Genomic DNA, 115,343 nt, shown 5'->3' with positions numbered 1-115,343 from the left:
TTCCGGTTTCATCGCCGATTTGCGCGTCTTTGTTGCCAACCAAGCGCAACACGGTGCGTGTATCAGCTCGTTTGACAATCTCAGACCCAACTCGATCGGTGACCGGGCTACGCCCTGCTATTGCAAATCGGTGGTCATTGGAAAGCTCCCGCACAATCTCAATCAAGTCATCGTCCGATAAAACAGAAGAAAACTCCAACAATGGAGCCGCCACTTCAATCTCATCATGTGCAAGTTTAATCACAACACTGCCCGGCGCTCGACTAAGCGGAGCGAGAAGTTGAGCAACATCTGCTCGCGCTTCCGCTTCAACTAACTCGGCAAGTTGGCACAGGACTTCATCATATTTTTCAATTTGTTCATCGTCGCAACGGTCCACCACATGACGAAACAGTTTCGCCATGTTGCGCATAAGTTCTGCGCACTCCGCACTATCTGGATCATTGTTCAGCGCGTTAAAACTTGAAAACGCCGACCCTTTTCCCGAAACACTTTCCACAACTACACCTCCAATAACCTGCTAATTGGCGCTGAGTATGCCGAACAAGTATGCGAGCCAGCTGAAAGTTTAAGATCGGATTCAATTCAAAACTGCGTTAATTGGTAGTTGGATTGTTAGATCTTTCTTAATCACAAATTTGGGGGCAATCGCTCGCCCCCAAATCAAATCACAAGATCACAATTATCTAGAGTGCTTTGCGGACCCCGGCGGCGTAATCTGGATGCACTTGCTCAAACAACGCCAACTGTCTCTCAACAATAGCTTCAGGCACACCCTGCATCGCTGCAGCAACATTTTGAAAGAGTCGCTGCTTTTCTCCATCATCGAACAGGTTAAACAGCGCACGCGGTTGTGAAAAATCATCATTACCAAGGCGGTGATTGTGCCGATCTGCGGTTCCCTCAATTGGCAAAGGCGGTTCGGCAACATTTGGGTCTTCATGCGCACCGCCAAAACTATTTGGCTCATAATAGGCATCCACATTGCCCGTTTTCTGACCGACAAAGTTCATTGAACCGTCTTTATGATAGTGATGCACAGGGCATTTTGGCTGATTGACCGGTAACGCTTCATAGTGTGTGCCCAACCGATAACGATGCGCATCCGCATATGAAAACACTCGTGCTTGCAGCATTTTATCTGGCGAATAGCCAATCCCTGGCACCACGTTAGATGGCGAAAATGCGGCTTGCTCAATCTCAGCAAAATAGTTTTCCGCGTTGCGGTTGAGTTCCATTTCCCCAACATCGATCAACGGATAATCGCCATGCGGCCAGACCTTTGTAAGATCGAATGGGTTAAATGGTGTACCTTTGGCTTGTGCCTCGCTCATCACCTGAATGCATACGCGCCATTTCGGGAACTCGCCCCGATCAATAGTGCCAAATAGCTCTTCTTGATAGGTCTCCCGGCTTTCACCGATCACTTTTGAGGCTTCTGCATTGGTGAAATGCTTGTGACCTTGTTTGGTTTTAAAGTGAAATTTCACCCAGACACGCTCGCCATCATTGTTCCACATTGAATAAGTGTGCGAACCATAGCCATTCATGAACATGGGCGCCGTTGGCAGCCCACGATCTGACATCAAAATAGTCACCTGGTGCAGACTTTCAGGCGACAAAGACCAAAAGTCCCACATTGCCGTGGGCGAGCGCATATTGGTTTTTGGGTGACGTTTTTGCGTATGGATGAAATCTGGGAACTTGAGCGGATCACGCACAAAGAACACTGGCGTGTTGTTGCCAACCAAATCCCAATTGCCTTCTTCGGTATAAAACTTTAGCGCAAAACCACGCACGTCACGCTCGGCATCTGCGGCACCTAATTCACCAGCGACGGTTGAAAAACGCGCAAGCATGTCCGTTTTCTTGCCCTTTTGAAGGGCTGCGGCACGTGTATACTTCGAAATATCTTCCGTCACCGTCAGCGTACCAAATGCACCCCAACCCTTTGCATGCACAACACGCTCTGGAATGCGCTCACGGTTTTGGTGTGCGAGCTTTTCAATCAACTGATAGTCCTGCATTAAAACAGGGCCGCGTTCTCCAGCTGTTTGGGAATTCTGATTATCAGAAATCGGCGCGCCTGCTGTTGTTGTCAGTCTTGGAGGATTACTCATGGTCTTGTCCCTTCCTTTAAATATGGAAGCAGCCTACGACTGAAAAAAGCAGTAGTCCAATTGATTAAACTTAAATCATCGATTAGAAAAACTAATCATGAGCATCTCACTAAAGCAAATGCGCTATGCGCTCGCCGTTGAACAGCACAAACACTTTGGCCGCGCAGCGCTTTCTAGTTTTGTCACGCAACCAGCCCTTTCCCAGCAAATAACGCTGCTGGAAGATCAGTTGGGGTTTGCAATCTTCGAACGTATGGGCAAAAGCGTTATTCCAACCCCACAAGGAAAGCCTTTCCTTGATGAAGTTAAAACCATCGTTGGCCAATCCAAAGCACTTGAAGAGCGCTTTACGAAAAAACAACACCAAATGCCTATGCGTCTATCGATGGCCTTGATCCCAACAATTGCCCCCTATTTGTTGCCCAGTTTGCTGCCCGGTCTCTCATCGAAATTCGAGCCCGTCCAGTTCTCGGTCAGCGAGCAGACGACAGAACAACTGGTTGATGCGGTCAAAAAAGGTGATTGCGATTTTGGCATTTTGGCCACAGATCCGGGTGACGACCGACTGTTCTCGTTGCCCTTATTTGCCGACCCATTTGTGCTGGCAGTCGCACCAAAAACATCTCTGACCAGCCCTATCGACCTAGCCGTGTTGGACAGAGAGCATATGCTGTTGCTTTCTGATGGTCACTGTCTGCGTGACCAAACTATGGATGCCTGCCAATTGGGCAATGACCTAAAACACAAAACCTTTGCCGCCACATCGCTTTCAACAATTGTCGAGTTGGTGGCGAATGAACAGGGTATGACATTATTGCCCGCAATCAGCCTAAAGCGTGAAGCCATAGGCGGCAGAGTAAAGACCCTAAGTCTGAAACAACCCGGCGCGGGACGCACAGTTTCAATGATCTGGCGAAAGTCCTCGCCATTACAAGACTTATTCAATCAAATTGCAGCCGTTACAACAAATGTTGGCAAACAGCTTTTGGCGGAAGACGCCGGGCTTCTCATCAAATGACGTAAAGTTCTTGCGGCCAAATTCGCACTTTTATCTCGTCATCGATCTTGATAATCCCCGGACGTTCGACCCAGCCCACAACCCCGCGAGTAGACTTGGCAGCTTTCACAAAGCCAAACTCTATGTCCTCGCGATCACCATGTGCATTTTGCAAGCTCTTCCCCGATATTTTGCAGGGCGCATTGTATCCATCAATTCTAATGACCGCACCTGATGGGAAAAAGAACTGTGTGCGGGACGGAATACGCGAAAGGTCGGGAATGCCGCTGGTAACAAAGTTTGCACCTATTCGGCCAGCATCCAACACATCTAGTTTCAGGTCAGCAGCAATTTGAGCCAATTCCTCTTGAGAAAGAATTGAAACATGTCGCTCATTTCGCATCACTGTCCCGCGATCGTACCAGGGCTCGCGCCCGCCCGATTTTCGCGTGGAACCATGGTGGTAATCGCCAACAATACCGTCAAAATCTAGTTCGATCACATCAACGGGACGTGAAACAAATCCGTCGCCATCCGCTATGAATAATTGGTTGAGCTTACCTGTGAGTTTTTGTGCACCGATGCTGTTCGTCATGCGAGCTTCTCTCTTTTTGCCTGCGCATTCTTAGAAATCGAGTCGTAGGTAAATACAACCAACGAAACCCAAATTAATATGAAACTGATTAGCCTTGTCTGGCTCAATTCTTCACCTAGCAACCAAACGGCCAATACAAATTGTATAGAAGGCGCGATATATTGAAATATGCCAATGGTGGTCAGCCGCAACCGTCGCGCCCCAATGGCGAACAAAATCAATGGGACCGCTGTTACCGGACCACAAAGCATCAAAAGCGCCCAAAGCGGCAGCGTTCCCCCATTTGAGGGCAAGGGGTTCAACGGGCCGAACCAGAACAAAAAGCCAATGGCAAATGGCACCAACAGCATAGTTTCGATCAGCAATCCAGGCGCAGCCCCTACCGCAACAGTTTTTCTGAAGTAACCATAAAAAGCAAAGCTGAAGGCAAGCGCCAGTGAAATCCAAGGTAACCCGCCAAGTCCAAATGCCTGAATGGCCACAGCAACCAACGCGATGCCGATTGCCAATGCTTGCAACTTGTTCTGGCGTTCGCCAAGTAACACCATGCCGAGCAGTACATTCACCAGTGGGTTGATGAAATAGCCAAAACTAACTGCCAACACCTGATTATTGTCGATCGCCCAAACGAAAATCGTCCAATTGATCGTAATGGTCAGTGTTGAAAGCGCCAGCCATCCCATTGATTTTTTGGATGAGAAAACCGGCAGAATTTCTTTTATCCGATTAACCGCCAACAAAAACAGCGCCACAAAAAGCGCAGACCAGACCACGCGGTGAGCAATAATTGTGTAGACATTTATGTCGCCCACCAATTTGAAATAGAGCGGAAATACGCCCCAAAGCACATAGGCAGAGATGGCGCTAATTCCGCCGAGTTTTGCCTCGCGCGCTGCATTGTCGTTGGTCATGGTGAACTCTTATAAATTGGTTGGACCGAAACAATATCAGCAAACATCAATCCGCACCAACAAATCATGGAGATGCAAGAGATCACCAGAATTGATAAACGGATCAATAGGAACTCAAAAACTCAGACAAAAACGGATTGAACAAATCGGGCCGTTCCATATTTGGCAAATGCGCGGTGCCTTCAATAATGATTGAAACCGAATTCACCAATTCTTCTTCAAGAATTCGATGGTTTTCAACAATATCGGGAAAATCATAATCACCACATATCAACAAAGCTGGCTGGCTGACCTTTGATAGCTTTTCGATGGCTGATGGCGGGACAATTTCGTGGTCGAGCGCAGGCTTATGCAACGCGATATTGTTCATATCCAAAAACAGCGCACGTGTTGCGCCGCCCACACGACCGCTTTGCTGCGCAGGGCCATCCAACCATTCATGCGCCTGCACTTTATTGAGCATGTCCAAATCGCCGCTCTCTCTGGCAAGTTCTTCAGCTTGAAGCACGGGATTTAATTCTTCTGGCAACTCAAAATCGGGTGCGCCAGTAAGCGCACTACCAACCAGCACCATACCTGCAACCCTGTCTGGGTTTGCAATGGCATAATCAATCGCCAGTCCGCCGCCCATCGAACACCCCACAAGAACGGCCGCACGAATATCGAAATGATCAAGAACGGCCGACAGGTCTTCAAGTTCATCGAACTCGACATTTTCCGAAACGGTCTGACCAAACCCACGCCGATCATAAGCGATAGCATGAATGTTTTCGTCTAAATCTTCTATTTGAGACAACCACATGCGGTGATCGCAAACTCCCGCGTGCAAAAACACCACTGGCAAACCATTGCCTTGCTCAATACCAAAAAGCGTGCCGCCTTCAACGTCAATTTCAAATGTTGCCATGTGACTTTCCTTCAACCAACTATCGCCATGTTAGCAGAGTCGCATCAACTCGACATCAGTACATTGTGGTGGCGCCAACATTTGAGACAAGTCAAGTAAGTCCGCGGCTTTTCAATCTACACTTAGCCCATAGAAAGGAAGTTCCCATGAAATCAGTTTCAAGACGCATCCTCGTGGCCAGCAGCACAATGGCAAGGTTCTTTGATCATCTAGGTGTGGGCAAGGGCCTAGCCGAAATCGAAGATAAAATGATTGAACGTGACTATTTGCGGGCTCAAGACATCCAAAGCGACGCGGCGGGGCGCTCGTTCGCCTCCCACGGCGACGGCAGCAGCGCAATGGAACCAAAAACCGACCCAACAGCCAAAGCACAAAAGGATTTTGCAACCGAATTGGCCGAACGTTTGGACGTGGACGCAACAAACAAAGAATTTGAGAACCTGATCATTATTGCTGCCCCATCGATGTTGGGGGATATCCGCAATGCGCTAAGTGATGGCGTAAAGAAAAAGGTGGAACACGAGCTGGCCAAAGACCTCACTCACATCCCACCTTCAAAAATCGGCAAACATTTGGACGATTTACTTGTCGTCTAATCTGATTGCCCAGATCATATCTTTCGAGCGCAAACTATCGCGTGAGCGGCTTATAGGTCACGCGTTTTGGATTGACTGAATCCGCACCTAGGCGACGGATTTTGTCGGCTTCATACTCAGCAAAGTTGCCTTCAAACCACTCTACGTGGCTGTCGCCTTCAAATGCCAAAATGTGCGTTGCCAAACGGTCAAGGAACATCCGATCGTGAGAGATCACGACAGCGCAACCCGCAAACTCTTCCAATGCTTCTTCCAAAGCTGAAAGTGTTTCTGTGTCCAAATCGTTAGTTGGCTCATCGAGCAAAAGAACGTTTGAACCAGACTTAAGCATCTTTGCGAGGTGAACACGATTGCGTTGACCACCAGAAAGTGAACCAACCTTTTGCTGTTGGTCGCCACCTTTAAAGTTAAACGCTGATGTATAAGCGCGGCTGTTCATTTCACGCTTGCCCAACGTGATGATGTCGTTGCCTTCAGAGATTTCTTCCCAAACGCTTTTATTGGCATCAAGTGCGTCCCGGCTTTGATCCACGTAGCCAAGCTTTACGGTGTCGCCAATTTTGATGGTGCCGCTATCTGGTTGTTCTTGACCTGTGAGCATTTTGAACAACGTCGATTTACCCGCACCGTTGGGTCCAATAATCCCCACGATCCCACCAGCAGGGAGTTTGAAGTTCAAATCTTCAATCAACAAACGGTCACCAAAGCCTTTGTTCAAGCCTTCGACGTCGATCACCAAATCACCGAGACGCTCGCCCGGCGGAATAATAATCTGCGCTGAATTCGACTGCGTACGCGCTTCGTTCGCTTTGACCAACTCGTCATAGGCTTTAACACGTGCTTTGGACTTAGCTTGGCGTGCTTTTGGTGAAGCCGCGATCCACTCTTGCTCGCGGGCCAATACGCGTTCACGCGCAGCATCTTCGCGCCCTTCTTGTGCAAAGCGCTTCGCCTTCTGGCCAAGGTAAGCGGAGTAGTTTCCTTCGTAAGGAATACCCCGACCACGGTCGAGTTCCAAAATCCAGCCAGTCACATTGTCCAAGAAATACCGATCGTGAGTAATAATCAAAACAGAGCCGGTATATTCTCGTAGGTGCTTTTCCAACCAAGAAGTTGTTTCCGCATCCAAATGGTTGGTTGGTTCATCGAGCAACAACAAATCAGGCGCAGCCAACAACAATTGACAAAGTGCAACGCGGCGCGCTTCACCGCCAGACAAATTCTCCACCGATGCATCCCCCGGCGGGCAACGCAGCGCTTCCATTGCCATTTCAACTTTGCTGTCGAGATCCCAAAGGTTTTCCGCATCGATTTGATCTTGAAGAGCAGCCCCCTCATCCGCTGTCTCATCGGAGTAGTTCATCATCAATTCATTGTAGCGATCAAGAATGGCCTGCTTTTCTTTAACGCCAAGCATCACGTTGCCTTTGACGTCCAGACTAGGATCCAACTTTGGCTCCTGCGGCAAATAGCCAACTTTCGCGCCTTCAGCCACCCAAGCTTCACCTTGAAACTCTGTGTCGATGCCTGCCATGATTTTCAACAGCGTCGATTTACCCGCGCCGTTCGGCCCCAAAACACCAATCTTGGCGTCTGGATAAAAGCTCAGATGGATATTATCCAAAACTTTCTTGCCACCAGAATAGGTCTTGGACATGCCATGCATGTGATAAATAAATTGACGAGCCATTTGGGATCCTTCAAATGTCAAAAGGCGGGATAGAGATTTAGCCCTTCATGTACCTAGGTGTTTGGCGCAAGGCAAGCACCAGATTTCTTTACACGGGCAACCCACTCAATGGCTTTACGATCCGAATGGCCAGATTTGACTGGATTCTAGTCACATGCGGCAAACGCGAAAGCCGCGTTCGGTGAACGCGCTCAAAATCCTCTGCATCTTCACACACAAGCCTAAGCAAATAATCGGCTGCGCCGGCAACCAGAGCACATTCAAGTATTTCAGGCGCAGAGCGCACCGCGCCTTCAAACTCTTTTAGCGTCGCCTCGCTTTGGTCTGTCAGACTGATTTCCACATAAAAAGCCATCCCAAAGCCAAGGCGATCCGGGTTGAGATGCGCGTGGTAGCCCGAGATTAGACCACGTTCTTCCAACAACTTCACACGTCGATGACATGCAGAAGACGACAGCCCAACTTCATCGCCCAGCTCCTGCATGGGGGTGCGACAGTCCTTTTGCAACGCGCGCAAGATTCGCCTATCCAACTGATCAAGCATTAATATCCCAACATTTTACGGTTTAATCGAACAACATCCCAATATCGAACCAATTTAACTGACATTTGCAATTTTCTCCAGTGCACATGATGCAATAATTTGATCAAATAACGCATGAGGAGGTCCTAAAATGCGCGTTGGTGTTCCAAAAGAGATTAAAAACCACGAATATCGTGTAGGTCTAACGCCTGAAAGCGTGGCCGAATTGGTTGCAAATGGCCATGAGTTGTTTGTTGAAACTCAAGCCGGTGCTGGCATTGGCGCTGCAGACGAAGTTTACGAAGCTGCAGGCGCAAAGATTTTGCCAACCGCTGCTGACGTTTTCGACAAAGCCGAAATGATCGTCAAAGTTAAAGAGCCCCAAGCTGTAGAGCGCGCAATGCTCAAACCTGGCCAAATTCTATACACATATTTGCACTTGGCACCCGATCCAGAACAAACCAAAGATTTGGTAGCAAGTGGCGCTGTTTGCATCGCCTACGAAACCGTGACAGACAATCAAGGTGGATTGCCGCTTCTGAAGCCAATGAGCCAGGTTGCAGGTCGTATGTCAGTACAAGCTGGCGCAACTGCACTTGAAAAAGCTCATGGTGGACGTGGCGTTCTAATGGGCGGTGTTCCAGGTGTTGCCCCTGCAAAAGTCATTGTTGTTGGTGGCGGTGTTGTTGGCTTTAACGCCGCACAAATGGCCGTTGGCATGCATGCAGATGTCACTATTCTTGATCGCAACCCTGCGACTCTAGAAAAGCTTTCAAACCACTTTGAAGCCAGTGCAAAAGTTGTTTACTCAACAAAAGCGGCATTGGCCGACTTGGTTGCGCAAGCTGATTTGGTGATTGGTGCGGTTTTGGTTCCAGGCGCTGCGGCTCCAAAACTTGTCGACCGCGAAATGCTGAAAACCATGCAGCCAGGCGCTGTTTTGGTTGACGTCGCTATTGACCAAGGTGGTTGCTTTGAAACATCAAAAGCCACAACCCACGCAGACCCGACTTATGTTGTTGAAGAGGTTGTGCATTACTGTGTTGCAAACATGCCTGGCGCCGTTGCAAGAACGTCGACATACGCACTAAACAATGCCACACTGCACCACGCTGTAAAGATTGCCAACAAGGGCTGGAAGCAAGCGCTAAAAGATGACGCCCACCTTAAAAACGGGCTCAACGTATGCGAAGGCAAAATCACTTGTGAGCCCGTGGCCAACGATTTGGGTTACGACTACGTCAACGCAGACACGTTTTTGAACTAGTTCGTTTCCAATTGACAAATGATTAGAGCAGCGCGCCGGTGATCCGGTGCGCTGCTTTTTGCGTATAACTATTATGAGTATGTTTTTGTAATTTGACACAAATGTTAATTAGGCTAGTGGATTCCACTTATATAAAATGTTACAGACCCACTCCAGTTTAACAACAAACGAATGCAATTCGCACAACCGATTACAATCATTTAAGAAATTCTTCAGTTCGAAGTGAATCGGTGAAATTACTGAATTGACTATTGTTCGATATATCGTTGATAATGTTGAAAACTGCGGATGATTGTTTGAAGGGGTAAGAAGATGGACATGCTCAATGCTATGCAGACTTTCGTCGCAGTTGCAGAGAACAGTGGCATTACAGCAGCTGCTGACAAACTTGGTTGCTCAAAAGCAATTGTTTCGCGCACACTTAGCTTGCTCGAAGAGCGTTTGGACGTCCGCCTTCTGAACAGGACAACCCGTAAGGTCTCTCTTACAGAAGCAGGAACAGAGTACCTTGAGCATTGTCGCGCAATGCTTGAGCAAAATGCCGAGATCGAGAACCGGTTCGCCGAAAAAGGCCTCGAACCGCAGGGTCTCTTGCGCATCAGCTCACCGATGACTTTCGGCACACAACACATCGCGCCTGTGCTGCCCGAATTCATGGATAAGTACCCCAAAGTCCAAGTCGACCTGCAAATGACAGACCGATATGTAGATATTGTGGAACAAGGTATGGATCTTGCCATTCGCATCGGCGCAACGGGTTCAGACTCGCTAATTGTCCGCAAATTTGCCGAAACAACGCATCAATTGGCAGCATCACCCGCACTTATTGAAAAAATGGGCGGGCTACCAAAATCTGTCGATGACATAAAAACCTGGCCCTCGGTTGCCTATAGCTTGCGCTCTGCCGCACCAAGCTGGCAATCAACCCGCGCAGTGGCAGAACTAGAGCGCGCAAGATCAAACAATGGCGAAGCAATTCTTAAATTGGTGGAGGCCGGCGTTGGCTATGGCTACATCCCCTCCTTCATCATGGACAAATCTGTTGAAGCGGGACGGCTTAAAGTGCTTTTGCCTGGAATTGCTGAAGAATCCACACCCTTGTACATTCTTTACCCGCACAGGCGTCGTTTAGCCCTCAAAACGCGGGTGTTCATAGACTTTATGGTTCACAAATTCTCTAACATGTAGCTTGTAAGGGTTATTCCTCCCCCAAAACCCCGAGCTTCATAAAAAAAGGTCAGCCGTCCAGAGCTGACCTTTTTCTCGTGTATTTCGCACAATTCGAGACCTTGCGGCTTACTCAAAAAATGTCGAAATCTCCGAAAGTTTCTTTTTCTCCAAAGCGTGTTTGGGGATTGTTGCATCTTTGTCAGGATAGCCAACTACCAGCAAAATATATGGCTTATCAGTCGAGGGGCGCTCGCAAATCTGTGTGAGGAAACTCATTGGATTTGGCGTATGGGTGAGAGTTGCAAGCCCCGCTTCTTGCAACGCAAGCAACAAGAAGCCAGTGGCGATTGAAACGGATTCTGGCACATAGTAGTTTTTGTATTTTCTGCCATCCGCACCAATTGATCGTCTTTGGCCAAAAATTGCGATCAACCAAGGAGCTTTTTCCAAGAACGGCTTTTCAGAATCCGTGCCAATTGGTTTGAGCGCGCGCAACCACTCTTCGCCTGCACGCCCTTCATAAAACGTTCGTTCTTCTTCTTCCGCGGCAGATCGGATTTTTGTTTTCATTTCTTGATTTGAAATGGCGCTAAAGTGCCAAGGCTGATGATTTGCCCCATTTGGCGCCGTCCCGGCAGCCAAAAGACATTTTTCAATGATGTCCCGCGGCACGGGCCGATCTGAGAAATCCCTAACGGTATGCCGCTTGCGCACCCGTTGGTAAAAGGCATCAGCTGCTGCGCGCATGTCTTCTAATGACTTTTCTTGAAAGTCTGGCAACGCCACAGCTTCAAAGTCTTTGTCAAATTGATTTTCCACCTGCTTCCCCCATTATTGTCTGATTATATTGTCAGACAATAATGAAATTGACATGTCCGTCAAGTAGAAGATTTTCACAAGACAGCGAAATCCTAGAAAAGGCGGCGATAAAATGTAAAAACCAAGCTTAGAGAATTCGCCTAGTGCGACACTTGAAAATAGTCATCGTCCAGCGCTTGTACGAGATCCCCAGCTTTAAGAATATGCTGCACCATCGCCGCTTCTGCACCAATTTGATCGCCGCTGATCATTGCTTTAACAATAAGCTGATGATCGTCATTTGTTGTAAACACGGCATTCTGCCCCACCAAAACACGAAACTGCAGCCAATAGATTGAGGTTTCGAAGCGTTTGATCGCTTGCAGCAGGTAATCGTTGTCTGCCGCCAACGCAATTTGGCTGTGAAATTCTGTATTGAGTTTGGAAAAAAGGCTCAAATCAGCGGCTGCCACGGCCTCGTCCAATCGCGCTTGCAATTGCACAAACCGTTCTGGGTTTTCCTGAGCGTATGGAGTTGCAAGCCGCGTCGCAAGCCCCTCCAAAGTGGCCCGCACGCAATAAACATCCGTTGCTTGCTTGCGGGTTAGCTTGCAAACCGAAACTCCGCGATGACGCTCAAAGGCCAACAAACCAGACGAAATAAGACGCTGAAACGCTTCTCGAACCGTACTCCGGCTATAGCCAAGACCCTGTGTATAATCAGCTTCAACCAGTCGCGTGCCGGGCGCGAGGCGGCCTGTACGAACAGCCTCCGTGACTATGTTTACAACTGCCTCTACATTTGATCCTGCCATTTGTGCTGCTCCTCCCTCTCCCAAGTTCCTTGGCCGGTTGTAGTCACTCAAACTAACATTTCAAAGCCCAACCTAGTCAAATCAGACCCGACTGACAACTTTGTCGGACAAAACTGCAGATTTCTTTGACAATTTGTCCAAACTTCGAAAGATTTGTCAAAAAGCGAGGATTTATGGCTTGGATAAAGACAATCAGTTTTGCTAAAGCAACGGGCCGACTGCGCCAACTATATGAACGCATCACCGGACCAGACAACAACGTTGATAACATCATGATGATGCATTCGCTACGTCCAAACACGATGGAAGGCCACATGGCCATCTATAAGTATGTCCTGCATCATTCAAGCAACTCTTTGCCCAAATGGTTCCTAGAGACAATTGGCACCTATGTCAGCTACCTTAATAAATGTGATTATTGCTTTGAACATCACTTCGTTGGTTTGAAACGAGACCTCATGAATCAAGAGAGAGCTCGCGCTATTCGCGATGCAATTACAACAGACAACATAGAAGCCGCCCCGCTCGACACCAAAGAGGTCTTGGCCCTCAACTATGCCAAAAAACTTACACTCACCCCGGCAAAAATGATTGAAGACGATGTGAAGAAACTCAGGACAGTTGGGTTTGATGATGGTGAAATTTTAGAGATCAACCAAGTAATAGCCTATTTTGCCTATGCCAATAGAACTGTTCTGGGACTTGGTTGCTCACTTGACGGCGACATTATTGGCCTGTCGCCAAATAACTCAAATGACCCAACAGACTGGACGCACAAATAATCAGAAAAGCCGGACCGGCCCCTCTTTTGACCAACAATAAAGTCCGATATTTGATTGCGCTGCTTTGTCTAGCGCAAAGCCGGTTGGTGCAGAAATGGAGACTACAGCCCGCACGCCATGGCGTGCTGCCTTTTCGATAATCTCGTACGAACAGCGACTGCTTACAAGCATGAAGCCATCTGCTTGGCCCGATTGCCGCGCGCGCGCGCCCAACAATTTGTCTACAGCATTATGGCGACCTATGTCTTCTCTCACCAGTTCAATCGATCCGTCCAAGGCAACCCAAGCCGCTCCGTGCACTGAATAGGTCTCAGCGTTTAGCTTTTGACGCGCGGGCAACCCTTGCACAGCTTTAGAAATCACGCCGTCTGGCAAGTTCAAACACCCATCGGCAACCTCGGGCAATGGCGCTAAAAAGCTATCCGCATTCTCAAGTCCGCAAAGCCCGCAACTCGCCGACCCCACAAGGTTCCTTCGCTTTTGTCGTATATCCAAACGTTCCAACCGTGCAGGATCAATTTCAACTTTTATGTCAAAACCAGCATCCACAGATTGCACAGATATCGACTTAATCTCATCTTGAGCATTCACTACTCGCTCTGAAATCGAGAAGCCAACAGCAAAATCCTCAAGGTCATCCGGTGTGGCCAACATGACTGCATAATTGCGTTGGTTGTAAACCAGCGCAACCGGGCATTCCTCAGCAATTTGCCAAGCGGCCATCTGCCCGCCAATGGACACTTCCAATTGGCGGGCATTGTCCGATTTATCCTGTGGATCACCCATTACTCAGCGGGCTCTGCAGGCACCTTCTTGGCAATTTTGCGCAACGAAGGTGTTTCCAAAGCATAATGCTCCTGCCACTCAGATTTGTGATTTGCAGGGGTCACTTCAACCGCTGTCACCTTGTATTCAGGACAGTTGGTCGCCCAATCCGAATTCTCGGTGGTGATCACATTGGCACCACTCTCAGGGTGATGGAAGGTTGTATAAACAACACCGGGCGCCATCCGTTCAGAAATTTGGGCACGCAAAGTGGTCTCACCCTTTCGGGATCTTATAGAAACCCAATGCCCATCTCGAATGCCTTTGGCTTCAGCGTCCGACGGATGAATTTCAAGCACATCTTCTTCCCACCAATCCACATTGTCAGTGCGCCGTGTCTGCGCACCTACATTGTATTGGCTCAAGATCCGTCCTGTCGTCAGGATCAGCGGGAACTTACGGTTGGTTTTTTCAGTTGTTGGCACATATTCGGTGATGATGAATGCACCTTTTCCACGAACAAAACCATCAACATGCATGATGGGTGTACCCTCGGGCGCATCCTCGTTGCATGGCCATTGCACAGACCCCGTTTCGTCCAGTCGCTTAAAACTGACGCCGGCAAATGTGGGCGTAAGCGCTGCAATTTCATCCATGATTTGCGAGGCATCAGAATAGTTCATTTCTGTGTAACCCATTGCGTTCGCCAAACGCTGAGTCACTTCCCATTCTTCCAATCCTGTAGCAGATTTCATCACTGGACGAACGCGGTTGATACGGCGCTCTGCATTAATGAAAGTGCCGTCTTTTTCAAGAAACGACGTGCCCGGCAAGAACACATGCGCAAAGCGCGCCGTCTCGTTGAGGAAAAGGTCCTGAACAACCAAAATGTCCAACGCTTTCAGTGCGGCTTCAACGTGATGGGTATTGGGGTCGGACTGTGCGATATCCTCGCCCTGCACGTACATGCCTTTGTATTTTCCAGCAATTGCCTCGTCGAACATATTGGGAATACGATAGCCCGGCACCGCGTCTAGGTCGCGTTGCCACGCCATTTCAAACGTACCTCGCACTGCATCATCCGCAACCGAGCGATAACCAGGTAACTCGTGTGGGAATGAGCCCATGTCGCACGAGCCTTGCACGTTGTTCTGGCCACGAAGGGGGTTTACGCCGACACCACGCCGACCAATATTGCCAGTCGCCATTGCCAAATTCGCCATCCCCATGACCATGGTGGACCCTTGGCTGTGCTCGGTAACGCCTAATCCGTAGTAAATCGCTGCATTGCCGCCGGTTGCATAAAGCCTCGCGGCTTTTCGGATTTCTTCTGCATCAACGCCACTCTCCGCAGCGATGGTCTCAGGGGCGTTTATGTCATCAAGAATGAAATTTCGCCATTCGTTGAAGCTTTGCAAGTCACAACGCTCTTGCACAAATTCCTCGTCAATCAATCCTTCTTTCGCAATAACGTGTGCAAGTGCATTCACCACGGCAACATTGGTCCCCGGTTTTAACGGCAAGTGGTGATCTGCTTCAATGTGGGCAGACTTCACCAAGTCAATCTTGCGTGGATCAACCACAATAAGTTTTGCACCTTCACGCAAACGGCGTTTCATTTGCGAGGCAAAAACCGGGTGTGCATCTGTCGGGTTTGCGCCAATCACAATGATCACGTCACATTCTTCAACGCTATCAAAGTCTTGCGTACCGGCCGAGGTGCCAAAAGTCTGGTTCAACCCATAACCAGTTGGTGAATGGCAAACGCGCGCGCAGGTATCCACATTGTTGTTGCCAAAAGCGGCGCGAATGGTTTTTTGCACCACCCAAACTTCCTCAGCAGTACAACGTGAAGAAGTAATGCCACCAATCGCTTTTACGCCGTGATCCGCTTGCGCCTTTTTCAGTTTTTCAGCTGAATACGCAATCGCCTCATCCCACGATACTTCGCGCCATGGGTCGGTGATTTCCTCCCGGATCATAGGTTTGGTTATGCGGTCGTTATGTGTGGCATAACCCCATGCAAAACGCCCTTTAACACATGAGTGTCCATGGTTTGCCTTGCCGTCTTTATACGGCACCATGCGGATAACTTGATCACCCTTCATCTCTGCTTTGAACGAACAGCCAACACCACAGTAGGCGCAGGTCGTTAAAACAGAACGATCAGGAGTACCATGTTCAATCACCGTGTTTTCCTGCAAAGTCGCAGTTGGACAAGCTTGCACGCAAGCCCCGCAAGAAACGCACTCAGAGGAGAAAAAGTCTTCTGCGCCCACAGCGACTTTGCTGCCAAATCCACGCCCATCAATTGTGAGTGCCAAAGTACCTTGCACTTCGTCGCAAGCTCTTACGCAACGCGAACACACAATGCATTTGGCTGGGTCGAAGGTAAAATACGGGTTGCTTTGATCTTTTTGAGCATCAAAATGGTTCGCACCGTCATAGCCATAGCGCACATCGCGCAAACCAACCGAACCTGCCATGTCCTGCAACTCGCAGTCGCCATTTGCCGCACAAGTAAGGCAATCGAGCGGGTGGTCTGAAATGTAAAGTTCCATCACCCCGCGCCGCAGCTTTTCCAGCCGAGGCGTTTGGGTTGAAATTTTCATGCCGGGAGAAACAGGGGTGGTGCAACTAGCAGGCGTTCCCTTGCGGCCTTCAACCTCTACTAAGCATAACCGACATGAGCCGAAAGGCTCTAAACTATCAGTTGCACAAAGCTTTGGTATGTCGATTCCAATTTCAGATGCAGCCCGCATGACGCTGGTGCCTTCCGGCACGTCAACCGCAAAGCCGTCAATTTCAACTTGAACGGTTTTATCATTTTTCGACTTTGGCGTTCCAAAATCTTGTTCCTTTAAGATAGGCATATTCTATCTCCTATTCTGCCGCTTCGCGGACATGCCGCGGCGCAAAATCATCAGGGAAATGTTTAACTGCACTCATCACCGGAATTGGCGTCATCCCGCCCATCGCGCACAGTGAACCGTCAACCATCAATTCACACAGATCTTCAAGTAGAACCATGTTTTGATCATAGTCAGTGCCTGCTGCGATTTTATCGATCACCTCTTCGCCGCGCACCGCACCCACACGACATGGGGTGCACTTACCACAACTTTCTTCAGCACAAAACTCAAACGCATAGCGGGCTTGCGCCATCAAATCAGCTGTGTCGTCAAAAACAACAATTCCACCGTGGCCAACACCTGCGCCATTTTGTGCCATGACTTCATAGTCCATCGGCAATTCGAGCATTTGTTCAGGTAAATAGGCACCCAATGGGCCACCAATTTGCACGGTCTTAAAGGGTCGGCCTGTTCTTGTGCCGCCGCCATATTTATTGACCAGATCACCCAGTTTAACGCCAAACGCGGTTTCAAACAAACCGCCTTGTTTTATGTTACCCGCTAGCTGGAACGCCAAAGTGCCTTTTGAACGTCCCTGCCCGTATTCCGCATATGCGTCACCGCCATTGGCCAATATCCATGGCACTGCGCACAAGGACAAAACATTGTGCACAAGCGTTGGTTTGCCGAACAATCCCTCAAGCGCTGGTAACGGCGGCTTAGCACGCACCAAACCACGTTTTCCTTCAAGGCTTTCCAGCAAAGATGTTTCTTCGCCACAGATGTAAGCACCTGCACCAATGAACACGGTGAGATGGAATGCAATTCCCGATCCCAGCACGTCATCTCCGAGCAACTTGTTTGATTTAGCGACCTCAATCGCCTCATTGAGAATGCGCGCCGCAATCGGGTACTCAGACCTTAAGTAAATATAGCCTTTGGTTGCGCCAACGCCCAATCCAGCAATCACCATGCCCTCGATCAAGAGCAACGGATCGCCCTCCATAATCATGCGATCAGCAAATGTGCCGCTGTCGCCTTCATCGGCGTTGCAAACGATGTACTTTTGGTCTGCCTGCGCACCTTGCACAGTGTCCCATTTGATACCCGCCGGAAAACCCGCGCCACCGCGACCGCGTAATCCAGAAGTCTTGATGACTTCAACAATGTCGCTTTGTTCGAGTTTGATTGCGCGTTTAACGCCATCCAGCCCGCCATGCGCTTGATAATCAGAGAGTGAAAGTGGGTCCGTGATGCCGCATCGCGAAAAGGTCAGGCGCTGTTGGTCTTTCATGAATGGAAGGTTTGCAACAATCCCAACGGATTTCTCGTGATCTGCGCCCTCTAAAAAACCTGCATCAAAAAGCGACAAAACTTCTGATTGCTGTGTTGGCCCATAGCCAACACGTTGTCCCTCAACCTCAACCTCAATGAGCGGTTCAAGCCAATGCATGCCCCGAGAACCTGTGCGGACAATCTCAATATCCAAATCACGCGCAGCGGCTTCTCTAACAATCGCAGCCGCAACATCATCTGCGCCCAACGCAACAGCAGCGCTGTCGAGCGGCACAAAAATACGCTGTTTGCTCATGATACTACCTCGTCCGCAATTCGCTGCCCATCAACGCGTGCGATCAGCTTGCCATTCACCTCTGCTGCTGGCGCGCAAGAGCACAACCCTAGACAGTATACAGGTTCAATAGTGACAAAATCAGCAGCGTCCGTTTCACCCATCCTCACGGCAAAACGATTGAGCAGATCCTCCTCGATGGCGCGCGCACCAACAGACTGGCACGCCTCCGCAACGCAAAGACGAATATGATGTTGACCAGGCTTTTTGTCGCGAAAATCAGCATAAAAACTGATCACGCCACGCACTTCCGCCTGGCTAATGTTAAATAGTTCTGCCGCGATCCGAACGGTCTCGCTGGGCACGAACCCGCATCTTTCCTGTACATGGCGTAAGCCGGTGATTAGACCACCTGTTTCTCCAACATGACCGGAAAGAGCCTCCTGAATAATCTTTTCCATGCCCAATCGTTCCCTCAATGTGAGATCAAGGTCAAGCATGTTAATATAAATCTTTAGTCACAAAAATTGCCAACATGCCGACAGCACCCAACATTAGGCCCATTCAACATGCGCAATCAAGATATATTTTAAATATAAAATATCGTAACTTTTGTTCGAATTATTCTGGCAATGCCCGTTTTATTGCATCTCAGCTTGCGGTTTGAGCAAGCCAAAACGCTCGCGTAACGCAAACCGCCAATTCAGGATCACAGCCACAATCGCCAAACCGCCAGCAAGCCCCAGCCAAACGCCTACGCCACGCAATTCAGTGTGGAAGCCCAAATAATAGCCAATGGGTAACCCCATCAACCAATAGCCAAATATGGCGGCATACATGGGCACCTTGGTATCACTCAATCCACGTAATGATGCAGCGGCCATGGCCTGTGCACCATCAACAAGTTGAAAAAGACCGGCAACCGCCAAGTAAGATACAGCCAGACCAAAAACCGCTAAGTTTTCGGGTTGAGTTGGATCGATAAACAACGAAACAAACACGTTCGGAAACACCACAAAAAGTGCACATGTGATTGCCATAAAGCCCGTGCCAATAGCTATTGAAGTCCAGCCGGCAACACCTACGCCAAAGTTTGAGCCACGTCCGTATTGAAGCCCAACCCGAATGGTTGTTGCCTGTGAAAGACCAAGCGGCACCATGAAGGAAATGGATGCCAATTGAATGGCGATAAGATGTGCAGCCAACGCTTGCGTGCCCAACCAACCCATCATGATGGCAGCAACGCTGAACAAGCCCACCTCTGCCGTCAACATAAATCCAATGGGGGTTCCCACCCTGATGATTTCGAAAAACCGTGGCCAATCCGGCCGCCAAAAACGCAGCAACAATGCATAGTGCCGGTATTTTTGTCGTGTGAGTACGTAACCAAGTCCGAACAAGAATGTCACTGTATGCACAACAATTGTAGATATGCCCGCACCAGCCAGTTCTAACCGAGGCAAGCCAAAGTTACCAAACATCAGGCCATAGTTGCCAAAAGCGTTCACTACAATGCCGATCAGCGTCGCATAGAGAACAATACGAGTGTCGCCATGGGCCGACAAGAAACCGCGCAAGACGGTAAACAGCAAAAACGGATAAAATTGAAACGCGGCAAACTGCATATAGCCCTTGGCCAATGCGCCCAGCTTCGGGTCTTGCCCAAGAACTTCAAATATCCATTCAATTTGCAAAATAAAGGGCACGAGAATAGTGGCGAACATCAACGAGACCCAAAACCCCTGTCGCACGGTGCGGCGCACAGAGCGGTAGTCCTCCCGGCCAACTGCCTGTGCCATCAAAGGGGACACAGCTGTTGCAACGCCAATTCCAAAAATCAGGAACAAGAACATGATGGATGTAGCAAGCCCGCCCGCAGCCAAATGATCCGCGCTGAGCCAACTCATCATAATGACGTCAGTCGTGCCCAACCCGATTTGTGCCAATTGGGCCGCAATCAACGGCCATGCCAAAATCAAAGTCGTTTTTGCTTCGCGCAGCCAATCAGCACGCCCCGCCTGCACGTTTGTCGCGTCAGACATCATCTCACCTCATTACAAAACATCCCGGCAAGAGATTATTCGCCGACATTCGGTTCAAAACAAAAAACCCAATGCCAACCGCTGTAGAGCGATTACCGGCGCGATGAATTCGCGATTCTTGAAGCTAAGGTTTCACCGGTGTGACAATTTGGCAAGCGCTTCTTACCAGTCGATCAAAAATCGCGCTGGTGTGTAGCCAATTTGTCACCACAAACCTCAGTGCTCGTTTTGCGGCAAATCATCGGTAATCTCGTAGTAATCACCCTTTTCCGCCGTAAATATATGCATCGCCAATTTGGTGTCAGTCGGCTTATCAAATGCCCCCATGGACACACCAATCCAGTCTTTAAAAATCGCATCAAAAAACAAGGTCGAACCGCACATCAAGCAAAAGCCACGCCGCACCTTCTCAGAAGACTGAAACCAGCTGATGTTTTCTTCACCACTGATTTTTAGCGCATCTTCTTTGACGTCAGTCGACACGAGGTAATGCCCTGTTGATTTGCGACAAGCATCGCAGTGGCAAGCGTCTGGTGCCTTCAGTTCTTCAGTAACTTCAAATTCGACCGCGCCGCACAAGCAACTTCCAGTGTGCATATTCTTTCACCTTCTCAATAAGCAAACCCGCAAGAGCATAATCTTGCGGGTTTTTGAAATTCCATCTAGTGCAAACGCGCTACATGTTGGGGTAATTTGGCCCCTCACCGCCCTGCGGTGTTGCCCACGTAATGTTTTGTGCGGGATCCTTGATATCGCATGTTTTGCAATGCACACAGTTTTGGGCGTTGATCACAAACTTTGGACCAGTCCCATCTGTTTGCTCAACAACCTCATAAACTCCAGCCGGGCAATAGCGCTGCGCCGGCTCTGCAAATTCAATCAAATTTTTTGAAATCGGTAGGTTTGGATCAGCCAATTTTAGGTGGCACGGTTGTTCTTCAGCGTGATTGGTGAAACTAAAAGACACGTTGGTCAAACGATCAAAAGACAAGGTGCCATCCGGTTTTGGGTAGTCGATCTTTTGATGGTCTGCTGCGGGTTCTGTAGCCATCGCATCAGATTTTCCATGCGCCCACTTGCCAAACAAGGGTGCACCAAAAAGCGACGCGAACCACATGTCAGCACCAGCCAACATAGTACCCCAAACAGCGCCCAGCTTTGAACTCATGGGTTTGACGTTGCGCACTTTGTTGAGGTCTTTTGCGATCTCTCCAGTGCGTACTTCTGTTTCGTAGTCTGAAAGCTCATCACCTTGCCGCCCAGCCTTCAACGCCGCCGCCGCCGCATCTGCAGCCGCAATGCCGGACAACATGGCATTGTGATTGCCCTTCAGCCTAGCAAAGTTGAGCAAACCAGCAGAACAACCAAGCAGCGCTCCACCCGGAAATACCATTTTGGGCAGAGATTGCATGCCGCCGCTCGCGATTACGCGAGCGCCATAGGCTGTACGACGACCGCCTTCCAAAAGCGCTGCAACCTGCGGATGGTGTTTGAATTGCTGGAATGCCATATAGGGGAAGACATAAGGATTTTTATAATCCAAATGCACAGTAAAGCCGACGTAAACTTGATTGTCTTCAAGGTGATAGATGAACGAACCACCACCGGCTTCGCCTCCTAGTGGCCAGCCCATTGCGTGCTCAACATGGCCCAATTTATGCTTGGAGGGGTCAATTTCCCAAATCTCTTTCATGCCCAAGCCGAACTTAGGATAGTCTGCTTCCTGATCAAGGCTGTATTTAGCGATTACTTGTTTGGACAATGAGCCCCGAGCACCTTCACTCAGCATCACATATTTGCCGCGCAACTCCATGCCCGGCTCATAGCTTGACCCGGGTGCACCATCTGGATTCAAGCCAAATTCACCCGCAACCACGCCCACCAACTCGCCATTGTCGCCGTAAACCAACTCAGAAGCCGCAAAGCCGGGGAATACCTCAACGCCAATCGCTTCGGCCTGCTCGGCCAACCAACGACACACATTGCCCATGGACACGATGTAACAACCTTTGTTGGACAAAAGCGGTGGCATCAAAATGTGGGGAATGGAAAAGCCACCTTTTTCAGAAAAGATGTTGAAATGATCTGTGGTCACTTCAGTTTTGAGCGGCGCGCCCTTCTCTTTCCAATCAGGAATAAGCTTGTTCAAGCCCACCGGGTCAAGTATGGCACCAGAAAGAATATGAGCACCAACTTCGGAGCCTTTTTCCAGCACAACAACCGAGATGTCGTCGCCACCAATTTGTTTGAGCCGGATCGCCGCGGACAAGCCAGCAGGGCCTGCTCCAACAATCACAACATCATATTCCATGGATTCACGCGCGACTTCGGACATCCCATTTCCTCTCAAATGCTCAAAAACGGCTCGCACAAAACGAGCCGTTCCATTTTCTGATTTGCCGATGTTTTAAACACAAAATTGATTTGTGCAAAATCAGCATTTCGCATCATACGACAAGTCCGTCGCATGATTAGCGCAACGAGCCTAGATTTTGGCTGCAGTAATCATAATTTCAACAAAGAACTCTGGCGCGGCCAATTTGCTTTCGCCAGTTGCACGAGCTGGTGGGTTCGCTGGGTCAATCCAAGCATCCCAAACCCTATTCATCGCACCAAAATGAGCCATATCAGACAACCAAATTTCAGCTTTAAGAACGTTTGACTTGTTGGTGCCGGCCTCGGCCAACAATGCGTCAACATTGTCCAAGATTGTTTTGGTTTGGGCAGCAACGTCATCGCCCAAATTGCCAACCTGACCAGACAAATAGACCATATCCCCAAACACAACAGCTTGGCTCATCCGTGGACCGGGATTAATACGTTTAATGCTCATTTGATTTCCTATTGTTGTAGCGCCGCCCGATTGGGTGACAAATCTTTGATTAGTTGTTCATCCGCAAAATCTGGCAGGTCATCGCCCTGCACCATTCGGGCCGCCAATAGCGACAAAGCAGGTGCTGTTTGGATGCCATATCCACCCTGTCCTGCCAACCAGAAAAATCCCTCAACCGATTTTGCAAATCCGCACACCGGAGTCTTATCCGACGCAAAAACCCGCAATCCGGCCCAACTGCTATCGACACGCGTGACGTCGTAAGTTGTTGCTTCTGAAAATCGAAACAAGCCTTCCGCCAAAACCATATCATCCACAAACACATCATGAGGTGGCACAATGTCTTCATCAGCAGGTGACACCAGAAAACTACCCGCATCTGGTTTCATGTACCAATCTTCTGACGCACTCAAAAGCATTGGCCAACCGTGCGAAACATCCGGATGTGACGACGGCAAAGTCGCGATTGTACGCCGCTTTGATTTTAAGCCAACTGGGGGTGCACGAAAGATTATGGCAATCTCGTCGGCCCAAGCTCCGGCCGCATTCACAACTGTCTTAGCCTGAAATTGGCCCTTCACCGTTTCCACGTGCCACATGCCATCAACGTAATTTGCGTCACTAACTTGCGCATCACAAATCACCTGGGCACCCAGCTTTTTTGCCTGCTTCAACCAGCCATAATGTAGCGCAGCCACGTCTAGGTCTTTTGCTTCTCTCTCGAGTCCTGCAGCCACACATTTTGACACATCAAGTATTGGGACAATCTGCGCGGCTTCCTCGGGAGTCAGCGGGTCAATATCATCCGCTCCTGCCATGAGTTCATCAAATTCCGCCTTTGAAGATTGACTTGCTACATGCAGCACGCCCCGATTAGACAAAACCGAGTTTGGAAAGAACTCTACCGGCAAATCCTGAAACATGTCCCAAGAAGCTTTATTGAGTTTCTTGATCGCATCATTGCCATAGTTCATGGCAAACATCGCAGCGGAGCGACCTGTGGAATGGTAGCCCGGACGCGCCTCCATATCCAACACGACCACTGAATTTGACTGCGCCAATTGCGCAGAAATGCCCGCGCCGGCTATGCCTGCACCAATCACCAAAACATCAACTTGCCGAACCATCAAATCAACTCTTTTTCAGACTCATTGTTCAAATGGTGCACAGCATTGGGCGGCAATTGCAAGCCTGAATCAACAGTTTAAGCTCTTGATTCCAGTTTTGCAGAAACAACAGCAAACCATTGCAATCAAACTATCTTCCCAATGCATAGCCCTGCATGAACCGAGCATTTGCACCCGCGCGCAAATATCCCCCAGTTTTGGACGCAGCTGTCATGCGACCAAGCGTCCAGTCGCCATCAACCTGCAGTTTATGCCCTTTGCGCTTCAACTCCTCAACAGTGGATTGGCCAAAACGCCCCTCAACAACAAGGTGCCCTGCATCGGCTTCGCGCGGATAAAACGAACTGGTGACATGGTTGGTGTGGAAACCTGGTGCATCAATTGCTTCCTGCAGATTTTGCCCAAAATGCACATAACGCAAGAAATGGTGCAAAGACCACTGATCTTGCTGGTCGCCACCCGGCGTTCCAAAGATCATTTCTGACGACCCATCTTTCATTGCCATGGAAACAGACAATGTTGTACGCGGCCTTTTGCCCGGCGCAATGCAGGACGCAGAGCGCTCATCCAGCCAAAACATTTGCGCGCGGTTGGTCAAACAAAACCCAAGTTCAGGCACAACGGGGGAACTTTGCAGCCAACCACCACTTGGCGTTGCGGTGACCATATTGCCCCACCGATCAATGATATCCAGATGACACGTATCACCCTTGGTGCGCCCGTCGCTTCCGGTTGGCAATTCGTCAAAACGCGCAACAGTAGGCTCACCCATATCCTTGTTTTGGCGGCCCTCCGGCGTCTCGCCTTTGGGACGATCAACCAACGGCCCGCCAAATCCTTCAACGCGGCCGGGACGCTGATCAAACGAAGCGGTTTCACCAATCAGCTTGCGCCGCTGATCATTATAGTCGTCACTCAATAGCGTCGCCATCGGCACGTCGACGAAATTGGGGTCTCCATAGAAGCGTTCGCGATCCGCAAATGCTAGTTTGGTTGCCTCTGCCACAAGATGCACAAAATTCGGATCGGTGGGAGACAACCCATCCAAATCAAATCCCTTAAGCAATGCCAATTGCTGCAAAAACGTTGGCCCCTGCCCCCATGGACCAGTTTTGAGCACCTCATAGCCCTTATACGAGTAGCTTAGAGGCTCCTCATAACTGGCGTGCCAATTCGCCATATCTTGCCCAGTCAACAGGCCGCCATTTCGTTGGCCCGAAGTATCCATAAATTCGTTTTCACGGAAAAAACTGTCGATCGCCTCGGCAACAAAACCTTCGCGCCAGATCTTACGTGCATTTTCAATCTGGCGGTCACGACTTCCGCCAATGCTCTCGGCTTCTTCAATAATCCGCAGATATGTTGCGGCAATTGCTGGATTGGCAAATCGACCACCAACTTTTGGCACTGCACCGTTGGGCAAATACACTTGTGCAGAGGTGTTCCAATGCTCATCAAAGAGCTGCTTAACGTTGCCAATGGTGCCAGCGATGTTTGGCAGAACAGGGACACCATTTTGCGCGTAAGATATGGCATAAGACAGCACGTCACGAACATGCAATGTGCCGTAGTCGAGCAACATCATCATCCATGCATCAAAAGCGCCAGGCACTACAGCGGATAACAACCCACTGCCCGGCACAATATTGAGGTCAAGCGATCTATAAGCGTCTAGAGTGGCATTTGCTGGGGCAACGCCCTGCCCACACACAACCCTTGGCGCCTCGCCATGCTTTGCAATCAGCATAGGAACTTCACCACCTGGACCGTTTAAATGCGGCTCAACAATTTGCAAAGTAAACCCGGTCGCAACAGCCGCGTCAAAAGCGTTTCCGCCCCGTTCCAGCACGGACATCCCCACACCCGAAGCAATCCAGTGCGTAGACGCCACAACGCCAAAGTCACCCAATATTTCTGGTCTGGTTGTAAAATTCCGCATGTGCCTCTCCCTTGCTGCAACTGGCGACATTAAGGGTAAAACTGAATTATTCAAGGAATGGTTGTACCAATTTCACATTGAATCCAAAATCGCAATGCAATAGCACATGCCGCCAACCAATTGTGCGTAAAACTTTTGTGGCATTAGCTATTGATTTCTGTGGGTTTTCCGCGCTTAAACTCACGTCAGCAAAAAATTGGTTGGGACAAGAATTGGCAAAACTAGCAAAAAAAGCACCTCGCAATCCACAGAAAACAGGCAAGCCAGCGCCAACCGTGCGCGCTTATGAGGGCGTTGTTGCCAAAATTCGGTTGCTAATCGAACAAGACAATCTTGGCCCCGGCGATATCCTACCCCCAGAACGCCAATTATCACAAAGATTCAAAGTATCCCGCCACTCCTTGCGCGAGGCCATTCGCGTGCTGCAAGAACAAGGTGTATTGGCTGCCCGACAAGGCAGCGGAAACTATATTCAGGCCGCTAGCCAAGCGGACTTGGTCCGAGCACTCGGGTTTTCAACAAAAGGGAGCACACGAAAGCTCTTTGATCTGTTTCAAATGCGCGAAATGCTGGAGCCACAAATTGCAGGACTAGCAGCGAGATTTGCGACAAAAGAACAACTGGATATCATTAAGGGGTACGCCACTTTGGTGGAACAAACCGAAGATTTCCTCGAGGGACAAAAGCACGATCAAGCTTTTCATGAAGCCATTGCTGCTGCCACGGGCAACGAATTGCTATTTAACGTGCTACGCGAGATCAACAAAAGCATGCTGCCAACCGCAACGTCACCAGTTGAACGGCATCGCCGTGACCAGATTTCAAATCATGGACACAAACGCATTGTTGCGGCCATAGAGGCCAAAGACAGCATTGCTGCAACAGAAGCGATGCGGCTGCATATTTCCGAAATCAAGTCAGAAGTGATTTAGCCAATCCGATCACAATCGAATTGGCTAAATTTTGTTAGACGACTGCGCGCAAATTGCGCAGTGGTCGGCCCGTAACAAGGTTTTGCGCTACGGAAACAATGGTGTCTGCATCAATGCCATAGTGACTGTATAGATCACTAACTGTTCCCGTTTGCCCAAAGTGCTCTACGCCCAAAGGAATAGTTTCGTGACCAGCAACCGCGCCCAACCAACTCAAAGTTGCCGGGTGGCCGTCTGTCACAGTAATTATCTTACAGTGCGGTGGCAGTTCAGCCAGCATCCGTTCAATGTGTGACATCGCGCCAACATTCCCACGACGACGGGCCCGTTGCGCAGCGGTCCAACCCGCATTTAGCCGATCCGCGGAGGTGCAAGCGAGCACGCCAATGTCTCGGCGGTCTTCGCCAATGCGGCCTGCAGCCTCAAGTGCCTCTGGGGCAACAACACCTTGATAGGCAATCACAACATCGCAGTTAGCGCCAGGCTTGCGCCACCAATATGCCCCATCAATAACACCTTGTTTGAACTCTTCATCTTCGCGCCAAATGGGCTGTTCCAATGGACGTGTCGACAGGCGCATATAGATGGATCCACCCGTTTCATCACGAAGCCACGTGCGTTCGTCTGGGTCGCCTTCGCCATCGCGCTGCATATAGTCAAACGCCCAATTCATCACAACGGACAATTCGTCCAAATAGGCGGGTTCGAACGCGGCCAAACCATCCTGGCTCATCCCAATCAGTTGCGACCCAATCGATTGGTGCGCACCGCCTTCCGGCGCAAGCGTAATCCCGGATGGTGTACCCACTATCATAAAGCGACTGTCTTGGTAACAAGCGTAGTTCAATGCATCCAAGCCACGGGCAACAAATGGATCGTATACCGTGCCAATTGGCAACAAGCGCTCGCCAAAGATGGAATGAGACAGACCAGCAGCACCAAGCATCAAGAACAGGTTCATTTCCGCAATGCCCAACTCAATATGCTGACCATCTGGTGAAAACTGCCATTTCTGTGCCGAAGGAATGGCCTCATCTTTAAACGTGTCCTGCAACACTTTGCGGTCAAACAAGCCTTTGCGGTTTACCCAACCACCAATATTGGTAGACACCGTCACATCAGGCGATGTGGTAATAATGCGCTCAGAAAGCTTGTCGTCTCGTTTGCCAATAGCATCCAGGATTTTGCCAAAACCCGCTTGCGTTGATTGCATGCGGTCTGTCAATTTCACCGGTTCACCAACAGGAACGGCGTCGGCATTGAAACGGCGTGTGCCTTTAGAAAAGAAAGTAACCTGATCCAAAAACGCCTGTGTTTTCTTTTCGTCGGCAATCGCACCAAACTTTTCCCACTCATCGCCGGTGTCAACACCAACATTTTTGCGTAAAATTTCCATTTGCGTGGGTGTCATCAAACCAGCATGATTGTCTTTATGCCCGGCCAGTGGCGTGCCCCAGCCTTTAATGGTGTAGGAAAGGAACATCGTAGGTTTATCATGATCAATGCTTTCAAACGCATCAACCAAAGTTTCCATGCACTGACCACCAAGGTTGTTCATTAGGGCTGAAAGTTCGTCGTCTGAACGCCTTTCAATAAGGGCCGTTACATCGCCCTGATCGCCAATTTGATCCAGCAAACGCTTGCGCCACGCAGCACCGCCTTGAAAGGTTAGTGCCGAGTAGAGTTGGTTCGGGCAATTATCGATCCAATCCCGCAATTTGTCGCCACCTGGCTCCGCAAATGCAGCGCGCTGCAACGAACCGTGCTTAATGCGCACAACTTCCCAGCCAAAAGCTTTAAAGATCGTCTCAAGACGCTCCCAAAGCCCTTCCTTGATCACCCCATCAAGGCTTTGGCGATTGTAATCGATGATCCACCAGACGTTGCGAACATCATGTTTCCAACCCTCTTGAAGGCACTCAAAAATATTGCCCTCATCCATTTCGGCGTCGCCGATCAGCGAAATCATCCGGCCCATGGGCTTGTCTTTCGCCCATTTTTTGGCCTGCAGATAATCCTGAATCATTGAAGCGAACGCAGTAATACCTACCCCTAGGCCAACTGAACCTGTTGAAAAATCAACATCATCAATGTCTTTTGTGCGACTTGGATAGCTTTGCACGCCGCCAAAACCACGAAAGTTTTCCATTTTCTCACGGGTTTGATTGCCCATGAGATATTGAATAGCATGGAAGATCGGCGATGCATGCGGCTTAACAGCAACACGATCTTCCGGTTTCAAGACATGAAAATAGAGCGCCGTCATGATCGAAACAATTGAGGCCGACGATGCTTGGTGGCCGCCCACTTTTACGTCACCGTCGTCTTTTTTTCGCAAATGGTTCGCATTATGGATCATCCAACACGCGAGCCAGAGCACTTGGTTTTCCAACTGTTTAAGCTGCTCAATATCTTTTTTCATGGCGGTTCTCTCTTGGAGCATTTGTGACGAATTTTGTGCACGCCAATGCAATCGCGCACCAGCTCACTCTAAAGTTGTCAGACATCTTACATAAAAACAAAACAAGGGCAAGTCGTTGACCCTCAAAAGTGCACCCTGAACAGGCGGTGCAACCCGCGCAATTTGCGCAAATTGCACCCCGTCCAGAGGAGCCGTTAAGCGACTTTTTCTTCTGCCACAGGCAGTGCTTGCATCAGATCTGCAATAATGTCATCTGGCTCTTCAAGGCCAACAGACATGCGGACCAAACCCTCACTGATCAAGTGCTTTGCCCGCTCTTCAGGCGTATAGGTTGAGTGCGTCATACTTGCAGGATGTTGGATCAGCGTTTCAGCGTCGCCAAGGCTCACCGCGCGCTTGATCATTTTGAGCTGGTTCATTGTTGACTTACCTGCCTCAATTCCACCAACTACTTCAAAAGCAATCATGCCGCCAAAGTCTTTCATGGTCCGCTTTGCAAGTTCGTGCTGCGGAAAGCTCTCTAGGCCCGGGAAGTAAACCTCTGACACCATTGGGTGCGCTTCAAGCGCACGCGCCACTTTCATGGCATTGGCGCAATGGCGTTCCATGCGCAATTGCAATGTCTTAATGCCGCGCAAAATCAACATCGCATTGAATGGCGCCATAACTGCACCTGTCATATCTTTCATGCCCACGACACGAATTTGGGTGATATCTTCAAGTGAACCTGCAACCATGCCTGCAATCACGTCACCATGACCACCCAAATATTTGGTCGCAGAATGCACAACGATATCGGCACCCATCTCAATTGGGCGCATCAAATAGGGTGTGGTGTAGGTGCTATCAACAACAACCTTTGCGCCATGTTCATGTGCAATATCAGAAACAGCGGCCACATCGACCAAACGCATATTCGGGTTTGCAACTGTTTCAAAGTAAACGATTTTCGTTTTGTCGCTGATTGCAGCCCGCACGTTTTCGGGATTGGTCATATCCACATGAGTGATTTTAATTCCGAACTTGGCCAAACCATGCGTGAAGAAAGCAAAGGTGCACCCGTAAAGGGTTTCGTCGCAAATCAACTCATCACCTGGCGCAAGAAACGTCCACATCACAGATGTGATGGAACCCATGCCCGACGCGTTGGCCAAAGCCGCCTCAGCGCCCTCTAAGATGGCAATACGGCGCTCTAGCAAGTCACAGGTTGGATTGGAGATACGCGAATAAACATGACCCGGCTGCTCACCAGCAAAGATGTTGCCACCGTGCTCCGCACTTTCAAACGCGAACGTAGAAGTGAGGTGAAGCGGTGGCGTGAGTGCACCCTCTTCATCTAGTGGATCATAACCGTGATGAATCGCTCTTGTCGAAAACCCTAGCGGGCGACCCAATGCATCATCTTTCATTTCGCGTACCTCCAAAACAGTGACATGGCGGCAACTGCGCCATCCTTAACTTTTATAATACTGCTTTTCGAAGGGAATTTTCTGGCTTTGTTTGCCTAAGAACTATGCTAGATTGGCAGAATATTGCTCAATGGAGATAAAATTGGACAAAACCGACCAAAAGATCATTCGTCAATTGCAAGCCAATGGTCGCCTAACCAATCAAGAGCTGGCAGAACGGGTAAATCTGTCGCCTTCCCCTTGTCTACGGCGACTGAAGAACCTTGAAAAAAGTGGCATAATCAAAGGCTATTGCGCCATTGTCGACCAAAACGACTATGGACTGCCAGTTACTGTTTTTGTGAGAATCAAACTGCAGCATCATACTGAAGATGCCGTCAAAGGCTTCGAGCACGCCATTCAAACAATTGACGAAATCCTTGAATGCCATCTCATGACCGGTGATTGGGACTATTTGATGCGCGTTGTGGTGGCCAGTCTTGAAGACTATGAACGGTTCACCCGCAAAAAGGTCCATAAAATCCCAGGCGTCGCAGCAATTGAAACGAGCTTTGCCTACGGCGAGGTCAAACGGATCAATGTGTTCCCAGCGGTTTAGAGTTAGTATCTAGGCGCCAAAATCAGCGATTTAAGGTTGGCATCTGATCGCGCGGTATGATTGCACCGGGAAACTGGATCACCCGCGCGGCAAGTTGTTGACCCGCCTTCGCACTCTCTTGAAGACTGGCACCCGCTAGCCGCGCCGCCAGCAATCCAGCACTGAAACTGTCACCAGCAGCAGTCGCATCAATTACTCTTGCAACAGTATCAAACTCAATGCTGTCTGTATTTCCATCAGCGTAAACAGTGATGCGGGCCGCCCCGTCCGTTACCACTAAGGCTGCCTCACCAAGTTCCGAAAGCCGTTCAATAGTTTGCGTAACAGTTTTCGTATCAAACACCGCCGCTCCCTCATCTTGCCCGATTTTTACAATTGTTGAAGCAGCAATCACCCGCCCCATCAAAGATGGCACATTGACGTGGGGTGAATGGCTTTGCCAAAGATGGGGGCGATAGTTCACGTCGAACATCACCTCCAGCCCCCTAGATGCAAAAGTTTCAATGACATCAAGCAATCGCGCACGCCCATCGTCACTAAGAACCGCCAAGGTAATGCCCGATAAATAAAGCACGTCAAAGTCGAATAGAAATTCAACTTCTCGATCAGCGAATTCCCCCGTCAGCAGGTGCCGGACAGCAGCTTCGCTACGCCAATAGGTAAATGATCGTTCTCCCACACTGTCGGTGCTAATGGCATAAAGTCCTGGCGTACCAGCTTCTGTTTGCGCATATGGCGAAAGAAACACCCGCTCATCATCCAATGCGGTTGCCAAGTTGCGCGCAAATGGCCCCTGCCCCAGGCGGGTCAAATACCCAACTTTGGCAGCTTCGCCCAACAATCGCGACAGATAAATCGCCGTATTCGCGGTGTCGCCACCAAAGCCAAATCTGGCAGAACCATTCGGTTGCAGGCCGGACAACTCCAACATAACTTCGCCGACACATACAACTGATTTTGCCACAGGTATTCTCCGCACTTGCTTGCTCGTTTCCTAGCGCAATCTAGTGATGGGAGCCAGTCAAAGATACCAATATCAGTCCAATGAGATAGAACTTACCGATTTAGGAACGCGCGCACAGCCAAACTACTTCGTCGACGCCGCCGAATTTTGCGAACTGCGCCAGTTCTTTTTCCAACGCATCAAAGCGCGCTTTGCCCCATTTGACCTTTTCTTCTTTCCAAAAGGCAATCACCTGCAACTGTTTTTTCTTGCGGTCCGCTTTCAGTTCGATCCGCCCAACAAATCGATCGTTTTGCAGCAGTGGGTAAACGTAATATCCCCATTTTCGTTTTGCCGCCGGCACAAATATCTCGATCGTGTAGTCAAACCCAAATAGACGTTTTAGTCTTGTCCGATCCCGGATCGTTGGGTCAAATGGGTTGATGATGCGCAATCGAGATGTTGGCTTCACCAACGCGGCCAATTCTTGCTCGACATCGCCAAATGCAAACGCCTCGGTCCAATCCCCGTCAGCCCCTTGCACCTCGACAGTTTCAAGACCAGCGCTTTCTGCCCAAGCTTTCACTTCCTTTGGACTAACTGCCTCCCAAAATTTCCGGATTTCGCTCAGATTGGCCACACCAAGCCGCCGCAGGGCAGCCTCACATAACCAGTCAATCTGTTCATGTTCATCCAGTTTGGTGTCAAGCAACTGCTTTGAGATCACCCGATCCGTTAAATCATAATACTTCCGAAACTTTTCGCGGTGCGAGGTGGTCAACACTCCAGAATACCAAAGATAATCGAGCATACTCTTGTGCGGAGGCCGCACCCACATCGCCTTTTCACCTTCAATTTTTGAATCAAACGCTTCAGTGGACAAAGGTCCCTCTTGCGCGATGCGATCTAAGAGCAACTGATGCTCTTTTGGGTCCAGCACCTTGCCGTCAGAATAATATTTCTTAACCCGTGCTTCCATCTGATCAAAACGCCGCCGCCACATGGGAAAAAAGTCACTAGGAATCATAGAGGCATCATGCGTGAAATGCTCGAACAGATCACCCGAGCGCCCCAAATGCTGGTCGATCATTCTCGAGCGATAGCACTGGTTACGGCTCCACAAAATGTGATGGTGCGCCCGCGCAACATTCTGGATCGTATCAATCTGTACAAATCCAAGATCTTTGACCGTTTGCAACAGGTCGAAACGGCCCAGTGGCGGCTTTGCCAACAAATTCTTGTTCAGCCAGAACCAACGTGCCTGTTTGTTGCTGATTTTTCGCATCGATCACCCTATCAGTTTCCCAGGACAAGACTGGAACATATAAGGAACACGTGCAAGTGCAAAGTTGCTAGTTTTGCTTGATCGAACTGGTCCAACTGCGCAGAAATGTTTCGCGGCGCAACTGATCTAGAAAGACCAACAGCCCCGGGCCCAAACGAATTGGCCGAAGCACCGTACCTGAAAGCTGTGTCTGCTCCACAATAGGCGGCAAGCCGGTGGCGGCGGTCAGTTCAGGATGCGTGCGAAGCCGCGCCAAAAAGTCAATCATCCGACCAGCTCCCTCGGCCTGTTTGGCACCTTTAGGAATAAGTGCGGTGCGCAACATCACCCCCACAAAGTCGTCGAGCGGCACAATCTTCAGGCCATCGGTGCCCTGCAGCTGGCTCTCCGCATAGCTGCCTAAAACATTGTAGGCCAACGCAAGTTTGCCTGAAGCAACATCAGCAATCATGCCGCCAGAACAACAATAGAGCTGCGCGTCTAACCGCCCCATCACTTCAGTAAGCCGCCAAAAGCTCTCAGTATTTCGAGAATCTTGAGTGGCAAACAAATACCCCAACCCTGATGTGCGCACATCATATGTGCCAACACGTCCCGCAAATGTCTCAGGATTGTCGCGCAGTGTTTCAATCAATTCCTGTCGTGTCCGCGGCACGTCCAAATTGGCAAAAGCCGCCTCTGAAATTACCATGACCGCCGGCTCTTGAGTGAAGCCAAAAAGCTGGTTCCTCCACTTTGCCCAACTGGGCAGTGAAGCTGTTGCTTCTGATGAATAGTCAAGGGCAAACCCGTCATTGGCGAGCTTTGTTTGCAAATCCATTGCAGAAGAAATGACCAGGTCGAACTGCGCGCCTTCCTCATAAATCGCCTTCATCACCTCGGTACTACCTGAGGTGACGTAATTGATACTAATGTCCGGATTTGCAAGCTGAAATGCGAGAATGATCGGCTCAAAAACCGCTATATCCGCCGTCGACAATATCGATATCGTGCGCTGAGCTCCCGCAACCGGATATCGCTTTTGAGCTTCAATTTCAAATGCTTGTGCGCAAAAAACAAGCGAAACGAAAGTGAATAAACTAGCTAAGACCGTTTGAACACAAGAACGACGCATGCACCAACACCTTCCTTATTAGATTCAACGCGCAATTGGCCATTATGCGCGCGCACGACCTCATCGGCGATGGTTAGCCCCAAACCGGACCCAACAATATCATCCACATTTACACCGCGAGAAAACCGAGCGGTGAGTTTGCCCAAGTCCGCATTGGCAAACCCCCGCCCTTGGTCCGTTACCGACAGTTTTATCGTGTCATCATCTTGGGTTACCCGCACAACAATTGAACTCTCAGCAGGCGAATATTTGATAGCGTTGTCCAAAATATTGCGCACCGCATTTTGCAGCAGAATATTGTCGCCAAAAATCATCGCCCGCTCAGCCACCAGTTCGCGGATGATTTCAATATCCTTGAGTTCGGCCGTGGGTTGAAGGCGTTCGCAAGTTTCCGCAGCCAACTTGCACAAATCAATCTCGTCGCGTTCAAGCTGATCCGTGCGAAACGTCACCATTGCATGGTCAAGTAGTTGGCCGGCCGAGCGAGAGCTTTCATCGACCGCGCGGATCATCTCACGCAAGGCTTTGCGATTTGCCGGTTTTTCCATTTGGCGATAAACGACTTCTGCTTGTGTACGCACGGTAGCTAAGGGTGTGCGCACCCGGTGCGCCGCTTCAGCAATAAACTCTTCAGACCGCGTTAGAGATGCCCGCAAGCGCATCATGAAGTTGTTAAGTGCATCAACCAATGGCACCAATTCACCCGGCGTTTTTGTGACAACTGGACGAAGATCTTTTGGCCCGCGACGCGTTACCGATTGCGCCAGTTTTTTCAAAGGCGCAACCGCGCTCTGCGCAGCCAACAAACTCAACGCCGTGGCCATGAGGAAGAATCCAATTGCCACAGCCATTGCGGTTGACGTGATTTGTGACGAAATAACGGCCAAACCACGCCGTGTTTGCGCAATTATAATGCGCACGTCCGCCGCTCGCTCACCATTGCTAACGGCCCGCGCCAAAGAAACAACGCGCACCTCTTCTCCCCGATATTCGCTTGTGACAAATTGAGCAACACGCTGACGAGCAGGAACATCGGGAACGGCCAAATCACCATATCCTGTTACCGTTTCGTCATCAGCAACAACACGATAAAACACACGATCTTCGGAGATTGTGCCGAGCATAGACAAAGCAGAATAAGGCAATTCCACCCGCACCTGCCCCCGCTCAGAATAGAGTGCGTCGGCTATCGATGTTGCTGATGCGGCAAGAATGTTGTCTTGCGTATCCGCCGCGGCTTGTTCCGCTATGGAGCGAACCGCAACAAAAAACACAATTGAAAGCAAGGCGGCCATGACCGAGAGCTGAACAACGAGCCGTCGGCGAATTGAGGTCGTCGCCAAAAATCTGATCATGATTGCTGCATCATTCGATAGCCAAGACCGCGCACTGTCTCAATTCTTGCCTGTGAACCATCAAGCTTTTTGCGCAGCCGGCCAACATAAACTTCAATCGCATTTTCCGACACTTCGTCATCAAACGAAAACAGGCGGTCCATCAAATAGGTTTTTGAAAAGATCTGCCCTGGCGAGCCGAAAAAAACCTCAAGCAAGCGCAGCTCTCGGTTCCGCAGAGACCGTTCCTCACCAGCTACCTTTAAGCTTCCTGTTGTTGGATCAAACACCAAATCGGCAAACTCACGGGCATTATTTACACTGCCCCCTTGCCGCCGCAACACCGCACGACATCGAGCTTCCAATTCAGCGAAATCAAAGGGTTTGGTGATATAGTCGTCCGCTCCCAAATCAAGCAGACCAACACGATCCGAAACCTCAGAGCGGGCCGTCAGCACAATTACGGGTGTACGTTCGGCTTTACTACGATGGGTTTTAAGGAAAGATCGCCCATCACCATCGGGCAACATTATGTCCAACAGAATTAAATCATATGCAACGGTCGACGTGCTTGTTGCAGCATCGCCTAAGTCTTTTGCGTGGTCGACAACGTGCCCTTCTAAAGCGAAGCGCTCTTTAAGCGCTTTGGCCAATTGCATATTGTCCTCTACCAACAAAAACCGCAACGTAACGCCTCATCTTCTGACAAAAACACTATTTAAATAGTGTCATACTTCGGACCAATTTGAAAGGGCGACCAATAGCCAAAAGCTGTTAACAACCAAGGACCTATGAAATATATTCACCAGCGGCCGCCGCTTCAAAAACTAGATCCCGACGGTAGCGCCACCGTCACATCTGATCACTGAACCATTTACGTAACTAGCGCGCTCCGAAACCAGAAACGCGGCTAATTCTCCAAATTCTTCAGTTCGTCCGTACCGTCCGACAGGAATCTGCGCTTCATTTTGTGCGCGAACTTCTTCGATCGTGCGCCCTGAACGCTCAGCATTCCCGCCATCAAGTTGGTCCAAACGCGCGGTATGAATACGTCCGGGCAATTGCATGTTCGCGGTGATCCCAAATTGACCAACTTCATTTGCCAAAGACTTACTCCACCCAACGAGGGAGGAACGCAGCGTATTTGACATAGCCAAATTTGGTATAGGCTGTTCAACGCCAGAAGAAGCAATGGTTAAAACCCGCCCCCAATTGTTCGCCTGCATATCTGGCAAACAAAGGTTTGTAACTTCGATCACGCGCAAAATCATTGTATCGAAATAGGTGCGCCATACATCAGCGTCAGGTGTCGTTGTAGCCCCCGGAGGCGGCCCACCTGTGTTATTGACCAAAATATCAACCCGTCCTAGTTTTGCCTTTGCATTCGCATAAAGATCTTGCGCTGCCGACTTAACGGATAAATCAACCACAGCAAAGTCAGCTTTTCCGGGCCCTTGAGCCGTCAATTGGCCTGCAACTTCAGCCAATTTATCTGCAGATCGACCACAGATCATCACATGAGCACCCTCTTGCACCAAAGCCGTTGCAACTGAAAGCCCCAAGCCTTGGCTAGACGCCAATACTAGAGCCTTTTTGTTTGCCAAACCTAATTCCATATTTCACTCAACCTCTCGCCAACTTCTCAAATCGTTGCCCAAACCAGCAACGCCAAGCAACACTCTTTCATCATGTTTGTGCAAGCGCAAAGAAACTCTTTTGTGAACAACTAGTTTAGATTCCGATGGATCAATCGTATTCGCATTCACCGCGAAATGGAATCACAATGCCTCAAGACACTATTGGGCCAGAATTGAGCCTTCACGAAATAATGCAACGCTGGCCGAACTCCGTTACCGTTTTTTTGCGTCACAAAATGCTTTGCGTTGGTTGCCCAATAGCCAGTTTTCACACAATTGATGATGCGTGCCGCGAATATAATTTGGACAAATCTCAATTCATTGACGAACTCATCAACGCCTAAATAGCACAAATTCGCACTAATGCCCTTCAGCAATTGTTACCAGCTTGTGTGCAGATAACACTTCAATTTTTTGCCGTCCCACTTCAACCAATCCAAGGCTTGCCCAAGCACTAAAGATACGACTGACTGTATGCAGCGTTGTTCCGGTCATCTCGGCTATGTCCTGTCGTGAAACAGGAATATCGATCCTTATCCCATGTTCTGTTTTTTTGCCGGCTTGGTTCACCAATCTAACGACTGCGCGCGCAACACGTCGCTCCACCTGCTCAGTGGCCATTTCTATGATTCTGTCTTGCGAAGCGTTCAACCGCTCCCCGACAGCGCCATGCGCGTTCTTTAAAAAACGTGGCACACGGCTCGCAAAATCTTCCCAGCATTTATTTGGCCAATGCAGCGCCACGCAATCGGCAACGGCAATCGCATTTGCTGGGTAGGTCTCTCGCTGAAGCGCAGGCGCAATACCAAACACCTCACCCGGCGCAAAATGGCGCATGATGACTTGCTCACCGTTTTCCGTGGTGCGCACAACCTGCAAGTATCCATCGAGCAAAACAAAAAAACGTGTTGCTCTTTCACCTTCTCTGAAAAAGGCATCGCCTTTAGCGAAATAACTCGACTGCGCTTCACCAAGCATAAGTTCAAGTTCAGCCATTTCCAGGCCAGAAAACGCCTTAAGATCCTTGATCAGGGTGGGATCGACTTTCAACATAGATGACTTCGCCACTCAACAAATTTCATTCAATTTGATCTTTAGCAAACATTTCGACCAAACGACAGACTACAAACAGGTGAAACGACAATAGGCATCGCGCTTAGGCAACCCAATAGCCTGTCGATGAACAACGACAATTCTCAATTTCAAGCGAGATAAAATGTTACACGACAAAGTCCAAGCGCGGCCAACGCAAATTCCAGCCTTTTGGTCTTACGGCTTTCGACCATTTTTCTTTTTGGGTGCGCTTTACGCAGCTCTCAACATTTTGTTTTGGTTGCCATTTTATCTAGCAGAAGTAGAGCTCCCTGTCTTGGTGGACGCTGCTGACTGGCACATCCACGAGTTATTGTTTGGCGTCTTACCAGCCATAATTGCTGGGTTCTTGTTAACGGCAATCCCCAATTGGACCGGCCGTCTGCCAGTCAAAGGCGTCCCACTCATGCTTTTGGTTTTGATATGGGTGGCTGGACGAGTTGCGTTCAACTTTTCTGCATATTTTGGCCTAACAATCACGGGCATCGTTGATTGCGCATTCCTCTTTATCTTCTTTGGGGCAGCAGCCATCGAAATAGTTTCGGGCAAGAACTGGCGCAATCTTAGGGTATTGATCCTCATCGGTGCATTGGCCCTTGGGCACTTAGCATTCTATATTGAAGTGCACCTGTTCGGAAGCGCTGACATTTCAAGACGCATCGCCATTGCCGCAATCACTCTGCTTGTAATGCTGATCGGCGGTCGCGTCATCCCAAGTTTTACCCGAAACTGGCTCGCAAAACTAACACCCGGTCGCTTGCCAACACCATTTAACAAACATGACGCAGCGATTCTGGTGCTGTCTGTTCTAACGCTTGTCGGATGGGTAATTGCACCTGAAAACACAGGTGTTGGATATCTATTCTTAGCAACGGCAATTGCCAACTTTTGGCGCCTAATAAGATGGACCGGTGATCGCGCCCTTGCGAGCTATCTTCTTGTCATTTTGCACGCCGGCTATCTGTTCTTGCCAATTGGCTTCTTGCTTCTCGGCGTGAACATTCTTTGGCCTGACTTAGTCAGCTCTGCCGCCGGTGTACATGCAATTGGCATGGGAGGGTTTGGTTCTATGGTTTTGGGCATTATGGTGCGCGCGACACGCGGCCATACTGGCCATAAGCTTCAAGCAGATTTTGGCGCGCAATTGTCTTTTACCCTGATTTTACTCGCATCAATCATTAGAATCCTTGCGGCTTTGGAAGTCTTCGGAGATTTCAACCAAATTCTTTTGCGAGTGGCACAGTTTGGCTGGTGCCTTGCATTCTTCAGCTTTGCAGTCTTTTACGCACCCAAACTTCTGCTGGCTCGTCGTACATAAAACAATGCCTAGACAAAGTTTAGGCGCAACCATTTTTGGTCGCGCCCAACGCAATTTCCAATCAGATCAATGGTGAAAACTTACCAAGACAAGCTCTCAATACCGTCAAAGTCGATAGATCCGCCGTCAGAGAAATCAATTGTGCCACTTGAATCTTGGCTAAAGATCATCTCGCCTTCATCCACCGATATGATTTCACCACTTGTCACAGTCACGGTCCAATCTGCACCCATCGCCCCAACGGACTCGCCGCCACCGTCGGAGCCGCCTGTTAGTGCAATGCTGTCAGTCCAATCTGCGCCTGTGCCGCCGTGGACAACATCATTACCGTCGCCCGCGGAAAACAAGAAGACGTCATCACCAGCTCCACCGTGCAACTGATCATCTCCGGCTCCGCCTGTAATAACATCGTTGCCCGCACCGCCTGACACAACATCATTGCCGTCACCAGCATTAATCGTATCGTCACCAGCTCCGCCAGAAACACGGTCGTTACCGTCGCCAGCATCAATCGTATCGTTGCCCGCGCCGCCTGACACAACATCATTGCCGTCGCCAGCGTTAATCGTGTCATCTCCGGCACCGCCGCTTACGCGGTCATTACCGTCACCAGCATCAATTGTATCGTTGCCCGCGCCTCCTGACACAACATCATTGCCATCCCCAGCATTGATGGTGTCATCACCAGCGCCGCCGCTTACACGGTCGTTACCGTCACCAGCGTTAATCGTATCGTCACCAGCTCCGCCAGAAACACGATCATTACCGTCGCCAGCGTTGATCGTATCGTTGCCTGCGCCGCCGGACACAACATCATTGCCATCGCCAGCATTGATGGTGTCATCACCAGCACCGCCGCTTACACGATCGTTACCGTCACCGGCGTTGATCGTATCGTTGCCCGCGCCACCTGACACAACATCGTTACCGTCGCCAGCATTGATCGTATCGTCACCAGCACCACCACTTACACGGTCGTTGCCGTCACCAGCGTTGATCGTGTCGTCACCGGCACCACCGCTTACGCGGTCGTTGCCGTCGCCAGCGTTGATCGTATCGTTGCCTGCACCGCCAGACACAACATCATTGCCGTCACCTGCATTGATGGTGTCATCACCAGCACCACCAGAAACACGGTCGTTACCGTCGCCAGCATCAATCGTATCATTGCCTGCGCCGCCGGATACCACATCGTTACCGTCGCCAGCGTTGATCGTGTCGTCACCAGCACCGCCGCTTACACGGTCATTGCCATCGCCTGCATTGATCGTATCGTCGCCTGCGCCGCCAGAAACACGGTCGTTACCGTCGCCAGCATCAATCGTATCATTGCCTGCGCCACCTGACACAACATCGTTACCGTCGCCTGCGTCGATGGTGTCATCACCAGCTCCGCCAGAAACGCGGTCATTACCGTCGCCAGCATTGATCGTATCGTTGCCCGCGCCGCCTGACACAACATCGTTGCCGTCACCAGCGTTAATCGTGTCATCACCAGCACCGCCAGAAACACGGTCGTTACCATCGCCAGCATTAATCGTATCGTTGCCCGTTCCGCCTGACACAACATCGTTACCGTCGCCTGCGTCGATGGTGTCGTCACCAGCTCCGCCAGAAACGCGGTCATTACCGTCGCCAGCATTGATGGTGTCATCACCAGCACCGCCGCTTACACGATCGTTACCGTCACCGGCGTTGATCGTATCGTTGCCCGCGCCACCTGACACAACATCGTTACCGTCGCCAGCATTGATCGTATCGTCACCAGCACCACCACTTACACGGTCGTTGCCGTCACCAGCGTTGATCGTGTCGTCACCGGCACCACCGCTTACGCGGTCGTTGCCGTCGCCAGCGTTGATCGTATCGTTGCCTGCACCGCCAGACACAACATCATTGCCGTCACCTGCATTGATGGTGTCATCACCAGCACCACCAGAAACACGGTCGTTACCGTCGCCAGCATCAATCGTATCATTGCCTGCGCCGCCGGATACCACATCGTTACCGTCGCCAGCGTTGATCGTGTCGTCACCAGCACCGCCGCTTACACGGTCATTGCCATCGCCTGCATTGATCGTATCGTCGCCTGCGCCGCCAGAAACACGGTCGTTACCGTCGCCAGCATCAATCGTATCATTGCCTGCGCCACCTGACACAACATCGTTACCGTCGCCTGCGTCGATGGTGTCATCACCAGCTCCGCCAGAAACGCGGTCATTACCGTCGCCAGCATTGATCGTATCGTTGCCCGCGCCGCCTGACACAACATCGTTGCCGTCACCAGCGTTAATCGTGTCATCACCAGCACCGCCAGAAACACGGTCGTTACCATCGCCAGCATTAATCGTATCGTTGCCCGTTCCGCCTGACACAACATCGTTACCGTCGCCTGCGTCGATGGTGTCGTCACCAGCTCCGCCAGAAACGCGGTCATTACCGTCGCCAGCATTGATGGTGTCATCACCAGCACCGCCGCTTACTCGATCGTTACCGTCGCCAGCATTGATCGTATCGTTGCCTGCGCCGCCGGATACCACATCGTTACCGTCACCAGCGTTGATCGTGTCATCACCGGCTCCGCCAGAAACACGGTCGTTGCCGTCACCGGCGTTAATCGTATCATTACCGGCACCGCCAGAAACCCGGTCATTACCATCGCCTGCGTTGATGGTATCGTCACCGGCGCCGCCAGAAACACGGTCATTACCGTCGCCAGCGTTGATCGTATCATTGCCAGTACCGCCAGAAACGCGGTCATTACCGTCGCCAGCATTGATCGTATCGTTGCCTGAAGTACCAATAATTCTATCGTCGCCAGAATTGTCGACTTGTTCGCTTGTCGTTTGTGTTGCCACTGGCTCTGCTGATTGTTGACCAGCTGGATTTTGATCAGCTGCCTCTTGCACCGTCGATGTGGTTTGAGCAGTCGTGTCAGCTGCGGCTGTTTGCGTGCTCTCCACAGTCTCTGACACGGTCTCAGCTGTTGTGGATGCGGCTTCCGCAGCACTTTGAGTGCCGCTCGTTGTGGTTTCAGTGACAGTCTCTACCACACTGGAAACAGTCGGATCAGCAGCCTCTTGCACTGTCGATGTTGTTTGACCAGTTGTCTCAGCGGTTGCTGTTTGCGTGCTCTCAACAGTCTCTGACACGGTCTCAGCTGTTGTGGATGCGGTTTCCGCAGCGCTTTGAGTACCGGTCGTTGCGGTTTCAGTGACAGTCTCAACCACACTGGAAACAGTTGGATCAGCAGCCTCCTGCACCGTCGATGTCGTTTGACCAGTTGTCTCTGCGGTTGCTGTTTGCGTGCTCTCAACAGTCTCTGACACGGTCTCAACCGTTGTGGATGCGGTTTCCGCAGCGCTTTGAGTACCGGTCGTTGCGGTTTCAGTGACAGTCTCAACCACACTGGAAACAGTTGGATCAGCAGCCTCCTGCACCGTCGATGTCGTTTGGCTTGTCGTCTCAGCGGCTGCTGTTTGCGTGCTTTCAACAGTTTCTGAAACTGTCTCAGCCGTAGTCGATATTGTCTCAACTGCTGTTTCAGCAACTTCAGACACTATTTCTGCAACTTCAGTTACGTCTTCGGGTGATGCCGCTTCCACTATTGTGGCAGTGTCAGTTTCAGCTTCAATGGCTGACGCACTCTCGACTTCAGCCTCAGCCACGGCCGCAATTTCTGCCGTTTCTGCTTCAACCGACAGCTCTTGATCATCAATATCTGACACCTGTGCGAAGCCTTGGGCATCGTCAAATCCGGTTTCAACTGATAAGTCGTCGGCAACCGCGGCTTGCTGGATATCTGGTCCGTCTACGCCACCAACCAACTCAAGCTCAACTGTTTGTGTGGTTGATGTGCCGTCTGGCGCTGTGATCGAAACTTCAAAGCTCACATTGGCAAGTTCGCCTTCCGGCAATGCCGCCATTTCAGCACTTGGTGTAAAAGAAAACTGCCCGTTTTCATCAACAACAACATTTCCGTTCTCGGGCGCAGATGCAACGCTATATGTCACGCCTTCCAAATCAGTAACAATTTGGCTCTCAAACGCCGGCACTTCGCCAGCGTCTTTAACTTGACCCGTTGTGCCTTCAGTTTGCTCGTTGCCTTCTGCACCGTACTCGGCACCAAAATGCAGATTTGAGTTCAAAATGTCCTGGCGGAAAGCAGCATCTTCGACCGTATCGTAGTCATTGGCGTCCAAGGCGTCACGTTGCGCTGGTTTTTGCTGTGCCAAATCTTCGGCACGTGCGGCTTCATGTTCAGCAGCAACATCAACTTGTTTCACTGTTTCGTCGGCCATTTTGCTTTCTCCCAAGATCGAATTTCACGTGCGAACTTATAGAAGGCCGATTAATTGCCGATGACCCAAACTAGTTACCAAATTGGAAATCCAGTAAAAACGCGCCAAAAAATACCAATAAAAACCGCAATTTGTTGATCGTGGTTAAGTAAAGATTAAGGCAAACAGACGGATAAGACAGTAGCTGGGAAATCCACATCAATACTTTGCAATAATAGCAGCGCAGGCACAATAAACATGGGTTCAAGCGATACCAATGCTCAGAATGGCGACAAACAACGAGTGTCACTGAGGGACTGGTTTGCGCAAATACATGAAAAACTGCACCCACCAAAGAGCATGCAAAAACTTTGGTTTGCACACTTAATCCGCGTCCCCAAGCGCATTGTTGCAGCCACAATGATCATCAACATTTTGGGTCTGGGAATGCCAATTGTCATTCTGCAGATTTATGATCGGATAATTCCAAACCAGTCATTGTCCACCTTAAGCTATCTCATGGCAGGCCTAATGGTGGCAATTGCCATTGACACAGCCCTCAAGATCATTCGCTCCCACATTTCTGGTTGGTCAGCTGCGCACATTGACTATCTAGCGGAAACAGAGGCCGTGCGGCGGGTATTCAAAGGACAACTCAGTACAATTGAACGCGACCCTGCAAGCACGCATATCGATCGTATGAACGCGCTATCTGCCACGGCAAAAATGTTCGCGGGTCCGGCACGGATGGGGCTTGTCGATTTACCCTTTATCGTGATTTTTCTTGGGGCCATGTTCATCATTGCCCCCACACTTGCTTATGCAGTGATCGCCCTCTTTGTCGTATTCGCTTACAACTTGCTGACCAGAGCCCGCAAAATTCAGCACCTGCAAGAAGAACAACAAGACTTGGATCGTCGAAAGTACGACTTTGTAATTGAGGCATTGTCAGGTCTTGAGAACATTAAGACCATGTCCTGCGAACCACAGATGATGCGACGGTATGAACGCTTACAAGAAGCAATTGCGATTGCATTTCACAAGTCCGTACGTATCGACGGTGTAACCCAGTCTCTTGGTGGTGTTTTCGCCTCAGCAACAATGGTCACGATTGTCAGTTTAGGCGCCTATTTGGTTGTAAATGGCGCGCTGTCATTCGGCGCTCTTGCGTGTTGTTTGTTACTCGGCGGGCGCGCGGTGGAAGTTCTCGTCAGATCTGTGCGCACTTGGGGTGAACTAAGCAACTTTGATCTGGTCAAAAAGAACGTCGATGAGCTTTTTGCATTGAATGATCAACCGGACATCGAACGCGAACCAGTAAAATTGCCTTCTGGTGAAATCCAGTTAGAAAACGTTCAGTTTTTGCGGGAAGGCAGCAACAATGCGCTCACCGCCCCTATTTCAATTCAAATTCCCCATGGTCAAATCCTTGCGCTTAAAGGTGGCAACGCGCCAGATGACCGTACACTGCTCTCGCTAATGCGCGCGGTTTCGACGCCAACGGCAGGCTCACTCAGCATTTGCGGTATTGGCATTGAAGAACTTGTGGGCGCTGACCTAAGCAGTTCTATCGCATATGTTCCTCAGCATACCGCCATTTTTAAGGGCACTATCCTTGAAAACCTCACGCTTTTTGACACCCGTGAGGGGCTGCAGTCTGCACGCGCTGCTTCCCGACTAATCGGTCTAGAGGCCGACATCCAGCATCTACCATTGGGTTACGACACCTTGCTCGGCTCTGGTGGAAGTGAAATGCTACCGCCAAGCTTTCAACAGCGCATATGTATTGCACGTGCATTGGCCCGCCGCCCCAAAATACTCGTGTTAGAGGAAGCAAACGCCGTGCTTGATCAACGTGCAGAAAAGCTTTTGCAGCGGGGTCTGACAGCGCTACGCGGTTCCACCACAATGATCATTCTATCAAACCGACCTTCATTCCTATCTATAGCAGACACATGCATGCAGTTGCGCCAGGGCGAGTTGGTCCCATTTGAATTTCCAACTTACCATCCTGCGGCCCAAAAAGTCGACGAAAAGGCTGCTGGCTAATGAGCGACATCAAGACCCCTGACACCCAAATTGAGAATATCCCTGAAGTTGATGACGCAACAAAAGCCGCTCGTTCACGGATTGCCGCCGGCCATGGCAATATTGCCGACTTGGAAGCAATCGCCCGCAGCCTGACGAACCCACAAGTGCAAGTGTCGTCAGAAGTTCAGCTCTTTGAAGACGACAATGACGACCAACAATTCTCAGAATTTGAACAGCGACTTGGCATCAAAGAAAGATGGCCCGGCATTGACTATGAAAGTTCAGCGGGTAATTGCTTGCAGGTCCTACTGGCCGTCATGGGTTGGGCGGGGAATGATACACACTTAGTACAAGCCCTACCCCATTTCGAAAGAGTTGCAGACCTTGCAAGCATGCGCGCGGTCCTCACGCGCTTAAGTTTGGCCGCGGAAAAACATTCTATTCGCCTCTCGGAGCTTTCAGACGAAAAGCTGCCCTGTATACACCATGGCCGCAACGGTACAGTCTCCGTTATTTTGTCCATCGACCATTCTGAAAACACTGCTGTTCTATATAATGGCGCAACTGGCAAAGAAGAGACCTACGCCTGTAGTGGACGTCCACAAACCGTATATCTGATCAGCCCGGTCGATATTGAAACGCATATCCGACACATAAACTCATTTGGTTGGGTAACGCAGGCGACCGCGTCTTTCAAAAACCTTTTCATGAGCCTGTTTCTCGTGAATTTTGGCATCAACATGGCCGCGCTCGCTGTGCCCATATTCATCATGGCCATATTTGGCTATGTCATACCGTCAAAATCTTCCGATAGCCTCATAATGCTGGTCGTCGGAATATCTATTGTGATTTTGGCCGAATTTGCATTGCGGAATCTACGTTCCAAAATCCTCGCGTACATTGGCGCACGGTTTGATAGCGCGCTTTCGGTCGAGGTCTTTGAACGTCTATTGTATATGCCGTTTCAGTTCGTCCAAAGCGCACCAATCGGCGCACAATTGTCGCGCTTGAGACAATTTGAAAAGCTGCGTGAGTTGTTTATCGGCTCACTTGGCACTGCCATTCTCGATCTACCATTCATATTGATTTTCATTACCGCAATTGCACTAATTGGTGGCTGGCTTGCCGCCATCCCCGTTGTATTGGTGATTTTGTACCTCGTGCTCGCTGCCATCACCATCCCAATTGCGAAACGCCAAACCATGCAAAGCGGTGATGCGAAAACAAAAAAACAAAACATCATGATGGAGCTGTTCCTCAATCAACGCGATATTCGCAATGTTGGCGGCGAAAAAATTTGGCAAAGCCGATTTGAAAAAGCGTCGGCGAGTTTCGGCGCGCTTGACTTCAAGGCCCAACATTTTTCCCAAAAAGTACAAATCATATCTCAAGCCTTGTCGATGTATGCAGGCGTTGTAATGCTGGGTTGTGGCACCATTTCAGTGATCAACGGCAATCTAAACATTGGCGGGTTGATTGCAATCATGGCCATCGTTTGGCGCATTCTATCACCGCTGCAAAACGCGTTCATGAGCCTGAGCCGCGTTGGTCGCTTGATTGAGGCGGTGCGCTTGATCAACAACCTCATGCGCCTGCAAACCGAACGCACTCCCGGCGTCATACCGAACATCAGCCGCTCTTTTGACGGGCACATACGTACAAGGGATCTATCATTTAGATATCAGCAGGCCACAGACGCTGCCATACGCGGTCTGAATGTGAACATCGCCCCCGGAGAGATTGTGGCAATAACCGGCCCGAGCGGTAGCGGAAAATCGACATTTCTGAAGCTCCTCGCAGGTCTATACAAAGCCCAATCAGGCTCGATTACGTTTGATCATTTGGACATTCGTCAACTCGATTTGGGCGAACTGCGGTTCGAAATAAGCTTTCAACAAGATAGGCCGCGTTTCTTCTACGGCTCGATTGAGCAAAACGTGAAAATGAATGATCCAGCTATCGAAACCAGTGAAATCGAACGCATGATGGCGCAATTCAATGTGCCTCTTGATCACCCTGACCTTGATGAAGGGCTCGAAACGCGACTGCGCACTGAAACATTGAGCAAAATGTCTGACAGCCTCAAACAACGCCTTCTTCTTGTCGTCACCTTCGCAAAACAGGCCGCCTATTACTTCTTGGACGAACCTGCCAACTTTATCGACTTTGAGACGGATCAAAAGTTTATGGCACATATCGATAATCTACGTGGCAGATCAACGGTTTTGTTCACAACACAACGGCCGAGCCACATGAAAATGGCTGATCGCGTGATCGTTCTGCATGAAGGTCGAGCGATCTTGAATGGGCCCCCTGAGCGCGTCATGCCGCAGCTCGCCGAGTTCAATAAAAAGATCGCCTAAGGTTCAATTTCTGATTTCTCAACGCGGCGCACAACACACCGTTAAGAGTAATCTGATACCATTTGTTAGTTATATTTTTAGTACAGGACGTGCGTAGTGAGTTGGCTCGACCAAAAACATACAGAACTTGATGCCAAGACGCTTACGCTCCCTTTGGCACTGGAAAAAGAACATCCCCCCCAACTCTACTCGTTTGTAGTTGGCGGTTGCTTTGCGTTCCTAGCCGCCTTCATCATTTGGGCTTCTATCACCTCGATTTCAGAAGTTACGCACGCCAAGGGTCAAATCCAACCCGTAGAAAAAGTGAAATATGTTCAGCATTTGAACGGCGGCAGAATTGAAGAGCTGTTTGTCAATGTAGGCGACAGAGTTTCAGCGGGTCAGGTCCTGTTGCGGCTGAGCCCAACTGCAACCCAAAGCAATCGGGATCAACTGGATATCAGAATGGCCGCCCTTTCCATGTCGCTAGCATCCATAGATGCCCAGCAACGCGGACTGCAAAATCCAGAGTTTGGCAAAGCAGGTGAGAAATACCCCGCGATTGCGCGCACACAGATGGATGCATTTATGTTTGAGCGCACCCGTATCATGCAAGAGCAAGCCAAACTCGCCTCCCAAGTTGCAAGACGCGAACTCGAGCACCAAGCCGCCATTGCCGAACAAAAAAGCGTCGAAAAGCGATTAGCGATTACGCAAGAACGCTATGACGGCATCAAGTCCTTGGTGGAACAAGGCTTCGCACCTCGTCGCGACTTACTGTCTGCGGAAGCCGACCTTGAAGATGCAAAAGCCAGATTAATGTCATTGAAGGCGACGATTGCTACCGCAGCGGAGCTTTCGGCAGAGGCCCAGCTTCAGCTCAGCGAACAACAATCCTCAATCCAATCGCAACTTGCAAAGCAAGAAACGACAGGCCTTTCTGAACTGACTGAAATGGAAGCAGACATGCTGAAATTTCAAGAGTTGGTCGATCAACTCGAAGTGACTTCGCCAATTGATGGGGTCATCCATCAACTAGCATACAACACAGTCGGCTCAATCGCCCGTTCAGGTGAAATCATCGCCAGCATCGTACCTGATGATGGAAACTTAATTGCAGACGTCAAGGTCCGACCAAAAGACATTGGTCACATCAACGTTGGCGCGGACGCACGAATTGCGGTTTCCACCTATGACCCATTTGTGTTCGGCCATCTAAATGGCAAAGTGAAGGCCATATCACCAACAACATTTGACGAAGGTGGGACGCATTTCTTCAAAGTGCAGGTGGCGTTGGAGCAAAATTTCTTAACCAACAAGGGTATCAAATACCCGGTAAACGCGGGAATGGAAGTCACAGCAGACGTATTGACCGGTGAAAAGTCACTCGCTCGCTATTTGCTGAAACCCGTATTCCGCTCTGTTGACCAAGCATTCTCTGAGCGTTGATCACCTAGGCATAGTTTCGCTTTTTCGACATTTTTCCAATGCCGGGGTTCATCGAATTCGTTGGATCTTGCGTTCGGTAGAATTCGGCGAGGTCCGGCTTTGCTGCATACATATGTCCCACATTATGCTCAGCTGGATACTCAGCACCCCGCTCGTTTAGCAGCGACAGCATTTCAACTTTCAGCGCTGCCACGTCTACCCCTTTTTTCACAATATAGTCTTGGTGAAAAACGTGGCACATAAAGTGCCCATAATAGAGTTTGTGCTCAATCTGCGCTTCTATGTGCGCAGGCAGCTCTTCAACCCAACTCATACAATTGCGAGGCAAGGCGATATCCAGCGCCAAAATGTCAGCAACCTCTTTGGAATGCACAGCCTGATAGCGCACGGCAGCTCCTGCCGCTGCAAAGCGATGCAATTCTGCCGTTTTGCCTTCACTTTGCGAACATTCAAAAAAGGCAGTGGTGCCGTTGTTTGAGAGCTCGCCAAGCAATTCACGTGCTTCATCAATGCCGCCGTCCCGCATTTTGAGGATCAAGTGATGCTCAAATTTATCTCGAAATTGCAGCATTCGATCTGGTAGCAAACCAGGCAATATGCGCCCTAAACCATACATGAAACGATCGGTCAGATGTCGAGTTAGCGCAAACTTGTTGAACCAACTATCAAAGAAAGCTTTAAGCGCAAACACTTGCGGCAATCGATCAGTACCCAATTGCTTGATCAACAAAACGGTATCCTTGCCGTACTCCTCCGAAATGTCGAAAATTGTACGATGCATATACTCAGCGCTAATGGGCAAAGTTTCAAATTCACTCAGTATTCGCCGCCGGATCGCTGTGAGATCACCAGCATCGTTGGTACCAATGTAGAAGACTTTCTCTGCCCCTGCCTTTGGATATGTGTCCTGTCGGACAGCAAAGACGGCCAGTTTACCCGCACAACCAGACGCTCCATATAGGCGGCGCTTATCCGCATTGAAGCGCGCAGGACTGGCGGCATTCACATCGCGAACACGGTCTGCATACTCTGTATCTGAAGCCAAACGATTGGTTTGACGCACTGCATCGGCGGGCAACAAACCACTGTCCAAATTTGCCAATATCCGCTCAGGCTCATCCCCCAGCTCTACGTCCAGATTATTGATCAGCTTCAATTGACCATCGGCATCTATTTGAGCAAAAAGCGCCAACTCCGTATATGAAGGCCCCCGCTCAACCAAAGCGCCGCCTGAGTTGTTGCAAACTCCACCAACTATTGATGCACCAATGCACGAAGAACCGATCACAGAATGTGGTTGCCGACCAATGGGGTCCAGCAGTTTTTCCAGATCAAAAAGCGTCGCACCAGCAAGACTTATTACCTGCTTACCATCGTCTATGAGGTGAATTTGATCGATCCGCTTTGTGTTGATTAACACAACTTCCCGATCATAAGTTCCTTTAGGCGTTGAGCCTTCCGTCAACCCGGTATTTGCAGCCTGCATGATGATGATCTTGTCGGCCCGCACCACGGCTTCCAGCACACGCCACAATTCGACAAGACTTCCAGGACGCACCACACAAAGTGCCTCCCCCTCACCCGACCGAAAGCCTTTTCTAAAGCGTTCAGTTTGGCGTTGTTCGGTCAGAACATGGCGCGCACCAACGTACGCGCGCAATTGCGCGATTAGTGTTTCATCACTCATTAGTTCAGTCCTTAATAGGCGACAGCCGGTAACCAGGTTGCCAAGGCGGGCCAAAAGAACACCAGCATGAGGCCCAGCAATTGAAGCAGCACGAAAGGCACCACACCGCGGTAAATATCCATCAGCTTAATTTCAGGCGGACATACCCCTTTGAGGTAGAACAGGGCAAAGCCCACCGGCGGCGTTAAAAACGAGGTTTGCAAAGTGACCGCCACCAATATTACGAACCAAACCAACGTCGGCTCATCAACAACATCAAAGCCCGGTATATCGAGGCCAAGACCCGCCACAATCGGCCGCATCAACGGCAAAACAATCAGTGTGATTTCAATCCAATCAAGCACAAAGCCCAGCAAAAACACGATGAACAAGATCATCAATATCGTGCCGTGCGGACCAAAGCCTGTTGAGCCAATCATATCTTCAATTAATGCATCGCCACCCAATTCTCTTAGAACATACGAGAATACCGTCGCGCCCAAGAAGATCGCAAAGATATAGGCCGTAGTGTTAAAGGTCGACTTGAGCACATTCACAAGTTTTTTCAGAGTGAGCTTGCGATAGCCAACCGCCAACAACGTCGCACCCAGCGCACCAACGCCAGAGGCTTCGGTCGGGGTCGCAATACCCGCAAATATTGAGCCAAGCACTGCCAAGATCAATGCAAACGTTGGAAGCACCGCAATCAACACATCTCTAACCGCTGCCCAGTCAGGGGCCACTGCCCCTTCAGGGACTGGCGCAAGTTTTGGGTTTAGATATGACACAATGAACAAATACAAAAGGTACAGCCCGCCCAAAATGACACCTGGAAACACTGCCGCCATGAACAGGTCACCAACAGACAGCGCCATCTGATCGGCCATGATCACCAGCATGATTGAAGGTGGAATTAGGATACCAAGCGTGCCAGACGCCGCAACAACCCCAGAAGCTAAGCTGCGAGAGTACTTTTGCTGCATCATTGATGGTAGTGACAATACACCAAGCAGCACAACCGATGCACCAATTATGCCCGTAGACGCCGCAAGAATGATCCCAATAACCGTTACAGTAATCGCCAATCCGCCACGTGTTTTGCCGAACAAACGCTGCATCGACGTCATCAGACGCTCAGCCACTCCACTTTCGTCAAGCATTAGTCCCATAAAGATAAACATGGGCAGCGCAACCAATACCGCGTTAGACATTGTAGCGTAAATGCGGTTCACCACCGCGCCCAGAGCCAGATAGTCCAGTCCGGTCAATGTTTCTTCAAGCCCGGTCCAATTCATCGATCCGCTGTCGAACTGATAGGCAATACCACAGAAAATCACACCGACGCCGGCAAGGGTCCATGCCACAGGAAACCCAGTGAAAAGCAAAGCGATAAAACTGATGAACATTGTAATCACCAGCTTTTCTTCTGTGGTTTCCACCAAGAATGTTAGCCCGTATGCAACAAGGCCAAACAGAGCAAGAGAGATGAAAATCAGTCGCAACCCGGAGCCTTTTTGGTCATTGCCCCTATTCACCCAAAGCGCATGCCCATCATGAATCAGTCGTGACACTGCAGCGAATGCCAACAAAACAAAACTGATCGGGATGACCGCCTTAAACGCCCAACGCGCAGGCAATCCGATGGGGCTGCTTGAACGTTCGTTTACACGGAAACTCTCGTAAAAATAGTCAAAGCCTTGATCAATCATCAAATAGATAAATGGCGCCAGCAACGCCAATATTCCAACGACTTCAATAATCCTTTGCCCACGTTTGTTGAGCTGCATATACAGCAAATCAACGCGCACATGGCTGTCTGTCACCATGGCATATGAAATGCCAATCATGGTCACAAGACCATAAAAATGCCATTGAATTTCATCAAGCTTGGGAAAGCTCTGGTTGAGCAAATAGCGGAATAACACTTGCGTGACGATCGCACCAACGAGCAAAACATTCGCCCACATAACAATTGACCCAACGGTTTTTACAGAACGGTCGATGCCAACAGCCACTGGCTGATTGTCCATTTCTGGATGCTCACTAATATCTACATAGGCTGCGACCGGATCAACCGGATCAGTATGTGATTGCGTCATATGCCTCTTCCCCACTCTAAAAGAGGTGCGCGCTCAGTTTAAACGCGCACCAAAGTCTTGTGAGCACCGCAAACGTCTATGCGATGCTCAATCTTGATTTACTTGCGCGGCAAGAACGCATTTTCTTTCCACAGCTGATAACCGTTGCGGAACTCTTTCATATCAGCCAAAACCTTAGCGAAATACTCGTCGCCACCGGCTTTTTCAGCCGCAACTTCTTCCCAAGTTGAACGGAAAGTCGCAAGCATTTCTGGTGACCAAGTTTTGATGTGAACACCGTTGTTCTCAACGTTGTCGATCATCGCATCATGCTGAATGGCTTCACCTTCAGCGAAGCTATCTGCCATAGATGCTTTACAAGCGTTTTCAGTGATCGCTTTGTGCTGTTCACTCATTTCATTCCACTGCGTGCCATTGATCAACAATTCAAACACAGTGGCTTGTTGGTGCCAGCCTGGGAAATAGTTGTATTTCACAAGCTTATGGAAGCCCAAACGCGCATCAATTGCAGGCATTGAGAATTCAGTGGCGTCAATCGCACCCTTCTCAAGCGCTGGGAAAATCTCGCCGCCTGGCAACAGCGAAGTTGCAACCCCGAGCTTTTGCATCACTTCGCCACCCAAGCCGAAGAAACGCATTTTCAAACCTTCAAGATCTGCCGGCGTGTTGATTTCTTTTGCAAACCAGCCAGAAGTCTCCGGCGCGATAATCGCACAGGGAATAACGTGAATGTCGTAGCCTGCCTGATCATACATTTCTTGATAGAGTTTCAGGCCATTGCCGTAATAAAGCCATGCCATATACTCGCCTGCTTCAGGTCCAAAAGGCACAGCTGAAAACAATGGCGCTGCTGGAATTTTACCAGCCCAATAGCCAGCGGTGGCATAACCAGAGTTGATTTTACCAGAAGAAACCGCATCCAAGATTTCAAATGCTGGAACCAATTTGCCTGGCTCATAGACTTTCATTTTCAAAGTCCCGCCGGACATCAAATCAAGTTGCTCAGCAACACGAGGGATCGGTGAGCCCAAACCCGGCAAACTTGTTGAGAACGCGATCGGCGTTTTTAAGAGTACTTTGTCTGCTGCAATTGCGCCACTTGTTGATGCAAGGGCTGCGGCAACAGCCACACCTGCGACTAGCTTTTTCATTGGTTCCTCCTTGATGCCCCTATGGGCGAAAAAATTTCCTGCGATATACAACCCGCAATATTGGTAAATAAACTTGACCTCCTGAAGTTTGTCAAGCGACCATATTATTAGACTAACGAATAGTTAACGACTTGTCATGTCCGGATATTCACATTCATCCATGCGAATTTCCACGCTACAATAGTCAATTAGTCGTTCATTTACAGCAAGTTAGCATGAATCCTTGAATTTTATCCCGCAAACTAAGCACTTGAACTCACATCCGCTTGCGTCCATTATAAGTGGATCATTTATTTTACCGCTGAACAGAGGCATTCGCTTGAGCATTCAAACAGGGATTTTTGAACCCGTCGACCACGCGTCCGTTGTTGACGCCATTGTTGAGCAGATTGAGGGGCTCATTCTTAATGGTGTTCTACGCGACGGACACAAACTGCCTTCCGAACGCGATATCTCCGAGCGTATGGCCGTTTCTAGGCCGAAAGTGCGTGAGGCACTGAAGCGGCTAGAAGACTATGGGCTGATCATTTCCCGGCATGGGGAAGGCACTTTTGTCGCGCCGCTCATTGGCTCTGCTATGTCTCCAGCACTTATTGAGCTATATTCCCGACACTCTGGTGCATTCCTGGACTATTTGGAGTTTCGGCGTGAACAAGAGCAATTTGCTTCAGCACTCGCTGCAGAGCGCGCCACAAAGATCGACAAAGAAATCCTATCAGCGATTATCAGCGAACTTGAAACGGCACACCAAGTCGGTGATTTTGCGGCCTCTGAAGATGCAGACATTAGGTTTCATGTGGCGATTGTCGATGCGAGCCATAACACCCTTTTAGTGCACTCTATGTCTTCGATTTATGCACTGACCCGCCAAAACCTATTTTATAATCGCGCTGTTTTGCGCGCTAAAGATGGCGACGGGGCGAGCGACCTTTTGCTGCAGCAACACCGCGCGATCTATCAAGCCATTATGGATGGCAATCCCGAACTCGCGCGAAAAGCTGCACGCGACCACATCAATTTCGTCGAACGGTCCTATCTTGTTGATCAAAACCGAGACCGTAGGGAACAAATCGCAAAACGTCGTCAAGCACTTCTTTAGGGTCTTCTCACAATAGGTAAATAAACTTGACCTCTATAGCATCATTGCGCTAGCTTGCAGTCAGAATGGTGTTAGGGAGACAATTATGCGCCTCAAAGACTGCCACAATTTTCATGACTTCAGAAAGCTAGCAGCGAAGCGCTTGCCCTCCCCCATATTCAACTATATCGACGGCGCTGCTGATGATGAGATCACCTACCGACGCAATACTGCAAGTTTTGACAACTGCGATCTGGTGCCCAACGTCCTTAGCGGCATCACCGATGTAGATATGTCGGTTACCGTGATGGGGCAGAAGTTGGATATGCCAATTTATTGTTCCCCAACGGCTCTACAACGCTTGTTCCATCACAATGGTGAACGTGCCGTAGCAGCCGCAGCGAATAAATACGGGACGATGTTTGGTGTATCTTCGCTTGGCACGGTCAGCATGGAAGAATTGCGCGAAAAATACGACACACCGCAAGCCTATCAGTTCTATTTTCACAAAGACCGAGAGCTCAACAAGGTCATGTTGCAGCGCGCCAAAGATGCTGGGATTGACGTGATGATGCTCACCGTTGACGCCATCGTTGGCGGCAATCGCGAACGGGACCTGCGCACCGGCTTCTCCATCCCTTTCAAATTAACATTGGGGGGCATGACCCAGTTTGCCATCAAACCAATGTGGGGGCTAAACTACGTCACCCACGAGAAGTTTAGCCTGCCCCAACTCGACGATCATGTTGATATGAGTGGCGGTGCGATGTCCATCGGCAAGTATTTCACCGAAATGTTGGATCAGTCCATCTCATGGGATGATGTGGCTGAAATGGTCAAAGAATGGGACGGCCAGTTTTGCATCAAGGGTATTATGTCCGTTGAAGACGCAATCAAAGCCGCGGACATTGGCTGCACAGGCATTATTATTTCCAACCACGGCGGCCGCCAACTCGACGGATCGCGTTCATCATTTGACCAACTCGAGGCCATTGTCGACGCAGTCGGTGACCGTCTGGACGTGATCATGGACAGCGGCATCCAACGCGGCACACATGTTTTAAAAGCCCTTGCTCTGGGCGCAAAAGCTGTGGGCGGCGGGCGCTTCTACCTATTCCCCTTGGCTGCCGCTGGGCAACAAGGCGTAGAACGTGCACTCGAACTCATGCGTGCTGAAATTGAGCGCGGCATGATTTTGATGGGCGTCGATACCCTAGATAAACTCACCAAAGACAAGCTCCTGTTCCGCTAGTCGTCCGGTAGGCCGAACATCGAACAAAAAGCTTCGCTTTGCGTTTCAGTAAACCCATCTTGCCCTGAACGCGACAAAAACATAGCGCTAATGTTCTTCTTGTTCGCAAAATCCAATGCCTTTTTAAGCCCCATCACCTGAAGGGCTGTAGCAAGAGCATCTGCATGCATGCAGTCTTTATGAGCTACCGTTACACACAAAATGTCGGTTTGAACCGGCAAACGCGTGCGCGGATCAATTGTGTGTGAGTAAATTACATCGTCAATTTCAACAAAATTGCGATAGCCCCCTGAGGTCGCCACACCAATGTCTTTCACATCAAGATAGCGATAGATCACCCGACGATCCGGGATCGGCAGCTCAAGCCCCAAGCGCCATGGGCTGCCATCAGCAGCGGTTCCACTGGCAAAAACCTCACCAGCAATTTCAACTAGAAAATCAAAAATACCGACACATTGCAGCACATTAGCGATTTGGTCGACACCATACCCCTTGGCAATTCCGCACAGATCAATTTTGACATCCCCATGCTTGATTGCTTTGCCACGAGCGGCATCTAATTCTATCGACGATAACCCATCAGGCCGCGTGTTGGGCGAGAATATTTCTGCAGTCGAAGACCGATCAGAAGGACCAAATCCCCACTTATCAACGACATCAAAAACGGTTGGGTCAAACGCTCCGCAACTCTGGTGAGCCATTTCAATCGCCGTTTTTAAGACAACCAGCATTTCGCGAGGCAGCTCTAACCAAAAACCACAAGGAGCGGCATTAAAGCGACAAATGTCAGAGCGCACTTTATATGTCGACATTTGCTGATCAACCTGATCAACGACGTCAAATATCCGTTGTCCCAGTTGCTCAATATCACGCATATGTGGATTGGCGATGGTTACTTGATATGCAGTACCCATGGTTTGCCCACCAAGTTGAACCATTTGAAGTTGATCGTTTTTTAAACGCGCTTGCATAGCAATTCCTAAAAAAATGCTGGCGAACCAATGGCTCGCCAGCATCCGCTTTATTTAACTGCAGCTTCGATCAGAGCGACTGCATCTGTGCCGTTTAGCAACTCATTTGCCGTCGCAATTTCAGCCGCGGTTGTGTCAAAACCGTCTTTCAACGTCGCATCGGCACCAGCAGCCAACAGCAATTTGATATTGTCTGTTGTGTCGCTTTTCAGTGCCGCATACATCAAAGCGCTCGTCTCATCGCCATCAACAGCGTTAACATCAGCACCATTGTCGATATAGGCCTGCAAAAGAGCGGCAGGCTGATTAGAACGCGCTGCTTTGGTCAGCACTGTTTCGCCTTTGGCACTTACCACTTTGGCGCTCGCTCCAGCTGCCAACAAAGAGGCGACTATACTATCAACCCCTTTGCGATCACGACCTGCCGCCAGCAACAGCGCGCTATTTCCAGCTTTGTCCGTAGCGTTGACGTTTGCGCCTTGGGCGATCAAGAAATCAACAACTTCTGGGCTATTGCGCACCACTGCATTCAATAGGGCGGTACCGCCAGCATTATCTGTTGCATTCACATCAAGACCAATTGACGCAAATTTCTCAACCACCTCAAGACTATTGCGTGTTGCCGCAATCGCCAAGGCATTGCGCCCTTCATTGTCGGTCGCTTCAGGTGCAAACCCTTCTGCCAACAAATAGTCAATGACTTCCAATGATCCATTACGATAGGCAGCCAACAATAGAGCGTCATTGCCGTCTTCATTTTTTGCTTGAGGGTTTTCGCTATAAGCTTTCATAGCCTTAACAACATCAACTGATTTATTGCGGTAAGCTGCCAGCATGAACGCATCTTCGCCCTTTGTTGTTTTGCTGGATAGGTCACCACCTGCCTTTGCCAACAACTCGATGGTTTCAAGATTTGGGTTAAAATAGGCCGCGCTCAGCGCCGCATCACGACCCGCTGAATCTTTTTCCGCTGGGCTTAAACCCAATTCGATTAGCCTTGCAAAAACAGCCGGATCTTCCTGTCCAAATGCCGCATAACCCAAAGCATTTCGACCGCTATCATCAAGGGCTTGAACATCAGCGCCCTGCTCAATCAAAAAGTTCACAGATTCGAGCGTGCCATTGCGCGCTGCCCAAAAGATCGCAGGACGTTCATCGTGGCCAGGTCGGTTAACATCAGCACCCTGAGCAATCAAATACTCCAGGACCTCAATAGGGGCTTGGGCGCGAATAGCTTGAATAAGTGGTGTAAATCCATTGCTCGTGATCTGTGTTACAGAATGCCCCTCGCCAACGATTGCCTCAATTGCAGAAAGGTCTTTGTCTTTCCAGAACTTGCTATCCAACATTGGGTTTTCATCAGCATAGGCAGAGCTTGCCGCCATAATGGCAACGAGGGATGCAGCTGCGAGTAAACGATTAATCATTGAATTCATTTGGACATTTCCTTTGTATTCGTCCCTATAATGCGCTTCAAAGGCGCCTCTTTTGGCCTAATAGGTATCTTCACGATAACGACCAGACCGTTTGAGCTCGGCAATACTGCTGCCTGCCTCAACAGCAATTATTTCCAACTCATGGCGCACCCCCTGCGCCATTTTAGCGCCACCACAAACCATGATGGTGGCCCCACTTCGTATTTGATGAACAATATTGTGCGCCTGCTCGCGCACCCGATCCTGCACATAGCCGCCGCCTTCAACGCGCGAAAAAGCAGGGTAGAAATTCTTCAAGAACTTGCCAGCCAACCACTTCGGAATCTGCGTGCCGTAAAGATGATCGACACTTGGGTCACGGTTTCCCCAATATAGATCCACCGGAACATGTTTCATGTTGTTGCGGATCATCCCTGCAAATGGGGCTATGCCAGTCCCCGCACCAATCATAATGACCGGTTTGCGCCCTTTGGTCGGCATGTGAAAATCGGCGTTCTGCTCTATGTGGAATTCAATTCTTTCGCCCAAAGCCAGATTGTTCAAATAGGTTGAGCAAACCCCACCATCTTGACGGGCAACACAAATCTCCAAACACTTCTCCCGTGCGCAGGAACCCACAGAGTACATCCGCGCGCGCGCATCACCTTTGGGGTAGATTGACACCAAATCACCGGCATTGTGCGTGGGCACAAAATCACAGCCATTTTCACCCGCAATGGGACAAAACCGCAGCACAGCCGTTGGCGCTTGCAGTTGAGCACCAAACACCTCTTTGTTTTGCAACGCCAACTGGTATGTGCGCGGTTTTGGCGGTGAATAATCAAGCTCAAAATCTAGGTTGAGCGCCTCGGCAAGTTCATGTCCCCATCGCGAAAAGGATTGCGCAGATTTGCGATCGACGTCAGCCAATTCAAGAATTGAGTTTCGTCCAGACGCACGCAACGCCTGATCAACTTCTTGTGCAAAGGCGCAATAACGTGGAAAAGACTTGTCTCCAAATCCTAACACGCAAAACCGCATTAGGTGATGGGCATTCAAATCCCGCAATCGCTTTACAAAACGGTTGGCATTCTGCGGCGCTTCACCATCGCCGTAAGTTGCGGCCAAAACGATCAGGTGGCGCCCATTAGGGTAGGCCGCACGCATATCGTTTATCGCTCGTATGTGCACGATTGCACCAGCAGCCGCCAACGCCGCGTGTAGCGCTTTTCCAAAGCCCCATGTCGACCCATTTTCCGACCCGACAAGAATTACGATCTCAGCGTCTTTTGCCGCAGAATTGTTTCTTATTCGTCCCATGCCTGAGCGCATGCGATTAAGCCAAATCACAAATCCAGTTAGGGCAAACGCTGGCACACTAACCACTGCAATTCCTGCAACAATCCCCCAAGGTGCCAAGCCTTCAGCGGTGTGCAAAAGCGTGAACAAATCAAAGATCCGTTGCGCAAATGAGCAGGGCTGAGATGACAGCAATTCGCCCGTAAACTGATCAAAGAAAAGATTTGAATCGTGGGTTTTCACCGCAAAAACATCAAACCAGTCTTCTGGGATGGGGAATATGATTTCCCGAACATCATTGAGCGCAAGTTGTTTCAAGCCATCAAGCTCATAAGGCAAAACCGGATCCAGTTCCTGCAAACTCTCGGGGTATGCAGGCGGCACCTCATTACCAGATGGCACAAAGCCCATTGTCACGGCGCCCAAATATGCACCAGATACGCTGGTTATAACCAATGGCAAAATGAATAAACGAGAGAACAACACATGCAAGCGTTCGGGCCAACGCCCTTTGATGGGGGAGAAGAGCAATCGCCAGCCCCCCATGCGCCGCACAAGTACAAAAATACCAGAAAGGCAAAGAATGCACATAATGACCGCGCCAACAAAAACCACTGACCGCCCCACAAACCCAAGCAATAGCGACCGGTGAAAGTCACGCATAATGGCGTAGACTGGGTGCAGTTTTTCTTCTTTCGCAAGCTTTCCAGTTTGCAAATTTAGGTTCGATTTAATCCCCCTGCCATATTGTCGACCACTGATCAAAACTGCTCCGGACGGGGCAACCTTTATCCGCTCAATCTCAAGTTTTTTGTTGTGCAACAGCGCAATTTCAATTGCATCCGCAACCGAATACCCCGCCAATGTTTGGGCTTCAGGACGCAACGTATCTGCCAGTGGCAACGTGGCCAAAACAGCCCCGGATACCGAAAGAACAGTTAGCAAAACTGCTGCCGCCAAACCAAAAATGGAATGCAGATTACGCCACATATGTGTCACCAAAATTCTAGATTAAAACTTTACGCGAAGCTCGCGCACATACCCGGTTCCAGCAACACGCTTGCCAATTAGGTCGGCACTCAACTCTGCTTCCACATCAGCGCTATGGTTTTCAAGGTCTTCTACTGCTGTCTCAACGCGCAGTTTGTAACCGGCGTTGAACAGTTCATCTGCGATTTCCACTTTAACAATAGAGCGGTCGCCCGCCGCGGTGCTGGCCCCCGTAATCGCATCAATATCTTGCGGTTTACGCGACAGATATTTCCACCAGCGCGGCATGTCTGGATACCAACGTTCTTCTGGTCCGGATACGTACAATGTGCGCTCGTAGCGCCCTTCTGGGTTGACCAAATAGAGTGCAAAATATGCCTCATCACCCACGTAATTATTCAACTGCACAAGAACTGTTGCTTCTTTCGCCTCAGCGCGAGGTGCAATGCCAAGAGCGGCTCCAAACAACAAAGCAGACGCTACGCCCAGTCTCAGTGCTGCTTTAAAATCGGACCGCCCCAATCGATCTGAGTGGCTAAAAAAGTCCATCATCTATCTCTTTCCTTATTCAATATGCTCAACGCACTTTAATATGACTTTGCGACTCATATTAATTGCCAAGTAGAAAGTCAACGTATTTTCAATAACTTAGAACGATTCTAAAAAGCGCATAAAAAAACACCGATCCAAACGAGTTGGACCGGTGCTCAAGGAGGAGGGTTGGGAAGTCTTATTCTGATCGCAGCATTCCCATTTACTGCAACAGTTTGCTAGCCGCCTTCGCCCGCACGATCTGCATTTTTGCGCCACTTTGAATAAAGCGGCATTAGCATCGGCACAAACAAAGTCAGAACTGCAATCACGAGAATGGTAAGGGTCAATTCACGCTCCCACAGGAACGACCAACTATCGTCGTTAATCAGCAATGCACGGCGCAAGTTCTCTTCCATCATACCGCCCAAAATGAACCCCAAAATCATGGGTGCCAGAGGGAAGTCGAGAAGCCGCAACACCACTGCCGCAATAGCAAAGATAATCATCAATTGAATATCAAATGTATTGAAGCTAACGAAATACACGCCAATCAGTGAGAAGAACAAAATCAAAGGCAACAAGAACCGAGACGGGATCGCCAAAACCTTTGCGATATAAGGGATCAAAGGCAGGTTCAAAACCAATAGAATGATATTGCCAACCCACATCGACACGATAACGGCCCAAAAAACTTCTGGGTTATCGATGTAAAGCCGAGGACCAGGTTGAATTCCATAGCCAATCAAAGCACCAAGCATAATGGCAGTCGTTCCCGAGCCGGGAATACCCAACGTCAGCATTGGCACAAACGAGCCTGTTGCCGCAGCATTGTTTGCGGTTTCAGGTGCGGCCAATCCACGAACTGAACCTTTACCGAACAACTTGCCCTTTTCAGAGCCCGCTAGTCGTTGCTCGGTGCCATATGCCAAGAAGCTTGCAATAGTTGCACCAGCGCCCGGTAGCACACCGATCAAGAAACCTAAGATCGAGGATCTCCCGATAACCGGCGCCATTTCCTTCACTTCTTCTTTGCTGATTTTCATCGAGCCCAAATTAGCAGAAGCTTCTTTTTCTTTCAGGCGACTTTCATCGTCTTTTGGTTTCAAAATCGCCATCAACGCTTCAGAAAGCGCGAATGTCGCCATCACCAACAACAAGAATGAAACACCATCAAGCAAATCAATCATACCAAGCGTAAAGCGCTGAATACCTTGAGTTTGGTCGGTACCAACAGTGGATAGCATCAACCCAACGATCGTCATCAACATGGCTTTTAAAACATTGCCCTGCCCCGCAAACGCCGCAACTGCCGTCAGCCCCAATACCATCAAGGCAAAATAGTCAGTTGAATGGAACGATAAGGACACTTTCGCCAAGAATGGCGCAGCAATCAGCAACAAAATTGCCCCAACAACACCACCAGAAAACGAGGAGTAGGCCGCAATCGCCAATGCTTTACCCGCTTTGCCTTGCTTGGCCATTGGGTAACCATCAAACGACGTGGCAACCGTACTCGCCACCCCCGGCGCATTGATCAGAATTGACGACGTTGACCCGCCAAAAATCGCGCCATAATAAACGGCAGCCATCAAAATAATGCCTGCCGCCGGGTCCAACCCTGCTGCAACCGGGATCATAAGTGCGATCGCGGACATAGGGCCAAGACCCGGCAACATGCCAATGAATGTCCCCACAAGACATCCAGCGACAACGAAACCCAAATTCATCGGTGTAAGGGCAGTGGTTAGCCCGATTAGAATACCTTCAAGCATTGCCCATCAACCTCTCAAAAACCATGGTAGCGGCTCAAGAAACACGCTCAACCCGAGCGTCATCAGCGCCCAAAATGCAATGGCAATTGGAACCGAAACCGCCAAAATCAACCAAGCCTTGCGTTCACCCAACAACCAAAAACCCACGCCCAAAAGGATGGAAGATGAAAGAATGAAACCAAACGGTCGAATAGTCACGCCGTAGAACGACATCAGTGCAAGAAAGGCAATAACGGTGAACCAATTCTTGCCGGACAAATCCAAAAATTCTTTGGGCGATGGCAGTACAACAATGGCGATGGAAAGCCCCACCCCCAATATGGCCAGCACTTCTGGCATGGTGCGCGCATGAAACGCTGACTGCGCTTGGAATGGCAACAAAGGAATGCGCTGGCTCAGAACTGCGTAGGTAACGCAAAAAGCCAACAACAATAGGCCGCCTATCCTTCTGTTGGTAAAAAACACGATGAGCCTCCCGACTGATCTAAAAAGAAACGCTCGACCTGCGAGCGTTCCAAAGACGAAATTCGCCACAAGTCTGATCGCAGCTACAAAGAGCCGCGATCAGTTTAACCCCAGAGCCTAGAGGAAGCCAAGCTCGCGCATTAGGCCACCAATTTCTTCTTCTTGAGCTTCCAAGAAGCTCACGAATTCGGCGTCAGCATTGAAGATTTCAACCCAACCGTTACGGTCACGAACTGTTGACCATTCGTCGGTGTCATACATCTTTTCAAGAGCTGTAATGAATTGTGCCTTCTTCTCATCAGACAGACCTGGTGCCGCGAAAAATCCGCGCCAGTTTACAAACTCTGTGCCCGGTGAACCAGCTTCCGCACAAGTTGGTGTGTCAGGTGAGGTAGACAAACGCTCTGGCGACGTCACACACAAGATGTTCACTTCGCCTTGGCGCGCAAGCTCAATCGCTTCACCAAACCCAGTGGTCAATGCAGCAATTTCACCAGACAACAAGCCAGCCATCGCTTTACCACCCGCATCATAAGGGATGTATTTCACGTCGATCGGGTTTGCGCCCGCATTCTTCATGATCAATGCCGCAATCAAGTGGTCCATACCACCAGCAACCGAACCGCCGCCAATGGCAACAGATTTTGGATCGTTGGCATATTCAGCCAAGAATTGTGGCATTGAAGCGATAGTTGAATCCTTGTGAACAACAACCGCGCCATAGTCACCAATCGTGCCGGCAATCGGGGTCAAGTCACGGAATGACTGGGGGAAAACCCCTTGCAAAGACCGGATCACGATTGGCGTTGAATTGACCATCAAAGTGTCTTGGTCGTTTGTCTCAATAATGTGCGCGATGGCTTTGCCGCCGCCGCCGCCTGACATATTTTCATATGTAGCACCGCCAACAAGACCAGATTTGGTCAACGCTTCGCCAGTACCGCGCGCTGTGCCATCCCAGCCGCCGCCGGCACCACCAGGAATAAGGAATTTGATTTGATCAACAACTTTGTGCCCGTCTGCCATGGCAACGCCAGCAGCGCCGAGCAAAAGTGAAGTTGCCGCAATTGCAGCTGTGATTTTTTTGAACATGAATGTCCTCCCAAAAAGTCTCATGAAACCGTTAACCGGTTCACTTTGCATGGCACCACGCAAAACTGACACCAACCTGTCATGAGAGAGCTTGGAAATTTAAATGATATATATCAACAAGTTACACTTCTATAGACTATTTCAATCTATCCAACCGCTCGACCAACTCTGCGACTCGCGCCGCATTATCTGTCGCCAGCTCACCGTTTTCCATTTGCAAGTTGTTCTCAAAGCCAACGCGGCAGTCACTGCCATTTTCAGCTGCATGCAACAAGCAAGTGGTTTCACGGGGTCCAAATGCGCACGTCATAAACTTCCCGGTATGCGCGAAAGGAGACTCGAGAAAACCTCCAAAGAAAGGATCAAAATGTTGCGGGTTTGACAATTGACCTGCTGTATATCGTCCCAGCACAAACAAGAAAGAAGGCGCCTCGCACGGGATTACCTTTTGGTCCACCATCTGTTCAAAATATTGCAGCTCAGCCGGGTCATACAAGATGTGCTGCACCTCAATTCCCGCCCCCATCACCTCGTGATAAAAAGCTGCAAGCTCAGATTTATCGTCGTGCGCACACAATTCGCTCAACCCGATGGAGACCATTTTCGGCTCAACCTGACGAACAATTGCCATTTGCTGCGTTGGCGTAAAGAGCCCAACAGCTTCCGTTGTGATTTGCACATCCATCTGTGGGACATGGATATTTAGCTCCGCGATCAGCTCCTTATAAAGGCCAGCGTCAAGTACATGCTGGCCTTGCGCGCCGCGCACGTGTGCGTGAATACCATCTGCACCTGCCTCAAAGCAGCTTTTTGCTGTTTCAACAATCTCACCGATTGTCATTGGCAATTGCGGATGATCGTCCTTGTTCCGTCTAGCCCCATTGGGCGCAACCAAAATGTAAGGTCTCTTCATCAAGCTGCTGCTTGCTCCTCAAACACGCGCTCAAGTGTCGTCGTCAGGCGCTCGATCAACAAGTGAACGTGCTCATCTTCATAAATGAATGGCGGAGCGAGTAATATGTGATCGCCGCTCTTGCCATCTATAGTGCCCCCCATTGGATAGATCATCAATCCTTCAGTAAAGGCAATCTTTTTGGCCCGCCCTGCTATATTTAAACTTGGCTCAAATGGCACTTTTGTTTGGCGATCTTTCACCAATTCAAGTCCCCAGAACAGCCCTTTACCTCGAATATCTCCCACATGCGGATGTTGTCCGAATGCTTTGTGCAAACCTGCTTCAAGCTTCGCTCCCAACTCATTGACGCGAACAAGAAGCTGTTTGCTTTCAATTTCCTCAATGACGGCAAGACCAGCAGCACAAGCGGCGGGATGCGCCAAATAAGTATGTCCATGTTGAAAGAAACCACTGCCCTCTTTAATGGCGGCGTAAATCTCACCAGAGCAGATCATGGCCGCCAAAGGTTGGATTCCTGCAGCAATGCCTTTGGCAATACAAATCATGTCTGGCTTTATGTTGTAGTGGTCAGAAGCAAAAAACGTGCCTGTGCGCCCACATCCAACCATCACCTCATCCATGATCAAAAGCACGCCATATTTGTGGCAGATTTCTTGAATGCGATCGTAATAGCCTTCGGCAGGCAAAACAGCGCCCATTGTTGCCCCAACAATCGGCTCTGCGATGAAAGCTGCAACACTATCCTCGCCCAACTTTAAAATCATTTCCTCAAGCTGGTTCGCCACCCGTTGACCATAATCAAATTCGCTTTCACCTGGCTCAGCAAACCGCCAATAATGGCAAGCATCAATATGCACCATCGAAGGCACCATAAGCGGTTCAAATTGCGCTTTGCGCCACATGTTGCCACCGGCAGACAATGCACCAAGCGTATTGCCATGATAGCTTTGTTTGCGCGCAATTATGTGTCTGCGTTGCGGCTGGCCAATTTCGAGGAAATACTGACGCGCCAATTTGATCGCACTTTCAGTTGCCTCAGATCCACCTGAAACAAAATACACACGCTCCATGTTGTCCGGCGCATATTCGACCAGCTTGTCGGCCAATCGCTCCGCAGGTTCCGAAGTAAAAAACGAAGTATGCGCGTAAGCGATCTTATCAAGCTGCAGTTTTACCGCGTCCAAAACCGGCTTAGCCGAATGGCCCAAACAAGACACGGCGGCACCGCCACATCCATCCAGGTATTTCTTTCCGTTGGCATCAAAGAGCCAAGGCCCATCGCCAGATACGACGACAGGAGGGTCCACGCGGGAGTGGCGTGGAAACACATGATCTGCACACATTTTTTTGTTCCGCTGATGCGTTCTTTTATGTTGGTCTGACAACAAAAACCGATTGCTTGGCATGCCGCACAACGCGAGCAGCGTTAGGACCAAGCAAATAGTCTTTGAATTCAGGTCGATGCGATCCCATAACAATCAGATCGCATTGAATTTTTGCGGCGTACTGCAAAATCTCATCATAGATCGTGCCGTGCGCCAGATGCAGTTTCACCTGATCTGGGTTTGTGCATTTATCCCGCACAAAACTCTTTAAGGCTTCACTTGCTGCGCCTTCGGCTTTCTTTTCGAACCCCTCAGGGAAGTATTGCGAAACGGCGGGCAAGCCGAAAGTGGGCAACACGCTCATAATGGTGAGCTTGGCGCCATAGTCTCGCGCAATTTGCTCGGCGGCTGGCAAAGCTCGATCCCAAGAGCTTTCTTGGTTCAGATCGATTGGCAACAAAACAGATGTAAACATCAATGCTCTCCTTATTAAAATGCGGGTTGAGTTTGCCGACGGCGTTGCAACATGATCACAAAGCCCAGCAGCAATAGAGCCGGCAGGTAAAACACCTGTTTGGGCATACGTTCCGCAGCCGTTTGTACAGATTTAATCTCCACAGGCTGATCCATGTAGAAATCAAACTCGCCCAAAGTTTCAAAATATGGTGTGCCAGGGAATGGCTCATCTAGCTTTACAACCTCGCCCTCGGGCAACAGTGTCAATCCCACAGCGGACAAGCGCGCGGCACCGTCGCCTTCGACCGTAACCGGCAAGACAACCGTCACATCTTTTGCTTCGCCCGTATCAAAATCAGGCCCACTAACAACAATTCTAACATCGCTGCCAATTGGTGCCTTGCCCACAACTTCTTCCAACTGTGTTGGCGCTGCGTTTTGATATGGCGGTTGCACATAGTCCAAAAAGAACCCAGGGCGGAACAGGGTGAAAGCGATAAGGATGAGCAACGCAGATTCCCATTTGCGAGACTTCGCAAAGAAATAGCCCTGCGTTCCCGCTGCGAATAATAACATCGCCACAGTCGCCACAATGAAGACAATTATGCCATCAATCCAACCCACGTTAATCAACAGCAAATCCGTGTTGAAAATAAACAAGAACGGCAGTGCAACTGTGCGCAAGCTATAGAAAAACGCTGTAAAGCCAGTGCGAATGGGATCCCCGCCCGAAACGGCAGCCGCCGCAAAGGACGCGAGCCCCACCGGGGGCGTAACGTCCGCCATTATCCCGAAGTAGAATACAAACATGTGCACTGCAATCAACGGCACAATAAGGCCATTTTGCGCACCGAGCTCCACAACGACACCCGCCATCAACGAAGACACAACGATATAGTTCGCGGTTGTGGGCAGCCCCATGCCTAATATCAAGCTGATCACACCAACGCACAACAACATGATGATGAGATTGCCGCCGGACAAGAATTCGACCAATTCCGCCATCACTTGGCCAACCCCAGTCAGGGTTACAGTGCCAACAATAATACCGGCAGCAGCCGTTGCCACACCAATACCAATCATGTTGCGCGACCCAGCAATCATGCCAGTGATCAAATCATCAAAGCCATCTTTAAACTCAGCGGCAAAATTGCCTGTTTTGCGGAAGAAGGCTTTTAGCGGCTTTTGGGTCAGCAAAATCACAATCAACAAAGAAGCAGCCCAAAAAGCGGACAGGCCGGGTGATTTTCGCTCAATCATTAAGAACCAAACAAGGACCACGATAGGCAAGATGTAGTGAAGCCCAGTTCCCTTTACGTCATCATAGGCGGGCAGTTTCACAATTTCAGAGTTTGGATCATCTATGGCCAAATCAGGTGCACGTGCAGCAACGGCAACCATTCCAACATAAATGACCAACGTGGAAACAGTCAAAATGATCGAGGCACTTTCACCGAACAAATCTCGCATCCAGCCGATGCCGTAGTAAATGCCAAAGCAAAGCGCACCAAACACGGCGAACCCGATAAAGGTCGACAACAATTGTTGGATAAAAGTCTTTGTTTGCTGCACGGGTTTTGGCAGTGCTTTCATGCCTTTCTTTAGTGCTTCCAAATGCACGATGTACAAAAGCGCTATGTAGGACACTACAGCCGGCAGGAAGGCGTGCTTAATCACATCAACATACGGAATGCCGATATATTCAACCATCAAGAACGCTGCAGCCCCCATTACCGGCGGCATAATCTGACCGTTCACCGAAGACGCAACTTCAACCGAGCCGGCCTGCTCTGACGTAAAACCAACTCGCTTCATCAATGGAATAGTGAATGTGCCCGTAGTTACCACATTGGCGATCGACGAACCCGAGATCAAACCGGTCATCGCAGAACCAACAACAGCTGCTTTTGCCGGGCCGCCGCGCAGGTGACCAAGCAGCGAAAAGGCGATTTGAATGAAGTAATTGCCAGCTCCAGCCTTATCCAAAAGCGAGCCAAACAACACAAACAAGAAAACAAAACTGGCCGACACCCCCAAAGCGATGCCAAACACACCTTCAGTGGTGAGCCACATGTGGCTCATGGCTTTGGAAAAGCTAGCGCCCTTCCAACGGATCACGTCTGGTATGAAGCTTTCGGAGCCAAAAAACACATAGACAAGAAAGATCAGTGCGACGACTGCCAGTGCAGGCCCGAGTGCGCGTCTTGCAGCTTCAAGCAAAATCAACATCCCGGCCCCTGCCATGACCAATTGATATGTTTCAGGCAGACCTTGCGCGCCCGTATTTGCTAACGTTTCATAAGCATAAAAGGCAAAACCTGCGCAAAGGGCGCCAGTTAAACCCAATACCCAATCATATATGGGGATGCGCGTCCGCGAACTGTTCTTAAAGGCGGGATAAGCCATGAATGCCAAGAAGATGGCGATGGCCAAGTGCAAGGAACGGGTTTGCGTGTCGTTCAACACCGGAATAACGCGCCCAATAGCGGTATAGGGAAGAGGCGAAGCGATCCAAAGTTGAAAAATGGCCCAAAAAAGAGCTATCCCCGCGATCAGTTTTCCGACCGGTCCTGCCGGATTGCGCGCACCGCTATCGGTCGCAGCAACCAAATCTTCCAATTCTTCGTCGCTCAATGGCGCATTCTTATTGTTGACGTCGCTCATGTGCCCCTCCAATGATTCCCCAATACATTCCCCCAAAATGGGGAAAGGCGGCACCAATGGTGCCGCCTCAACATTACAGCTTACATGCCGTTTTCAGAATAGTACTTGGCGGCACCATCATGAATTGGTGCTGAAAGGCCGTCTTTTGCCATTTGCTTGGGGTCAAGATTTGCAAACGCAGGGTGCAAACCACGGAACCCATCAATGTCGTCAAACACCGCTTTTACAACTTCGTAAACAATGTCGTCTGCAACTGCAGCTGAAGACACGAATGTCGCGCCAACGCCAAATGTAGTCACATCGTCAGGATTGCCGCGATACATGCCACCTGGGATTGTTGCAGTCCGGTAGAACGCATTGTCCGCAATCAATTTGTCGATCGCTTCTCCAGTTACGTTCACCAACACAGAGTCACATGATGTTGTGGCTTCTGAAATTGATCCAGAAGGGTGACCAACTGTGTAGATCATTGCATCGATTTTATTATCGCAAAGTGCTTGCGCTTGCTCAGATGCTTTCAGCTCTGAAGCCAAAGCAAAGTCGCCTGTTGTCCAACCCAATGCGTCCAACACGACATCCATAGTACCGCGTTGGCCCGAACCTGGGTTACCGATGTTTACGCGTTTGCCTTTGAGATCTTCAAAGTTTTTGATGCCAGCATCTGCACGCGCAACAACGGTAAATGGTTCTGGGTGAACCGAGAATACAGCGCGAAGGTCCGTGAAAGGTCCCTGCTCTTCAAATTTTGAAGTACCATTGTAAGCGTGATACTGCCAATCAGACTGCGCAACACCAAACTCCAACTCGCCTGCACGAATAGTGTTGATGTTATAGACTGAACCGCCAGTTGATTCCACAGAACAACGGATTTTGTGTGTCGCACGGTTCTTGTTGACCAGACGGCAAATAGCACCACCTGTTGGATAGTAAACGCCGGTTACACCGCCCGTACCAATTGAAATAATGCGCTGTTCCTGTGCAATTGATGCACCTGACAATCCAGCAACCATAGCCACACCAAGTGCGGCACTCATGATCATCTTCTTCACGTCGTTTCTCCCTTTAGACGTTTTTGGTTAGTTCATGCCAATCTGGCATGTCGTGCTACGCAGAAGCGACCAAATCAGCACCACTAGGGTTAGCGCTGTTTGCTGGTTTCACTTCTGACGTAATTTCTTGTCTGCTGTCGGCCATTCCAAACTGGGCACAGACTTTTGATGCCAATTCAACAGCTGTTGCCGCTGCCATTGTCCACCCCAACGTGCCGTGACCACAGTTTACAAATCCATTTAAAAGTGCCGTTTTGGACACAATTGGCTGAGAATTTGGTGTAACGGGCCGATGCCCGACCCACGGTTCTCCATCGCCATCCATTGCGGCCAAACCGGGAAATCGCTTAGTCAAAACCGACCTGAGTTGTTCAATGCGTGCAGGCGCAACGCTGGCCGCATCGTACCCGATATCTGCCAAACCAGCGATACGAAGCTTGTCGCCAAGCGGGCAAAGAACAGCTTTCGCTTTAATATCTGTAACACTGTGCTTTGGGGCATTCGCGCCGAGACGGTAAGTCAAGCTGTACCCCGCAACAGGGACTATTGACAAACGAATACCCAATTGTTTTGCAAATCTGGAGCTCCATTGACCGGCAGCAAAAACAAACGCATCCGCTTCAATATCACCCCTGTTTGTTTTTAGGGCACGTATGGCGCCATTACGAACATCGACAGACGTCACCTCATGCGAACGTAAAAAGCGATTGTTCGGCGAGGCCGTCAAAATAAGGTCCAATGCCGCTCTTGCAAAACGTTGGGGGTCTCCAACCTCCTCATCCGGCGAGTATAGAGCCCCCGCCATCTCCCCACCAAAACAACCCAGCGCTGGCTCCACCTCAACAGCTTCACCCGGTGTCAGAACTGATTGTCGAATACCCATGGTGCGTTTGAGGTCAATTAGCGGCTTTTGTCCCTCGATCGAGGCCTGATCTGGCAAGATTTGCAGCTTGCCACTAACCTGATGATCAAAATCAAAATGATATCGATTTTGCCAAATATCCATTTGCGCTTTCGAGCGCAATGCAATCTCTAAACTCGATCTTGTATTGGCAATAAATCGATTTGCTGTTCCCTCACGTAAGAAAGAAATTAGCCAAGATAAGTTATGAGGCGTCGGTTTGAGGCGAAACTTCAACCCAGCTTCCTGTCCAAGCAGAATTCGACCTGCCATCGCAATTAATCCCGGCGCCGCCATCGCGTCTGCATAGCCATAGCTCAGCTGTGCACCATTGCTTTTACTTGTCGCTTGGCTCACGTCGTCGAGCTGATCAACCAACACCACATGAAAGCCACTTTCGACCAAAGCCAAAGCACTGGTAACACCAACAATACCGGCACCCAGCACTGCAACAGTTGGTTTTTGCGAATGCGATTGAGTTTGAAATAGCGTCATTGCAGCGTGCCCAAAGGCCGCGCGCCAAATGACAAAGGATGCGCGAAACACCTTTCAAATCGGTTCTGGTCAACACCTTCAGTAAGCAACCCAAGATACATCGACAACACTCGCACCATCCAGCCTCAGTCTTGCCAGATTAAGCAATTCCTTTTCAAAAGGTAAATAATAATACATTGGCTTCTTATAATCTCAGGTTATAATAAACCTGAAACTTGGAGCCCATCAAATGCGCTTAAGACACATCGAAATTTTTCACACAATCATGGTTGAAGGCTCCATCAGCGGCGCGGCGAAAGTACTCAATATTTCGCAACCCGCCGTGAGCACAGCCCTGCGGCACGCAGAAGATCAACTGGGCTTCCAGCTGTTTCACCGCCAAGGCAAACGAATTGTACCTAGCCATGAAGCAAAACTGCTATTCGCGCACACCGAAACGCTGATGCAGCAGGTCGACCGGGTGAGCCAGATTTGCGAAAATATCAATGAAGGTATTGGCCTCACCATAAAGATTGGCGTCGTGCCCGCACTTTCGTTCCAGCTTTTGCCTTTCGCCTTAGCTGCCCTGCGCCAAGCATTCCCTCACATCGCCATTACAGCAAACGTCATGCGTTATGATGCGATGCGCGAAGCGTTGATGCGCAAAGATATCGACATTGCATTGTCCTTTTATGGTGGCGACATACCGGGGATGCGCACCCATAAAATTGGTAGAGGGCGATTTGTTGTTGTTAGCCAGCGCGGCCGTGCAGACGTGAAGCGCACGCCAGATATCTCCTTGGTGACCAAAGAAGACTTTATTTCGATTGCGGACAGCGGGCCATTGGGCAAATTACTCGACATGGCGAAAGACAACGCAAGTCTGCGCGCCAGCCCTCAGTTGGCCACCGAAACCTATCACACAGCGATTTCATTGGTGAAAGTTGGCATGGGAATTACAATAGTTGACATTTTTTCTGCCCGCGCCAATGCAGCGGCAGACATCGAAATTACAGAGACCAAAAACATGCCCGGATATGATGTGTCTGTCAGTTTTTTACCTAACAGCGACAAATCATCCTTGTTGTACGCATTCAAGGAAATGCTGACACGCACCGCACTACAGATTATTTAGAAGAACTGTTGAGGCTTTCTAAGTGCTCAAGATTTGCAATTGTTGAAAGCATGATGCGGTCGTGGCTCCATTCGCTGGGTTGTTGCAACAACAGCAAAATCAGCATCGCCGCCAAACTCATGGTCAACATCAGACCAATATGGCCAAAACGCAAGCTTTTGCGCGCGCTTGGCAATTCAAGGGCGTAGAGTATCCGATATTCCAAACTCGATTGCCCACGACGCGCCAAATGCCGTTTTGGTTCCACAAAGGGCACTGCCAACGCATTATTGCGAGCTTTGGTTTGAGCCATATTTTTGGCTACGCTCAAAAGCGTTTCGCAATAGCGACGCTTGTTAAAGGTTTGCCGCGACAACAGCGCAGCGTCACAAAGCAATTCCCGCAGCACATTCAACCTTTTGCGGAACATAGAAAAAGCGGGATTCCAAAACATGAGTGGATGCACAAGGCTCCAAACATATTCCCAAGTCACATCACCATGCCGAATGTGTTGCATTTCATGGGCAATCGCAATGCGCATTTTCCAAGCATCGCCAATCATTGCAACCGGCATCACAACATAAAACGAACGCCAACCTCGGGTCGTAAACGGTACCTCCACACGGTCTGATGCAACAACTTGAACCCGGCCAAGTTTCTTAAGGGGGAAGCTATTGTTAAGAATACTGTGAAGCGAAACGGCATTCGCCCCTAACCTGGCAACAAAAAAGCCAAAGGCTGCGGCACCAAGGCCCAAGCCCAGAAGCGTAACCCAACTGTCGCGATGGATCAGTTCATCAACCGCTGCGCCTTTCGCACCAATGAGGCTCTGGAATTGTCGCGCGCTCATATCAACACCACCGCCCAAATACCACGAAACCAACAAATCCGTGACATTTGCATGGGCAGGCAATAGGCCAGACCCAACGCGGACGAGAACTGGGGCCAAAACAGCCAACCCGATAAAGGCAATAATTAGATTTTGTTCTGATTGAAAAGAAAACCGATAACCAATGCGCGATAGCCCAAATCGCACCGTGATCCAAACGCCAAAGGTCGCCAATAGCGCAATGTTTACATCGATATAATAGTTTACCAACGCACTAACCATTGCTCTTCTCTTGCTTGTCATCCAGCAAAGAACGGATTTGCTCAATCATCTCATCGGTGAGCATTTCATCGTCAACCAACCGCGCAACCAATGCACCAGGTGCACCATCAAAAAGCGATTTTGACATCTGGCGAATAGAGCGGCCCTGATATTCATTTTTTGAAAGCACAGGCGTGTAAACCAGCGCGCGATCTTTCTTGTCGCTGGCAACAAATCCTTTTTGTTCCAAGATCCGCATTACCGTGGCACCAGACGTGTAGGCACGGTCAACTTCCGCATCCATATTGGCCATAATTTCGCGCACGGTTCCTGATCCGACAGCCCAAAGGCCATTCATGAATTCAAGTTCAACACTGGTCAAAAAATCTGGGTCGTGCTTGCGGGCCATCGTTCACTTTTCATTGTTACAAATTTATCATCTAAAAACTTAGTACATATGCGCGCCCCTTGGCAAGCAACATGTGTTTAGTCAGGATTTATCCCTGAAAAAGCAAACGCTTAACCGCCAACTGCCAGCCAGCATACTTCTCATCCGCCAGTTTTTTATCAACATTCGGCTGAAACTGATGCTCTAGCGACCATTGTTCAGCGAACTCTTCGGGCGCACCACAAAGCCCAACGCTTAGCCCCGCTAGATATGCAGCACCCAAAGCCGTTGTTTCTGTCACAACCGGACGATCCACCGGTGCTTGCAATTGATTGGACAAGGCCTGCATCGCATAGGCACTTTTCGCCATGCCGCCATCAATCCGCAACACGGTTTGCTCTTTCGCCCCCCAATCCTCGCTCATCGCTTCAATTAAATCGCGGGTCTGAAAACCAACGCTTTCCAATGCCGCCTTTGCAATTTCTTCGGGGCCAGTGTTTCGAGTAAGTCCAAATATCGCACCCCGGCATTCAGCGTCCCAGTAGGGTGCGCCAAGCCCAGTGAATGCGGGCACAAAATAAACATTTTCGGTTTGATCAGCCGCTTCTGCCAATGGACCCGTTTCTGCAGCACTTCGGATCATTTTCAATCCATCGCGAAGCCATTGCACAACAGCACCAGCGATAAAAATCGAGCCTTCCAGCGCGTAAGTCGGCTTGCCATCCAATTGATAGGCAATGGTCGTCAAAAGCCGATTGTTTGACAACACAGGCTTTTCGCCCGTGTTGAGCAGAACAAAACAGCCCGTACCATAAGTTGATTTTGCCATCCCCGGTTTAAAACAAGCCTGACCAACTGTTGCCGCCTGCTGGTCACCCGCCACCCCACGAATGGGAATGCCGACACCCCCGAAAAGATCATCCCGCGTAACGCCAAAATCATCAGAGCAGTCTTTAACCTCAGGCATCATGCTTTCTGGAATGCCAAACAGTGCCAAGAGGTCTTTATCCCAACACCCGTCCATGATGTTATAAAGCATGGTGCGGGCTGCGTTTGTTGCGTCCGTGGCGTGTACCGTCCCACCAGTTAAACGCCATATCAAGTAGCTATCCACGGTTCCGAATAGCAGTTCGCCGTTTTCGACCCGCTCGCGCGCACCTTCAACGTATTGCAAAATCCAGTGTACTTTTGTGGCCGAAAAATATGGGTCCAATAAAAGACCCGTTTTTTGGCGCACCATTTCTTCATGGCCCGCATCACGCAATGACTGGCAGTAATCCGCCGTACGCCGGTCTTGCCAAACGATGGCATTGTAAACAGGCTTGCCGGTTTTCTTATCCCACACGATGGTGGTTTCGCGTTGATTGGTAACGCCAATCGCCGCGATATCTCGCGGCGAAAGGTTCTGTTTTTCTATGGCGAGATGGCACATGGCGACAGTGGTTGACCAAATCTCTTCTGGGTCATGTTCCACCCAACCCGACTGGGGGAATATTTGCGGAAACTCCTCTTGCCCAGTCGCTAGCGGGTTAAGTTGATCATCAAAAACAATCGCCCGACTTGATGTTGTGCCCTGATCAATTGCCAGAATATAGTTTGCCGTCATTTAGATCTGCTCACGCTTTCCAAAAACAAAATGTGCCCCAGCATATCGCTATTCCCAACGGTATCCATAGGGGAGTGCCAAAAATCCCCAACCAAGCGAGAAAAATACATGCGCTACCCAAAAGCGTTAGGAATAATCTATCGCCTCGCGTCGTCACAAGTCCCAGCGCGCCTTTACGTTCATCGCCACCCGGTTTGCGGATTTCAAGAACCGTCAACACACCCATTGCGGAAAAAATACCAACAAACACCAACGCCGTCGGCCACGTCCATGCCATCCAACTCAGCATTATACTCTCCCCATCGCGAAACCCTTCGCGATATAGTTGCGCACGAAATAGATCACGATGGCCCCTGGAATGATTGTCAGCGTACCAGCGGCCGCCAACAATCCAAGTTCATAGCCCGCGTTTGATGCGGTTTTGGTCATAGTTGCAGCGATTGGTTTTGCGGCAACGGCGGTTAGCGTTTTGCCCAAAAGCAATTCAACCCAGGAGAACATGAAGCAGAAAAATGCAGCAACCCCGACGCCGGCTTTGATCGATGGAATGAAAATGGTGACGAAGAACCGTGGGAACGAATATCCATCAACATAAGCGGTCTCATCCAACTCTTTGGGGATTCCTCCCATAAAGCCTTCCAAAATCCAAACCGCCAATGGGATGTTGAACAAACAGTGCGCAAGCGCCACTGCTAAGTGGGTGTCAAACAATCCAACAGAGGAATAGAGTTGAAAGAATGGCAGGGCAAATACCGCCGCCGGGGCCATCCGGTTGGTCAACAACCAGAAGAACAATTGCTTATCACCCAAAAACCGATAGCGCGAGAACGCGTAGGCGGCAGGCAATGCAACAGCAATCGAAATTATCGTATTCAACGTCACATAGATAATCGAGTTGACATAACCCATGTACCACGTTGGATCGGTGAAAATCACCGCGTAGTTCGCCAACGTGAATGTTTCGGGAAAAAGTGAGAACCCAGACAAAATCTCGTTTGTGGTTTTAAAACTCATCGCCACCAGCCAATAAATGGGCAGCAACAAAAACAAGATATAAGCGATGGTTACAAGTGATCGTTTTTGCATCAATTCGCTCCTATCGCGCATCATCTTTGGTCATCAGCGTGAAAAACAGCCAACTAACCAACAAGGTGATCGCGAAGTAAATAAGGGACATGGCAGCCGCAGGACCAAGGTCGAACTGACCCAGCGCAATTTTTACCAAGTCAATGGACAACAATGTGGTTGAGTTACCTGGCCCACCACCTGTCAAAACAAATGGCTCTGTGTAGATGTTGAAACTATCGATAAAGCGCAACAGCACAGCAATCGTAAGCACGTTCTTCATCTTGGGCAGTTGGATAAATCGGAACACAGCAAAGTTGCTCGCCCCATCAATTTTCGCCGCCTGATAATAAGCTTCGGGAATGGACACCAATCCCGCATAGCTCAACAGCACCACCAAAGACGTCCAGTGCCACACGTCCATCACAATAATGGTAACCCAAGCCGCAAAAACGTTTTGCGTCATATCATAGGGGATACCCATCACATGGTTTAGAAAATAGCCCATCAAGCCAATATCTGGCAGCGTGAAAATATTCCACATTGCGCCAACCACGTTCCAAGGGATCAGCATCGGCAACGCCATCGTCACCAAGCAAACGGAGACCCAAAAGCCTTTGCGCGGCATCGACATGGCAATCGCCACACCCAGCGGAATTTCAATCAACAAGATCAATCCGGTGAACATGAATTGACGGCCAAGTGCTGCGTGAAAACGCTCGGAGCGCATCAAGTTTTGGAACCAATCCAGGCCTTGCCAAAAGAAAAGGTTGTTTCCAAACGTCTCCTGCACTGAATAGTTGACCACCGTCATCATAGGGATCAACGCGTTGAACGCAACCAGCAGCAACACTGGCAGAACAAAGAACCAAGCTTTTTGATTTTGCGTTTTCATTATGCGGCTCCTTTGGCATTGGTTGCCAACCAACCATCGGCATAAAGCCGGGTTTGTTCGGTCTTGAAGTCTAGAAAAACCTCGTCGCCCTGGTTGGGCACATCATGTTCCACAATCACCGCAACTTTTTGCTCTCCCACCATGGCTTCAACCACATTGTGGCGGCCAACGTCTGCGACTTTGCGGACGTGTGCTCGCAACCCGTCTTTAGCCAAAGAAACATATTCTGGCCTGACGCCGATTTCTGTTTTTCCACCAGCGCCTTTTACAATTTCGCCTTCTAAAGCCACATGTTGCCCGTTGAAAAACGCGGCTCCAGCCTTAACTTCACATGGCAAAACATTCATGCCCGGCGAGCCAATAAAGTGGCCAACAAATGTGTGGGTGGGGCGCTCGAACAACTCAATTGGTGTGCCAATTTGCACAATTTCACCATCTTGCATCACCACAACTTGGTCAGCAAAGGTAAGTGCTTCAGTTTGATCGTGGGTCACATAAATCATGGTGGCCCGAATGCGCTGATGTAGTTCTTTTAACTTCGAACGCAGTTTCCATTTCAGATGCGGGTCAATCACGGTGAGCGGCTCGTCAAACATCACCACATTCACATCGTCGCGCACCAGCCCGCGTCCCATCGAGATTTTCTGCTTATTGTCAGGCGAAAGACCTGCGGCGCCTTGAGTCAGCATTTCACTCACTTCAAGCATTTCGGCAATTTGTTTAACCCGCACATCAACGTCCCGCTCTGCCATGCCACGGTTGCGCAACGGGAACGCAAGATTATCGTAAACGGTCATAGTGTCGTAGATCACTGGGAACTGAAACACTTGCGCAATGTTGCGCTGATCCGGAGGCAAATGCGTGACGTCTTTATCGTCAAACAAAATCCGACCTTCTGAGGGCACACGAAGTCCCGAAATAATATTAAGCAATGTGGACTTGCCACATCCTGATGGTCCTAAAAGCGCATATGCGCCGCCATCGTTCCAATCCAAATCAATTTGCTTCAAGGCATAATCTTGCGGACCTTTAGGTTCCGCAAAATAACTATGTCGCAACTGAGACAGGGTAATTTTAGCCATGATTGTCTCCTATCCGACCAGCGTGCCATCAGGCGCGAACACAAAGCACTTTGATGGATCCATAAAGAATTGATGATCTTCGCCAACCTGGTAAGGGTGCACACCGCGCGCCAGCGAAACCCAATTGGCCATTTCCGCTTTAAAATGCGCGCTAGATTCAGATCCACTCAACTCGGTAACCATCACATGCCCTGTAATTGGCACGCTGGCTTCATCCGTTTGAAAAGGCAGTACATGGTTTGCCCGCACGGCAATCTTATACTCGCCATCTTTTAGGTCTGCGGCATGCCCTATAAGGTTCCATGAGATATTGAACCCCATTTTCGCGGTGCCACCGCGCTTCTCAATCTGCGCAACATTAATCGGCGGGTCAGAAAAAATCTCAGCTGCCAACAGCGTTTCAGGATGGCGATAAATATCGGCCGTGGTGCCAAATTGCGCCACCGAACCATCATCCATCAATGCGGTTTTACCGCCAAGCAGCAAAGCCTCTTCAGGTTCTGAAGTGGCGTACACCACCACAGCGCCCCGCCCCGCAAAAAGCTCTGGCAATTGGTCGCGCAACTCTTCGCGCAATTTGTAATCAAGATTGGCAAGCGGTTCATCCAAGAACACGGCCTTGCTTTCCTTTGCAATCGCCCGTGCCAACGCACAGCGCTGTTGTTGACCACCCGACAATTCGTGTGGACGACGAAAAAGCATGGGTTTTAGCTGCAAGATCTCAGCAGCTTCGGCAACCCGATCCTCAAGTTCAGACTGGGCCATCCCTGCCACGCGCAAAGGTGAAGCGATATTGTCAAAAACACTCATGTGCGGGTAATTGACGAAAAACTGGTGGACCAACGAGATATTGCGCTTTTGGGTATTTTGCGCCGTCACGTCCTCACCATCCATCAAAATTTGGCCACTTGCCGTTGGATCAAGGCCAGCCATCAATTTAATCAGGGATGTTTTGCCTGCACCTGTTTCGCCAAGCAATACGTTGAAATGCCCTGTTTCAAGAACCAGGTTTACCGGCTTGATGTGCAGGTCCGCCCCTACCCGCTTAGTGACATTTTTAAGTTCGAGTGCCATTGCACACCTACTCTTATTTCTGCCGCGCAATCAGTTCAGCGCGCAGCCTTCAACCCTTTTGCCAAAGGGTTGGGAAAACTGTGAAAGAAAGCTGGAGCCCTTAGGCTCCAGCAGACAAGGTCAGAAGAGTTCTGACTAGGGAGTTCGCTTACTGCGAATTCCAGCGGGCAACGAGCTCGTCATAGTTGACGGTTTGGCCTTGCGGCTTTTCGTTGTCCAGTTTTGGCTTCGCACCACCGTTGGCGAACCACCACTCAGCATCACGCTCTTCATTCAAGCGCGGACCACAGCCACCGTATACACCAGCAGCTTCGTCAGCTGCCTGCATGCGGGCCATTGTGATGTCCATCTCTTCAGCCAAACGGTTCATCGCTTCTTGTGGTGTAAAGGCACCAGAATTCACGTCACCAATTTGCTGCCACCAGATTTGAGCAAGCTTTGGATAATCTGGCACGTTAATGCCAGTTGGAGACCAAGCTACACGATCAGGTGAACGGTAGAATTCGACCAAACCACCAAGTTTTGGTGCACGTTCGGTGAAAGATGCGTGGTTTACTGAGCTGTCACGAATGAAAGTCAAACCAACATGAGACTTCTTCACGTCAACGGTCTTTGACACAACAAACTGAGCATAGAGCCAAGCCGCTTTTGCGCGATCAAGTGGTGTAGATTTCAGGATTGTCCATGAACCCACGTCTTGATAGCCAACTTTTTGACCCTCTTCCCAATATGGACCATGTGGGCTAGGCGCCATCCGCCATAGCGGGTTACCAGCATCATCAACAGTGTTATTGCCTTCAGATTTTGGCTTCACCATGTCGGCAGTAAAGGCTGTGTACCAGAAGATTTGCTGAGCAACGTTACCAATGCTCAACGCTGGCAATGATTGGTAGAAATCAAATGCAGCTGCACCTGGAGGCGCATAAGCTCGCAACCATTCATCCCACTTGCGGATCGCATAAACAGCCGCTGGGCCGTTTGCTGCACCACCGCGCGTTACTGACGCACCAACAGGATTACAAGAACCCTCTTCCATGCGAATGCCCCATTCATCAATCGGCACACCGTTTGGCTCACCTTTTGAACCAGCACCAGCCATTGAAAGCCAGGCATCCGTCATCCGCCAACCAAGGTCAGGGGCACGCTTACCATAGTCCATGTGTCCATAAACTGTGGTGCCATCAATATCGACAACCTTCGTTGTAAAGAATTCAGCGATATCTTCATAAGCTGACCAGTTCACTGGCACGCCTAGATCATAACCATACTCTTTTTTGAAAGCTGCTTTGATGTCTTCACGATCGAACCAGTCTTTACGGAACCAATAAAGGTTGGCAAATTGCTGATCTGGCAACTGATAAAGATCGCCATCAGGACCAGTGGTAAACTGCGTGCCCATGAAATCTGCAAGATCAAGCGTTGGGTTGGTAACGTCCGCGCCTTCGCCCGCCATGAAATCGGTCAAGTTGTACGCAAGTTGCAAACGTGAGTGTGTGCCAATCAAGTCACTGTCGTTCACATAAGCATCATATAGATTACGCTTTGTTTGCATCTGCGTTTGAACCGCCTGCACCACTTCGCCTTCACCCAAAATCTGGTGATTGACTTTAATTCCGGTAATTTCTTCAAACGCTTTGGTCAGAACTTCTGACTCATAAGAGTGCGTTGGAATGCCTTCGGACAGCACATTGATCTCCAAACCCGAATAAGGCTTGGCAGCATCAATGAACCATTGCATTTCACTCATTTGCTCTGATTTTGACAAAACTGACGGCTGAAATTCAGCGTCAATCCATTTTTTAGCTTCGTCAGCACCCGCGAATGCTGACCCAGTACCTGCGACAACGGCTATAACCGCTGCTGCGCAGAGAAGATGCTTCTTCATCTTGTCCTCCCATTGAACTTAAGCCAGAAACCTCCAGCTGCAACAATATTCATTCGAACTACTATATTTGTCAAACTATTTTTTTAGTAGAAGGTTTTTCGTTGTAATTCCTACATTTTTCCCACATCGCATTAACGCGTATGTTCATATTTTCAATTTACATGTTCAAATGAACATACTAAGTTCAATTCGCTTGACGCAAGGAGAAACCGCATGTTGCAGCCAGAGCGGCTCGAAAAAATCATAAAGATGCTCAATCAGAATGGCCAAGTGGACGTCATTTCGCTTGCTGATTCATTTGATGTGACAGAGCAAACCGTTCGTCGCGATCTAGCAACCTTATGTCAACGCGGCCTTGCCACACGCATGCACGGGGGCGCACGTCGCCTCGCTTCAACAGCCTCATTGAGTTACGAAGCGCGGCGCATGAACAATATTGCCGCTAAAAGCGCCATCGGCCGCAAAGCCGCTGAACTCATTCCAAATGCCAGTTCGCTTATTCTGAACATCGGCACCACCACCGAGCAAGTCGCCAGCGCGCTCACGGGCCATAAATACTTGAGCATTATCACAAACAACATCAATATTGTCAGCATCATGCAAGGCGCCGAATTGAGCGCGCTTATTCAAGTCGGAGGCATGGTTCGACAAACCGACGGTGCGGTCGTTGGCGAAGAGGCAGTTGAATTCATATCGCGTTACAAAGCGGACTATGCCGTAATCGGCGCTTCATCCATTGACGATGATGGATCGATTTTGGACTTCGATTCGCGTGAAGTTGCGGTTGCCCGCGCGATTCTGAAAAACGCCCGCACACGCATTTTGGTCGCGGATCAATCCAAATTTGAAATAAACGCACCCGTTCGTATTGCCTCCATCGACGAGCTCGATTTTGTCGTAATGGACAGTAAACCCTCATCCGCCTTCGCAAAGGCGGCGGCTGATGCAGGCACACAGATTCTAGTTGCAGGAACACAAAAATGAAAAATCCACAGAACGAAATGACCTATGACCTATTCATCATTGGCGGCGGTATAAATGGCTGTGGTATTGCGCGCGACGCAGTGGGACGTGGTCTATCTGTCGCCCTCGCCGAAATGGACGATTTGGCATCCGCCACATCGTCCTCTTCCACCAAACTTTTTCACGGTGGTCTGCGTTATCTTGAGTATTTTGAGTTTCGCTTAGTTCGCGAAGCTCTGATTGAGCGCGAAAACCTCTTGGTCGCAATGCCACACATTTCATGGCCCATGCGTTTCGTTTTGCCGTACCACCCAGACATGCGCTTTGAAAGCGACACCCCAACGTCAAAACTTTTGACCATGTTTATGCCTTGGATGAAAGGGCAACGCCCCGCCTGGCTCATTCGTCTTGGTCTATTCATGTATGACAATTTGGGCGGGCGAAAAATTCTACCAGGCACCAAAACAATCGATCTAACAACGGCCCCTGAGGGCGACCCGATCGACAACAAGTTCGAACGTGCTTACGAATATTCAGACTGTTGGGTAGAAGACTCTCGTCTTGTTGTCCTTAATGCCCGCGACGCGCAGAACCGTGGTGCCAATATCATGACGCGCACTAAGGTTGTTGATGCCGTATCCGAAAAAGGCATTTGGACAGTAACCACAGAAAATCAAATCACCGGCGAACAGCAAGAGTTTAGAGCAAAGCTGCTGGTCAATGCAGGCGGCCCGTGGGTCGAAAACATTATCCGCAATGTCGCCCACATCAAAACCAACGAAGGCGTCCGCTTGGTACGCGGTTCCCACATTGTCACCAAAAAACTGTTTGATCACGACAAAGCATACTTCTTCCAAGGAGAAGACGGTCGCATCATCTTCGCCATTCCTTATGAGCAAGACTTCACACTGATCGGCACGACAGACCAAGACCACGCGGACGTGGATACAAAACCCGAATGCACCCCTGAAGAACAAGAATATTTATGCAAATTCGCGTCGCAGTATTTTGAAAAGCCAATAACGCGCGATGATATCGTTTGGACCTATTCTGGCGTGCGCCCGCTCTATGACGACCATGCCTCATCCAGCACCGCCGCCACCCGCGAATATGTGCTTAAGCTTAATGAAACCGGAGAAGCACCGGCCTTAAACATTTTCGGCGGCAAAATCACCACCTATCGCCGTTTGGCCGAAGCCGCGATTGAGAAATTTGACAGTTTCTTCCCCAACATTGGTGCAGAGTGGACCAAACGAGTTCCCCTACCCGGCGGGGACTTTGCCCACGATCAATTTGAAGAGTTGGTCCGAAAATTACAAAGCCAACTCCCCTTCTTGGATCATAAAACCACCCACCGCCTCGTGCGCGCCTACGGAACTGACGCCCAAAAAATCTATTGCAATGCAACAAAAAAAGAGGACCTTGGCACCGATTTTGGTCACGGCATTTATGCTGGCGAACTCGATTGGGTCATTACCAACGAATGGGTTATGACCGCCGAAGACTATTTATGGCGCAGAACAAAAATGGGGCTTCATGTTGATAAACAAGAAGCCGCACAGATTGACGCCTATATCGCTGAACGGATCACCAAATAAGGGAATGCAAATCAATATATCGCTTTTCCCAATCACCTTGAATTCGTGCAACAAAACTGAGGGCGAAGCGATCAGTTGAGATTACCATTCGCCCGTCACCGGCCTATAGAACCAATCTTTATCACTCGCTATTGTGCGTCTGTGAATTGGCGCATATGCTCTTTTCAGCTGCACATATCTATTGCGGTGGGGAGCAAAAATAAGCCACAAAACAAAACCGGAGTTATCCTTCGTGAACAACACGCCAAAAGTTGTTCAACTCAAGCGTTAGCAAGGGGCACAGCACACAATTCCCCATCTGCGAGCCAACGCTAAAACCAAATAGACTTCAGACGATTACCTATGGAAAGGGCACAATCGGGATGCCAAGAAGAAAGAACCCAAACGCAAGCGGAGATCTTACTCAAACTGCGTATGTCGGCATTCGTCAGATGCTATTCCACAACGACTTGGTGCCAGGTCAAAAAGTTCCATTTAAAGAGCTTGCTGAAGAAATGGGCATGAGTGTAACCCCATTCATCCAAGCGCTAAAGTTCCTTGAATTCCAGGGCATCGTAAGACGTGAACCCAACAAAGGATATTTCATTGAACCGCTTAGCCTAAGCGAGATCAAAGAGCTGTACAATTTTAGACTGCTTCTGGAGAGTTCCTTGTTGGAACGAGCAATCGAAAATCTGGACAAGCAGGGCGAAGAAAAGCTGAAGGAGTCCCATCAGCAATATATGAACGCGCTTGAGGGTATGTTCATGAACAAGAAGCTGGTGGCGGATATGAACTTCCACCTCACAATTGCCGAACTCTCCGGACAATCTTTGCAAAAAAGAGCGCTGCAAAATGTGTTTGATATTCTGCATCTCAAGTATCAAATTAGTCTAAGATATGTGACCGGATCGAAATCAAATGAGAACGATCATGGCAATATCCTGAATGCTATTTTGGAACGTGACACAAAATTGGCAAAAAAGCTGCTCGAACAGCATATCCAGTCAAGTGGCAAACATTCATCAGATAACGTCAGCCGCATGATCGAGGAAAAAGCAGGGATTCAATTTTGAACCCCTGCCCAAAAGGTGCTTAAATAGAGTCAGCGTAGAACTGCTCGATGGTTTTTAGGTGTGTCGGATCCAGGTCCATTTCGCGGGCGCCCTCAAGCATGCCTTTGACATATTCTTTTGAAGGCTGGAACGGGCCTTGAGGGTCAATAACTTGGTAGAGTTCTGTTGAATGAAGCTTATTGTCCTCGCCCACGGCCAAGAACGTACGGCGCTCATAATCCCCAATGTAGAAACCAGGTTTCACATCTAATTCCAGCAGCTCTTTTTCGGGCACGTCAAAAATCACCCCATGTACCACTTTGCCTGGCGCCAGCATGATATTGCTGATGCCAGCTTGCTTGGTTTTGGAAAAAAAATTGAACTGGATTTCGTGGTTAGGAATATACGCTTTCATCACATATTTCGCGCTTGGAAGTATCTCCTTCAAGAAACTCATCTGTAAATTTGAACCATAACCAAAGTGTAGCATGTGCAATCCTTCATTGTTTCTCTAGTTGCAAAAAGTGGACCAGCCGCTGTTCCAATGAAGACGTATTGGCGTGAATGCCAATCGCTCTAAGTTCACTGGAAACATCGACCGGTAATTCCTGGTCTTGAATTTTTTGATTTAGTACACCGCCGAAAAGCACGGGTTTTTTGATCGATTGCTTGGCCATCTCAGCATTGATTGTCTTGCCAAAATCTAGAGCCATTCCATTGTGCGTGCTCACCAGAATGGCGTCCACATCGTCTTCTTTAGCGCGCGCAACAATGGTTTGCGCGTCAACCTCTGCCCCAAGATTGACAACATTTGCCCCGCCGCTATCCAGCAGCCAATTCAGCACAAGCAAGGCATGTTCGTGCACATCGCTTGATGCCAATAACAAACGTTTCCCAGCTATCCGGTCGACCACCTTTGGCTTGGAAAATGCAGGCAAGTGCTGTTTGTACGTTCCAATTGACTGCGCAAAAATATCCGTTGGCACCGTGGGAATACGGTTGCGCGGTTGTGACGGGTCCTCAGCGCCTGCACCAAAAATCTCTTCGAACAAAGCCGGGCCAATTTCCTTTAAGGCATAAAGCATCTGCAAAGGATTGCGCACGTCAATACCAGCCTCTTTGAAGCCATGAAGCGCGCGTTCAAATATGCCACGCCCCTCCTTGACGATGGTATCCGCGAATGCTTCAGCTTCAGAAAAATCAACTTTGTCGACCAAATGACGCGCGGTTTTTTCGACACGATTCCCCAAAATTTGGGCTTCGACAATTTCTTGCGCAGATGGCGCTCGCACCGCTTCGGTGACAGGTAGGGGCAACACAGCATGACCCGTTGGGCATTTGAGTTGCGCCATAATATCCCACAGCATGTACTCGGCGATCATGCCGCGATTTTCGTCAAAATCCTGCGTGAACGAAATTGTGTCACCATAAAACATTGAGCCAACGCATTTGCCCTTGTGAATTTTATCAAGCGCAAATACCCAACCTGCCCGCTTGATGGGGTCTGATGTTAGACCGCCGATACAATGGGATAGCTTCGCGCCAAGCAGTTCTTCAACGATGTAATGCTCAAGCATCGCCCAACCGGCGATCGTAGCGCAGTCAAAAAACAACGCGCCATATCCGTCTTCTAAGTAGGAATGCAAGGCAACACCTTGATCCCGAAAACGCCCCAACAGTGCAATGGCTTTCGTCGTTTCAACGGCTGTGTGAATATGGTCATGCCAACCGGGTGCCTGATGCGCAAAATATTGAGACAGGTTGCCAATTGTCGTCACCCCTGCCCGTAGCGCTAAAACACTATTCGTGACTGACGAGGGAAAGCCGATCATGAAATCGCCCATGTGGGGCTGGATAGGCGTATTCTGACCAATCCGTTGCCAATCTGCTTGGCTTTCCAACATTGGGCCCGTTTCAGCGGCCGCACCAAGGCGCAGCTTCTCAGGTAAAGCCATGCGACGATCAAGACAAAGTCCCGCTCGATGAACAGCAAATCCCCTTGATTTCAATTCACGATCAACAAAGCCGAGAGCGTCCTCTGTCAACTGCCAGCTGCCCATGCCAATATGGGCGTGATAGGTGATTTTGTTTTGCTTCATACACGCCTGTTTAAACTCCAACTCAGAGCTTACATCCCAAGCATCCATTGCCGCAGTGCGGCCTACGCGCAAGCCATCGGCTATCTGAGCGCTTTGTTCAAATAAGACGCCCATGGCAGGCAATGCGCTTGATTTGATCGTTTCAATCTTGTGTAAAAACTGCTCAGTTGCCATCATGATTTCTCACCTTGCCCGGCCTTTTCCATTCGCTCTCGAACGGCATCAAGTGCGTGTCCGTACGCTGAGAGGCCGCCGCGCTTTTCGATAATATTTTGTCCTTGTTCGGAGATACCGCCAGGCGTCGCCAACGAGGTCCAAATATCTTCCAAAGACTTGTCGGGCTCCTGCGCGGCCATGTGAGCTGCGCCAAACATAGTCTCCACCGCAAACGCGCGCGCTTGCTCAGGCTCAAGCCCCGCAGCAACACCCCACTTGCTCGCGTGGTCAAGCAAAGGAATGAGCCATGCAAAAAAGGCACCTGTAAGGGCTGAAATGGCACCAAACTGATCTTCGCTTGGCAAAACATGGACTTGGCCTAAAAAGAACAACAAACGTTCGGCCTTTTCGTTTGCTGGAAATAGCGCTGTGGGACTTAAATTGTGCTTCACACAGGCTAACGGCAAGCTGCGCACCGCAATAGCAGGCGCACTCCATTTTTGCAGATCGGCAAGCCCTACCCCGGCAGCCACACTCAAAACGATCTGCCCTTGGCTGAAATCACAAGCAGCAATTGCTGCGCTAACGTCTGCGGGCCGCGTTGCAACCACAATGATTGAAGAGGCATCGACGAGCGATTGCACTTCATCGTGCACGCACAAGCCCGAACGCTTTTTTGCGAAGGCAATGGCCTTTTCATGAGTGCGATTGAAAAGGTGGATTTCATAAGGGGCTTTTGCGGTCAGCAGCCCCTCAATCATATATTGTGCAAGATGACCGCAGCCGACAAAACCAATTGAAACGCGCGTCATGCCAACTCGCCTTTTTTGGGTGTACCAAGTGAAGTGTCAGCTTGTTTTGTCGACAAGTGGCAAGAGACTTGATGCTCTTCATCAACGAACTCGAGCGAAGGCCTTTCAACCTTGCACTTCGCCATGACGACAGGACATCGGGGATGAAAGTGGCAACCAGACGGAGGCGCAAACGGACTTGGCATCTCACCTTTGATTGTCTGGCGTTCTTCTCCCCGTCCCTTAGGATCAGGAACCGGGATCGACGACAATAGCGCTCGCGTATATGGGTGCTTGGGCGCACTGAAGACTTCATCATATCTCGCCGCCTCAATAATCTTGCCCAAATACATAACAGCGACCCGATCCGCCAGGTGTTCGACAACTGCCAAGTCGTGGGAAATGAACAAATACGATAGGCCAAATTCTTCCTGTAAATCGATCAGGAGGTTTATGATTTGCGCTTGGATCGATACATCCAATGCTGAAACAGCCTCATCGCAAATGATGAGCTTGGGGTTCAACGCCAGCGCGCGAGCGATTCCGATGCGTTGCCTTTGTCCACCTGAAAACTCGTGCGCATATCGGCTAGCGTGTGCGGGGTTAAGCCCTACCCTGTCTAAAAGCATATCAATTCGCTCACGTCGATCTTGTGGCGCCATGCCATGAATCTTGAGCGGTTGATCAAGTGTTTGGAACAGGCTCATGCGTGGGTTGAGCGACGAAAATGGGTCCTGAAATACAATTTGGATCTGTGAGCGCAGCTGCAGTTGCTCTGCGCGTGACAAATGATCAATACTGGTGATTTCGCGCCCTTCAAACAAGATTGAACCACCGGTAGACTTAACCAAATTGACAATGGCCATACCAGTGGTGGTTTTGCCACATCCACTTTCGCCAACTAGCCCCAGCGTTTCACCACGCCCAATGGAAAAGCTCACGCCATCCACCGCTTTAACGGGAGCGCTTGCCTCACCAAAATGCACCTTCAAATCCGACACTTCTAACAAAGGCGCCTCTCTGTTTTCAGCGCTCATGGTGACGATCCTTTTTAGTCAAATCAAAGTGACAACGAACCGAGCGTCGTGCCCCAACAACTTCCATCGAGGGCGCTGACGTTGAGCAGATTTCTTGCGCATAATCACAACGTTCGCAAAATGCACAGCCCGCCGGCAAAGCCAGCAGATTTGGCACTGTGCCAACTATTTCTTCCAAACGAGTGCGCTGCTTGGTCCTTGTGCGTAACCCCAGTTTTGGCACAGCGTTAATGAGTGCCTTTGTGTAGGGATGTCGCGGTTGCTCAAATATTTCGCGCGCATAACCAGTTTCAACAACTTGCCCCGCGTACATGACCACCACATAATCAACAATCTCAGCCACAACGCCCAGATCATGAGTGATTATGATCACCGACATCTCGTTTTCGCTTTTTAGGTCTTGAATGAGATCAAGGATCTGACCTTGAATGGTAACGTCCAACGCTGTCGTAGGCTCGTCTGCGATGAGCAATTGGGGCCGACACGCCAAAGCAATGGCAATCATTACACGTTGCCGCATGCCGCCAGAGATTTGATGCGGGAATTCATTATAGCGCCGTTCCGGCGCTGAGAGCCCAACTTTTCGCAGCATTTCAATCGAAAGGCGCTTCGCCTCTGCTCGATCGACTTTGAGGTGTCGCCTAAAGACCTCGCCAACTTGATGGCCAACCTTCATAAGCGGGTTCAGCGAACTCATGGGTTCTTGAAAAATCATGGAGATCGCATTTCCCCGCATTTCCCGCAACTTATGCTCATCAAGCTGCAACAAATCTTGCCCATCAAAAACAATCTCACCTGATGAGATGCGACCGGTTCGTTTTGCGATCAATTGCATAATTGAAAGTGCAGTCACACTTTTGCCCGAACCAGATTCACCAACAATGGCAAGGGTCTCTCCTTGCTCAAGTTCAAACGAAACACCCCGCACCGCCGGAAGGACGCCACCTGCCGTTGCAAAATCTACGTGCAAGTCGACAACCTTGATCGCACAGGTTAAATCGGTCGAATTGGGGATATTAGATTTCATCATCTAACCCCACCCAATTTGGTCGCACCAACGCTTTTTGGGTCAAGCAAATCACGCAGGCCATCTCCAAGCATGTTAAATCCAAGCACTGTGACAAAAATCGCAATGCCGGGGAAAATCGACAACCAAGGCGCAACGAACAGCAGGTCCCGTGCTGATGAAAGCATACCTCCCCAGCTCGGTGTTGGCGGTTGAGCGCCAAGTCCTAGAAAGGAAAGCGCTGCTTCGAGCAAAATGGCTTCAGCAGAGCCCAACGTCGCAATTACAAGAACTGGCCCCAAAATATTCGGCATGATCTGCGTAAACATTATGCTGGCACGGCTATAGCCCAGGGATTTAGCGGCTTTGACATAGTCTTTCTTTTTGTCTGAAAGCACCTGCGCCCTGGTAATGCGGCAAGTATATGCCCAGTTGGTCAACCCCAATGCGATAAATAGGTTGATCAAACCCGGCCCCAACGCGGCCATGATGGCGAGAGCGAAAACAATTACGGGGATCGACAACATAATGTTGGTCAGCCCCATGATCAGGTCATCCCAAAACCGCCCCATATAACCTGCAACTAATCCAAGACTTACGCCGATTATGGTGTTGAGAATTTGCGTGACAAGGCCAACGCTGAGTGAAATCCGTGCGCCATGAATGACACGAGACAATACGTCTCGACCATTCGTGTCGGTGCCAAATAAAAACTCGCCGCCTGGTGGCATCTCAGAGTTCATCAGATCGGCGTCAAATACGGGATCAAACGGCGCGAGAAGCGGCGCTGCGATAGCCATGAGCACAACAAGCACTACAATGGTGCCGCCGAACATAAGATTTTTATGGGCGAAAATTGACTTTAGCATCATTCAAAATCGATCTGTGGGTTTATGGCGCGGTAAAGAATGTCCACCAACAGATTCACTGTGAGGAAGACAAAGATAATCACCAACAAGCAACCTTGAGCGACAGGTATGTCGCGCTGAAAAATAGCTTCCACAACAAGTGAACCAATGCCGGGCCAAGAGAACAGGCGTTCCACCACCACCGTTTGACCGATGAGTGAACCAAACAACAAACCAGCCGTCGTCAAAATCAGCACAAAAGCGTTGCGAAAAACATGCCTTACATTAATTGCAAGCTCGCTCAGCCCTTTGGCGCGGGCGGTGCGCACATAGTCCGAGGTCAGGACCTCTATCACTGCCGCTCGGGTGATGCGGGCAAGCATCGCCGTATACCCCAGCCCCAAAGTGAGCGCTGGCAGCACAAGATTGGCTAGTGAACCATTGCCATAGCCGGACGTGGGCAGCAAGTGCAGCATAAACCCAAAAAAGTACATCAAAAGGATACCCAGCCAAAACTGGGGGATCGACACCCCTCCAACAGCGACCACTGTCAGCAGCATATCCATCCAAGTGCCTTGCTTTAGCGCTGCAAAGAAACCTAAGGGCACTCCAATCAGTAGAGCGATCGAAATTGCGGCGAATGCCAGTTTAAGGGTTGCACCTAATCTGGAAAACACAACTTCGGACACATCATACCGCCGCAGGTAGGACTGCCCCATGTCTCCTTGCGCCAGCCGCGTAATGTACTGCACATAACGCTGAACAATCGGCTTATCCAACCCCAGTTCCGCTTTAATTTGCTCCACCACTTCTGGAGCCAATTCAAGACGACCTGCCGAGCTCAGCGCAGCGTTTCCAGGAATGAGGTTGAGCAACAAAAACATGATCAGCGATATCCCTAAGATGGTAGGGATAAACTGGAGCAATCGTCGCACGATGAAAGCGAACATGACGCAATTTCTCTGAATGTGAGGGTTAGGTAAGCTGGCGACACAAAGCCGCCAGCTTCAGAACATTATTTCGCGCGAGGCGAGTTGGCATCAACCCAAACGTCAGCGAAATCTTGATACATAATCTCAATCGCAACCGGCTCAATTCCATGCACCCAAGGCTGCACAGCCAAAACCGCTTTGTTGTAATTGAATAGCCAAACCGCTGCATCATCAGCAAAAATTCGGTCGGCGGCCTGCAGATACTCCACACGCTTTTGCTCATCATTTGTGTTCTGAGCTTTGTCCAGCAGCGCATCATATTCGGGGTTGTTGTACTTCACATAGTTACCCGAGTCATTTGCGGTGGTAGAATGCCAGCGTTTAAGAGCCTTAAGAGGCTCAACACCTGAACCAAACGACCAGATTATGCCCTGAAAATCACCTGCCACAAGCTTGTCATAAAGGATGCCGCCTTCAAGTTGCTGCGTGGTAACTGTGATGCCAATTTTGCTCAAATATTGGCCGACAACTTCAGCAACACCAACGCCATAAGACTTGTTTGCAGTGCCCAAGATCTCCAATTCAAACCCATCAGCATAGCCAGCCTCTGCCATCAGTGCTTTTGCTTTTTCGACGTCATAGCCAAAGCCTTTTCCATTGGCATCAAATGCTTCTGACGTAGACGGCAACCACCCCACTGGATTGTAGGCTTTTCCTTTGAGGAATTTCTTGTTGATCGTGTCTTCATCAATTGCATAGCTGATTGCTTGGCGCACCTTCTTGTCTGATAGAGGCGCATAATCCGCATTCCAAGAAATCAAGCGCGTGAACATTTCGGCGACTTCAACCAAGTGCTCTGAGTAACTCGGATCAGCTTTGTATTGTGGATATTGAGAAGCTTCGACAAGAATTGCATCCAACTCATTCGCGCGGAAAGCAATATCTCGTGTTGAGCCCTCCTGGAGGATTTTGAAGTTCAATTTATCCAAATAGGGTTTTTGGGCTTCGAAATAATTATCAAACTTGCTTAGTTTGACTTCGCTACCCTTAACCCATTCTTCGAACTTGAATGGTCCGCTGCCCACTGGCGAAAGGCCAAACTCATCGCCCGCTGCTTCAACGGCCTCTTGAGGCACGATAGCAGTTCCAGGACGATAGAAATAATATGCAGGATCGACACGGTCATTCAGCGTAATCGAGAAACGCAAATCATCCAAAACGGACAGGCCCTCGACATGATCGGCCCCGCCACTTTCAAAAGCTTTTGCGCCCTGAATGATCTGAATATGCCCAGCATTTGGACTTACAGGTTTCATCGACAGCATACGCTCGTACGAGTAGACAATGTCACTCGCTTTCATGGCACGGCCGTTATGGAACATCATGTCAGCATGCAACTTATACGTGTAGGTCAGACCATCATCAGACACACTTTCTAGGTTTGCGAGCTCTAGCATCGGCTTTCGATGTTCAGCACTCCACATATAGAGCGATCTGAAAATATTGTTTGTAACCAACAAGTCTTGCTGCTTGCTGGTCTTGTGTGGATCAAGCGACAAGATGCTGCCATCATACGGTGCGACGAAATTAAATTCGCCCCCGGAGTCCGCAGCTTGTGCGGTGCCAGCGAAACCGACAATTGCCGCGAATGCTAGGCATTTCAACATATTTAGATTCATTATAGCTCCTCCGATTTTTGCGAAAGGCAAGCAGATAACCCGCGCCTGTTCGAAGCTGTCCCGCGCCAAGCGCTCAGTCAGCCGCGCCGATTTAAAACACAATTAAAAATTACGTCAATAATTTTTTTTATAATTATAAATGTAATTTTATAGACACAACTTAATCTTTACAGCCTTCCCGCCTCTTAACAAGGAGACCGATGGAACTGCGGGCGCAGGTCATGCAAATCCAACATGAAATCATGCGGGATTAACGTCAGCAAAATAAAATCAAATATAAAATTTTGATTGTGATCTCAAATAGAATTTGCAAAGCTGATGAAACCTAAATCTTGGCTTCAGGCCAAGTGAGCTGATGAAACCTAAATCTTGGCTTCAGGCCAAGTGAGATGTAAATGAGATGGAGTTGCGTGCGTGGTTGAACTTGGTGTTTGTTACTATCCAGAACAATGGTCAAAAGAAGTCTGGAAAGACGACGCTCAACGGATGGTCGACTTAGGCATTCGCTACGTCCGCATCGCAGAGTTTTCATGGGCATTAGTAGAGCCAAAGGATGACCACTTTGACTGGCAATGGCTCGACGAAGTTATCGAAATACTCGGAACTGCCGGACTTGACGTGGTTATGTGCACGCCCACAGCCGCTCCGCCAAAGTGGTTGGTTGACAAGTTTCCTGCCATTCTTCCCGTCGACAAAGACGGCAACCCACGCAAATTTGGCGCAAGACGGCACTATTGTTTTTCAAGTGTAGACTTTTTGCGCGAAGCCAAGCGCATAACCAAGCTCTTTGCCGAACGCTATGGCAAAAATCCATATGTCAAAGCCTGGCAAATTGACAATGAATACGGTGACCACAATACAATTTACAGTTTCTCTGACGATGCCACTCATGCATTTCGAAACTGGTTGCAAAAAAAGTATGGAACCATCGACAAGCTCAACGAGGCTTGGGGCACCACGTTTTGGAGCATGAGGTATAACTCATTTGAGGAAATCGACACGCAGCGCAACATGCTTTGCATGACAACCCCCTCCCATGAAGTTGACTATATAGAGTTTTCATCCGACCAGGTGTGCGCGTTCAACAAGGCGCAGGTCGATATTGTTCGAGCGCTATCTCCCAATCGTCCCATAACGCATAATTTCATGGGCCATAACCCTGACTTTGATCACTATAAAGTTGGCGAAGATCTAGATTTTGCGTCGTGGGATAGCTACCCCATGGGGGCCTTGATAAACGCCACTATTTCCGACGACCAAAAACGCAAAATGTTGCGCACGGGCTTACCAGACCAACCCGCGTTCAACAACGAGCTATATCGTACGGTGGGTCGCGGCAATGTCTGGATTATGGAACAGCAACCCGGGCCAGTGAATTGGGCCCGACACAATCAATCTCCCGAAGATGGAATGGTGCGTTTATGGACGTGGCTTGCCTATGCACATGGAGTGGATGTTGTGTGCTATTTCCGCTGGCGACAAGCTAAGTTTGCTCAAGAGCAATACCACGCAGCCTTGCTTTTGCCCAATGGCAAGCCTGACCAGGCTTTCTTTGAAGTCGAAAAAATTGCACAGGAGCGCAAAGCGCTGCCTGCAACCAAAAAACAACAAGCACCAGTTGCCATAATCTATGACTACAAATCGCGATGGGGCGCACGTGCTCTTCCTCAAGGGAAAGGCTACGACCCTGCCAGCCACGCCTTCGAGTGGTACTCCACCCTTTGCAAGCTTGGCGTGGACGCAGACGTTGTTGGGGCCCACGTCGACTTCACAAACTATCAAGCCGTTTTTGTTCCAGATATGATGATCGACAATCTCGATTTTGTCGAAAAGCTCAAGCAATCAAAAACCAAGGTTGTCTTGGGCCCAAGATGCGGCAGCAAGACCGATGAGATGCATATACCTGACCAACTGCCCCCCGGTCACTTTCAACAGCTGATAGACGTGGAGGTTACCCGAGTTGAATCTCTACCCGAATACGCAGATGACCCAATTGAGTTTGACGGAAAAACTTACCGTGCAGACGGCTGGCGCGAGTCTCTTAACACACATGAAACCGCGTTGGCACATTTCACAAGCAAATATCGGCACGGCAGTCCAGCGATTATTGGCAACGACAAATGTCGTTATGTTGCCACCCAACTGTACGGCAACTTTCTAATGCACTTCATGCAAGATTGTTTGACTTGGGCTGAAGTCGCTTCACTGGGAGACATTGGCGACCTGCGGTTTGTGAAGCGCGGCACACTCACATTCGTCTTCAACTTTGGTGACGACACAAGAGAAGTTGAGGTGCCGTCAAGCGCAGATATTCTTTTAGGTCAGAAGAACATCCCTCCGGCTGACTTCTTGGTGTGGGAGGAATAGTGCACATGCATCGTTCCGTGTTCCCACACCAAAACACCATTTGCTTTGGCACTCAAGCGACACATAGCAGACATTTCGACCCGGAGATCTCAATTGGCAAACGTTGACATAAAAGAACTGCGCAAAAACTATGGTGCACTTGATGTGATCAAGGGGATCAACCTCAGTATCCGAGAGAAAGAGTTCACCTGCTTTCTAGGACCCAGCGGATGTGGAAAGTCCACTCTTTTGCGCATGATCGCAGGCCTTGAAGACATCGATGAAGGCACGCTTGCAATTGGCAACAAAGTGATGAACGACGTGCCAGCAGCAAAACGAAACATCTCAATGGTGTTTCAGAGTTATGCCCTTTATCCGCATATGACCGTGCGTCAGAATATGGAATTCGGTCTAAAACTTTTGAAGCTGCCCAAAGAAGAAATTGAATTGCGCATAAGCGAGACCGCGCAAATCCTTCAATTGACGCCCTATCTCGACCGACTGCCAAAACAGCTTTCTGGCGGGCAACGTCAGCGAGTAGCAATCGGCCGGGCCATTGTTAAACGGCCCCAAGTTTTCTTGCTTGATGAACCACTATCAAACCTAGACGCTGCTTTAAGGGTCAGCATGCGTGTTGAACTTGCTCGGTTGCATGAAGAGCTTGATGCAACAATGATATATGTAACCCATGACCAAATTGAAGCAATGACGCTGGCGGACCGCGTGGTGGTGATGCGGGATGGTCAAATTGAACAAGTAGGAACGCCGCTTGAGCTCCTACACTCACCAAAGAACCTATTTGTTGCCCAATTCATTGGATCACCCAAAATAAACAGTTTCGATGTTGAAGTTGTTGGCAATCACGGCACACAAGTCACCGTCACCGGACAGGCATTCTCCAAACCACTCACCGTTGAAATGGCAAATGCGGCAAACCTTTCAAGCGGCACCAGGTTGACGCTTTGTTTGCGGCCACATCGCCTCCGAAATGACACCAATCTTGAGCATCAAATAACTGGCACTGTTCAGTTGATCGAACGGCTTGGTTCGGAAAGCCTTATCCATCTGGATATCGGTCTACCTGATCCGGTTATCAGTTCATCGGAAGGCACGGCCCCGGTGCGGCGCGGTGATCAAATATCCCTTCGCTTTTCTGCTCAGAATTGCCTGTTGTTTGATACCCAAGGCGCAGCACTTCCGCGCAAGTTACCCGCCGACGCTCAGGCATTAATGGGGACGGACGCACAACATGTCGCCTAAGAATCGGATCACCCCATATGCCTTTATCGCCCCCTATTTAATCGCCTTTGGTTGCCTTTGGCTAATTCCAATCATCTATTCATTCAGCATGTCATTTTTCAATACACGCGCACGGCCGTGGAAATTCGACATGTTGCACAATTGGGGACGCCTATTTGAGGATGCGTTATTTCTTGCAACGCTAAAAAACACATTTCTCATTATTCTCGTGCAGGTGCCATTTATGTTGGCACTCGCGGTTATTTTTGCAGTGTTTCTCAACAGTAAATTGCTGTTCTTAAAAGGCATCTATCGCTTTGCAATTTTTGCTCCGATTGTGGTCGCCGATGCAGCATATGCTGTCATTTTTAGGCTTTTGTTCAACGACGATTTCGGCTTTGTAAATCAACTGCTCAACGCGGTTGGCATTGCCGATATCGCTTGGACAGGATCGTCCGCCGGAGCGATTGCCCTCATTTCCATCAGCCTGACATGGCGATGGACGGGTTATAACGCTGTAATTATTTTGGCAGGGCTTCAGAGCATTCCCAAAGATATCTATGAAGCCAGTGAGCTTGATGGCGCGAGCCGGTTTACCCAGTTTCTCTACATAACCCTCCCAAATCTTAAACCAGTGATTTTGCTGTGCCTTGTTCTATCAACTTTCGGCACATTGCAGTTGTTCACCGAGCCCACATTGCTCACTGAGGGCGGACCAGGCGTCAGCACCACCACCGTTGCAATGTATATGTACCAACAAGGCTTTAAGAGCTTCAACTTCGGCTATGGGTCCGCGATCGCCTACTTCATCGTATTCATAGGCCTAGGATTGTCCCTGATCCAATTCAAGTTATTGGGGAGCAAATCTGATGCGTAGTGCGACCAAGAGACTATTTCCAAAAGCAGATCGCTGGGCAAAAATCAGCCTCAACTTTTTCATGCTTATCGTTGCAATTGTTTGGCTGACCCCCTTGTGGATGATGACCATCTACGCCTCGCATGACGATCAAATGATTTTTTCTGGCAGCATAATCGCCCACCATGGCGGTCAATTCCTTGAGAACTTTGCCGAACTCCAGTCAAAGCAAGATTTTGTGCGTGCCATTATCAACTCCGTCATTGTTGCCAGTGCGGGTACATTTTTTGGGCTCGTCGTCTCCTCATTGGCTGGCTACGCGCTGGCAAGGTTTAAATTTGCAGGTGCCAAAGCCATCTTTGCAATGATCATCTTCATTCTCGCTGTTCCCGGCATTGCAATCGTTATCCCAGAATACGTAATCTTGGTGCGTTATATGGGGCTTTCAAACACCTATTTCGGGGTGGTTCTCCCATACTTAGCCAATGCACTCGGCGTATTTTTTATGCGTCAAACATTTTTGGCACTGCCCCAAGAAATCATGGAAGCGGCCTATTTAGACGGCGCGTCGGAACTTCGCATCTTCGCAAAGATCGCGCTGCCCCTTGTGCGGCCCGCAATGGCGTCCTTAGCCATCATATTGTTCATTGCGTGCTGGAATGACTACTTGTGGCCCCTGTTGGTGCTAACCACCGAAGCTCGACAAACAGCCCCGATCGCACTTGGTCGACTTGTCGGCCTGAACACCGTTGCTTGGGGCCCAATGATGGTGGGCGTAACGCTGATGACAATACCATTTGTAACCCTGTTTTTGCTTCTGCAACGCCAAATCGTAAGCGGCATTGCAAATGGCGCAATCAAGTAATCACAAAACCAAGAATTCACTGCGTTCATAAAATGGAGGAAAAAATGAACACATCAACAAAGCGCATTATTGGCGCCCTACTGGTCTGCAATGGCATTTTGCTTTCAACGGCAGCCAATGCTGAAGAAATAACGATTTGGAGTTGGGATACTGCAGCTGAAGCTCTGAAATCCGTTTCTGAGCAATATAATGCGACAAATCCAGCACTCACCGCAAACACAGTAACCAGCCAGGTCTATGATCAACTAACTGCTGGTTGTGCGGCCGGTGGCGTCAACTTGCCAGACGTGGTCTCAATTGAGAACGGCGAAGCCGAGCGCTACATTCAACAATTCCCAGATTGCTTTGTGGAACTTAGTCAATTTGGGGTGGATGAGCTGAAACCACTGTTCTCAGACTACAAATGGGTTGAGTTGCAAAGCGGCGATAACACTTATGGCGTGCCGTGGGATGCTGGCCAAGTGGTGACCTTCTACCGTGCAGATCTGTTCGACAAAGCTGGCATCACCGCCGATGACATTGCCACATGGGACGGCTATATCGAGGCCGGTAAAAAACTTGCCGCTGCCACAAATGGCGAAACACGCATGGCACTCTCAAACTACACATCTGGATTGAACTGGTTCAGCGTAATGGCGCAACAACTTGGTTGCTCTGTGTTTGGGGAAAAAAATGGCGAGACCACAATTCGCGTCAACCAAGCGGGCTGCGTTCGCGCACTTGATCAGGTCAAAAAACTGGCGGACGCAGGTGTAATCGCGCCGGGCGGCTGGAGCGAGAAGCTCACAGCGCTAAAAACTGGAAAAACGGCATCAGCTGTTTACGGTGCTTGGTATGAGGGTTCTGTGCGCAACAATATGCCAGAATTATCAGGCCAATGGCGGGTTACAAAAATGCCCGCTTTTGAAGAAGGTGGAAAACGTGCTGCAAACCTTGGTGGATCAGCATTGTTCATCACCGCCTCATCAAAAAACCCTGCAGCGGCGTACGATTTCGTAAAGTTTGCACTTACCAAACCAGAGATCCAAATCGGCATGCTAAAATCGCATGGCCTCGTACCATCATTGCTTTCCACACAGAGCGATGAATACATGAGCTCACCACAAGAATATTGGGGCGGCCAAACCATTTGGAAAACCATCCTTGAAACCTCATCAGACATCGAACCAGTTCGCGCCACGCCTTACGGTGCCGAAGCTGGAGATATTCTGGTTGCGATCCAAACAGCATTTGTTGAGGGCAAATACGACAGCGCACAGGCAGCACTGGATGAAGCTGCCAAACAAATCAAAAACGCTACTGGCCTTACGGTTGAATAGCCAATTAACGAAAGGGGCCGCACTTGTGGCCCCTTTTTTCGTGCAAAAGCATTTAACGAGAACATTGTCAAAGTCTTACAAAATGCTCTCCCATGGCTTGCCTCGACAAATCGCACAACGCCGCAACAACGCTATTGGTGCGCCATTTGCAGGTGGTGTTTCAAGAAACACAAACGTAAAGAAAAAATGGTGGGCCCGGTAGGACTCGAACCTACGACCAGACCGTTATGAGTGATCTTACTTAAACTAAAATACATGTATTTCAATGTACTTAGCTTTGCTTTGGCGTGGGAACATATGGAGAAAACCGTGTTTATCTATTGGTTTTGGATTGGTTATTTGCAGAACACGACATTTACCCTGCATCCTTGACGTACGAATCGCGCAACACCCTCGCCCGTTCTTGCAGTGTAATTTGCTTTCCCTGATGCACCTTTACTGCCACATCGAATGCTGCGATCGCCAATTCAAATTCGCTCGCTCTGCACAATGTTGCCACCAACACACCATTTTCCCAGGCATTGATTTGGTACTGCGAACCGCCACTAACTGGCTCTGGATCTTCGACACTCAAAGACCAAATGAACATGCCTCGTTCACCACATTTTGGGCAGCTCATGCGCTCGCTATAGTGGCGAACACCAAGCGCTGGCATCAGCTCGTGCATAACACCAACATGGCGAACGACCGAATCAATATCGACTAGCTTGCGATAACGGCAATGCATGCTGTGGCAGATCGCTATAAGGCGGAGGCCCGATCGCTTTGCTTGTCCAAGTGTCTTTATTGATGTTCTCATGACACCGAAATACCATGAGAACAAAAATAGAACAAACTAGTTTTGATGTGCTAGTAATTCAAGTGCCTGAATGCCTTGTATTGCGGTTGCCAGATCTTGAGCCTGCTTTGAGAACCCACAAATGGTACCGATGGCGGTTCTAGTTTCGCCTTCAAGCGCATATTCCGCTGCAATCCTTGCTTCAGCGGCGATTTTTTCAGCGGCTTCCGCAATTGCTAGAAAGCTTGCGGCTGTGACTGTAAACCCTTCAATCTTAGACATTTTTATCTCCTTTGCTTTTGGTGTGTGACACATGGAGCAAAGCTTTGTTGGTTCAAGTCCCTAACAGCGAGAAAAGTCCCTCATCTGGCAAATCAAAGTTGTAGATCAGCACTTCTGTTACTTCTTTCGGGCCACCAGATGCTTGGCCAATCATATATTGCAGCTCGAAAGTTTCCATATTTAAGCCTGCAAACGTTTCGCGCACACCAGGCGTGTCATTGAGCGAAAGAATGGCACGGCCCTGCATTGTCTTCATTTTGTCAGCAATCAGCGCGAAATCTTCACGTGAAAACACTTCTTTGCCATAGTCATCTTCGCAACCCCAATATGGTGGATCGAGATAGAACAATGCGTCCGCACGGTCGTAACGCTCCATCACGACAGACCAATCAAGATTTTCGATCACCACACCCGAAAGACGCTCGAAGATCTCTTCAAGTGCGGGGCCAAGTTTGGACACGTCAAATCGCGCAGGTCGTTCTGGCGCAACTCCAAAGCTTTGGCCGGTAACTTTGCCACCGTACGAGGTTCTTTGGAGATATAGAAACCGCGCCGCCCGCTCGAGATCAGTTAGTGTTGTTGGAATTACACTGACCAAACGTTCAAATTCTTTGCGCGAGGTCAACTGGTACCGCAAATAATCCATAAATGGCACATAGTGACGCTGCAGGATGCGAAACAAGTTGACCACTTCGCCGCTCTTGTCGTTGATGACTTCGGCTTGTGGCTGATTGTTGCGTTTGAAGAACACGCCACCCATGCCAACAAACACTTCGACATATAGCTTGTGTGGCACCCGATTGATGCGTTCTACAATTTTAGGCGCAAGGGCGCGCTTGCCGCCCATATAGGGCGCAGGGGTACTTACCGGACGGACCGGCGTAAATTGAGAATTCATAAAGAATTTGAACCTAATAATCGCTGCGCTAGCTAGCACTGGCGGAGCCGATTTTTAAGGTTATACTTGATTGGACCGGGTTTGTTTGACGACTGTGCCCGGTTAGGCAGCGTTCACGCGCTGCCTACTCCGCTACTTGTAATTGAGGAATTTCCATGTCCAACGATGAAACGCCAAACACCGAAGACCTTATCGACGTTGGCACAGCAATTGCTAAATCCAATGATGTCGCATCCAAAGGACCGATTGGCCACCTCTTGAACCCTTCAGCCAAACTACTCGGTGAAAAACTAGAACACTGGACAAAGAAACGGCTGGAAAAGAAACAGAAAAGAGCTCAGGGGCACATCGCTGCCGTCAAAGATGCTAACCCCGAACTTGACATCGAAACCAGCGTCCCTGACCCCAGTAACATGGCGAAATGGCTGGAAAGCGCCAACAGTGAAGGAGAAGGCGATGAAACCGACGCAAAATGGCGCGCTGTGCTGGAATCCATTTTAGCAGATGACGACGACCAAGAACGCATGATTCAGGTGGCGAAAAACTTGACGCGTGAAGACATAAGAGCGATCTGCGCAATCCCAAACGCCGCGCCACAAGATTTCTACCCTGGCTTTTGGGAGACAACCGATACGTTGAAGATCACTTTCCGTTTACCCGCCTGGAGCCTTTTGCCGTTTTTTCTCTTTGTCTCAGGACTTGGGGTTGTTGCATCCATTATTCTGACCGCCTATATTTCAATCCTTCCGGCACCACCATTTCTAACGGAGTCAAACCGGCAATTTTACAGTTTGCCGATCATTTTGGGCGGTTGCTCTTACATCATTTGGGCCATTCAGAGAGGGTCGCGGCGGCGACTGCTCACACCATTTGGCGGACGACTGCGGAACCGTTTGCTCAAATACACCAATGCTGTGAAGCCCATCAATCCAGCGGAATAAAGTTACTTTTCCAACGCCCGATCGATCCGATCAATCAAACGATCAATCGACTGTCGGAATTTTTCCAACTCTTGGTTGACCCCATCTTTGGTGGCGTAATGATTGGCGGCATAGAGTTTATGCTCAGCAATCTCTTTTCGCAGCAAAGAGATCACCCGAAAAGACCAACTCACAATCGTCACCAACATTGCACCTATACCGGCGATCAATGACACAATTTCCCACGTAACAGCACCGCTCATAAAGCCAGCCCAATCATTCTTTGAACACAGAGAAAGGCGCGACCATCACCGCGCCTTAGATTATGTGCGCTTGCCAGTGACAAAGCCGCCAGCGGCAGCGGTGCCGGTTGAAAGTGCAACTTTCACCGGATCAAATAGCCATTCCATTGCCATGCGCGAAAACTCGTCATAAGGCTGAGGAAATGCGGCAATGCCCCAACTTTGGGGCCAGATGCCATTGGCATGCCAAAGCACGTTATAAATGGCCAGCAAGCCAAATGTACTAAGCCCTGGCAACAGCGCCGCGCCAAGAATGAACCAAAACACTTTGTGGTTCATTTTGAACTTTTGGCGATTGGTGCCTTCAGCATTGGCATTGGTGAGAACGGCCACTCGAGATTGATAAAACTCAATTGCCCCGTCTGCAGCGATGCGTTCGCTTTCTGTTTTGGCATTCAGCTTGTCGCGATAGGCTTGGTTCAACCCTTTTATGAGGTTCGGACCTAAACCACCGCCAAGCAGGCTTACAAAAAAGCCACCGATCAGACTTAAGAACTGCATTACACCTCAACCTTTATGCCTTGAATTGAGTTCAAGCGGCGCGCCAGCACATCGCGATAGCGCCACAGGCCCCACCCGATTGCACCAACAACAATGGCCGCAACAATCCAGCCCCACGGCAGGCCAGCGGTGAACGCCAATGCGCCACCAATGATTGAACCGCCACCGCCTTTGGTGACAGCGTCTTTGGCCACCTGCCCTGCCATTTGCGCATCCCGCCGCAATTGCGTCAGGGTGGCCGCACCAAGAATACCGTCATTCACTAGGTGCGGATGCGCTTGCTGATAGGCAAGCAATGCGGCCTTGGTCTTTTTGCCCATCCAGCCATCTATGGCGCCGGGGTTGAAGCCGCGAGAGGTCAAAAGCTCTTGCGCTTCTTTGATCACGGGATCTGGTGTGGAGGTTGGTTTAGCGCGTTGCTTGCGTGGCGCACCCTCACCTGCGTGTTTTGGGTATTTGCCATGCAAGAGGATCTGCGCTGTTTCTTCACGGCGGCGCACCAAACCAGCCAGCACTTTGCCTTTGGACTTGTGGTAATGGGCTTCAAGATATTTGGCCGCTTCGCGCTTTTTGCCCGCACGCCAAAGCTTGGCCCAATTCCAACCAAAGGTGCCTGGTCCCATATTGTAACAATTGTCCGCACCCGCATCGAATTCATGCTGGTTTGCACCTGGCATGCCGCGCGCGACATGTGGCTCATATTCTTCAGCTAACATGGCCGCGAACAATTGATCCGCCTGCGCCAAGGTGATTTTGGTTTTGCCTGGCACCAGCTTGCCGCCAAAAAACTCGCGCGCCACACGGCTGTACAATGTTGCGCCGGTGCCGATTGTTGGATGGCCCGTTGGATCCAAATAACAAGTCAGCACTGTGCCTTCATGGCCGCGTATATACACGCGCCCCTGTTCGGACGTTTTCATAACGTTCTCCAATGATGTTCGAAATTTCTAACGGTTGTCTTTGCCCGCACCACCATGCGGCTTGGCCAATTGCGCATCGCCCATATAGCCGCTTGATCGGTTCAAATGGTGGTTCACCGTATCCATGACATATGCGCCATCAACACCGTGTCGTGCACCCTTTACAATCGCGAAGCCTTCGGCCTGTGCCAGCAAACTGCCAATGAAGGAAATAGAGCCTTCGCCGGCGTTGCGTTCAGATTCTGTTTTACTCGATTGCGCGCTTGATGTTGCCATGCTTTGATTTGCGAATGGCGCGGCCAGGAATTGCTCAACATCTCCCAGTTCGCTTTTTGCCGTTTGCTCAACCCACTTTGCTTTTGCAAAGTCATAATAACGGCCACCGAATTGGCTGTGGCGAGGTCGACCAATGTCCGGCACAACATCCCAGCTCACTAAGTTGCGCCCTGCCACCACTCGAAACACTGGCATTGCAGCACCACTTACGGTTTGCCCATCATTTCTGGCAGCAAGAATTGCGTTTTTGCCACGCACCTTGAAAGTACCACCAAGTTCGCCAGCAAGTCGTCGGCCAAAAGCCATAAAGTCTTCACCATCCATGGCCTCATACTCACGAATGACACTTGCGAACTTACGGTCCACTTTGACACCGTCCAAACCAGCTTCTTCACCAGCTTCATTTAGGATTTGCTGAACTGTTTTGTCATCCCAAAAAAGCTGCTTCGTTTCTTTCAGCTTGCCGCGCAGATCCGCGCTATTTGCGGAAATATTAAGTAGTCGCCCGCCATTGCGATCTCCAACTGATCGCACCTCATCAACAACGCCCGCAAACAATTCAGTCGCTTGCAAAAAACCCATGCCAATGGAAATCTCAGCCCCGGGTGAAGGGAAGGCCCAGGATCCTGTTTTGTCATCCAATGTGATCGTTGCTGTGTCGCTTTCTGAACCACTTGAATCTGTCACATCAATCGAGATCAATCGACCTGCAAACTTCTCAGTGAGGTTGTTGCCGTTTGCGATCGCGGAAAAAACAGAGCTGTTTACGAACTTCAGTCCCATAATGTTTCAACCTTGTGCACAGGTTCAATTTGGGCTTCTAACTTGGGGAACAACACCACTGCGCCAACTGGTAAATATGGCCCATGTTGAGCCAGCGACGAATTAATGTCAGCAACACGATCAAAATAGTCTGGATCAAACCGTTTGAGCTTTCGCCAAACCAACCGCGACAAAGTGTTTTGCTCACTTTTGACGATCACTCGTTCATAGTCTTCAGCCATTGATCAACCCCGAAAACAAACCAACCAATTGGCGCAACCATGGCGCAAAATCGACCGCACTTGGTGCATCAACCCTCGTACAAGTCATCCGAATTTCAATCACGCGCCCCACCCCCTTGGATTGCAAATGAGTGTGATTGAAATCCAGCTCATCAATCTCGAACCAACCCATTGGCCGGCCATCACCGCGCATCAAGAAATGCGGCACGCCTGCGCGCCGCATTTCATTCATGAGATCCATTTCAGGTTCACCGCCAAGATGGGATGGGAATACCTTGCCAGAAAACTCGATGGTCTCATCACCTTCACCCGTATGCTCAGAAGGCTTTCGCCCACCAAACACAGCTTTGCGAGCGAAATCTGTTTTGAGTTTGTGCGCCACTTTATCAGCGTTAATGGGTGCCACTGTAAATTGCAGCGCCCCCATCTGATACAAAACACTCATCTTACACCTTGCGGCGCAAAGCTGGTTCTAACCGCCCTGCCCGTTTCTTGATTGAGTTGGTTGACCACGTTACGCGCGGCTTCTTGTGCATCAGACACATTGTTGATGGTTATTGGCGCATTCACGCTAACCGTCACAGGTGGTGGTGACGCACTCGCCAATTGCTGCTGCATCGCTGCAATTTGCTGGTTGTTGGCGGCAATTTGTTGATGCAAAGCCGTACGTTCGTCTAATGTTGCCAAATCAGCTGGGCGCATGGGCGCAGGTGAAACCACCTCTTCAGGCCGCACATTTGGCACGCTGAAGCCATCTTCGCCGGGGTTCTTGTCAGTTCGATGCAACCCATCTTCCACACGCCGCAGTTGATCGAGCTGTGCTCGTTCATTTTCAATTTTAGAAACTGTTTGGCTGTATAGAGAAACCGCATCTGTAAGCAGCTTATGAACTTTTTGATCCTGCTCAAACGTTTGGTTTAGTTTTTCGATCCGATTACTCCAACCGCGTTCGTTCGCAGTGGTGAACATCTTGCCAGTATTCTTTTTTTCTTCTGCTGCCAAAGCTGCTTTGGCTGCCTCGATTTCTGACTGCAAGTCTAGAAAATACTGGTCTGCTTTTGCCTGCCAACCTTTCGCATCGCTGCCATCAAAGTTGCCGGCCCCAATCTTTGCACTAATGGCCTGAAGATCAGCGCCAAATACTTCTTTTCCTTTGGCCGAATAATCATCACCCATGTTTTCCACAAGGGCCGTAGTTGTCGCATCTTGGATACCATCTACGGCAATACCCTTGTATTCTGCAGCTTCCTTTTCTGCCTCAAAGATGCTGGCTGTTAGAATGGTAGAATTGAGAGCGGTGACCGCCTTCCCAGCGTCATTTGCAGCCCTAGCAATGCCAAAAAGCTCTTCTTTGTATTTCCGAAACCCCTCCGGATCTTTTGAAATTGCATCATCAACAGCGGCAAAATCACCGCGAAACACACCGAAAGCATCTGCGGCAATCAAAGCGGCCGTTGCGACCAAACCAATCGGGCCAGCAAACGTAAGAATTCCAGATTTTGCGACACCAAGAACTCTGTTTAGCCCCTTGATCTTTCCGCCAAGTTTGTCAACTCCGCCACGCATAGCGTTACGGTTCATTTGGCGGGTGAAGACAGTTGCACGGCGATTGGCAAGCGAAATATTGTCGCCAAACGTCAAAAAGGCGGCGCCCGTATCAAGAACAGTTCGGCGAGCCAAGGCCCAGCCATAGTCTTTGATGATCTTACCAATGCGAAGCGCAATCAGAGCTGCTCCAGCCGTAGCAATCCCCTGGGTCAAACCCGGAAATTTCTCGGTAAGCGTCGTTGCGCCTTCCGCAACTTTACCAAACACTTCAAGCGTTGTGTTCATCGGCGGCAACAGGGTATTGCCAATCTCTGTGGCCAGCCGAACAACCTTATTTTTAAACTGTTCGAATTTGGCCGAAGAAGTATTGGCGCGCTCTTCAAATTCCCGCTGCGCACTGCCAGCATACTTGCTCTCATCCGCAACTAGCCCCAAAGCATCACGCAACAGGTCCATATTGCCGATCAGCGTTGGCAAGGCCCGAGCCTCATCACCGAACAATTGCGAAGACAAGGCCGCACGGCGGTGATCTTCCACTTCGCGCAGCGCTTCAAACACTTTCAACGTGGTGCCCACAGCGTCTTGCTGCATGTCTTTGGCCACCTGTTGAGCGTCAAGTCCAAGTTCACGATATGCAATTTTTTGAGCTTTTGTTGCCGCTTCACCGCGTGTAAGCGCTTTACCCATATTGCGGAAAGATGTTGCAGCCACATCGGATTGCGCGCCGGCAGAAATCATTGCTGACGCAAAAGCGGACACTTCAGTCTCTGCAAAGCCAAACTCTTTTGATTGGCCACCAATGCGTCGAATAACATCCAAAATTGATGGCGCTTCAGAAGCCATATTATTGGAGAGGTGATTGACCGCATCAGACAAAAGGCTTGTTTCACCAACGGTAAGTTGCAAACCAGATTTGATTTTCGATAACATCACCCCCACTTGCTCAGCCGGCATGTCAAAAGCCACACCAACTTCAGCGGCCATTTTGGTGAACTGCATGAGCTCGTCATAGGGAATATCGGCCTGACCTGCAGCGGCTGTAATATTTGCCAGTTCGGTAGCGGTCATCGGAATCTGTGTTGAAAGCTCCTGTATCTCTCTGCGCAGATTGGTCAAGCCATCAGGCGTTGGAAAATCCACCACCTTTTTGACGTCAGCCATCGCGTTTTCAAGATCCATGGCGGCTTTGATAGGCGCAGCCATGGCCGCACCAAGAGCAACCACATCAAACATTTCGCGCCGCAACCCACCGATTTGGCGGTTTAGTGTGCGGCGCGAATTTGCAATGTTCTGAAAAGCTGTAGCTCGCTCCAAACCACCGCGCGCACGGTGGCCAGATGCAGTCAACTGATCAATCGACCGCTTTGCATCACGCGCAGGGCCAGAAATCTTGTTGACCATGCGCGCAATTAGCGTTGCCGTAAGCACGTTTGAACTCATTATCGAGCCTATGATTTGGAGAGTTTTTCAGCTTCTTCGTGCCAAGCCGCTGTTTCGCGAATTGGCCATTTCATCAACCGGTCAAATCCGATCGATGGAAACGCGTTCAGTGTTTCAGCAACAATTTGCCGAACAGATTTTGTGGTTATGCCGTTGCGTCCGCGTACAACGATTGCGGCAAAAAAGGTGACACCGCGTTCATAACCGCAACACCATCTTCAGGATGAAGACGCTTCAGCATGTCGACAGGAATGCAGGCAATGGCCGCTTGCAGCGCCATCGCGTCTGCATTTTCACCAATGGCCGCTTGCTTTTCAATTAGACCTTGAGTGTCGATCGGTTGGAAACGGATCTCGTTAACTGCATTACCGTTGTATTTGCCTGGATATTTTAGCGGCACGACAATCTCAGATGTCGCGTCATGGTCAAATTTCCAACCGGCTGTGGCAGCAGCTGCCGCCTCAGCTTCAAGTTTTGTTTTTGTTGAGTTTGTCATGGTTTGCCCCTTAGCCTATGCCAAGCAGGGCATTTTCAGAGGCGTTTGTATCAACACCATTGATAATCAACCGGTTCGTGGCCCAATCGAAATCAACAGGCACACGATCGCCAATCTGCAAACGGTATGTGAACACACCCTTGATGCCATATTCATAGCCATGGACTTCCGTCCGTTTAAATGTGTCCGGTTTAACCCGTGCCAAGCGTCCATGGATAACGCCCACAGCACCAACCTCAGTGCCATCAATTTCGTCAACCATCTTGCCGCGCGCGGTGAACACATTGACCTTGCCATCTGCCAGGCCAAACTGCGCCATCAAATCAAGGTCGGTACCCTTGGCGTTAAAGCCCATTTCGAAAGCCTTGATACCTGTGGCCAATTCTATATCCACACGGGCACCACCGGCTTGGTGAATTTGATATTCCTCCTCAAGCTCAGGCATGGTCATTTCAGTGAGCGTCAAGTGTTTAGACTTGTCCGGATTTGCATCGCAGAACAAGTTGACGCGCTTCATAACGAGAAAGCTCATTATCAATCCAATCAATTTTTTATAGGGTGTTTGAGGGGGTTAGATAGCCTGCTGATCGAACCCAGCGATCAGGTCAGAAACAAACTCGTCAACTGCAACGCTGTAGCGACCGGACTTGATATGGCCATGAACAAACGGCGCAGACTCTTCAGCATCCATAGAAATAGACAATCGCCCTTTGCGGATGTCCAAAGGATCATTCTCATCGGCGACAAACTGCACCTGAAAGCCCAAAATGGCGTTTTTGCGCACCAACATATTCAGGCGCGCGCGCTGCATGGTGATCCACGTTTGAGCAAGCTGGATTGAAATATTGTATTTGCCAAGTAGATTGCGTAAGTCGCGTATTGCCATAACGTGCAAATAGTCCCGCCCGCGAACTTGGTTATAGAAACGCCAAAGCGGATCAGTTGAACAGGTGTCGGTGCCAATATAAACAAAACCACCCTCAGCCGCAGCGCTGTCGCTGCCAGCCTCGCCGCGCACAACAATACCCAAGTTGTTATTGTAAAGTTCTTGCCCTTCAGTGCTGAAATCAGCCAGGTCAAATTCCATTTCACGCCCAGGTCCAACAATGTTCAAAGCACGCATTGCTGCAGTATGGAACGGTAAACCATCTTTAGATTGGTCAATCCCCAGCTGCAATGCAGCCACCCGAGAACTTGCCGGTGCAACAACTACATCGCCATCACTGTTGGCCACCTTTACAGCGGTCTCAATAGGGATCAGCCGTTTGCTCGACATGGTTTCACGCCAGTCTAGCGCCGCCTGGCGTGTCGAGTTTGGACCATCAACAAACGCCACCGCCATCAAGCTGTTCAAAACAGCCGGAAGCTCTGCACAAACAATGTTTGCTACATTGCTTTCTGTTTGTTGCGATGTGTAACCTGGCACCGCACACAGGCGTGGTGTGCGTCCGGTTAGCTGCGCCGAGTTTTTCCAAGCATGAATGCCCGTTTTTTGGACACTGTCGCCTTTAAGATTATTTAGCGTCTCAGTCAGTTTTACGGCGGGATCAGCATTGTCGCCTTCATCAACCAAAACAACTGACAATTTCGCCGACTTACGAAACTCCGAAAGCTGATCATTGATGCCTTCAATTTCAGCTCGTGCATTGCCCCCCACTCCCAAAGCAGTGTAGAAATCCACATCGTTGGAATTTACAGCATAGGGTCGGTTAAACTCTAACCCCCCAGCCTTATCAGGGGCAACAAGGGCCAACCCAATATCAGAAAACTCCGCCTGCGCGGTTGGTCGGGTCTCCGGACCATCGGTTTCAAATGAAACCCCAAAGCCTGTATTGCTCATGATATTCTCCATAAAAAAAGCCGCCCAAAAGGACGGCCAACAAATTGTGGTTGATCTAAAATCTCAGCGAACGGTCACAACGACCACGCCAAGAAACATGGCCCAAAGCTCAATGCCTTTGACGTCATCTGCTTTGAGCGCATTGAAGAACTCAGCTGCCGCAGTTGCCCGCGACCAGCCTTTTTTCAACATTTCATCGTGCAAGGCCGCAGCCTTGTGATAGCGGTGATCATGCGGGCTAATCAGCCATCGCAATGACCACGGCACTGACACGTCAAAAGGCGTGCCCGCCTCAACCACAAAGACTTCACCGTCCTTGTGACCAACCGCCCATCTTAAATCACGATTGAACTGATATTGAATGCCGCCCACATGCACCGCGCCTTGATGGCTGGTGTATTGGGACATGGGTTACCATCCGTTCGGTATATCATCGATCAATGATTGAATTTCGGCCTTAGTAGCAGCCGCGATAATGGCGTCTTTTTTGCCCCAAGTTGTATTGTAAACCTGCGCAACCCAGGCAAACATCGAAGTAAGCACTCCCATGCCTTCAGCATATGACATGACAATGGCCGCATTGCTTTCGGTTCTTAAAGTAACCCCCTGCACAGCGCCGTGCCCCGCGACAACTGCTGATGTGTAAGCGCCGAGCGCAGCCGACCAGTTTTTCTCGTCGTCATTTTGTGGTGTGGGTTCACGCAATTGAAGAACCTGCCAATTTGGCGTTTCTGTTGTGCCGAAATTGTGGCGATACCCCTGCCTTCGCTTGCTTTGCCCATAATCCGCCAATGAAAGGAGTGCGCGTGTGCGCATGTCCTCAAGCGTTTCTACGACAACTGGCGCAACGGGTATACCATTCTCGATTGCCCAGCCGATCGCAACATCATCATTGACCGAAACCAAGCCGTTTGCCTGCGCAAATTCATTGGTGGCAACAACAATGTTGACCACGGCATCATCTTCTATTTTTGCAAATTTCATTTGATCACCACATCACTATAACAAGACCAGAGTAACCAGCACCACCAGTTGGTTTGCCACCAATACCGCCACGACCGTACTGGCCTGTGCCGTGTCCCGATGCCCCCCCAGGATAGCCGTCCGCATTGTAACC

Annotated in this window: 101 protein-coding genes (1 of these 101 running past the window's edge); 24 read left to right on the top strand and 77 right to left on the bottom strand. The window is 49.7% G+C overall.

Annotated elements, in window-relative coordinates; all coding sequences use genetic code 11:
- Both O4H47_RS09370 and O4H47_RS09365 read right to left on the bottom strand, forming a co-directional pair.
- Positions 1-499: the start of a DUF2336 domain-containing protein gene (locus O4H47_RS09370; RefSeq protein WP_269393720.1), read on the bottom strand. It extends 635 nt beyond the left edge of the window; 499 of the gene's 1,134 nt are visible here — the first part of the coding sequence; its start codon is at positions 497-499; the stop codon falls past the left edge of the window.
- A 187-nt stretch (positions 500-686) separates the two neighbouring features.
- The gene (locus O4H47_RS09365; protein WP_269393719.1) at positions 687-2,120 is read right to left on the bottom strand and encodes a catalase; all 1,434 of its coding nucleotides are present in this window, start codon (positions 2,118-2,120) and stop codon (positions 687-689) included.
- Between the two features lie 97 nt (positions 2,121-2,217).
- Between O4H47_RS09365 and O4H47_RS09360 the strand changes: the two genes are divergently transcribed.
- Positions 2,218-3,138, top strand: coding sequence for a hydrogen peroxide-inducible genes activator (locus tag O4H47_RS09360; protein WP_269393718.1), 921 nt, complete (start codon positions 2,218-2,220; stop codon positions 3,136-3,138).
- Here the strand turns inward: O4H47_RS09360 and O4H47_RS09355 are convergent.
- From O4H47_RS09355 to O4H47_RS09345, 3 genes are all read right to left on the bottom strand, one after another.
- Positions 3,131-3,712 carry an MOSC domain-containing protein gene (locus O4H47_RS09355; protein ID WP_269393717.1) on the bottom strand — a complete coding sequence of 194 codons (582 nt, stop codon included), beginning with the start codon at positions 3,710-3,712 and terminating at the stop codon, positions 3,131-3,133. The genes O4H47_RS09360 and O4H47_RS09355 overlap by 8 nt on opposite strands.
- Positions 3,709-4,623 carry an EamA family transporter RarD gene (gene rarD, locus O4H47_RS09350; RefSeq protein WP_269393716.1) on the bottom strand — a complete coding sequence of 305 codons (915 nt, stop codon included), beginning with the start codon at positions 4,621-4,623 and terminating at the stop codon, positions 3,709-3,711. Before rarD ends, O4H47_RS09355 begins: the two co-directional genes overlap by 4 nt.
- A gap of 103 nt (positions 4,624-4,726) precedes the next feature.
- A complete protein-coding gene (locus O4H47_RS09345; protein WP_269393715.1) occupies positions 4,727-5,530 on the bottom strand; it encodes an alpha/beta fold hydrolase in 804 nt (267 codons plus the stop codon).
- A gap of 146 nt (positions 5,531-5,676) precedes the next feature.
- Between O4H47_RS09345 and O4H47_RS09340 the strand changes: the two genes are divergently transcribed.
- Positions 5,677-6,126: a host attachment protein gene (locus O4H47_RS09340; RefSeq protein WP_269393714.1), complete on the top strand. Its 450-nt coding sequence runs from the start codon at positions 5,677-5,679 to the stop codon at positions 6,124-6,126.
- A 34-nt stretch (positions 6,127-6,160) separates the two neighbouring features.
- On the opposite strand, the gene ettA is transcribed toward O4H47_RS09340, so the two are convergent.
- Both ettA and O4H47_RS09330 read right to left on the bottom strand, forming a co-directional pair.
- The gene (gene ettA / locus O4H47_RS09335) at positions 6,161-7,816 is read right to left on the bottom strand and encodes an energy-dependent translational throttle protein EttA (protein ID WP_269393713.1); all 1,656 of its coding nucleotides are present in this window, start codon (positions 7,814-7,816) and stop codon (positions 6,161-6,163) included.
- Between the two features lie 88 nt (positions 7,817-7,904).
- Positions 7,905-8,360 carry an Lrp/AsnC family transcriptional regulator gene (locus tag O4H47_RS09330; protein WP_269393712.1) on the bottom strand — a complete coding sequence of 152 codons (456 nt, stop codon included), beginning with the start codon at positions 8,358-8,360 and terminating at the stop codon, positions 7,905-7,907.
- A 130-nt stretch (positions 8,361-8,490) separates the two neighbouring features.
- Here O4H47_RS09330 and ald point away from each other — a divergent pair, with 130 nt between their 5' ends.
- Together ald and O4H47_RS09320 are read left to right on the top strand one after the other, a co-directional pair.
- Positions 8,491-9,606, top strand: coding sequence for an alanine dehydrogenase (ald, locus tag O4H47_RS09325; RefSeq protein WP_269393711.1), 1,116 nt, complete (start codon positions 8,491-8,493; stop codon positions 9,604-9,606).
- Positions 9,607-9,918: 312 nt separating this feature from the next.
- On the top strand, positions 9,919-10,794 hold the full coding sequence (locus O4H47_RS09320; protein ID WP_269393710.1) for a LysR family transcriptional regulator: 876 nt from the start codon (positions 9,919-9,921) through the stop codon (positions 10,792-10,794).
- A 108-nt stretch (positions 10,795-10,902) separates the two neighbouring features.
- On the opposite strand, the gene O4H47_RS09315 is transcribed toward O4H47_RS09320, so the two are convergent.
- Entirely contained in the window at positions 10,903-11,595 is a 693-nt protein-coding gene (locus O4H47_RS09315; RefSeq protein ID WP_419719609.1) for a nitroreductase family protein, read from the bottom strand.
- Positions 11,596-11,735: 140 nt separating this feature from the next.
- Positions 11,736-12,389: a GntR family transcriptional regulator gene (locus O4H47_RS09310; protein ID WP_269393709.1), complete on the bottom strand. Its 654-nt coding sequence runs from the start codon at positions 12,387-12,389 to the stop codon at positions 11,736-11,738.
- 173 nt (positions 12,390-12,562) lie between these two features.
- Between O4H47_RS09310 and O4H47_RS09305 the strand changes: the two genes are divergently transcribed.
- Positions 12,563-13,171, top strand: a complete 609-nt coding sequence (locus O4H47_RS09305) for a carboxymuconolactone decarboxylase family protein (protein WP_269393708.1) — start codon at positions 12,563-12,565, stop codon at positions 13,169-13,171.
- Here O4H47_RS09305 and fdhD read toward each other — a convergent pair whose 3' ends face one another.
- From fdhD to O4H47_RS09255, 10 genes are all read right to left on the bottom strand, one after another.
- Positions 13,172-13,957, bottom strand: coding sequence for a formate dehydrogenase accessory sulfurtransferase FdhD (gene fdhD / locus O4H47_RS09300; RefSeq protein WP_269393707.1), 786 nt, complete (start codon positions 13,955-13,957; stop codon positions 13,172-13,174). It lies immediately after the preceding gene.
- Positions 13,957-16,809, bottom strand: a complete 2,853-nt coding sequence (fdhF, locus tag O4H47_RS09295; protein WP_269393706.1) for a formate dehydrogenase subunit alpha — start codon at positions 16,807-16,809, stop codon at positions 13,957-13,959. The genes fdhD and fdhF overlap by 1 nt, the downstream gene beginning before the upstream one ends.
- Positions 16,810-16,819: 10 nt before the next feature.
- Positions 16,820-18,379 (bottom strand): formate dehydrogenase beta subunit, encoded by a 1,560-nt coding sequence (locus tag O4H47_RS09290; RefSeq protein WP_269393705.1) that lies wholly within the window; start codon positions 18,377-18,379, stop codon positions 16,820-16,822.
- A complete protein-coding gene (locus O4H47_RS09285; RefSeq protein WP_269393704.1) occupies positions 18,376-18,819 on the bottom strand; it encodes an NAD(P)H-dependent oxidoreductase subunit E in 444 nt (147 codons plus the stop codon). The genes O4H47_RS09290 and O4H47_RS09285 overlap by 4 nt, the downstream gene beginning before the upstream one ends.
- Before the next feature lie 180 nt (positions 18,820-18,999).
- Positions 19,000-20,400, bottom strand: a complete 1,401-nt coding sequence (locus O4H47_RS09280; protein WP_269393703.1) for an MATE family efflux transporter — start codon at positions 20,398-20,400, stop codon at positions 19,000-19,002.
- A 216-nt stretch (positions 20,401-20,616) separates the two neighbouring features.
- Positions 20,617-20,997, bottom strand: a complete 381-nt coding sequence (locus O4H47_RS09275) for a GFA family protein (RefSeq protein WP_269393702.1) — start codon at positions 20,995-20,997, stop codon at positions 20,617-20,619.
- 79 nt (positions 20,998-21,076) lie between these two features.
- A complete protein-coding gene (locus tag O4H47_RS09270) occupies positions 21,077-22,735 on the bottom strand; it encodes an electron transfer flavoprotein-ubiquinone oxidoreductase (RefSeq protein WP_269393701.1) in 1,659 nt (552 codons plus the stop codon).
- A gap of 150 nt (positions 22,736-22,885) precedes the next feature.
- Positions 22,886-23,233: a RidA family protein gene (locus O4H47_RS09265; protein WP_269393700.1), complete on the bottom strand. Its 348-nt coding sequence runs from the start codon at positions 23,231-23,233 to the stop codon at positions 22,886-22,888.
- Between the two features lie 8 nt (positions 23,234-23,241).
- Complete coding sequence (locus tag O4H47_RS09260) at positions 23,242-24,360, bottom strand: NAD(P)/FAD-dependent oxidoreductase (RefSeq protein WP_269393699.1); 1,119 nt, start codon at positions 24,358-24,360, stop codon at positions 23,242-23,244.
- Positions 24,361-24,490: 130 nt separating this feature from the next.
- Positions 24,491-26,299: a gamma-glutamyltransferase family protein gene (locus O4H47_RS09255; protein ID WP_269393698.1), complete on the bottom strand. Its 1,809-nt coding sequence runs from the start codon at positions 26,297-26,299 to the stop codon at positions 24,491-24,493.
- Between the two features lie 212 nt (positions 26,300-26,511).
- Here O4H47_RS09255 and O4H47_RS09250 point away from each other — a divergent pair, with 212 nt between their 5' ends.
- Complete coding sequence (locus O4H47_RS09250; RefSeq protein WP_269393697.1) at positions 26,512-27,231, top strand: FadR/GntR family transcriptional regulator; 720 nt, start codon at positions 26,512-26,514, stop codon at positions 27,229-27,231.
- A gap of 34 nt (positions 27,232-27,265) precedes the next feature.
- Here the strand turns inward: O4H47_RS09250 and O4H47_RS09245 are convergent, their stop codons facing one another.
- Positions 27,266-29,653, bottom strand: coding sequence for a 1-deoxy-D-xylulose-5-phosphate synthase N-terminal domain-containing protein (locus O4H47_RS09245; protein WP_269393696.1), 2,388 nt, complete (start codon positions 29,651-29,653; stop codon positions 27,266-27,268).
- A gap of 194 nt (positions 29,654-29,847) precedes the next feature.
- Positions 29,848-31,062, bottom strand: coding sequence for a methionine gamma-lyase (locus O4H47_RS09240; RefSeq protein WP_269393695.1), 1,215 nt, complete (start codon positions 31,060-31,062; stop codon positions 29,848-29,850).
- 142 nt (positions 31,063-31,204) lie between these two features.
- Here O4H47_RS09240 and O4H47_RS09235 point away from each other — a divergent pair, with 142 nt between their 5' ends.
- Complete coding sequence (locus tag O4H47_RS09235) at positions 31,205-31,660, top strand: Lrp/AsnC family transcriptional regulator (protein ID WP_269393694.1); 456 nt, start codon at positions 31,205-31,207, stop codon at positions 31,658-31,660.
- A gap of 22 nt (positions 31,661-31,682) precedes the next feature.
- Here the strand turns inward: O4H47_RS09235 and O4H47_RS09230 are convergent, their stop codons facing one another.
- The 6 genes from O4H47_RS09230 to O4H47_RS09205 all read right to left on the bottom strand — a co-directional run bounded on the left by O4H47_RS09230 (position 31,683) and on the right by O4H47_RS09205 (position 37,952).
- Complete coding sequence (locus O4H47_RS09230) at positions 31,683-32,624, bottom strand: sugar kinase (RefSeq protein ID WP_269393693.1); 942 nt, start codon at positions 32,622-32,624, stop codon at positions 31,683-31,685.
- Between the two features lie 100 nt (positions 32,625-32,724).
- Positions 32,725-33,888, bottom strand: a complete 1,164-nt coding sequence (locus O4H47_RS09225; protein ID WP_269393692.1) for a winged helix-turn-helix domain-containing protein — start codon at positions 33,886-33,888, stop codon at positions 32,725-32,727.
- A gap of 67 nt (positions 33,889-33,955) precedes the next feature.
- A complete protein-coding gene (locus tag O4H47_RS09220) occupies positions 33,956-35,002 on the bottom strand; it encodes an ABC transporter substrate-binding protein (protein WP_269393691.1) in 1,047 nt (348 codons plus the stop codon).
- Positions 34,972-36,357 carry a sensor histidine kinase gene (locus O4H47_RS09215; protein ID WP_269393690.1) on the bottom strand — a complete coding sequence of 462 codons (1,386 nt, stop codon included), beginning with the start codon at positions 36,355-36,357 and terminating at the stop codon, positions 34,972-34,974. Before O4H47_RS09215 ends, O4H47_RS09220 begins: the two co-directional genes overlap by 31 nt.
- Complete coding sequence (locus tag O4H47_RS09210; protein ID WP_269393689.1) at positions 36,354-37,022, bottom strand: response regulator transcription factor; 669 nt, start codon at positions 37,020-37,022, stop codon at positions 36,354-36,356. Before O4H47_RS09210 ends, O4H47_RS09215 begins: the two co-directional genes overlap by 4 nt.
- Before the next feature lie 141 nt (positions 37,023-37,163).
- The gene (locus O4H47_RS09205) at positions 37,164-37,952 is read right to left on the bottom strand and encodes an SDR family oxidoreductase (RefSeq protein WP_269393688.1); all 789 of its coding nucleotides are present in this window, start codon (positions 37,950-37,952) and stop codon (positions 37,164-37,166) included.
- A 167-nt stretch (positions 37,953-38,119) separates the two neighbouring features.
- Here O4H47_RS09205 and O4H47_RS09200 point away from each other — a divergent pair, with 167 nt between their 5' ends.
- Entirely contained in the window at positions 38,120-38,317 is a 198-nt protein-coding gene (locus O4H47_RS09200; protein ID WP_269393687.1) for a DUF1858 domain-containing protein, read from the top strand.
- A gap of 16 nt (positions 38,318-38,333) precedes the next feature.
- On the opposite strand, the gene O4H47_RS09195 is transcribed toward O4H47_RS09200, so the two are convergent.
- Complete coding sequence (locus O4H47_RS09195) at positions 38,334-39,026, bottom strand: Crp/Fnr family transcriptional regulator (protein WP_269393686.1); 693 nt, start codon at positions 39,024-39,026, stop codon at positions 38,334-38,336.
- A gap of 163 nt (positions 39,027-39,189) precedes the next feature.
- Between O4H47_RS09195 and O4H47_RS09190 the strand changes: the two genes are divergently transcribed.
- Positions 39,190-40,383, top strand: coding sequence for an NnrS family protein (locus tag O4H47_RS09190; RefSeq protein ID WP_269393685.1), 1,194 nt, complete (start codon positions 39,190-39,192; stop codon positions 40,381-40,383).
- A gap of 80 nt (positions 40,384-40,463) precedes the next feature.
- On the opposite strand, the gene O4H47_RS09185 is transcribed toward O4H47_RS09190, so the two are convergent.
- Complete coding sequence (locus tag O4H47_RS09185; RefSeq protein ID WP_269393684.1) at positions 40,464-44,684, bottom strand: beta strand repeat-containing protein; 4,221 nt, start codon at positions 44,682-44,684, stop codon at positions 40,464-40,466.
- 237 nt (positions 44,685-44,921) lie between these two features.
- On the opposite strand from O4H47_RS09185, the gene O4H47_RS09180 reads away from it, so the two are divergent.
- From O4H47_RS09180 to O4H47_RS09170, 3 genes are all read left to right on the top strand, one after another.
- On the top strand, positions 44,922-46,712 hold the full coding sequence (locus O4H47_RS09180; RefSeq protein WP_331283672.1) for an ABC transporter transmembrane domain-containing protein: 1,791 nt from the start codon (positions 44,922-44,924) through the stop codon (positions 46,710-46,712).
- The gene (locus O4H47_RS09175; protein ID WP_269393682.1) at positions 46,712-49,057 is read left to right on the top strand and encodes a peptidase domain-containing ABC transporter; all 2,346 of its coding nucleotides are present in this window, start codon (positions 46,712-46,714) and stop codon (positions 49,055-49,057) included. Before O4H47_RS09180 ends, O4H47_RS09175 begins: the two co-directional genes overlap by 1 nt.
- A 96-nt stretch (positions 49,058-49,153) precedes the next feature.
- Entirely contained in the window at positions 49,154-50,485 is a 1,332-nt protein-coding gene (locus O4H47_RS09170) for an HlyD family type I secretion periplasmic adaptor subunit (protein WP_269393681.1), read from the top strand.
- Positions 50,486-50,489: 4 nt separating this feature from the next.
- Here O4H47_RS09170 and dld read toward each other — a convergent pair whose 3' ends face one another.
- The 3 genes from dld to O4H47_RS09155 form a co-directional block, all read right to left on the bottom strand.
- The gene (gene dld, locus O4H47_RS09165; protein ID WP_269393680.1) at positions 50,490-52,172 is read right to left on the bottom strand and encodes a D-lactate dehydrogenase; all 1,683 of its coding nucleotides are present in this window, start codon (positions 52,170-52,172) and stop codon (positions 50,490-50,492) included.
- Positions 52,173-52,183: 11 nt separating this feature from the next.
- Positions 52,184-54,250: a TRAP transporter large permease subunit gene (locus O4H47_RS09160; protein WP_269393679.1), complete on the bottom strand. Its 2,067-nt coding sequence runs from the start codon at positions 54,248-54,250 to the stop codon at positions 52,184-52,186.
- A gap of 98 nt (positions 54,251-54,348) precedes the next feature.
- Positions 54,349-55,401 carry a TRAP transporter substrate-binding protein gene (locus O4H47_RS09155; RefSeq protein WP_269393678.1) on the bottom strand — a complete coding sequence of 351 codons (1,053 nt, stop codon included), beginning with the start codon at positions 55,399-55,401 and terminating at the stop codon, positions 54,349-54,351.
- 319 nt (positions 55,402-55,720) lie between these two features.
- Between O4H47_RS09155 and O4H47_RS09150 the strand changes: the two genes are divergently transcribed.
- The gene (locus tag O4H47_RS09150) at positions 55,721-56,500 is read left to right on the top strand and encodes a FadR/GntR family transcriptional regulator (RefSeq protein WP_269393677.1); all 780 of its coding nucleotides are present in this window, start codon (positions 55,721-55,723) and stop codon (positions 56,498-56,500) included.
- 85 nt (positions 56,501-56,585) lie between these two features.
- Positions 56,586-57,731: an alpha-hydroxy acid oxidase gene (locus tag O4H47_RS09145; protein ID WP_269393676.1), complete on the top strand. Its 1,146-nt coding sequence runs from the start codon at positions 56,586-56,588 to the stop codon at positions 57,729-57,731.
- On the opposite strand, the gene O4H47_RS09140 is transcribed toward O4H47_RS09145, so the two are convergent.
- The 13 genes from O4H47_RS09140 to O4H47_RS09080 form a co-directional block, all read right to left on the bottom strand.
- Entirely contained in the window at positions 57,728-58,702 is a 975-nt protein-coding gene (locus tag O4H47_RS09140) for an FAD:protein FMN transferase (RefSeq protein ID WP_269393675.1), read from the bottom strand. The two genes, O4H47_RS09145 and O4H47_RS09140, sit on opposite strands and share 4 nt — an antisense overlap.
- Positions 58,703-58,752: 50 nt before the next feature.
- Positions 58,753-60,138: an ankyrin repeat domain-containing protein gene (locus tag O4H47_RS09135; protein WP_269393674.1), complete on the bottom strand. Its 1,386-nt coding sequence runs from the start codon at positions 60,136-60,138 to the stop codon at positions 58,753-58,755.
- Between the two features lie 57 nt (positions 60,139-60,195).
- Entirely contained in the window at positions 60,196-62,406 is a 2,211-nt protein-coding gene (locus O4H47_RS09130) for a PepSY domain-containing protein (protein ID WP_269393673.1), read from the bottom strand.
- A 21-nt stretch (positions 62,407-62,427) separates the two neighbouring features.
- On the bottom strand, positions 62,428-62,958 hold the full coding sequence (locus O4H47_RS09125) for a DUF2271 domain-containing protein (protein ID WP_269393672.1): 531 nt from the start codon (positions 62,956-62,958) through the stop codon (positions 62,428-62,430).
- A gap of 218 nt (positions 62,959-63,176) precedes the next feature.
- The gene (locus O4H47_RS09120; protein ID WP_269393671.1) at positions 63,177-64,712 is read right to left on the bottom strand and encodes a tripartite tricarboxylate transporter permease; all 1,536 of its coding nucleotides are present in this window, start codon (positions 64,710-64,712) and stop codon (positions 63,177-63,179) included.
- A gap of 6 nt (positions 64,713-64,718) precedes the next feature.
- Positions 64,719-65,177, bottom strand: a complete 459-nt coding sequence (locus O4H47_RS09115) for a tripartite tricarboxylate transporter TctB family protein (RefSeq protein ID WP_269393670.1) — start codon at positions 65,175-65,177, stop codon at positions 64,719-64,721.
- A 117-nt stretch (positions 65,178-65,294) separates the two neighbouring features.
- Positions 65,295-66,269: a tripartite tricarboxylate transporter substrate binding protein gene (locus O4H47_RS09110; protein ID WP_269393669.1), complete on the bottom strand. Its 975-nt coding sequence runs from the start codon at positions 66,267-66,269 to the stop codon at positions 65,295-65,297.
- Positions 66,270-66,405: 136 nt separating this feature from the next.
- Positions 66,406-67,182, bottom strand: a complete 777-nt coding sequence (locus O4H47_RS09105; RefSeq protein ID WP_269394373.1) for a 3-keto-5-aminohexanoate cleavage protein — start codon at positions 67,180-67,182, stop codon at positions 66,406-66,408.
- Complete coding sequence (locus O4H47_RS09100) at positions 67,182-68,528, bottom strand: aspartate aminotransferase family protein (RefSeq protein WP_269393668.1); 1,347 nt, start codon at positions 68,526-68,528, stop codon at positions 67,182-67,184. Before O4H47_RS09100 ends, O4H47_RS09105 begins: the two co-directional genes overlap by 1 nt.
- Positions 68,529-68,553: 25 nt before the next feature.
- Entirely contained in the window at positions 68,554-68,985 is a 432-nt protein-coding gene (locus O4H47_RS09095) for a universal stress protein (protein WP_269393667.1), read from the bottom strand.
- A gap of 14 nt (positions 68,986-68,999) precedes the next feature.
- Positions 69,000-71,630: a TRAP transporter permease gene (locus O4H47_RS09090; protein WP_269393666.1), complete on the bottom strand. Its 2,631-nt coding sequence runs from the start codon at positions 71,628-71,630 to the stop codon at positions 69,000-69,002.
- Positions 71,631-71,710: 80 nt separating this feature from the next.
- A complete protein-coding gene (locus O4H47_RS09085) occupies positions 71,711-72,670 on the bottom strand; it encodes a TAXI family TRAP transporter solute-binding subunit (RefSeq protein ID WP_269394372.1) in 960 nt (319 codons plus the stop codon).
- 64 nt (positions 72,671-72,734) lie between these two features.
- Positions 72,735-74,075, bottom strand: coding sequence for an FAD-dependent oxidoreductase (locus O4H47_RS09080; RefSeq protein ID WP_269393665.1), 1,341 nt, complete (start codon positions 74,073-74,075; stop codon positions 72,735-72,737).
- A gap of 229 nt (positions 74,076-74,304) precedes the next feature.
- Here O4H47_RS09080 and O4H47_RS09075 point away from each other — a divergent pair, with 229 nt between their 5' ends.
- The gene (locus tag O4H47_RS09075) at positions 74,305-75,189 is read left to right on the top strand and encodes a LysR family transcriptional regulator (RefSeq protein WP_269393664.1); all 885 of its coding nucleotides are present in this window, start codon (positions 74,305-74,307) and stop codon (positions 75,187-75,189) included.
- Here O4H47_RS09075 and O4H47_RS09070 read toward each other — a convergent pair.
- From O4H47_RS09070 to O4H47_RS09030, 9 genes are all read right to left on the bottom strand, one after another.
- A complete protein-coding gene (locus O4H47_RS09070) occupies positions 75,182-76,279 on the bottom strand; it encodes a M56 family metallopeptidase (RefSeq protein ID WP_269393663.1) in 1,098 nt (365 codons plus the stop codon). The genes O4H47_RS09075 and O4H47_RS09070 overlap by 8 nt on opposite strands.
- Complete coding sequence (locus O4H47_RS09065; RefSeq protein ID WP_269393662.1) at positions 76,272-76,667, bottom strand: BlaI/MecI/CopY family transcriptional regulator; 396 nt, start codon at positions 76,665-76,667, stop codon at positions 76,272-76,274. The genes O4H47_RS09070 and O4H47_RS09065 overlap by 8 nt, the downstream gene beginning before the upstream one ends.
- 88 nt (positions 76,668-76,755) lie before the next feature.
- Positions 76,756-78,252, bottom strand: coding sequence for a glycerol kinase GlpK (glpK, locus tag O4H47_RS09060; RefSeq protein ID WP_269393661.1), 1,497 nt, complete (start codon positions 78,250-78,252; stop codon positions 76,756-76,758).
- 10 nt (positions 78,253-78,262) lie between these two features.
- On the bottom strand, positions 78,263-78,541 hold the full coding sequence (locus tag O4H47_RS09055) for a DUF2160 domain-containing protein (protein ID WP_269393660.1): 279 nt from the start codon (positions 78,539-78,541) through the stop codon (positions 78,263-78,265).
- Positions 78,541-79,338 (bottom strand): carbohydrate ABC transporter permease, encoded by a 798-nt coding sequence (locus O4H47_RS09050; RefSeq protein WP_419719608.1) that lies wholly within the window; start codon positions 79,336-79,338, stop codon positions 78,541-78,543. The genes O4H47_RS09055 and O4H47_RS09050 overlap by 1 nt, the downstream gene beginning before the upstream one ends.
- Positions 79,339-79,348: 10 nt before the next feature.
- Complete coding sequence (locus O4H47_RS09045; RefSeq protein WP_419719607.1) at positions 79,349-80,212, bottom strand: carbohydrate ABC transporter permease; 864 nt, start codon at positions 80,210-80,212, stop codon at positions 79,349-79,351.
- Positions 80,212-81,294 (bottom strand): ABC transporter ATP-binding protein, encoded by a 1,083-nt coding sequence (locus O4H47_RS09040; protein ID WP_269393658.1) that lies wholly within the window; start codon positions 81,292-81,294, stop codon positions 80,212-80,214. Before O4H47_RS09040 ends, O4H47_RS09045 begins: the two co-directional genes overlap by 1 nt.
- A 9-nt stretch (positions 81,295-81,303) precedes the next feature.
- Positions 81,304-82,368 carry an ABC transporter ATP-binding protein gene (locus O4H47_RS09035; RefSeq protein ID WP_269393657.1) on the bottom strand — a complete coding sequence of 355 codons (1,065 nt, stop codon included), beginning with the start codon at positions 82,366-82,368 and terminating at the stop codon, positions 81,304-81,306.
- 148 nt (positions 82,369-82,516) lie between these two features.
- Positions 82,517-84,253, bottom strand: coding sequence for an ABC transporter substrate-binding protein (locus O4H47_RS09030; RefSeq protein WP_269393656.1), 1,737 nt, complete (start codon positions 84,251-84,253; stop codon positions 82,517-82,519).
- Between the two features lie 213 nt (positions 84,254-84,466).
- Between O4H47_RS09030 and O4H47_RS09025 the strand changes: the two genes are divergently transcribed.
- The 3 genes from O4H47_RS09025 to O4H47_RS09015 all read left to right on the top strand — a co-directional run bounded on the left by O4H47_RS09025 (position 84,467) and on the right by O4H47_RS09015 (position 87,869).
- A complete protein-coding gene (locus O4H47_RS09025) occupies positions 84,467-85,237 on the top strand; it encodes a DeoR/GlpR family DNA-binding transcription regulator (RefSeq protein ID WP_269393655.1) in 771 nt (256 codons plus the stop codon).
- A complete protein-coding gene (glpD, locus tag O4H47_RS09020) occupies positions 85,234-86,814 on the top strand; it encodes a glycerol-3-phosphate dehydrogenase (RefSeq protein ID WP_269393654.1) in 1,581 nt (526 codons plus the stop codon). Before O4H47_RS09025 ends, glpD begins: the two co-directional genes overlap by 4 nt.
- A 362-nt stretch (positions 86,815-87,176) precedes the next feature.
- Entirely contained in the window at positions 87,177-87,869 is a 693-nt protein-coding gene (locus O4H47_RS09015) for a GntR family transcriptional regulator (RefSeq protein WP_269393653.1), read from the top strand.
- A gap of 19 nt (positions 87,870-87,888) precedes the next feature.
- On the opposite strand, the gene O4H47_RS09010 is transcribed toward O4H47_RS09015, so the two are convergent.
- The 8 genes from O4H47_RS09010 to O4H47_RS08975 all read right to left on the bottom strand — a co-directional run bounded on the left by O4H47_RS09010 (position 87,889) and on the right by O4H47_RS08975 (position 96,396).
- On the bottom strand, positions 87,889-88,338 hold the full coding sequence (locus O4H47_RS09010) for a gamma-glutamylcyclotransferase family protein (protein ID WP_269393652.1): 450 nt from the start codon (positions 88,336-88,338) through the stop codon (positions 87,889-87,891).
- 10 nt (positions 88,339-88,348) lie between these two features.
- Positions 88,349-90,124, bottom strand: a complete 1,776-nt coding sequence (locus tag O4H47_RS09005) for a cobalamin-dependent protein (protein WP_269393651.1) — start codon at positions 90,122-90,124, stop codon at positions 88,349-88,351.
- Entirely contained in the window at positions 90,121-90,915 is a 795-nt protein-coding gene (locus O4H47_RS09000) for a pyrroline-5-carboxylate reductase family protein (RefSeq protein WP_269393650.1), read from the bottom strand. The genes O4H47_RS09005 and O4H47_RS09000 overlap by 4 nt, the downstream gene beginning before the upstream one ends.
- Positions 90,912-91,931: an ABC transporter ATP-binding protein gene (locus tag O4H47_RS08995; protein WP_269393649.1), complete on the bottom strand. Its 1,020-nt coding sequence runs from the start codon at positions 91,929-91,931 to the stop codon at positions 90,912-90,914. Before O4H47_RS08995 ends, O4H47_RS09000 begins: the two co-directional genes overlap by 4 nt.
- Positions 91,921-92,961, bottom strand: coding sequence for an ABC transporter ATP-binding protein (locus O4H47_RS08990; protein ID WP_269393648.1), 1,041 nt, complete (start codon positions 92,959-92,961; stop codon positions 91,921-91,923). The genes O4H47_RS08995 and O4H47_RS08990 overlap by 11 nt, the downstream gene beginning before the upstream one ends.
- A complete protein-coding gene (locus O4H47_RS08985) occupies positions 92,958-93,806 on the bottom strand; it encodes an ABC transporter permease (RefSeq protein WP_269394370.1) in 849 nt (282 codons plus the stop codon). Before O4H47_RS08985 ends, O4H47_RS08990 begins: the two co-directional genes overlap by 4 nt.
- A complete protein-coding gene (locus tag O4H47_RS08980) occupies positions 93,806-94,735 on the bottom strand; it encodes an ABC transporter permease (RefSeq protein ID WP_269393647.1) in 930 nt (309 codons plus the stop codon). Before O4H47_RS08980 ends, O4H47_RS08985 begins: the two co-directional genes overlap by 1 nt.
- Positions 94,736-94,800: 65 nt before the next feature.
- Positions 94,801-96,396 (bottom strand): ABC transporter substrate-binding protein, encoded by a 1,596-nt coding sequence (locus O4H47_RS08975; protein WP_269393646.1) that lies wholly within the window; start codon positions 96,394-96,396, stop codon positions 94,801-94,803.
- 414 nt (positions 96,397-96,810) lie between these two features.
- Between O4H47_RS08975 and O4H47_RS08970 the strand changes: the two genes are divergently transcribed.
- The 5 genes from O4H47_RS08970 to O4H47_RS08950 all read left to right on the top strand — a co-directional run bounded on the left by O4H47_RS08970 (position 96,811) and on the right by O4H47_RS08950 (position 103,021).
- Positions 96,811-98,763, top strand: a complete 1,953-nt coding sequence (locus tag O4H47_RS08970) for a beta-galactosidase (RefSeq protein WP_269393645.1) — start codon at positions 96,811-96,813, stop codon at positions 98,761-98,763.
- Between the two features lie 93 nt (positions 98,764-98,856).
- Positions 98,857-100,002, top strand: a complete 1,146-nt coding sequence (locus O4H47_RS08965; protein ID WP_269393644.1) for an ABC transporter ATP-binding protein — start codon at positions 98,857-98,859, stop codon at positions 100,000-100,002.
- Positions 99,992-100,858, top strand: a complete 867-nt coding sequence (locus O4H47_RS08960) for a carbohydrate ABC transporter permease (protein ID WP_269393643.1) — start codon at positions 99,992-99,994, stop codon at positions 100,856-100,858. The genes O4H47_RS08965 and O4H47_RS08960 overlap by 11 nt, the downstream gene beginning before the upstream one ends.
- On the top strand, positions 100,851-101,702 hold the full coding sequence (locus O4H47_RS08955; protein WP_269393642.1) for a carbohydrate ABC transporter permease: 852 nt from the start codon (positions 100,851-100,853) through the stop codon (positions 101,700-101,702). The genes O4H47_RS08960 and O4H47_RS08955 overlap by 8 nt, the downstream gene beginning before the upstream one ends.
- Positions 101,703-101,746: 44 nt before the next feature.
- Positions 101,747-103,021: an ABC transporter substrate-binding protein gene (locus O4H47_RS08950; protein WP_269393641.1), complete on the top strand. Its 1,275-nt coding sequence runs from the start codon at positions 101,747-101,749 to the stop codon at positions 103,019-103,021.
- Positions 103,022-103,376: 355 nt separating this feature from the next.
- Here the strand turns inward: O4H47_RS08950 and O4H47_RS08945 are convergent, their stop codons facing one another.
- From O4H47_RS08945 to O4H47_RS08935, 3 genes are all read right to left on the bottom strand, one after another.
- Positions 103,377-103,688 carry a hypothetical protein gene (locus O4H47_RS08945; RefSeq protein ID WP_269393640.1) on the bottom strand — a complete coding sequence of 104 codons (312 nt, stop codon included), beginning with the start codon at positions 103,686-103,688 and terminating at the stop codon, positions 103,377-103,379.
- 168 nt (positions 103,689-103,856) lie between these two features.
- Positions 103,857-104,081, bottom strand: coding sequence for a hypothetical protein (locus tag O4H47_RS08940; RefSeq protein WP_269393639.1), 225 nt, complete (start codon positions 104,079-104,081; stop codon positions 103,857-103,859).
- 52 nt (positions 104,082-104,133) lie between these two features.
- Positions 104,134-104,979, bottom strand: coding sequence for a DNA adenine methylase (locus O4H47_RS08935; protein WP_269393638.1), 846 nt, complete (start codon positions 104,977-104,979; stop codon positions 104,134-104,136).
- Positions 104,980-105,134: 155 nt separating this feature from the next.
- Here O4H47_RS08935 and O4H47_RS08930 point away from each other — a divergent pair, with 155 nt between their 5' ends.
- The gene (locus O4H47_RS08930) at positions 105,135-105,920 is read left to right on the top strand and encodes a hypothetical protein (RefSeq protein ID WP_269393637.1); all 786 of its coding nucleotides are present in this window, start codon (positions 105,135-105,137) and stop codon (positions 105,918-105,920) included.
- 2 nt (positions 105,921-105,922) lie between these two features.
- On the opposite strand, the gene O4H47_RS08925 is transcribed toward O4H47_RS08930, so the two are convergent.
- The 12 genes from O4H47_RS08925 to O4H47_RS08870 form a co-directional block, all read right to left on the bottom strand.
- Positions 105,923-106,162 (bottom strand): hypothetical protein, encoded by a 240-nt coding sequence (locus O4H47_RS08925; protein WP_269393636.1) that lies wholly within the window; start codon positions 106,160-106,162, stop codon positions 105,923-105,925.
- Positions 106,163-106,222: 60 nt separating this feature from the next.
- Positions 106,223-106,702 carry a hypothetical protein gene (locus O4H47_RS08920; RefSeq protein ID WP_269393635.1) on the bottom strand — a complete coding sequence of 160 codons (480 nt, stop codon included), beginning with the start codon at positions 106,700-106,702 and terminating at the stop codon, positions 106,223-106,225.
- Positions 106,702-107,622, bottom strand: coding sequence for a glycoside hydrolase family protein (locus O4H47_RS08915; protein WP_269393634.1), 921 nt, complete (start codon positions 107,620-107,622; stop codon positions 106,702-106,704). The genes O4H47_RS08920 and O4H47_RS08915 overlap by 1 nt, the downstream gene beginning before the upstream one ends.
- A gap of 27 nt (positions 107,623-107,649) precedes the next feature.
- Positions 107,650-108,681 carry a phage late control D family protein gene (locus O4H47_RS08910; protein ID WP_269393633.1) on the bottom strand — a complete coding sequence of 344 codons (1,032 nt, stop codon included), beginning with the start codon at positions 108,679-108,681 and terminating at the stop codon, positions 107,650-107,652.
- On the bottom strand, positions 108,672-108,902 hold the full coding sequence (locus tag O4H47_RS08905) for a tail protein X (RefSeq protein WP_269393632.1): 231 nt from the start codon (positions 108,900-108,902) through the stop codon (positions 108,672-108,674). The genes O4H47_RS08910 and O4H47_RS08905 overlap by 10 nt, the downstream gene beginning before the upstream one ends.
- On the bottom strand, positions 108,895-109,347 hold the full coding sequence (locus O4H47_RS08900) for a phage tail protein (protein ID WP_269393631.1): 453 nt from the start codon (positions 109,345-109,347) through the stop codon (positions 108,895-108,897). Before O4H47_RS08900 ends, O4H47_RS08905 begins: the two co-directional genes overlap by 8 nt.
- Positions 109,344-111,890: a phage tail tape measure protein gene (locus O4H47_RS08895; RefSeq protein WP_269393630.1), complete on the bottom strand. Its 2,547-nt coding sequence runs from the start codon at positions 111,888-111,890 to the stop codon at positions 109,344-109,346. Before O4H47_RS08895 ends, O4H47_RS08900 begins: the two co-directional genes overlap by 4 nt.
- 145 nt (positions 111,891-112,035) lie before the next feature.
- A complete protein-coding gene (locus O4H47_RS08890) occupies positions 112,036-112,386 on the bottom strand; it encodes a hypothetical protein (RefSeq protein WP_269393629.1) in 351 nt (116 codons plus the stop codon).
- A gap of 10 nt (positions 112,387-112,396) precedes the next feature.
- A complete protein-coding gene (locus O4H47_RS08885) occupies positions 112,397-112,918 on the bottom strand; it encodes a phage major tail tube protein (protein WP_269393628.1) in 522 nt (173 codons plus the stop codon).
- A gap of 39 nt (positions 112,919-112,957) precedes the next feature.
- Entirely contained in the window at positions 112,958-114,226 is a 1,269-nt protein-coding gene (locus O4H47_RS08880) for a phage tail protein (RefSeq protein WP_269393627.1), read from the bottom strand.
- Between the two features lie 63 nt (positions 114,227-114,289).
- Positions 114,290-114,634 carry a DUF1353 domain-containing protein gene (locus tag O4H47_RS08875; RefSeq protein WP_269393626.1) on the bottom strand — a complete coding sequence of 115 codons (345 nt, stop codon included), beginning with the start codon at positions 114,632-114,634 and terminating at the stop codon, positions 114,290-114,292.
- Positions 114,635-114,637: 3 nt separating this feature from the next.
- Positions 114,638-115,210: a hypothetical protein gene (locus tag O4H47_RS08870; RefSeq protein ID WP_269393625.1), complete on the bottom strand. Its 573-nt coding sequence runs from the start codon at positions 115,208-115,210 to the stop codon at positions 114,638-114,640.
- Between the last annotated feature and the right edge of the window lie 133 nt (positions 115,211-115,343).

Source organism: Maritalea porphyrae (assembly GCF_027213965.1).
Taxonomy (GTDB): domain Bacteria; phylum Pseudomonadota; class Alphaproteobacteria; order Rhizobiales; family Devosiaceae; genus Maritalea; species Maritalea porphyrae_A.
Note: the sequence above shows the minus strand (reverse complement) of the source record. Positions and strands in the feature narration are given on the sequence as shown.

Bases quoted from the DNA above. Each gene is read 5' to 3' on its own strand.
- O4H47_RS08955 (WP_269393642.1), top strand. From the start codon at position 100,851: ATGCGTAGTGCGACCAAGAGACTATTTCCAAAAGCAGATCGCTGGGCA.
- O4H47_RS09305 (WP_269393708.1), top strand. From the start codon at position 12,563: ATGGCTTGGATAAAGACAATCAGTTTTGCTAAAGCAACGGGCCGACTG.
- O4H47_RS09185 (WP_269393684.1), bottom strand. From the start codon at position 44,684: ATGGCCGACGAAACAGTGAAACAAGTTGATGTTGCTGCTGAACATGAA.
- O4H47_RS09180 (WP_331283672.1), top strand. From the start codon at position 44,922: ATGGGTTCAAGCGATACCAATGCTCAGAATGGCGACAAACAACGAGTG.
- O4H47_RS09095 (WP_269393667.1), bottom strand. From the start codon at position 68,985: ATGTTTACATCTGTTTTGTTGCCAATCGATCTGAACCAAGAAAGCTCT.
- O4H47_RS09145 (WP_269393676.1), top strand. From the start codon at position 56,586: ATGCGCCTCAAAGACTGCCACAATTTTCATGACTTCAGAAAGCTAGCA.
- O4H47_RS09255 (WP_269393698.1), bottom strand. From the start codon at position 26,299: ATGCGGAATTTTACAACCAGACCAGAAATATTGGGTGACTTTGGCGTT.
- ettA (WP_269393713.1), bottom strand. From the start codon at position 7,816: ATGGCTCGTCAATTTATTTATCACATGCATGGCATGTCCAAGACCTAT.
- O4H47_RS09065 (WP_269393662.1), bottom strand. From the start codon at position 76,667: ATGGCCCGCAAGCACGACCCAGATTTTTTGACCAGTGTTGAACTTGAA.
- O4H47_RS09360 (WP_269393718.1), top strand. From the start codon at position 2,218: ATGAGCATCTCACTAAAGCAAATGCGCTATGCGCTCGCCGTTGAACAG.
- O4H47_RS08950 (WP_269393641.1), top strand. From the start codon at position 101,747: ATGAACACATCAACAAAGCGCATTATTGGCGCCCTACTGGTCTGCAAT.
- O4H47_RS09320 (WP_269393710.1), top strand. From the start codon at position 9,919: ATGGACATGCTCAATGCTATGCAGACTTTCGTCGCAGTTGCAGAGAAC.
- O4H47_RS09280 (WP_269393703.1), bottom strand. From the start codon at position 20,400: ATGTCTGACGCGACAAACGTGCAGGCGGGGCGTGCTGATTGGCTGCGC.
- O4H47_RS08910 (WP_269393633.1), bottom strand. From the start codon at position 108,681: ATGGGACTGAAGTTCGTAAACAGCTCTGTTTTTTCCGCGATCGCAAAC.
- O4H47_RS09345 (WP_269393715.1), bottom strand. From the start codon at position 5,530: ATGGCAACATTTGAAATTGACGTTGAAGGCGGCACGCTTTTTGGTATT.
- O4H47_RS09290 (WP_269393705.1), bottom strand. From the start codon at position 18,379: ATGAGCAAACAGCGTATTTTTGTGCCGCTCGACAGCGCTGCTGTTGCG.
- O4H47_RS09015 (WP_269393653.1), top strand. From the start codon at position 87,177: ATGCCAAGAAGAAAGAACCCAAACGCAAGCGGAGATCTTACTCAAACT.
- O4H47_RS08890 (WP_269393629.1), bottom strand. From the start codon at position 112,386: ATGACAAACTCAACAAAAACAAAACTTGAAGCTGAGGCGGCAGCTGCT.
- O4H47_RS08885 (WP_269393628.1), bottom strand. From the start codon at position 112,918: ATGAGCTTTCTCGTTATGAAGCGCGTCAACTTGTTCTGCGATGCAAAT.
- O4H47_RS09050 (WP_419719608.1), bottom strand. From the start codon at position 79,338: ATGCAAAAACGATCACTTGTAACCATCGCTTATATCTTGTTTTTGTTG.
- O4H47_RS09085 (WP_269394372.1), bottom strand. From the start codon at position 72,670: ATGATCATGAGTGCCGCACTTGGTGTGGCTATGGTTGCTGGATTGTCA.
- O4H47_RS09100 (WP_269393668.1), bottom strand. From the start codon at position 68,528: ATGTGTGCAGATCATGTGTTTCCACGCCACTCCCGCGTGGACCCTCCT.
- O4H47_RS09155 (WP_269393678.1), bottom strand. From the start codon at position 55,401: ATGAAAAAGCTAGTCGCAGGTGTGGCTGTTGCCGCAGCCCTTGCATCA.
- O4H47_RS09080 (WP_269393665.1), bottom strand. From the start codon at position 74,075: ATGACGCTATTTCAAACTCAATCGCATTCGCAAAAACCAACTGTTGCA.
- O4H47_RS09135 (WP_269393674.1), bottom strand. From the start codon at position 60,138: ATGAATTCAATGATTAATCGTTTACTCGCAGCTGCATCCCTCGTTGCC.
- O4H47_RS09200 (WP_269393687.1), top strand. From the start codon at position 38,120: ATGCCTCAAGACACTATTGGGCCAGAATTGAGCCTTCACGAAATAATG.
- O4H47_RS09130 (WP_269393673.1), bottom strand. From the start codon at position 62,406: ATGTGGCGTAATCTGCATTCCATTTTTGGTTTGGCGGCAGCAGTTTTG.
- O4H47_RS09215 (WP_269393690.1), bottom strand. From the start codon at position 36,357: ATGATCAGATTTTTGGCGACGACCTCAATTCGCCGACGGCTCGTTGTT.
- O4H47_RS09265 (WP_269393700.1), bottom strand. From the start codon at position 23,233: ATGAGCATTAAACGTATTAATCCCGGTCCACGGATGAGCCAAGCTGTT.
- rarD (WP_269393716.1), bottom strand. From the start codon at position 4,623: ATGACCAACGACAATGCAGCGCGCGAGGCAAAACTCGGCGGAATTAGC.
- O4H47_RS09000 (WP_269393650.1), bottom strand. From the start codon at position 90,915: ATGACGCGCGTTTCAATTGGTTTTGTCGGCTGCGGTCATCTTGCACAA.
- O4H47_RS08980 (WP_269393647.1), bottom strand. From the start codon at position 94,735: ATGTTCGCTTTCATCGTGCGACGATTGCTCCAGTTTATCCCTACCATC.
- O4H47_RS08880 (WP_269393627.1), bottom strand. From the start codon at position 114,226: ATGAGCAATACAGGCTTTGGGGTTTCATTTGAAACCGATGGTCCGGAG.
- O4H47_RS08870 (WP_269393625.1), bottom strand. From the start codon at position 115,210: ATGAAATTTGCAAAAATAGAAGATGATGCCGTGGTCAACATTGTTGTT.
- O4H47_RS08915 (WP_269393634.1), bottom strand. From the start codon at position 107,622: ATGAAAACGTCCGAACAGGGGCGCGTGTATATACGCGGCCATGAAGGC.
- O4H47_RS08975 (WP_269393646.1), bottom strand. From the start codon at position 96,396: ATGAATCTAAATATGTTGAAATGCCTAGCATTCGCGGCAATTGTCGGT.
- O4H47_RS09340 (WP_269393714.1), top strand. From the start codon at position 5,677: ATGAAATCAGTTTCAAGACGCATCCTCGTGGCCAGCAGCACAATGGCA.
- O4H47_RS08925 (WP_269393636.1), bottom strand. From the start codon at position 106,162: ATGAGCGGTGCTGTTACGTGGGAAATTGTGTCATTGATCGCCGGTATA.
- O4H47_RS09330 (WP_269393712.1), bottom strand. From the start codon at position 8,360: ATGCTTGATCAGTTGGATAGGCGAATCTTGCGCGCGTTGCAAAAGGAC.
- O4H47_RS08920 (WP_269393635.1), bottom strand. From the start codon at position 106,702: ATGCAGTTCTTAAGTCTGATCGGTGGCTTTTTTGTAAGCCTGCTTGGC.
- O4H47_RS09160 (WP_269393679.1), bottom strand. From the start codon at position 54,250: ATGACGCAATCACATACTGATCCGGTTGATCCGGTCGCAGCCTATGTA.
- O4H47_RS08960 (WP_269393643.1), top strand. From the start codon at position 99,992: ATGTCGCCTAAGAATCGGATCACCCCATATGCCTTTATCGCCCCCTAT.
- dld (WP_269393680.1), bottom strand. From the start codon at position 52,172: ATGAGTGATGAAACACTAATCGCGCAATTGCGCGCGTACGTTGGTGCG.
- O4H47_RS08995 (WP_269393649.1), bottom strand. From the start codon at position 91,931: ATGAGCGCTGAAAACAGAGAGGCGCCTTTGTTAGAAGTGTCGGATTTG.
- glpD (WP_269393654.1), top strand. From the start codon at position 85,234: ATGAAAAATCCACAGAACGAAATGACCTATGACCTATTCATCATTGGC.
- O4H47_RS08900 (WP_269393631.1), bottom strand. From the start codon at position 109,347: ATGAGTGTTTTGTATCAGATGGGGGCGCTGCAATTTACAGTGGCACCC.
- fdhF (WP_269393706.1), bottom strand. From the start codon at position 16,809: ATGCCTATCTTAAAGGAACAAGATTTTGGAACGCCAAAGTCGAAAAAT.
- O4H47_RS09030 (WP_269393656.1), bottom strand. From the start codon at position 84,253: ATGAAGAAGCATCTTCTCTGCGCAGCAGCGGTTATAGCCGTTGTCGCA.
- O4H47_RS09240 (WP_269393695.1), bottom strand. From the start codon at position 31,062: ATGAAAGATGATGCATTGGGTCGCCCGCTAGGGTTTTCGACAAGAGCG.
- O4H47_RS09270 (WP_269393701.1), bottom strand. From the start codon at position 22,735: ATGTCCGAAGTCGCGCGTGAATCCATGGAATATGATGTTGTGATTGTT.
- O4H47_RS08895 (WP_269393630.1), bottom strand. From the start codon at position 111,890: ATGAGTTCAAACGTGCTTACGGCAACGCTAATTGCGCGCATGGTCAAC.
- O4H47_RS09175 (WP_269393682.1), top strand. From the start codon at position 46,712: ATGAGCGACATCAAGACCCCTGACACCCAAATTGAGAATATCCCTGAA.
- O4H47_RS09365 (WP_269393719.1), bottom strand. From the start codon at position 2,120: ATGAGTAATCCTCCAAGACTGACAACAACAGCAGGCGCGCCGATTTCT.
- O4H47_RS09055 (WP_269393660.1), bottom strand. From the start codon at position 78,541: ATGCTGAGTTGGATGGCATGGACGTGGCCGACGGCGTTGGTGTTTGTT.
- O4H47_RS09275 (WP_269393702.1), bottom strand. From the start codon at position 20,997: ATGCACACTGGAAGTTGCTTGTGCGGCGCGGTCGAATTTGAAGTTACT.
- O4H47_RS08905 (WP_269393632.1), bottom strand. From the start codon at position 108,902: ATGGCTGAAGACTATGAACGAGTGATCGTCAAAAGTGAGCAAAACACT.
- O4H47_RS09070 (WP_269393663.1), bottom strand. From the start codon at position 76,279: ATGGTTAGTGCGTTGGTAAACTATTATATCGATGTAAACATTGCGCTA.
- O4H47_RS08990 (WP_269393648.1), bottom strand. From the start codon at position 92,961: ATGATGAAATCTAATATCCCCAATTCGACCGATTTAACCTGTGCGATC.
- O4H47_RS09075 (WP_269393664.1), top strand. From the start codon at position 74,305: ATGCGCTTAAGACACATCGAAATTTTTCACACAATCATGGTTGAAGGC.
- O4H47_RS09120 (WP_269393671.1), bottom strand. From the start codon at position 64,712: ATGCTTGAAGGTATTCTAATCGGGCTAACCACTGCCCTTACACCGATG.
- O4H47_RS08945 (WP_269393640.1), bottom strand. From the start codon at position 103,688: ATGCACGAGCTGATGCCAGCGCTTGGTGTTCGCCACTATAGCGAGCGC.
- O4H47_RS08875 (WP_269393626.1), bottom strand. From the start codon at position 114,634: ATGTCCCAATACACCAGCCATCAAGGCGCGGTGCATGTGGGCGGCATT.
- O4H47_RS08930 (WP_269393637.1), top strand. From the start codon at position 105,135: ATGTCCAACGATGAAACGCCAAACACCGAAGACCTTATCGACGTTGGC.
- O4H47_RS09140 (WP_269393675.1), bottom strand. From the start codon at position 58,702: ATGCAAGCGCGTTTAAAAAACGATCAACTTCAAATGGTTCAACTTGGT.
- ald (WP_269393711.1), top strand. From the start codon at position 8,491: ATGCGCGTTGGTGTTCCAAAAGAGATTAAAAACCACGAATATCGTGTA.
- O4H47_RS09090 (WP_269393666.1), bottom strand. From the start codon at position 71,630: ATGAGCGACGTCAACAATAAGAATGCGCCATTGAGCGACGAAGAATTG.
- O4H47_RS09025 (WP_269393655.1), top strand. From the start codon at position 84,467: ATGTTGCAGCCAGAGCGGCTCGAAAAAATCATAAAGATGCTCAATCAG.
- O4H47_RS09105 (WP_269394373.1), bottom strand. From the start codon at position 67,182: ATGAAGAGACCTTACATTTTGGTTGCGCCCAATGGGGCTAGACGGAAC.
- O4H47_RS09285 (WP_269393704.1), bottom strand. From the start codon at position 18,819: ATGGAAAAGATTATTCAGGAGGCTCTTTCCGGTCATGTTGGAGAAACA.
- O4H47_RS09035 (WP_269393657.1), bottom strand. From the start codon at position 82,368: ATGGCACTCGAACTTAAAAATGTCACTAAGCGGGTAGGGGCGGACCTG.
- O4H47_RS09005 (WP_269393651.1), bottom strand. From the start codon at position 90,124: ATGATGGCAACTGAGCAGTTTTTACACAAGATTGAAACGATCAAATCA.
- O4H47_RS09260 (WP_269393699.1), bottom strand. From the start codon at position 24,360: ATGGTTCGGCAAGTTGATGTTTTGGTGATTGGTGCAGGCATAGCCGGC.
- O4H47_RS09040 (WP_269393658.1), bottom strand. From the start codon at position 81,294: ATGGCTAAAATTACCCTGTCTCAGTTGCGACATAGTTATTTTGCGGAA.
- O4H47_RS09310 (WP_269393709.1), bottom strand. From the start codon at position 12,389: ATGGCAGGATCAAATGTAGAGGCAGTTGTAAACATAGTCACGGAGGCT.
- fdhD (WP_269393707.1), bottom strand. From the start codon at position 13,957: ATGGGTGATCCACAGGATAAATCGGACAATGCCCGCCAATTGGAAGTG.
- O4H47_RS09010 (WP_269393652.1), bottom strand. From the start codon at position 88,338: ATGCTACACTTTGGTTATGGTTCAAATTTACAGATGAGTTTCTTGAAG.
- O4H47_RS08985 (WP_269394370.1), bottom strand. From the start codon at position 93,806: ATGCTAAAGTCAATTTTCGCCCATAAAAATCTTATGTTCGGCGGCACC.
- O4H47_RS09225 (WP_269393692.1), bottom strand. From the start codon at position 33,888: ATGCGAAAAATCAGCAACAAACAGGCACGTTGGTTCTGGCTGAACAAG.
- O4H47_RS09190 (WP_269393685.1), top strand. From the start codon at position 39,190: ATGTTACACGACAAAGTCCAAGCGCGGCCAACGCAAATTCCAGCCTTT.
- O4H47_RS09205 (WP_269393688.1), bottom strand. From the start codon at position 37,952: ATGGAATTAGGTTTGGCAAACAAAAAGGCTCTAGTATTGGCGTCTAGC.
- O4H47_RS09355 (WP_269393717.1), bottom strand. From the start codon at position 3,712: ATGACGAACAGCATCGGTGCACAAAAACTCACAGGTAAGCTCAACCAA.
- O4H47_RS08935 (WP_269393638.1), bottom strand. From the start codon at position 104,979: ATGAATTCTCAATTTACGCCGGTCCGTCCGGTAAGTACCCCTGCGCCC.
- O4H47_RS08940 (WP_269393639.1), bottom strand. From the start codon at position 104,081: ATGTCTAAGATTGAAGGGTTTACAGTCACAGCCGCAAGCTTTCTAGCA.
- O4H47_RS09245 (WP_269393696.1), bottom strand. From the start codon at position 29,653: ATGAAAAAAGATATTGAGCAGCTTAAACAGTTGGAAAACCAAGTGCTC.
- O4H47_RS09110 (WP_269393669.1), bottom strand. From the start codon at position 66,269: ATGTTCAAAAAAATCACAGCTGCAATTGCGGCAACTTCACTTTTGCTC.
- O4H47_RS09195 (WP_269393686.1), bottom strand. From the start codon at position 39,026: ATGTTGAAAGTCGATCCCACCCTGATCAAGGATCTTAAGGCGTTTTCT.
- glpK (WP_269393661.1), bottom strand. From the start codon at position 78,252: ATGACGGCAAACTATATTCTGGCAATTGATCAGGGCACAACATCAAGT.
- O4H47_RS09125 (WP_269393672.1), bottom strand. From the start codon at position 62,958: ATGATGGACTTTTTTAGCCACTCAGATCGATTGGGGCGGTCCGATTTT.
- O4H47_RS09220 (WP_269393691.1), bottom strand. From the start codon at position 35,002: ATGCGTCGTTCTTGTGTTCAAACGGTCTTAGCTAGTTTATTCACTTTC.
- O4H47_RS09045 (WP_419719607.1), bottom strand. From the start codon at position 80,212: ATGAAAACGCAAAATCAAAAAGCTTGGTTCTTTGTTCTGCCAGTGTTG.